This is a genomic window from Mucilaginibacter lacusdianchii (assembly GCF_009770985.1).
Classification (GTDB): Bacteria; Bacteroidota; Bacteroidia; order Sphingobacteriales; family Sphingobacteriaceae; genus Mucilaginibacter; species Mucilaginibacter lacusdianchii.
Window position 1 is genome coordinate 1,037,572 of the sequence record NZ_WSRW01000003.1, and the last position, 115,343, is coordinate 1,152,914.

85 protein-coding genes and 2 pseudogenes (2 of these 87 only partly in view) are annotated in these 115,343 nt (G+C 40.3%); 47 read left to right on the plus strand and 40 right to left on the minus strand.

Features of this window, described 5'->3' with window-relative positions; all coding sequences use genetic code 11:
• Together GPM24_RS18065 and GPM24_RS18070 are read left to right on the plus strand one after the other, a co-directional pair.
• Positions 1-3,700 carry the 3' portion of a hybrid sensor histidine kinase/response regulator transcription factor gene (locus GPM24_RS18065; RefSeq protein ID WP_158828501.1) on the plus strand. 467 nt of this gene lie to the left of the window's left edge, so only the last 3,700 of its 4,167 coding nucleotides appear in the window; its start codon lies beyond the left edge, outside the window; its stop codon occupies positions 3,698-3,700.
• Between the two features lie 379 nt (positions 3,701-4,079).
• Positions 4,080-5,687 carry a glycoside hydrolase family 76 protein gene (locus tag GPM24_RS18070; RefSeq protein ID WP_158828502.1) on the plus strand — a complete coding sequence of 536 codons (1,608 nt, stop codon included), beginning with the start codon at positions 4,080-4,082 and terminating at the stop codon, positions 5,685-5,687.
• A 525-nt stretch (positions 5,688-6,212) separates the two neighbouring features.
• Here the strand turns inward: GPM24_RS18070 and GPM24_RS18075 are convergent.
• The 4 genes from GPM24_RS18075 to GPM24_RS18090 form a co-directional block, all read right to left on the minus strand.
• The gene (locus GPM24_RS18075; protein ID WP_158828503.1) at positions 6,213-9,392 is read right to left on the minus strand and encodes a glycoside hydrolase family 2 TIM barrel-domain containing protein; all 3,180 of its coding nucleotides are present in this window, start codon (positions 9,390-9,392) and stop codon (positions 6,213-6,215) included.
• Between the two features lie 223 nt (positions 9,393-9,615).
• Positions 9,616-11,361, minus strand: coding sequence for a RagB/SusD family nutrient uptake outer membrane protein (locus tag GPM24_RS18080; protein ID WP_158828504.1), 1,746 nt, complete (start codon positions 11,359-11,361; stop codon positions 9,616-9,618).
• A 10-nt stretch (positions 11,362-11,371) separates the two neighbouring features.
• Complete coding sequence (locus tag GPM24_RS18085) at positions 11,372-14,596, minus strand: SusC/RagA family TonB-linked outer membrane protein (protein WP_199269787.1); 3,225 nt, start codon at positions 14,594-14,596, stop codon at positions 11,372-11,374.
• Between the two features lie 685 nt (positions 14,597-15,281).
• Complete coding sequence (locus tag GPM24_RS18090; RefSeq protein ID WP_158828505.1) at positions 15,282-16,025, minus strand: SDR family oxidoreductase; 744 nt, start codon at positions 16,023-16,025, stop codon at positions 15,282-15,284.
• 104 nt (positions 16,026-16,129) lie between these two features.
• Between GPM24_RS18090 and GPM24_RS18095 the strand changes: the two genes are divergently transcribed.
• The 6 genes from GPM24_RS18095 to GPM24_RS18120 all read left to right on the plus strand — a co-directional run bounded on the left by GPM24_RS18095 (position 16,130) and on the right by GPM24_RS18120 (position 23,166).
• The gene (locus GPM24_RS18095) at positions 16,130-16,474 is read left to right on the plus strand and encodes a winged helix-turn-helix transcriptional regulator (RefSeq protein WP_158828506.1); all 345 of its coding nucleotides are present in this window, start codon (positions 16,130-16,132) and stop codon (positions 16,472-16,474) included.
• Positions 16,471-17,352 carry an AraC family transcriptional regulator gene (locus GPM24_RS18100; protein WP_158828507.1) on the plus strand — a complete coding sequence of 294 codons (882 nt, stop codon included), beginning with the start codon at positions 16,471-16,473 and terminating at the stop codon, positions 17,350-17,352. The genes GPM24_RS18095 and GPM24_RS18100 overlap by 4 nt, the downstream gene beginning before the upstream one ends.
• Positions 17,353-17,419: 67 nt before the next feature.
• The gene (locus GPM24_RS18105) at positions 17,420-18,157 is read left to right on the plus strand and encodes an SDR family oxidoreductase (RefSeq protein WP_158828508.1); all 738 of its coding nucleotides are present in this window, start codon (positions 17,420-17,422) and stop codon (positions 18,155-18,157) included.
• A 408-nt stretch (positions 18,158-18,565) separates the two neighbouring features.
• Positions 18,566-20,041: a S41 family peptidase gene (locus GPM24_RS18110; RefSeq protein ID WP_158828509.1), complete on the plus strand. Its 1,476-nt coding sequence runs from the start codon at positions 18,566-18,568 to the stop codon at positions 20,039-20,041.
• A gap of 509 nt (positions 20,042-20,550) precedes the next feature.
• Positions 20,551-21,891 carry a Na+/H+ antiporter NhaA gene (nhaA, locus tag GPM24_RS18115; protein ID WP_158828510.1) on the plus strand — a complete coding sequence of 447 codons (1,341 nt, stop codon included), beginning with the start codon at positions 20,551-20,553 and terminating at the stop codon, positions 21,889-21,891.
• A gap of 30 nt (positions 21,892-21,921) precedes the next feature.
• Positions 21,922-23,166, plus strand: coding sequence for a cation:proton antiporter (locus GPM24_RS18120; RefSeq protein WP_158828511.1), 1,245 nt, complete (start codon positions 21,922-21,924; stop codon positions 23,164-23,166).
• Between the two features lie 72 nt (positions 23,167-23,238).
• Here GPM24_RS18120 and GPM24_RS18125 read toward each other — a convergent pair whose 3' ends face one another.
• Positions 23,239-24,561: a DUF389 domain-containing protein gene (locus GPM24_RS18125; protein WP_158828512.1), complete on the minus strand. Its 1,323-nt coding sequence runs from the start codon at positions 24,559-24,561 to the stop codon at positions 23,239-23,241.
• Between the two features lie 77 nt (positions 24,562-24,638).
• Positions 24,639-24,851 (minus strand): hypothetical protein, encoded by a 213-nt coding sequence (locus GPM24_RS18130; protein WP_158828513.1) that lies wholly within the window; start codon positions 24,849-24,851, stop codon positions 24,639-24,641.
• 285 nt (positions 24,852-25,136) lie between these two features.
• Between GPM24_RS18130 and GPM24_RS18135 the strand changes: the two genes are divergently transcribed.
• The gene (locus GPM24_RS18135) at positions 25,137-25,724 is read left to right on the plus strand and encodes a hypothetical protein (RefSeq protein ID WP_158828514.1); all 588 of its coding nucleotides are present in this window, start codon (positions 25,137-25,139) and stop codon (positions 25,722-25,724) included.
• A gap of 74 nt (positions 25,725-25,798) precedes the next feature.
• Here GPM24_RS18135 and GPM24_RS18140 read toward each other — a convergent pair whose 3' ends face one another.
• Both GPM24_RS18140 and GPM24_RS22240 read right to left on the minus strand, forming a co-directional pair.
• A complete protein-coding gene (locus GPM24_RS18140; protein ID WP_158828515.1) occupies positions 25,799-26,557 on the minus strand; it encodes a ZIP family metal transporter in 759 nt (252 codons plus the stop codon).
• A 189-nt stretch (positions 26,558-26,746) separates the two neighbouring features.
• A pseudogene (locus GPM24_RS22240) lies at positions 26,747-27,727 on the minus strand (tellurite resistance/C4-dicarboxylate transporter family protein).
• A 138-nt stretch (positions 27,728-27,865) separates the two neighbouring features.
• Between GPM24_RS22240 and GPM24_RS18160 the strand changes: the two are divergent.
• Positions 27,866-30,244 carry a molybdopterin oxidoreductase family protein gene (locus tag GPM24_RS18160; protein ID WP_158828519.1) on the plus strand — a complete coding sequence of 793 codons (2,379 nt, stop codon included), beginning with the start codon at positions 27,866-27,868 and terminating at the stop codon, positions 30,242-30,244.
• Between the two features lies 1 nt (position 30,245).
• Positions 30,246-30,704: a molybdopterin oxidoreductase gene (locus tag GPM24_RS18165; RefSeq protein WP_158828520.1), complete on the plus strand. Its 459-nt coding sequence runs from the start codon at positions 30,246-30,248 to the stop codon at positions 30,702-30,704.
• Positions 30,705-30,844: 140 nt separating this feature from the next.
• Here the strand turns inward: GPM24_RS18165 and GPM24_RS18170 are convergent, their stop codons facing one another.
• The 3 genes from GPM24_RS18170 to GPM24_RS18180 form a co-directional block, all read right to left on the minus strand.
• On the minus strand, positions 30,845-31,732 hold the full coding sequence (locus GPM24_RS18170; protein WP_158828521.1) for an NmrA family NAD(P)-binding protein: 888 nt from the start codon (positions 31,730-31,732) through the stop codon (positions 30,845-30,847).
• A gap of 61 nt (positions 31,733-31,793) precedes the next feature.
• Entirely contained in the window at positions 31,794-32,873 is a 1,080-nt protein-coding gene (locus GPM24_RS18175) for an alkene reductase (RefSeq protein WP_158828522.1), read from the minus strand.
• A 94-nt stretch (positions 32,874-32,967) separates the two neighbouring features.
• Positions 32,968-33,951 (minus strand): helix-turn-helix transcriptional regulator, encoded by a 984-nt coding sequence (locus GPM24_RS18180; RefSeq protein WP_158828523.1) that lies wholly within the window; start codon positions 33,949-33,951, stop codon positions 32,968-32,970.
• Positions 33,952-34,215: 264 nt separating this feature from the next.
• On the opposite strand from GPM24_RS18180, the gene GPM24_RS18185 reads away from it, so the two are divergent.
• From GPM24_RS18185 to GPM24_RS18195, 3 genes are all read left to right on the plus strand, one after another.
• Entirely contained in the window at positions 34,216-35,454 is a 1,239-nt protein-coding gene (locus GPM24_RS18185) for a PAS domain S-box protein (protein WP_158828524.1), read from the plus strand.
• Between the two features lie 244 nt (positions 35,455-35,698).
• Entirely contained in the window at positions 35,699-36,250 is a 552-nt protein-coding gene (locus GPM24_RS18190) for an outer membrane beta-barrel protein (protein ID WP_158828525.1), read from the plus strand.
• A gap of 304 nt (positions 36,251-36,554) precedes the next feature.
• Positions 36,555-38,387, plus strand: coding sequence for an AsmA family protein (locus tag GPM24_RS18195; protein ID WP_158828526.1), 1,833 nt, complete (start codon positions 36,555-36,557; stop codon positions 38,385-38,387).
• Positions 38,388-38,856: 469 nt separating this feature from the next.
• Here the strand turns inward: GPM24_RS18195 and GPM24_RS18200 are convergent, their stop codons facing one another.
• Positions 38,857-40,593, minus strand: coding sequence for a phospho-sugar mutase (locus tag GPM24_RS18200; RefSeq protein WP_158828527.1), 1,737 nt, complete (start codon positions 40,591-40,593; stop codon positions 38,857-38,859).
• Positions 40,594-40,949: 356 nt separating this feature from the next.
• Here GPM24_RS18200 and GPM24_RS18205 point away from each other — a divergent pair, with 356 nt between their 5' ends.
• Positions 40,950-42,104: a zinc-dependent alcohol dehydrogenase gene (locus GPM24_RS18205; protein ID WP_158828528.1), complete on the plus strand. Its 1,155-nt coding sequence runs from the start codon at positions 40,950-40,952 to the stop codon at positions 42,102-42,104.
• 15 nt (positions 42,105-42,119) lie between these two features.
• Complete coding sequence (locus GPM24_RS18210; RefSeq protein WP_158828529.1) at positions 42,120-42,599, plus strand: hypothetical protein; 480 nt, start codon at positions 42,120-42,122, stop codon at positions 42,597-42,599.
• 60 nt (positions 42,600-42,659) lie between these two features.
• Here the strand turns inward: GPM24_RS18210 and GPM24_RS18215 are convergent, their stop codons facing one another.
• Positions 42,660-43,232: a CAP domain-containing protein gene (locus tag GPM24_RS18215; protein ID WP_158828530.1), complete on the minus strand. Its 573-nt coding sequence runs from the start codon at positions 43,230-43,232 to the stop codon at positions 42,660-42,662.
• A 158-nt stretch (positions 43,233-43,390) separates the two neighbouring features.
• On the opposite strand from GPM24_RS18215, the gene GPM24_RS18220 reads away from it, so the two are divergent.
• The 5 genes from GPM24_RS18220 to GPM24_RS18240 all read left to right on the plus strand — a co-directional run bounded on the left by GPM24_RS18220 (position 43,391) and on the right by GPM24_RS18240 (position 46,606).
• Positions 43,391-43,594, plus strand: a complete 204-nt coding sequence (locus tag GPM24_RS18220) for a hypothetical protein (protein ID WP_158828531.1) — start codon at positions 43,391-43,393, stop codon at positions 43,592-43,594.
• A 75-nt stretch (positions 43,595-43,669) separates the two neighbouring features.
• A complete protein-coding gene (locus tag GPM24_RS18225) occupies positions 43,670-44,032 on the plus strand; it encodes a hypothetical protein (protein WP_158828532.1) in 363 nt (120 codons plus the stop codon).
• 59 nt (positions 44,033-44,091) lie between these two features.
• On the plus strand, positions 44,092-45,147 hold the full coding sequence (locus GPM24_RS18230) for a nucleoid-associated protein (protein WP_158828533.1): 1,056 nt from the start codon (positions 44,092-44,094) through the stop codon (positions 45,145-45,147).
• Positions 45,148-45,182: 35 nt separating this feature from the next.
• Positions 45,183-46,031 carry an alpha/beta fold hydrolase gene (locus GPM24_RS18235; RefSeq protein WP_158828534.1) on the plus strand — a complete coding sequence of 283 codons (849 nt, stop codon included), beginning with the start codon at positions 45,183-45,185 and terminating at the stop codon, positions 46,029-46,031.
• A 119-nt stretch (positions 46,032-46,150) separates the two neighbouring features.
• Positions 46,151-46,606 (plus strand): BLUF domain-containing protein, encoded by a 456-nt coding sequence (locus GPM24_RS18240; RefSeq protein WP_158828535.1) that lies wholly within the window; start codon positions 46,151-46,153, stop codon positions 46,604-46,606.
• Positions 46,607-46,651: 45 nt separating this feature from the next.
• On the opposite strand, the gene GPM24_RS18245 is transcribed toward GPM24_RS18240, so the two are convergent.
• From GPM24_RS18245 to proS, 6 genes and pseudogenes are all read right to left on the minus strand, one after another.
• The gene (locus GPM24_RS18245; protein ID WP_158828536.1) at positions 46,652-48,001 is read right to left on the minus strand and encodes a hypothetical protein; all 1,350 of its coding nucleotides are present in this window, start codon (positions 47,999-48,001) and stop codon (positions 46,652-46,654) included.
• 191 nt (positions 48,002-48,192) lie between these two features.
• Positions 48,193-48,651: a hypothetical protein gene (locus tag GPM24_RS18250; RefSeq protein ID WP_158828537.1), complete on the minus strand. Its 459-nt coding sequence runs from the start codon at positions 48,649-48,651 to the stop codon at positions 48,193-48,195.
• 69 nt (positions 48,652-48,720) lie between these two features.
• Complete coding sequence (locus GPM24_RS18255; protein WP_158828538.1) at positions 48,721-49,509, minus strand: TIGR02757 family protein; 789 nt, start codon at positions 49,507-49,509, stop codon at positions 48,721-48,723.
• A 15-nt stretch (positions 49,510-49,524) separates the two neighbouring features.
• Positions 49,525-49,938, minus strand: a complete 414-nt coding sequence (locus GPM24_RS18260; protein WP_158828539.1) for an SMI1/KNR4 family protein — start codon at positions 49,936-49,938, stop codon at positions 49,525-49,527.
• Positions 49,938-51,083 (minus strand): annotated as a pseudogene (locus GPM24_RS18265) (cystathionine gamma-synthase); the annotation flags it as partial. The pseudogene GPM24_RS18265 and the gene GPM24_RS18260, both read right to left, overlap by 1 nt.
• A gap of 76 nt (positions 51,084-51,159) precedes the next feature.
• Positions 51,160-52,632: a proline--tRNA ligase gene (gene proS, locus GPM24_RS18270; protein ID WP_158828541.1), complete on the minus strand. Its 1,473-nt coding sequence runs from the start codon at positions 52,630-52,632 to the stop codon at positions 51,160-51,162.
• 107 nt (positions 52,633-52,739) lie between these two features.
• Here proS and GPM24_RS18275 point away from each other — a divergent pair, with 107 nt between their 5' ends.
• Both GPM24_RS18275 and GPM24_RS18280 read left to right on the plus strand, forming a co-directional pair.
• The gene (locus GPM24_RS18275; RefSeq protein WP_158828542.1) at positions 52,740-53,621 is read left to right on the plus strand and encodes a hypothetical protein; all 882 of its coding nucleotides are present in this window, start codon (positions 52,740-52,742) and stop codon (positions 53,619-53,621) included.
• A 21-nt stretch (positions 53,622-53,642) separates the two neighbouring features.
• Entirely contained in the window at positions 53,643-55,097 is a 1,455-nt protein-coding gene (locus GPM24_RS18280; protein ID WP_158828543.1) for an OmpP1/FadL family transporter, read from the plus strand.
• 76 nt (positions 55,098-55,173) lie between these two features.
• On the opposite strand, the gene GPM24_RS18285 is transcribed toward GPM24_RS18280, so the two are convergent.
• A complete protein-coding gene (locus GPM24_RS18285; RefSeq protein WP_158828544.1) occupies positions 55,174-55,653 on the minus strand; it encodes a Dps family protein in 480 nt (159 codons plus the stop codon).
• Positions 55,654-55,762: 109 nt separating this feature from the next.
• On the opposite strand from GPM24_RS18285, the gene GPM24_RS18290 reads away from it, so the two are divergent.
• The 4 genes from GPM24_RS18290 to GPM24_RS18305 all read left to right on the plus strand — a co-directional run bounded on the left by GPM24_RS18290 (position 55,763) and on the right by GPM24_RS18305 (position 58,876).
• Positions 55,763-56,521 (plus strand): DUF4905 domain-containing protein, encoded by a 759-nt coding sequence (locus tag GPM24_RS18290; protein WP_158828545.1) that lies wholly within the window; start codon positions 55,763-55,765, stop codon positions 56,519-56,521.
• Positions 56,522-56,537: 16 nt separating this feature from the next.
• Positions 56,538-57,488 (plus strand): LysM peptidoglycan-binding domain-containing protein, encoded by a 951-nt coding sequence (locus GPM24_RS18295; protein WP_158828546.1) that lies wholly within the window; start codon positions 56,538-56,540, stop codon positions 57,486-57,488.
• Positions 57,481-58,119 carry a uridine kinase family protein gene (locus tag GPM24_RS18300; RefSeq protein WP_158828547.1) on the plus strand — a complete coding sequence of 213 codons (639 nt, stop codon included), beginning with the start codon at positions 57,481-57,483 and terminating at the stop codon, positions 58,117-58,119. The genes GPM24_RS18295 and GPM24_RS18300 overlap by 8 nt, the downstream gene beginning before the upstream one ends.
• A gap of 136 nt (positions 58,120-58,255) precedes the next feature.
• Complete coding sequence (locus tag GPM24_RS18305; protein ID WP_158828548.1) at positions 58,256-58,876, plus strand: hypothetical protein; 621 nt, start codon at positions 58,256-58,258, stop codon at positions 58,874-58,876.
• 61 nt (positions 58,877-58,937) lie between these two features.
• Here GPM24_RS18305 and GPM24_RS18310 read toward each other — a convergent pair whose 3' ends face one another.
• The 3 genes from GPM24_RS18310 to GPM24_RS18320 all read right to left on the minus strand — a co-directional run bounded on the left by GPM24_RS18310 (position 58,938) and on the right by GPM24_RS18320 (position 62,980).
• Positions 58,938-60,020 (minus strand): SGNH/GDSL hydrolase family protein, encoded by a 1,083-nt coding sequence (locus GPM24_RS18310; RefSeq protein ID WP_158828549.1) that lies wholly within the window; start codon positions 60,018-60,020, stop codon positions 58,938-58,940.
• A gap of 241 nt (positions 60,021-60,261) precedes the next feature.
• A complete protein-coding gene (locus GPM24_RS18315; protein ID WP_158828550.1) occupies positions 60,262-62,628 on the minus strand; it encodes an endonuclease MutS2 in 2,367 nt (788 codons plus the stop codon).
• Positions 62,609-62,980, minus strand: a complete 372-nt coding sequence (locus GPM24_RS18320) for a DUF4296 domain-containing protein (protein WP_158828551.1) — start codon at positions 62,978-62,980, stop codon at positions 62,609-62,611. Before GPM24_RS18320 ends, GPM24_RS18315 begins: the two co-directional genes overlap by 20 nt.
• Positions 62,981-63,025: 45 nt before the next feature.
• On the opposite strand from GPM24_RS18320, the gene GPM24_RS18325 reads away from it, so the two are divergent.
• Genes GPM24_RS18325 through GPM24_RS18340 form a run of 4 tightly spaced genes read left to right on the plus strand, consistent with a single transcriptional unit; the run spans position 63,026 to position 66,261 of the window.
• Entirely contained in the window at positions 63,026-63,715 is a 690-nt protein-coding gene (locus GPM24_RS18325; protein WP_158828552.1) for a YggS family pyridoxal phosphate-dependent enzyme, read from the plus strand.
• Between the two features lies 1 nt (position 63,716).
• Complete coding sequence (locus tag GPM24_RS18330) at positions 63,717-64,184, plus strand: GNAT family N-acetyltransferase (RefSeq protein ID WP_158828553.1); 468 nt, start codon at positions 63,717-63,719, stop codon at positions 64,182-64,184.
• Between the two features lies 1 nt (position 64,185).
• Positions 64,186-64,989, plus strand: coding sequence for a DUF3298 and DUF4163 domain-containing protein (locus GPM24_RS18335; protein WP_158828554.1), 804 nt, complete (start codon positions 64,186-64,188; stop codon positions 64,987-64,989).
• Complete coding sequence (locus tag GPM24_RS18340; protein ID WP_158828555.1) at positions 64,990-66,261, plus strand: aspartate kinase; 1,272 nt, start codon at positions 64,990-64,992, stop codon at positions 66,259-66,261.
• Between the two features lie 10 nt (positions 66,262-66,271).
• On the opposite strand, the gene GPM24_RS18345 is transcribed toward GPM24_RS18340, so the two are convergent.
• Entirely contained in the window at positions 66,272-68,071 is a 1,800-nt protein-coding gene (locus GPM24_RS18345) for an ATP-binding protein (protein WP_158828556.1), read from the minus strand.
• A gap of 558 nt (positions 68,072-68,629) precedes the next feature.
• Between GPM24_RS18345 and GPM24_RS18350 the strand changes: the two genes are divergently transcribed.
• The gene (locus tag GPM24_RS18350; RefSeq protein ID WP_158828557.1) at positions 68,630-71,320 is read left to right on the plus strand and encodes a carboxypeptidase-like regulatory domain-containing protein; all 2,691 of its coding nucleotides are present in this window, start codon (positions 68,630-68,632) and stop codon (positions 71,318-71,320) included.
• A 96-nt stretch (positions 71,321-71,416) separates the two neighbouring features.
• Positions 71,417-71,647, plus strand: a complete 231-nt coding sequence (locus GPM24_RS18355) for a hypothetical protein (protein WP_158828558.1) — start codon at positions 71,417-71,419, stop codon at positions 71,645-71,647.
• Between the two features lie 44 nt (positions 71,648-71,691).
• Here the strand turns inward: GPM24_RS18355 and GPM24_RS18360 are convergent, their stop codons facing one another.
• Positions 71,692-73,011: a right-handed parallel beta-helix repeat-containing protein gene (locus GPM24_RS18360; RefSeq protein WP_158828559.1), complete on the minus strand. Its 1,320-nt coding sequence runs from the start codon at positions 73,009-73,011 to the stop codon at positions 71,692-71,694.
• A gap of 380 nt (positions 73,012-73,391) precedes the next feature.
• Here GPM24_RS18360 and GPM24_RS18365 point away from each other — a divergent pair, with 380 nt between their 5' ends.
• From GPM24_RS18365 to GPM24_RS18415, 11 genes are all read left to right on the plus strand, one after another.
• The gene (locus GPM24_RS18365) at positions 73,392-74,771 is read left to right on the plus strand and encodes an undecaprenyl-phosphate glucose phosphotransferase (RefSeq protein ID WP_158828560.1); all 1,380 of its coding nucleotides are present in this window, start codon (positions 73,392-73,394) and stop codon (positions 74,769-74,771) included.
• A gap of 9 nt (positions 74,772-74,780) precedes the next feature.
• The gene (locus tag GPM24_RS18370; protein WP_233268894.1) at positions 74,781-75,623 is read left to right on the plus strand and encodes a polysaccharide biosynthesis/export family protein; all 843 of its coding nucleotides are present in this window, start codon (positions 74,781-74,783) and stop codon (positions 75,621-75,623) included.
• 5 nt (positions 75,624-75,628) lie between these two features.
• A complete protein-coding gene (locus GPM24_RS18375; RefSeq protein ID WP_158828561.1) occupies positions 75,629-78,067 on the plus strand; it encodes a GumC family protein in 2,439 nt (812 codons plus the stop codon).
• An 86-nt stretch (positions 78,068-78,153) separates the two neighbouring features.
• Complete coding sequence (locus GPM24_RS18380; RefSeq protein ID WP_158828562.1) at positions 78,154-79,473, plus strand: O-antigen ligase family protein; 1,320 nt, start codon at positions 78,154-78,156, stop codon at positions 79,471-79,473.
• Positions 79,445-80,920 (plus strand): MATE family efflux transporter, encoded by a 1,476-nt coding sequence (locus tag GPM24_RS18385; RefSeq protein ID WP_158828563.1) that lies wholly within the window; start codon positions 79,445-79,447, stop codon positions 80,918-80,920. Before GPM24_RS18380 ends, GPM24_RS18385 begins: the two co-directional genes overlap by 29 nt.
• A 142-nt stretch (positions 80,921-81,062) precedes the next feature.
• Positions 81,063-82,232 (plus strand): glycosyltransferase family 4 protein, encoded by a 1,170-nt coding sequence (locus GPM24_RS18390; RefSeq protein WP_158828564.1) that lies wholly within the window; start codon positions 81,063-81,065, stop codon positions 82,230-82,232.
• A gap of 17 nt (positions 82,233-82,249) precedes the next feature.
• Complete coding sequence (locus tag GPM24_RS18395; RefSeq protein WP_158828565.1) at positions 82,250-83,305, plus strand: acyltransferase; 1,056 nt, start codon at positions 82,250-82,252, stop codon at positions 83,303-83,305.
• 14 nt (positions 83,306-83,319) lie between these two features.
• On the plus strand, positions 83,320-83,874 hold the full coding sequence (locus tag GPM24_RS18400; RefSeq protein WP_158828566.1) for a serine acetyltransferase: 555 nt from the start codon (positions 83,320-83,322) through the stop codon (positions 83,872-83,874).
• Positions 83,849-84,952 carry a glycosyltransferase family 4 protein gene (locus tag GPM24_RS18405; protein ID WP_158828567.1) on the plus strand — a complete coding sequence of 368 codons (1,104 nt, stop codon included), beginning with the start codon at positions 83,849-83,851 and terminating at the stop codon, positions 84,950-84,952. The genes GPM24_RS18400 and GPM24_RS18405 overlap by 26 nt, the downstream gene beginning before the upstream one ends.
• Positions 84,952-85,506, plus strand: coding sequence for an acyltransferase (locus tag GPM24_RS18410; protein WP_158828568.1), 555 nt, complete (start codon positions 84,952-84,954; stop codon positions 85,504-85,506). Before GPM24_RS18405 ends, GPM24_RS18410 begins: the two co-directional genes overlap by 1 nt.
• Before the next feature lie 378 nt (positions 85,507-85,884).
• Entirely contained in the window at positions 85,885-86,676 is a 792-nt protein-coding gene (locus tag GPM24_RS18415) for a WecB/TagA/CpsF family glycosyltransferase (RefSeq protein WP_158828569.1), read from the plus strand.
• Between the two features lie 79 nt (positions 86,677-86,755).
• On the opposite strand, the gene GPM24_RS18420 is transcribed toward GPM24_RS18415, so the two are convergent.
• The 4 genes from GPM24_RS18420 to GPM24_RS18435 form a co-directional block, all read right to left on the minus strand.
• Positions 86,756-88,714, minus strand: coding sequence for a right-handed parallel beta-helix repeat-containing protein (locus GPM24_RS18420; RefSeq protein ID WP_158828570.1), 1,959 nt, complete (start codon positions 88,712-88,714; stop codon positions 86,756-86,758).
• A 46-nt stretch (positions 88,715-88,760) separates the two neighbouring features.
• Complete coding sequence (locus GPM24_RS18425) at positions 88,761-88,943, minus strand: hypothetical protein (protein WP_158828571.1); 183 nt, start codon at positions 88,941-88,943, stop codon at positions 88,761-88,763.
• A 396-nt stretch (positions 88,944-89,339) separates the two neighbouring features.
• Entirely contained in the window at positions 89,340-90,038 is a 699-nt protein-coding gene (locus GPM24_RS18430) for a sulfite oxidase-like oxidoreductase (RefSeq protein WP_158828572.1), read from the minus strand.
• An 11-nt stretch (positions 90,039-90,049) separates the two neighbouring features.
• Positions 90,050-91,258, minus strand: coding sequence for an MFS transporter (locus GPM24_RS18435; RefSeq protein ID WP_158828573.1), 1,209 nt, complete (start codon positions 91,256-91,258; stop codon positions 90,050-90,052).
• Between the two features lie 186 nt (positions 91,259-91,444).
• Between GPM24_RS18435 and GPM24_RS18440 the strand changes: the two genes are divergently transcribed.
• The gene (locus tag GPM24_RS18440; RefSeq protein ID WP_158828574.1) at positions 91,445-93,727 is read left to right on the plus strand and encodes a GAF domain-containing protein; all 2,283 of its coding nucleotides are present in this window, start codon (positions 91,445-91,447) and stop codon (positions 93,725-93,727) included.
• 122 nt (positions 93,728-93,849) lie between these two features.
• Here the strand turns inward: GPM24_RS18440 and GPM24_RS18445 are convergent, their stop codons facing one another.
• Positions 93,850-95,697 carry a DNA topoisomerase 3 gene (locus GPM24_RS18445; protein WP_158828575.1) on the minus strand — a complete coding sequence of 616 codons (1,848 nt, stop codon included), beginning with the start codon at positions 95,695-95,697 and terminating at the stop codon, positions 93,850-93,852.
• A 344-nt stretch (positions 95,698-96,041) separates the two neighbouring features.
• Here GPM24_RS18445 and glgP point away from each other — a divergent pair, with 344 nt between their 5' ends.
• Entirely contained in the window at positions 96,042-97,697 is a 1,656-nt protein-coding gene (gene glgP, locus GPM24_RS18450; protein ID WP_158828576.1) for an alpha-glucan family phosphorylase, read from the plus strand.
• A 63-nt stretch (positions 97,698-97,760) separates the two neighbouring features.
• On the opposite strand, the gene GPM24_RS18455 is transcribed toward glgP, so the two are convergent.
• From GPM24_RS18455 to GPM24_RS18475, 5 genes are all read right to left on the minus strand, one after another.
• The gene (locus tag GPM24_RS18455; protein ID WP_158828577.1) at positions 97,761-98,039 is read right to left on the minus strand and encodes a DUF4342 domain-containing protein; all 279 of its coding nucleotides are present in this window, start codon (positions 98,037-98,039) and stop codon (positions 97,761-97,763) included.
• A 120-nt stretch (positions 98,040-98,159) separates the two neighbouring features.
• Positions 98,160-99,569 carry an efflux transporter outer membrane subunit gene (locus tag GPM24_RS18460; protein ID WP_158828578.1) on the minus strand — a complete coding sequence of 470 codons (1,410 nt, stop codon included), beginning with the start codon at positions 99,567-99,569 and terminating at the stop codon, positions 98,160-98,162.
• Between the two features lie 36 nt (positions 99,570-99,605).
• The gene (locus GPM24_RS18465) at positions 99,606-102,764 is read right to left on the minus strand and encodes an efflux RND transporter permease subunit (RefSeq protein ID WP_158828579.1); all 3,159 of its coding nucleotides are present in this window, start codon (positions 102,762-102,764) and stop codon (positions 99,606-99,608) included.
• Between the two features lie 63 nt (positions 102,765-102,827).
• Complete coding sequence (locus tag GPM24_RS18470) at positions 102,828-104,000, minus strand: efflux RND transporter periplasmic adaptor subunit (protein WP_158828580.1); 1,173 nt, start codon at positions 103,998-104,000, stop codon at positions 102,828-102,830.
• A 92-nt stretch (positions 104,001-104,092) separates the two neighbouring features.
• Positions 104,093-104,677, minus strand: coding sequence for a TetR/AcrR family transcriptional regulator (locus tag GPM24_RS18475; RefSeq protein ID WP_158828581.1), 585 nt, complete (start codon positions 104,675-104,677; stop codon positions 104,093-104,095).
• 363 nt (positions 104,678-105,040) lie between these two features.
• On the opposite strand from GPM24_RS18475, the gene uxuA reads away from it, so the two are divergent.
• A complete protein-coding gene (uxuA, locus tag GPM24_RS18480) occupies positions 105,041-106,228 on the plus strand; it encodes a mannonate dehydratase (RefSeq protein WP_158828582.1) in 1,188 nt (395 codons plus the stop codon).
• A 47-nt stretch (positions 106,229-106,275) separates the two neighbouring features.
• On the opposite strand, the gene GPM24_RS18485 is transcribed toward uxuA, so the two are convergent.
• From GPM24_RS18485 to GPM24_RS18505, 5 genes are all read right to left on the minus strand, one after another.
• Positions 106,276-108,315, minus strand: a complete 2,040-nt coding sequence (locus GPM24_RS18485) for a beta-L-arabinofuranosidase domain-containing protein (RefSeq protein ID WP_158828583.1) — start codon at positions 108,313-108,315, stop codon at positions 106,276-106,278.
• A 164-nt stretch (positions 108,316-108,479) separates the two neighbouring features.
• Positions 108,480-109,640, minus strand: coding sequence for a glycoside hydrolase family 76 protein (locus tag GPM24_RS18490; RefSeq protein ID WP_158828584.1), 1,161 nt, complete (start codon positions 109,638-109,640; stop codon positions 108,480-108,482).
• Positions 109,641-109,694: 54 nt separating this feature from the next.
• On the minus strand, positions 109,695-110,834 hold the full coding sequence (locus tag GPM24_RS18495) for a SusE domain-containing protein (protein ID WP_158828585.1): 1,140 nt from the start codon (positions 110,832-110,834) through the stop codon (positions 109,695-109,697).
• Between the two features lie 28 nt (positions 110,835-110,862).
• On the minus strand, positions 110,863-112,482 hold the full coding sequence (locus GPM24_RS18500) for a RagB/SusD family nutrient uptake outer membrane protein (protein WP_233268895.1): 1,620 nt from the start codon (positions 112,480-112,482) through the stop codon (positions 110,863-110,865).
• Between the two features lie 20 nt (positions 112,483-112,502).
• Positions 112,503-115,343 carry the 3' portion of a SusC/RagA family TonB-linked outer membrane protein gene (locus tag GPM24_RS18505; RefSeq protein WP_158828586.1) on the minus strand. It continues 177 nt past the right edge of the window, so 2,841 of the gene's 3,018 nt are visible here — the last part of the coding sequence; the start codon falls outside the window, past its right edge; the stop codon is at positions 112,503-112,505.

Genomic DNA, 115,343 nt, shown 5'->3' on the forward strand with positions numbered 1-115,343 from the left:
TATACTTGTAAATGAACGGCTAAGAAAGTTTAAGATTGCAGGCAAAGACTTAATTGAGGAAATTAAGCCATTTAGCAATAAAAGGGTCTCTGATGCAGCCTATGTAAAGAATGATGGACTTTGGGTAAGTTCAAACGAAGGCGTTTTTAACGTTAATAAACAAGGAATCGTTAAAAAGGTAGTTATTGCGGGCGCTACACAGCCAGAGATCAGATCTATATGCGTTGATCAACAAAAAAGTTTATTGTTTGTGAATGGCAACAGGATTTGTATGGCCAGAAAAACATCTGGTCAAAGCACATTCTCAATAGTTAATAGTGTTTCAATACCTGATTATAAATCGATAAGGCAAATTCTTAGGGATGCCAGAGGAAACATTTGGCTCAATGCCTCCTCTCATATCGTTATGCTGGACCAACAGTTACGGCTAAAGCAGACGATTAAATCCGGACAAGGAAATTATGATCTGAACGCTGGATCTTTAACCACATTACTTATTGACCGTTCGCAGTGTTTGTGGGTTGCAACGTTTAGTGGCGGCGTTAATTATTGCGATCTTAATCAGAAAAAGTTTTACACCTTCCGGCACGACCCGGAAAATTCAAATTCGCTATCAGGTAATTATATCCGCTCCATATTAGCAGATGGCAATATGCTGTGGGTTGGAACAATGGGAAATGGATTGAACAGATATAATCGGGCAACACAAACATTTAAACATTTCAATACCCGAAGTGCAGAACTGCAATTGAAAAGTGATAACATCCTGTCGTTAACTGAAGACAATAAAAAACAATTATGGATTGGCAGTTATTCGGGGCTGCAGGTTGTTGACCCAGTTACGCTCAGAACTTTGCATCCCAACGGTGAAAAAGATTTCCCGGATTTTATGATCGAGAATTTGTCTAAAGACAGTTTCGGAAATATATGGTTTGGAAATCATACCAACCGATTTGGTGTTATTTGGAAGAATAGGCAATCAATTTACCATGTAAAATATTATGGTGAAGGGTATTTTATCCTGCCGGATGAAAAAAAGCCTCAAATACTAGTATCCAGCACACACGGACTTAATCTTTACCATATAGATGCAGAAGGCAACATACATGGTGGTACTAGCTACCGGGCAGACGGTAAAACGAATGGATTGACTTCAAATTACACCTATCCTATTTGCAAGCAAAACGATAGCGTGTACTGGATAGGAACAATTGGTGGCGGCCTTAACAGGCTCAAGTTTAAAGCTTCCGGAGGGCATATTATTGAAAATCTTAATGCCCAATATGATATTTTCAAAGATGTGGAATCAATGGAAATTGACCAGAATGGTAATATATGGATGGGTGGAAATGGCCTCCAGTGTCTGGATCTGAAAAAACATGTCCTGGTTAAATATGATAAAAATGATGGCCTTCAGGGAAACAGTTTTAAGGTTGGTACATCATACAAAGGCACTGACGGCAAGCTTTATTTTGGCGGGATAAATGGTTTAAATGTTTTTGATCCTAAGGAAATAACAGCAAATGATATTCCTGCACGGCCGGTAATTACTGATATACTGATCAACAACCAGCACCCAGTTTACTGGCCGATAATAGCTGGTAACACCATGCTGCCAGATGCTGTTACCTACAGCAGATCAGTACACCTTAATTATCTTCAAAATAATTTTGTAATCTTCTTTTCAGCAATGCATTATGCTAACCCGCTGAAATGCAAATACCGTTATAAATTGATTGGTTTTGATAAAGATTGGATATATACAGATGGTAAAAAGCCGTCTGCCTTTTACAGTAATCTGGATTACAGTAATTATAAATTTGTGGTACAGGCAACCAACAACGATGGGCTTTGGAGCACGGCAGAGGCCCAACTTTCTTTAACCGTGACGCCACCATGGTGGAAAAGCCTGGCGGCGAAAATTTTTTATTGCGCAATAGTACTAAGCATTCTGATTGGCATTTACATTTACCAAGCCAGATGGTACAGACTTAAAAAAGACATAGCCATTCGTGCGGTAAATGAGGCCCGCCGTGAAGAAATGCACCAGCATCGGGAAGAGCTTTATCAGCAACAACTTAGTTTCTTTACCAATATCTCTCATGAGTTCCGTACCCCCCTGACGCTGATTATCGGCCCATTGGAAGCAATGATTAGGGATAATGAGGATTCACTTTTACAGAGTTCTTACCAGATGATGCTCAGGAACGCCAAACGGCTAATCAACCTAATTACGGAGCTCATGAATTTCAAAAAAATTGCAGATAGTGTAATTAGCTTACAAGTGCAGCATCTTGATATCAGAGAATTTTGCAAAGGTATAGCAGCAGAATTTGATGATATTGCAGTTGCTAAAATGATTGACTTTTCTTTTAAAGACAATTCCGAGACATCAGTAGAGTTGGAATTAAAAGGGTGGTTCGATGTTCAGGTGCTCGAAAAAATTATTTACAATCTTTTAAACAATGCCTTCAAATACACAAATGCAAAAGGGTCGGTAATTTTCGAAATGTACACTGATACGGCATATTTTCAACCAAAATATAACACCAGGTTCGAATTAAAGAATGAAGAATACCGGGCAGAAAAATATATTTACTTTAGAGTAGCTGATACCGGCATTGGTATTTCAGAAGAATCGATTAATAAAATATTTGACCGTTACTACCGGATAAGTAATAATCATTTAGGTTCGGGTATAGGCTTAGCGCTGGTAAAAAGCCTCACCCAATTGCACAAGGGTGATATTTATGTGTTCAGTGAGCGTAATCATGGAACTGAAATTATAATAGCCATTCCGTGGGGAGAAAGTAATTACACTTTACAGGAAAAAATGACTACGGCGAAAGCTCAGTCTGCGCAATTGGAACTAGTTGATAATTCTGTACTGGCTTCAGCAATAACGGAAGATAAACCGCAGCAGCAAATTCAAAAAGACGGAAAGCTGATTCTTATTGTGGACGATAACGCCGAGCTTCGCTTATTCCTGCGGCAGGTCTTGGAAAAGGACTATGGAATATTGGAGGCCGAAAATGGCCAAAAGGCTATAGAAATTACTCTGGAAAATATGCCTGATCTAATTATCAGTGACATTATGATGCCACTGATGGACGGTATCGAATTTAGCCGATCAGTCAAAGAAAAATTTGAAACACGCCACATCCCAATCGTTCTTTTATCTGCAAAAGATGCATTGGATACAAAGATAGCCGGCTTAGAGTCTGGAGCCGATTTTTATTTTGCTAAACCATTGAGTGTTGATTTGTTGTTGTTAACTATTCAAAACATCTTTCATCAGCATGCTATATTGAAAGAAACCTATACTAAAAATTATTTGTCGGAAGCTACAGAACTTGTTAGTTCAGAAAAAGACAAAGAATTTATTAATAAGCTTTTGAATATTATTGAAGAGAACATTGATAACACTGATATGGATGTTGATTTTTTATGTAAACATCTATATGTTAGCCGAACCAAACTTTACCAGAAAATAAAAAGTATATCAGATCAATCTGTAGCAGAGTTTATTCGTACTGTGCGTTTAAAACGGTCTATATTTATTATGACGCATGAGGATATTACAATGAGTGAAGTAGCAGACAGGGTGGGCTTGCAAAGCAGCTCCAATTTTTCACGAGCATTTAAGAAAGAATACGGCAAGTCGCCTATGCAATTTATGCAGTCGCTGAAGAATAGTTAATTCATATGCTAGGCACTTATAGAGAATTTAGCTTGTTGTAAACTAGCAATAAGAGCCAGAGCGTATTGCTTCTGATTTGTGTGGACGTTCGTTTCTGTTAGGCTAAGTAAAGTTTCAAGTTTCCTTCAATCAAGGTAATTATGTTTTATTACTTGCGGTTTCCTAATCAGAGAATTATGCTATGTACATATTAATTAACATAGCGTACATATCCTTTCGCCTTACTTAAAAGTTTAATTTTTCTTTCAGTACTTCGCATCAGTATCAATTATTCTTCCGTCTTTCAAAAGATGTGAAGATACAGGTACCGTCGTACTGCCCTAAGGTGCGTCACTTTCTCGTGTTGCCAATACACAATTAAAACCTAAAAATAAATGTTATGAGAAAAACAAACTTTCTTAAAGGAGCCGCTATTGGTCTTTTTTTGGTGGTAGAAGTATTTTGGGGCACTGGATGTAAAAAATCGGCCGCAATAGCAGATCTGGAAAACACGAACACTGCAAACTCAGTACCGGCATCGCAACGCATCGTCAACGAAATTAATTCACAGGCAGACGCCGCGTTTAACGGTTACCTCAATGCATTTCTAATAACGCAGGGCAACACACAGTATTTTAAAACTAGTTTAAATGACGCCACCAAAGATTATTTTTGGCAACAGGCCTTGGATATACAAGGTGTGGAAGATACATATCTTCGCACTAAAAGCGCAGCACATAAAACACTAATTACTAATCTACTGAACACTTTTCTGCAACAGAATCAGGGAACGGGTGGTTTGTATGATTGGAACTGGAATAAGTTTAACGACGATTTGCTATGGGCAGGAATTGCTTTTGCGCGTGGCTACCAAATTACACAAAACCCTGTTTACCTAACCCAAGCTAAATACGCGTTTAATCGGGCTTATGACCGTGGCTGGGATAACACGCTTGGTGGTGGCATATGGTGGGATGTTGACCATCAAGACAAGTCTGGCCTCAGCAATAACACGGCTGTAATATTGGGATGTTATATCTACGAAGCTACTAAAGAAACCACGTATTACACCAAGGCGAAAGCTATTTACGACTGGATGTGGAATTATTTGTACGATCATACAACTGGTGCGGTATGGGAAAACATAAAACCGGATGGTACAATTGCTATGGATGCAAATGTATATAACGTTGGTGCGTTTATTAGTGCCGCAAATTACGTTCATCGTATCAGTGGATTGACCTCGATTTATGATGATGCCAAACGAGCAGTTGATTACGTTAAGAATAACAAAACAACCGGTGGAATATTAAGTGGAACCACCCGCAATGGAACTTGGGCATCTGAATTTGCCCGAGGCATCGGAGAATTTGTTAGAGACAATAATTTGTGGAGCACTTATTATACATGGATGAAACAAAATGCTGATGCCGCCTGGGCTAAACGTCGTACCGATTTTAATATTACCTGGAATAATTGGCTCACAAGCACGCCCACGGATAACGTGACCAGCGCAAATGAATGTATAAGTGCTGTAGTGATGCAACAGGTTACACCAGCTACACAACCAGGCTTTACAGACAACGGCATTTATAGACTGACACCAAAAATGGCAAGTGGAAGCGCACTTGATATTGACATGACGACGAGTCAAGCCGATATCTGGGGGTGGAATGGTGGTAATAATCAGAAGTTCAAAGTTGTTCCCTTAAACTACGGCTATTATCGATTAATTCCGCAAAGTGCAACTACCATGTCGCTGGATGTTGCGGGTAACAGTAACGTTAATGATACGCCTATTGGGATTTATACGAGCAATAACAATTCGTCACAGTACTTTAAATTAGTGTATGACTATGACGGCTATTACAAATTGAAACCACGTTGCGCACCAAGTAGTTGTGTCAACGTAAAAGGTGCCGGTATCACCAACGGTACAAAATGCGTGTTGTGGCAGGAAAGCCTTATAGATAATGAGCGATGGCTGATGCAGTTGCAGTTGCAGTAATTTGCATTAGCTCTCTTTAGTAGCTTTCAAAAAACGGCTACATAAATATGTAGCCGTTTTTTATTACTAAGTGTAATTACGAGCCCACTACTACCTTAGCCCAAAGCAAAACTGTAGATAAACAAGTTGCGGTTATCATTATTTACAGGTTTTAAGCATTCTCATATCCTTGTTGGTAGTACCATTTAAGACAGATTGAAACAGTTTTCGATCTCTTCCCTGTTCCTAAAATTGTTTATTGTGCATTGGCTAACTATAGGCAAATTGGAATAGAAAATATAACCCGCCAACGCTACTCAAGGCGCATAAACCGATTTTTTGTCTGCTTATCCCATAAAAACAATCAATGCCAAACTTTATTTTTTCTATATATTAATTTATTATAGTTCATGCCCAACGTCGAATTATATTATCTCCTAGAATTGATTTCTATTTCGTGTATATATATATCTGAAAAAAGCCCCGGAATTTCCGGGGCTAAACCAATTAATTTCTCGAACGAGAAAGATAAGGGAAGTCAAAAATTTATAGTTTCACTTCGTATGTAAAAACGGTTGGCTTTGCAAACACCTGATATTGCTTTAATGGTCTTGGTCCGCAGCTATGAGAACCAACGCCCAGGGTTTGGTGACTAATTACCAACGAAGTTGTTTTTCTTTGAGGCAGGTCAATTTTGTATTCTACCGGCTCCATTTCCTCATCGGTATACGGAAGTGCAGAAACCTGCATCAGAGAGTCAGACCGAAAGTTGAGCTTTAAACCTTTGTCAGAAATCAGGTTCGCCCACCGGACATCCTCATGGTTACCGCAGTCCATCGGCTTTTCATATGGCGTTAATTGTTCTGCAACGGTACTGGCATAGTGTCCTATATCGAAGCCTTGTTTCCGATCGGCATAGTTCTCCATCGGTCCACGACCAAAGTAATCAAAACGATTAAAGCTGGTATCTAATAAAAAGCGTACACCCAGACGGGCAACTGGTAAATTAGGATCACTTGAACTGATATCATTTTTTGCTCTGATTAAACCATCAGCGTAGATAGTATAAATCACACGATGATTCACAACAAAGTTTTGCCGGCCAGCACCTTTAAGGTCGGCAGAGATTTCAACAATACCTGGTTTTATTTGCCTAACGGCCACTCCAGAAGCTGACCAATTTAGTCTCTTTAAACCTTTACGGTCCCAGTCTTCAGCCGCCCAGCTGTCATCTTGCTGGTGTGGAGCCCGCCATAGATGGAGCCGAGGCCCGCCGTTTACATTAAGCAAGGATTTATCTCCTCTTGTCATTTTTGTAAACGTTCCTTCTTTGCGGTTAAATGAAAGCGAGAAAGTCTTACCTTGGATAGCTATCACGCCATCTTGGTCAGTCATAGTCAATACACCTCTTCCATGATCGAAAACGGGCAAAACAGGCGTTTTTATTGGCAATGCTAACTGCTGCCAGGCAATTTCGAACCCTTTAGGCGCCCATTGTTCAGGATTTGTCAATTCAAAAGAGATCCGGATATGGTAATCTGCCCCGGCTTTCGGTTGAATATGGTAAGGGATGCCTACTTCTTTATCCTGGCCGGGTAGTACTGAACCAATCGTAAATGTTCCGGTCTTGATCTTGTCGCCATTTTCAGTAATCGTCCATTTTCCCTGGAAATGCTTCAGGTCAGTGAACTGGTATCTGTTTTTAATCAAAAACCTGCCTTTTAATGGATCTTTACCAGTGATGGTGATCCATTGGTAAGCATGTTTCATCTCAGGGTAATGCGGCTTCTGGACTCTGTCAGAAAATACTACGCCTTTATGGATAAAATAATGATCGTTCGGGACTTCACCAAAACCACCTCCATATGCCGTGATGTGATGATTCGGATCGCGGTCATTATATAAGCCCTGATCCTGCCATTCCCAGATGGCGCCGCCGAGCAGGGAAGGATATTTATCAAACAGCTCATTGTAGATATCTAAAGACCCCATGGAGTTAAACATGGCATGTGCATACTCACACAAGTAAAATGGTTTAGTTAGTGCGTTGTTGTTTGCTTTTCGTTCCAGATCATCAGTTTGGGTATACATCTCACTATCCAAGTCGGCCGGATTTTTTGTGCCGATTCCAAAACCCTGATAGTGTGTTGCCCGCGTGTTGTCAATACGTTTTATTGCATCCAAGATAGCCATGAAGTTTGAGCCACCCGAACCGCATTCGTTACCCAATGACCAAATAATTACCGAAGGATGGTTCTTGAAGTTTTCAACGTTGGCAACATTTCTTTGAATCAGTGCCGCTTTAATCCGTGGCTCTTCATTAAATTCATCCCAGGCCCCATGGCTTTCCAGGTTAGCTTCCGCTACTAAATAAAGGCCGTATTCATCACAGAGTTCATACCAGCGCGGGTCGTCGGAGTAATGACTGGTTCTTACATGATTACAATTTCCTTGCTTGATTAGCAGAATATCCTTAATCATTTCTTCTTCCGTAATGGCATGTCCGTCTGCAGGCCAATTTTCGTGTCTATTCACGCCTTTCAACTTAATGGGAACGTTATTAACCAAAAATTGACGTCCCTTTATCTCAATCTGCCGAAATCCTGTCCGGGCCGAAACCATTTCAACTACTGTGTTCTTCTCTAAAATTGACAGCACTGTAGTATACAACTTAGGCGTCTCCGCTGTCCATTTTTCAGGTTTGGTAACCGGAATTGAAAGATCAACCGTTACCTCCTGCCCCGGCTGTAACGCCGGTATATTCTTTACGGCACTAATTCCGGACATCGGTGTTTGGCCGTTATACAACTGAACATTTAATGTACGCGCAGGCGTAGCCTTGTCCGAGTAGTTTTTGATTTTTGTACTTACAGACAGGTCTGCATTCTGCCATTGTTGGTCAAACTTCGTTTTAACAAAAAAATCTCTGATATGCTCTTCTGGTGCACTCCATAGTGTCACGTTACGAAAAATACCACTCAGCTTAAACATATCCTGGTCTTCCAGATAACTGCCTGAGGTGAAACGATAAACCTCAACGGCAATCACATTTTCACCTGTACGCAGATATTTACTAATGTCAAATTCTGCCGCATTACGAGAATTGACGCTGTAACCAAGCTTTTTGCCATTAATCCACAAAAAGAATCCTGCATCAACGCCATCAAACGTTATGAAAACGCGCCTATTATCCCAAGCCGCAGGTACAGTAAAATTTCTCCGGTAACTTCCCACAGCATTCCGTTCCTGGTAAGTAGTAAAACTCACCGGAGGTGTGCTCATCACCTTTGGAAAATCTTTTTTAAAGATGTAGTTATAATTGCTGTAAGCCGGCGTACCGTAGCCTTCCAATTGCCAATTAGACGGAACTTTTATGGTTTTCCAGTTACTGACGTCATAATCAGTTTTATAAAAATTAACCGGTCTTTTTTGAGGCCAGTCAACCCAATTAAACTTCCAGTTGCCGTTTAATGTCATGCTGTATGAGGATGCATGTCTTTTAGCTGCCAGCGCTTCTTTTAAATTAGCGTATGGCATTAATGTCGCATGGTCTGCCTCTTTGTTAATTCCAAGACATTCCGGGTTTTCAATTTCTTTTGGAACTGCCGCCGTATCGTGCGAAGAAAATAAGTGATTCTCCTGCCCCCTAGCAAAATTGTATGCTGATATAAAGCAAACAAATAGAATAATGGTAAAGTGAACTTTTTTGCAAATTGATTTGATCATATTGTGTTAGAAAGTGAATTTTTGGCGAGGAATTACAAAGGAAGTTTAAATCTAAAAACGGCATTTGCCTTAATGTGCATATTATTTGTCATGAAATACGACTTGCTGACCACGCGCATATGTTCTAGTGCCGTTGCCAATCCCGGCAAGTTGTTAAACAAAAACATTCATAACAGAAGGCCCAGTTATCCCGGCGCTTCTGTTATGGATATTCAAACGAAACTTAATAGCCCGAATTTTGCTTCAGTTTCGGGTTTTGATTAATAATGCCCTGCGGAATCGGTAACCAATTCATATATTCCGAAAAGCGGTTTTGAAAAACGATTACCGGTTCATAGGTTAAATTTCCGGCAGCGTCTGGTGTAATTTTCATGCCATATTCGGGTGAATTGATCGTAGCCGGACCCTTTACAGTGATATCCCAACGCCTGATATCATACCAGCGCTTGTCTTCAAAGCAGAATTCCAACCGGCGTTCCCGACGGATAATTGTGCGCATGTCTGCTTGATTGGTGCCGGCAGGAACAGGTGGCAACAGCACCCTTGCGCGAACCTTGTTTACCGCGTCGAAAACACCCGCATCCGGACCTGCCGCTTCGTTTTGCGCCTCGGCATAGCTTAACAGCACTTCGGCATACCTATAAAATTGGTAATTGGAAGTACCCGGAGCTGTACCCAAGCTTGTTTGGCCTAAAATAGATTCGTCCAGCGTTTTACGGATGCAATAACCAGTGTTGGAAATATCGCTGGTTGATCCAAGGTCGATCTGGTTGGTACCGCCTATACGTGATTTGAACACTTCGCCTTGCCAGTATGATCCGTCATAAACTATCGACTGCTCAAAGCGCGATTCTCGGTGAAGGTAAGGGTGGGCCGGATCGTATCCAGATGTTGGATCGGTAATGGGTTTACCATTATCCATTTGATAATCGTCAATCAAACCTTGTGTTGGCGACGCACCGCCCCAGGTTTGCGCACCGCCCCGCACAATTACAGGCCCCATATAACCTTCACGTTTATGCCCTTTATTCGGTAAAGCATAGGCACGGGCAAAAACGGTTTCATTATTCCAGTTATTAGCAGCCAGAAACTGGTCGCGGTACGCTGTCGAAGTTGTTCCTGAACCTGTTGTGGAAATAATTGGTGTTGCAGAAGATGTTGTAAAGAGGCTGTAGGTATTCAATGCCATGATTGACTGATAAGTTGCCGCAGCCTTTGCCCATTTGGCCATATCATTATTCGTATTAACCAGGGGACTGGCAGCGAACAGCTCAACATCACCTTTTAAAGCCAAAGAAGCGCCTTTTGTAGCACGGCCCAAATTGGCCGAGGTCTGTTTTAAGGGCAATATTTCAGCGGCGGCATCACAATCTGCTTCAATGAATGCGACGGTCGCATCTGTTGTAGCTCTTTCATTAAAAATATCAGAGCCGTCAGTATTAGTTAATGGAACTGTCAGTAATGGAACACCGCCATAATTTTTGAACAAAAGCATATAAAAGAAAGCCCTTAAAAATCGCACTTCGCCAACCCGCTGAGCATACCAGGCGGCATCATAAGCAGAAGCGTTTGCTGCAGCATTTTTCAGAAATACATTACATTTCCGGATGTTGGTATAGAGAGACGACCAGCCAAAAAATCCGCCAACACCATTAGTAGCATTATTGGCGCTTAAAGCATTGCTGCGAATCAACGCCTGGCCTTCATGGTTGGTTGCGCCGCTGTTGCTGTTATCAGTCCAGGCATCCAAAATTCGGTCTACCTGATTGCCGTTATTATAATCAGGAAGTGCGTTGTAAATGTCATTAACAAAAAGGTCGGCGTTGGTTTGCGTGCTAAAAGTAGATGCATCGGTAAGAACGCCTTTAGGTGGAACTGATAAGAAGTCGTCCTTTTTACAGGCACCTAAGCTGAGTATGAGTGCAGCGAATAACGCAACATTCGCTTTTTGTATATATTTAAATTTCATTTTTTTAAGTTTAGAAGGTTACGTTTAAGCCGAACGATATTACTCGTTGCTGATAGTAGTTCTGATTATTCCCGTTATTCTCAGGGTCAATCGCCTCTTTCATATTTGGTGTTACAGTAAACAGATTCTGTCCGGAAGCAAAAACCCTTACAGAACTTATGCTTTTCCCTAAAAGCTTTCTGGGTATAGTGTAGCCTAACTCAGCACTCTTTAGCCTGATGTACGAGTCATTCCGCAAAAACCAGCTCGAAGTTTGCGTGTTATTTGACGACGGTGTTGCTGATATCCTTGGGTAGGTAGCATTCAAATTATCCGGCGTCCAGTGGTTTAAAAACACCGCTTCGGTAGCCGAGCCTGAACCCAGGAAAGGGAACACAAAATAATTGTACAATTGGATATTTGACCTTGCAGCACCCTGGAACAGCAGATCGAGGTCGAAGTTTTTAAAAGACAAGCGCGGCTCTAAACCATATTGAATTTGTGGCGTTTGCGGATGACCGATGTCAGTAATATCATCAGAATTTACTTTACCGTCAGGCACGCCGTTAGGTCCGCTTAGGTCTGCATATTTTAAATCTCCCACACGAACCTGACCAAAGTTTGGAACCGGAACACCCGGTTTTAAAGTTGGATTTTGAGCGGTTGGATTCACAAAATCATCCGGTGTGTAATAACCCAGCGCTTGTAAACCAAACTGTTCGCCCAAAGGCCGCCCGGTAATCCGTCTATTCGGATTGTTGTAAGTTGCCGTATTCTCGAAAACCTGCAGAATTTTGCTTTTTGCGTAAGTAAATGTGCCCCGAACATCAAGGCGCAACCCATTAGCAAAGTTTTTATAAGAAGTTAAGGTAAACTCAACACCGTGGTTACTTAGCACACCACCATTAACCTGGCCGGTATTTACACCATATTCGCCTGGCAAAACCGCGCCAATCGTTACTAAAAAATTAGAACGTTTCTCATAAAAGAAGTCGGTTTCAAAACCCAGCAAACCGTTGAACAAGGTTCCCTCTAAAGCTATATCCGATTTTTTTGCACGCTCCCACGTGATGTTTGGATTGCCCTGCAGGTTCTCGGAAATGCTTTGTGTAGCATTGCCGCCAATTACAGCCGAATTGTTATTGATGCCAAACTGGCTAAGATATTGGTACTGACCACCGCTTGGGTAATTACCGGATTCTCCGTATGATCCCCGCAGTTTTAAATTGTTAATCCAAGTGATAGGCTTCATGAAACTCTCTTCGGAAATACGCCATCCGGCCGAGAACGATGGAAAAAATCCAAATCGGTTTCCTGGCGAAAAAAGATAGCTTCCATCATACCGTCCGGCTGTTTCAAACAAGTACCGATCGTTATATGCGTAGGTTAAGCGGTATACATAACCTAACTGCTTCTGCCCTCCCGAACTACCAGATACGGTAACGTCTGTTGGTAGCGGACCACCAAAATTAAGCTCGTCAATACTCAGGTTATAATTAATTCTTGAAGCGTTAAAGTTTTGCCAGCGCACTTTACGATACTCTGCAACCAAGGTTCCGGTTACCTGACTCTTTCCAAAAGTGTTGGCGTAATTCAACAGACCTTGAAAGGTCATCATTTTATTTTCATTAGATGTTTGGCTTAATGCAGGTTTGTTAACACCAGAATATGATATGGGAAAACTATACATGGTTCCTGGCGCGTTGATACCATTAGGAGATACCGGGTTGGTAAATGGCATTGGGGTTTGCCAATTACGGACGGTTGAATTGTTATTTCCGCTAAACCCAAGTGGGTCTGGACCAATGTCATAACTTACAATACCCTTAAGGCTCAAACCTTTTACCGGCAATTTCTGATCGATAGATAATTGCGTCAACCATGCAGTATTCTTATTTAGCGTGTAGCCACTATTATAAATTTGTGAGTACAAAGACCGGCCAATATAACCGGCAGGAAGACCGTTAGAATATTGTACCGGATAAGTTGGATTCTGACGCTGGGCCTGATCGAGTATCGAACCAGCACCTACCGATGGAAAGTGCTGATCTTCTTCATAAGCATTAACTCTTAAATTTACGGTCGTGGTTTTGGTTGCATTAGCGGTTACACCCAAAGAGCCGTTGTATTTATTTAGATAAGTGGTACTCCACATACCATCTTGCCGGTTAAAGCCGATGGAAGCAAAATATTTAATATCCTCGGTACCGCCAGACATGGAGATGTTATGATATTGAATTGGCCGGTTTCTTTTAATAATGTCTTCCAACGGATGGCCATCAGCATGCCCGTCGGGATCTTGGTGGTTTTGGAACAGATCAATATCTGTTTGAGTATAAGGTTTTGTTGTGCCATCATTAGCTGCAGCTTCATTACGCAACAGGGCATATTGGTAACTATTTACAAAACGAGGCACATAAGTTGGGTTTTGAATGCCATAATAACCGTTGTAGGTTAAGGTCGGCTTTCCTGTTTTTCCAGATTTTGTAGTGATGAGTATTACGCCGTTGGCACCAGCAACACCATATGGTGCTACCGCAGCGGCATCTTTTAATATGGTGATTGTTTCAATGGAATTAGGATCAAGCCTGCTAAAGTCCCGTGGCACACCGTCAACTACGGTAAGCGGCGATGTACGTCCGGTAGTAGCAGGTCCGCGAATAAGAAGGCCCGATCCGTCAAAGCCTGGCTCGCCACCGCTTTGGGTGGCAATCAGGCCAGCGGCTCGGCCGACAAGTCCGTTGGTGATATTTACTATTGGTTTTTGTGCAATCTCGGTAATGGGTATGGTTGAAACTGCTGCAGTGGTGGAAGTTTTCTTCTGTGTACCATAGCCAACCACAACTACTTCATTTAAGCCATTTGATTTTGCACGAAGGGTTATGTTCAGGAAATTTTGCCCTTTCACCGCAGCTTCTGTAACATCATAACCGATAAATGAAAAAACCAGTGTGCCATTATCCGGAGCACTAATAGAAAAATTGCCGTTGATGTCAGTTACTGTTCCCGATTTAGATCCTTTGATCATCACACTTACACCAGGCAATGTTTGCCCGGTCGAGGCATCAGTTACTTTGCCTTTTACGACGACATCTTGGTGATCACTACTAACTACATATTTATAGGGCTCTGTTTTAGCAATAATATTTAATGCAAAAGCAGAATTAATAAAGGGTATACATAATAAGGTTTTTAAAAGTAAAAACAACCTCATTCTCCGGCTTTTCAACCAGCACTCGAGTAAAGTTTTTTTCATAATCAGGTTTTAAGGATTAGTTGGTTAATAATTGGTGCTTGATTTTTTCATTAATATACTTAAGTGACCAGTAGATTTTGCGAGTTCACTTCAACTCATATTTATGCACTACAGACCTTACGTGTTTAGCCGGTTTGCATTCACAAAGTTTAAGCATCGCAGAATAAAAGAAATTGGTTCAACTGGTTATGCAAATAACCTTTGTTAGGCGCTGAGGAGGTTTGTCAGCATATACATTTTTCTTGACTTACAATCCATATCAGTCGCATTAAAACACAACTTCGAATGGTTTATACAAAATGTATCGTTGAAGAAGAACTTACGAAAGCAAACGTTAGTTAGGAATGGGTACAATACCGATGGGTTCGATACGCTAATGCAAATGCCGCCGGCATAAAGGAAGTTTTCTATGATCGGCTCTCAACACAATTACAATGCTACTCAGGTCTGCGTAAGAGAATGCTTTTTTAAGTTGCAGAAATATCCAGTTATTCTTGTATCTATTTAAGAATTCCTCGATTATAAGGGTGACATTGTTAGAACTTAAATTATAGATGCTGCTAATTGTCATACATCTAGCAGCTTTTATAATCTATTAACTGAATAGTATAAGCAATTTACATAACAGACAATACAAACAGAAAGCAACTATCAGCCGCTCTCTGTTTGTAACGCTACCGACGTATTATTTCAATCCATAGGTTAAATAACCGCCATCTGCAACAATCTCTGTTCCTGTAATGAAACTTGCGGCATCAGAAGCCAGGAATAATACTGTTGTAGCAATTTCATCAGGATCACCTAACCGTTGCAGTGCTGTTGCCGCTGCTAAATGAGGTTTGGCTTCCGCAGGCAAAGCATGTTCCAATCCGGGAGTCTGCACTGGTCCGGGACTAACAATGTTAACCCGAATTTTGCGATCAGCCAGCTCATTGGCAGCAATCTGTGCAATCTTGTTTAGCGCCCCTTTGGTAGACGAGTATACGCTGGTGCCTATGTTAGATGCTGTTGCCACCGTGGAAGAAGTAAAAATAACTGCAGAACCATATGCCAGATGCGGAATCAATTTTTGTAAGGTAAAGTAATGGCCTTTTACATTGGTGTTAAATTGCGCATCAAAATCTGCTTCTGTAGTTTGTTCAATGGGTGTAAATACAGCTATCCCGGCATTTAAAAAAAGCACATCCAGCTTTTCGCCACTTTCTGCAAATGCTTTTTCTAATACCTCAATATCTACCATTTTTGATGTATCAGAAACGACTTTCTTTAGGTTTGGACTATTGATTTCTGCACTTGCTTTTTCAAGATTGGCCGCATTTCTGCCAGTAATCCATACGTTAGCGCCTGCATTGATGAACGCTTTTGCAGTGGCCAGTCCAATACCGGTGGTGCCGCCGGTAATAATTACGTTTTTTCCTGTAAAATTCATTGTAATATTGTTTATTGATTACACCGCAAACATATCGTACTTTGATTAATTTAAGTAACTTTGTAACTAAAAGTAACTGTAACTTTTGAGTAACTATGTAACTTATGACGGAATTTATATGTCACCAAAAAGAGATTTTGGCCATTCATGATGCGATGGATGTGCTAAGCGGTAAGTGGAAAATATCTATTGTTTCCTCTATCTGCTATTACAATAAAAGAAGATTTTCTGATATACTAAGTGACGTAAACGGCATATCCAACAAAATGCTCAGCAAGGAATTAAAAGAGTTGGAGATGAATAAATTAATTACCAGAACTGTGTTAAACACGCAGCCAGTAACTGTTGAGTATAACCTTACCGAATACGGCAAAACATTACAAACCATTATCGACGACTTGGCCAAATGGGGAATAAAACACCGGAAGATGATAACAGGCAGAGAATGAGAGAAACAACAGGATTATTAGAAAAAATCAGGCACCATGATAAGGTGCCGGTTGCGCTGAATGAAAATTGTGCAATTCCTTTGCCCGACGATGTGATGCAAGTTCTCCGTAGTCCTCACCGGCTCTCGTATTATTACTTTCAGTATCTGGAACACGGTTCAGCTACTTTTAAAACGGATTTAAAAGAGTTTACCATTAAAGGCGGAGAACTAGTTTTCGGCTTACCCAACCAAATATTTACTAAACTGCCTTATGACAAGGATCTGCCACAGTATGCACTCTCTTTTGATGAAAGCGCACTGACGATGTTACCCAAAACCTATCCTTTCCTATTCAATCCTTTTGACGTAAACACTATCTGCTTAAATCTTGCGGCACAGCTTAGAGTTAAAAATCTCCTTTCAGGTCTGTTTCAACTACTGCATGCGCCGGAAAAACAACTTAAAGCAGACGTCATTCTTGCACACCTGCACACCTTGCTTACTGAATACAATACGGCTTATTTTGAGCAGTATCAAAAAAACCAAGTGGCTACCGGATTCAAGTTAGCAAAATACATAGCCTTTAAGTTAACCGTTGAACGTAACCTTACGGCACAGCATGATGTACAGCGTATTGCTGATGAACTCGCCTTAACATCCAATACATTATATAGCATCATTAAGCAATATGCAGGTGTTTCGCCTAAAGAATGGATTACAAACCGGTTGATGCTGGAGGCCCGCCGCAAGCTACAGTATACTAATACATCCGTTAAAGAGCTAGCTTATGAATTGGGTTTTAACGATCCGGGATATTTCTCGCGCGCTTTTAAAAAAAGTACCGGTAAAAGTATTACCCGTTACTTGGCAGAGTTGCAGGATATGTCCCTTCAATAACAAGATAAGTCCTACCCCGTTATAGGCGATGCTTAATAATTTTGTCTAGCAAATAAAACATAAACAAATGAAAACAGCATTAGTAACAGGAGCCAATAAAGGCATCGGTTTTGAAGTGGCCAGAATACTTGCCCAAAACGGGTTTTATGTATTCATAGGCGCCCGGAATTTAGAATATGGTACCGCAGCGGCAGAAAAGCTAAAAGCTGACGGTCTTGAAAATGTTGAAGCCGTGCGTTTAGACGTTACGGACCAAGCGTCAATACTTGCCGCACGAGAGACCATTGGCGCAAAAACTGCAGTTCTGGATGTACTTGTTAATAACGCAGGCATATCAGGCGGCTTTCCGCAATCAGCACTTGATGCCAAAATTGATCAGTTCAGAACGGTATTTGAAACTAACGTATTTGGCGTTGCAACGGTTACACAAACATTTATTGATCTGTTGCAGCAGTCGGTAGCGCCGAGAATTGTCAATGTGACTTCGGCAATGGGTTCGGTTTCCCTGGCAGCCGACCCGTCTAGCAGTACTTATAATTATAAACTTGCAGTTTATCAATCCAGCAAAGCAGCGCTAAATATGTATACCGTTAATTTGGCATATGAACTGCGCAATAGCCCTTTTAAGGTAAACGCCGTTTGCCCTGGCTATACCCAAACCGATTTTACCGGGCATCAGGGTACCAGTACTGCGCAGGAAGCCGGTGCACGCATAGCCAAATATGCATTGATCGGACCCGACGGACCAACGGGAAAATATATCAGCGAAGAGTACTTCCCGGAACCGGCAAGTTGCCCATGGTAAAATAATAACCTCAATCAGAATCATCCAAAATTACGGCTTGGAGATTCTGATTGTTCTTAATCATATGATGATCTATAGTATTAGTTTGACAATAACAGACAACCCTTTTGAAGCTAGGCTATATGCTTAAAACGGCTAATAAGGATGTCGATGTACCATAATTCAATTATTCACATTGGCTTGTCTTAATATATCCACTTCTTATTAAAAGAGAGCGCCACCTATCCTACACACGCCTGTAAATTTCACTAAGAATTATCATTGTGCACCTATTGCTTATCTGATTTTAAGCTAAGCCGTCATCAAAAATTATTTAGAAGGATCCATAAGTTAACTTATGTTAAATATTTAATGTGTTTTTTGGGCTGATGTAGTCAATATGTTAGTTTTAACTATCAGTCTGAAAAAATGAAAAGAATTAGTGTAGTGCTATTGCTAATACTGGCAAACCAAGTAATGGGACAAGTTTTTGATACCGTTTCTTATTACAAAAAATACACACCAAAGCAACTACATCATGATTTAGACTTCCTACTAAAGAAATTTGAGGACGTACACCCAAATTACTTTTCCGAAACGCCCCAAGACACCGTTTTTAAAAGATACGAACAGCTTAAAACCCGTATCACCAACTCCATGACGAGGATTGATTTTATGAATCTTTTTGCGCCAGTGGCGTTTGGTGTAATTAAAGACGGACACAACTTTGTCAACTTGCCGCCAGAAGACTTGAAAGCATATATCAACAAAGGTGGAAAATTCTTTCCTCTGCCGGTTACCATACGCGGTGGAAAACTGTTTGTTAATTCCATACATGCTAAAATTCCATACCAGGCGGAGATTTTAACGATCAATGGCAAGCCTGTTACCGAGATTGTACAAGCAATCTTAAGCACCTACAACCCGGAAGATCGTGATTATGAAGAACGGTTTTTGTCGAATTATTTTAACGTTAACTACTGGCAAGTTTTTGGTGGTGCCGATTATTTTCATTTAACCTATTCAGAAAGCCTGAGCAAATTTGTTAAGCGCATTGATTTACAGCCCAAGAGCGAATTGGACATTATGAAGTTAAGAAGCCAGTCATTTGGAGGAAAATTGAGTTATGTTTTTGAATATCCAAACTATGCTTACTATGAAATGCCTGGGCTGGAAACCGGTGTAATTGAATACAAAGCGTGTGATGACCTTGAAAACTTCAGGCCCTTTTGTGATAGTGTATTTACCAGATTACAAAATAAGCACTACAAAAATTTAATTATAGATATCCGTTCAAATTTAGGTGGTACCACCCGATTGAATGGTATTTTGATGGAATATCTGACAGACAAACCTATTACTCAATATGCAGAAATTGATACCAAAGTGAGTAAAGATGGAAAGAAGGACTTTATTTCTGCCAATCGCAAGTATGCGCATTGGTTTAAATGGTTCCACTATTTGTATTATCCTATTTATATTAGAACTAATCGCACGCGCAGAGAGGCACTGACCGCTAAAAACGGAACTTTTATCAGGCAAATGTTTTTACCAGAAAAACCAATAGAAAGCATGTTGCGTTTCAAAGGCAACATTTACCTGCTTACCAGTAAAGCTACCTACTCGTCTGCCGCAATCTTTGCAGCGGCATTTAAATGCTATCACCTTGGAACAGTCATTGGTCAGGAAACGGGAGAGCCAACTTGCTTTACCGGCGATTGGGTAGCTATTACTTTGCCGAACACAAAGTTACAACTCGGCATATCAAACAAGCGCTTTATATTAGCTTGCGGCAAATGTGATGGACATGGCGTTGTACCTGATATTTTAATAGACGACAAGCATTTGGCAACCAGAGGCGGTGGCTTGAATTATCACACTATTGAACTTGTGCTAAAAAAATAATCTTGTCAAAATACTTAGTATGGAGCATTACTTATTTTAATTTGATTGGTTGATACATTTGGCATCTTAAAATTAATTGCGCTATAATTATGTGGCATAATCCGCTTTGCAATGTGCAATTTCATTTGCTGCCAGCTTAATTATAGTATTAGCGTCAGTTTTAAAGTTTCATATTCGTACTTCTTTAGCTGTTATCTGCTTGAAAACTGTTTTCAACTCAGCGGTGGCTAACAGTTTCGAAAGCAAATAATCTTTTAATACAAGTATTATATCTTTGCCGTCCAGCGTCATACTCAATTGGCAATATGTTACCAACTGCTTATGGCGCGTTGTTGGGAAGAAAAAACGAAAGAGATAAAACTACCAATCGGATACTGAATACGAGTGGTAGAAACCGGCACTTAAAACGCCGGGCAGCCGATACAATTTTGCGTTAAGCTCTGCTTTTTAATTACCAGTAGTATTAATTCAATTAAACAAACTGAAAAGAAAATCATTTCTATACAGATATGACTAAATCACCAATAGACCATCTGATTAAACCAGTAAGCAAATTTATCCAATTGGAATACACCAGTGGGATTGTGTTATTGGCTGGCGTTTTGGTGGCTATCCTGTGGGTAAATTCGCCTTTTGCCGAAAGCTATCATCACATTTGGGAAATCAAATTCTCGTTAGGATTTAATAACCAAATGCTCAGTCACCCTTTGCATTTATGGATAAACGACGGGCTTATGGCCGTTTTCTTTTTTGTTATCGGGCTCGAGCTTAAGCGCGAGTTCCTGGCAGGCGAACTCTCTACGGTTAAAAAAGCCGCGCTTCCGATGGTGGCAGCGCTGGGCGGCATGCTGGTACCGGCTGGCATTTACTACCTATGGAATCATGGCAGTGACGCCTCGCATGGCTGGGGCATTCCCATGGCAACTGATATTGCTTTTGCACTGGCGTTACTATCAATTGCCGGCAAACATATTCCTACATCCGTTAAGGTGTTTCTTTCAGCCTTGGCGGTGGCTGATGATTTGGGCGCTGTATTGGTGATCGCCTTTTTTTACAGTGCCGATATTAAAGGAGAACCTTTAATGATAGCCGGTATATTTCTGGTAGCGCTGATTATAGGCAATGCAATGGGTATTAGGCATTCTGCATTTTACCTGCTTTTAGGCTTCGGCGTGTGGGTAGGTTTTCTGCTATCGGGCGTACATGCCACCATTGCCGGTGTACTGGTAGCATTTACCATTCCTGCCCGTACACAAGTAGACGAAAACCGATATTCCACCCGCCTGCGCGAACTCACATACGAATTTGAGAGAGAAATTCCGGATTGCAGCGTGCTAACCACTCCCAGCCAGCATGAAACAATTGAACGGATTAAAAGGCTTAGCTTAGCAGCGCAAACCCCGTTGCAAAAAATTGAATATGCGTTGCACCCGTGGGTTGCTTTTTTAATAATGCCGTTGTTTGCGTTGGCCAATTCTGGTGTAGTCATCAGTAGTAATTTCTTTTCTTCACTGGTTAATCCAGTCAGCATGGGCGTATTTTCCGGTCTGGTAATTGGCAAATTTACCGGCGTTTTACTTTTTACCTGGATCATGGTCAAAACCGGGCTGGCAGATTTTCCGCACCGGGCAACGTGGCGGCATATCTTTGGTGTTTCGGCACTTGCAGGTATTGGCTTTACCATGTCTTTATTTGTTTCGGCGCTGGCTTTTAACAACCCCGACATGGTTGAACAGGCCAAGTACGGCATTTTACTGGCTTCTCTGCTTGCCGGCAGCATCGGTACAATTATTTTAAAAGCATCCTCTAAATCAGATAGTCAGACAAACAACGTCGTTACTCAGGCATAATCCGATATCATTTAATCAACAGCTATAGGAATGGAAATCTATCATGTTATATCAGCACTCATTTTTTTGACGATGATATTTGCCTATGTAAATGCCAGGTTTATTAAATGGCCTTCTACAATTGGTATTATGGCGCTCTCGCTCATAACATCCATCCTATTAATCATCTTTGGTATGCAGGTGCCCTGGTTAGCCAATGAGGCATCTGAACTTGTGAATGCTATTGACTTCAAAGTTGTGCTACTGGAGATCATGCTAAGCTTTTTGTTGTTTGCAGGTGCAGTGCATATAGAGTACCGGAAGCTCCGTAAGCAACTGTTGCCTGTTCTGATGCTGGCTACCGTGGGCACATTGATCTCTACCTTTGCCGTTGGTGCCGTAGCATACTATCTGTTAAACTTGTTTAAATTTGATGCACCCTTCATCCATTGCCTGCTTTTTGGTGCCTTAATTTCACCAACCGACCCTATTGCTGTGCTGGGCATCCTTAAAAAGGCAGGAATTCCTGAGTCGCTTGAAATGAAGATTGCTGGTGAATCATTATTTAACGACGGGGTGGCAGTTGTAGTATTTCTAACTATTTTGCAAGTAGCAACCACTGGAACTGAGAATATGACCGCAGGAGATATCGGTATGCTATTTTTGCGCGAAGCAATTGGAGGTTTAATTTATGGTGGTGTATTGGGCTATGTCGGCTACCTAGCACTTAAGTCGATAGACAATTATAAAGTGGAGGTTCTCATTACACTGGTAGTAGTTATGTGCGGGTATGCACTGGCTGACGCCATTCATGTGTCGGCTCCGCTAGCTATGGTAGTAACGGGTATATTAATTGGCAATAAAGGACGTGAATTTGCAATGTCTGAAGAAACACGCGATTATTTGGGTAAATTCTGGAACTTACTTGATGAGATACTTAATGCCATGCTTTTTATGCTACTTGGCTTAGAAATGCTTGTCATTCAAGTAAGCGCAACGATGGTACTAATAGGTGTCATGCTTATTGTTCTTGTATTGATTTCGAGGTTCGTTTCCGTTTTTTTACCCATTCAGATATTACGTAAAAAAATAGATCTGGAAAATAACGCCGTTACCATTCTCACCTGGGGCGGCTTGCGGGGCGGTATCTCTGTTGCACTTGCCCTTTCCTTACCAACAAGCCTGCATCGTAACGAATGGGTGCTGATTACTTATATCATTGTCGTTTTTTCCATTATCGTACAGGGATTGACCATCGGTAATCTGGCTAAAAAACTTTTGCATGGCAAAAGGTAAATCAAGATTGTGAGCATATTTAGCAACCCTGAATACTAAAAGCATCAACCAGTTCAATGAATGTTAACGTCACTATTCTGTTATCAGCCGGACGGCCCCCGACTTGTATCTTACCCTAAGCCATAATTCTAGCTTTTGCCGGTCAACTTTTCTAAGCGGCGACGAAAAACGGGCTACCGCGATGTGAACAGTGTCTGCCTTTAACGTATCCTGCTTACTATAGGCTATCATGCGGCTTGTACCAAATGACCGGAGTGCAGGATACAATATTTTGAGTTCAGCCAGAACAGTGGTATCACTTGTAGCTGTGTTTTCGGATTTTTGCGTAACCGTATCGGCAGCCCCCTGGCTGAACACATCTTCCAGGATGCTCGCTTTAATTTGGGACAAGTCTATCTGTTGCTTTGCATTTAATCCCTGCCGAATTTTTAGCTTAACGCCCTGCAGGTTATAATTGTTCAAATGTCGAGTTAAAGTATCGGTGGCCGCTTTGTCAAGTTCTTCACCCAATAATAACACATCTATTGTTTTTTTATTTCTGCTGTAATTATACGAACGAGAAACAACTTGGGTATTTACAAATCGGAATTGTTCATCGATGAATTTTTTTGCATTAGTCTCAAATATACTTTTGTCTACGATGCGGTAAGCCATGACAATGCTTGGCAAGATGGTAACAATTACAATGATAACAATATAACGTGCTACCTTCCGTTCTGTTCGGCTATCTTCGAAATGCAGCCTGGCCATGCCCAGATAACGTGCCATCAGGAAAGTGGCAATTGCGATAAATACACTGTTGATAAAATATAAATAAATTGCACCTAAAAAATAATACCAATTACCCGTCGCTATTCCGAAACCTGCCGTGCACAAGGGGGGCATCAGCGCTGTAGCAATGGCTACGCCGGGAACTACATTGCTTTTCTCCTTGCGGGAGGCAGCTACCATACCTGCTAAGCCACCAAAAAAAGCAATGAACACGTCCCATATAGATGGTGAGGTGCGTGCCAATAATTCTGACTGAGCCTCATGCAAGGGAGATATGGTAAAATACAAGGTAGAAGTCAGTATACTGATCACTGTGGCCACCAAAAGGTTTTTACCACCTTTTTTTACCAGTGCCAAATTGTTGGTGCCAATACCCAATCCAATGCCCATAACCGGCCCCATAATTGGTGAGATTAACATGGCACCAATTATAACGGCCGTCGAGTTTACATTAAGTCCTATTGAAGCAATAAAAATGGCAAAGATGAGCGCCCAGAGGTTAACGCCTTTGAAGTCAACATTTTTTCGGATGGCATCTACGATCACAGCTTCATCTGCTTTATCCTCGTGCAGGTTAAAACGATGCGATAAAAAATCCTTGATGCTTTGCAGTACAGTATTCATAAGCAAATTTGAGGTCTGCTAATGCTGGCAACATACGGGTTTGTGTTAGCGCAGGCAGACGAATGAGCGGCAAAATTTTAGGTACGCTTGGCGGTAGCCACTAACACTACACCTCCCAGCAATAAGATTCCTCCTGCATAAGGTGGCCAGTTGACTGATTTCTCCTTATCGGCAGATACCTGTATTGGACCCGCGTCTATGATCTTCTCTTTTTTAGTATAAGTAAATCCGGTCCAGATAAGCATAATGGCACCTACTACAATGAGTACCAATCCGACTATTCTTTGCATAGTATTATTCAGCTAATATCTATACTTAAACAATAAATCAACAATAAGTTTTTAAATGGAATTTTGAATTAAATTAGATTTTGATACATCAAAGAAACGAACGTTGTGCTGAAGACACTTATATATACTATCAATCTTAATAACATTTTACCTTAAATACGTTGTGATTTTAACTGGATTTTTAACACTGCTTTCTACCGCTGACAAGATTATAAAACCAAATCTATCTGTAATGCTTATTACTTGTAATCTATTTAATGAAACAGTTACCAATAATTAAAAATCATGGACGAGCATATGGAAAAACAAACAAATTCGACAAGTAATCAAAGCAGCACTAAAAATGATCGGCTAACGAATAGCAATAAAAGAGCTTTGTTGATTTTGACCGTTGTTGCCCTTGTATTACTGGCAGGCATTTGGATATGGAAGTCGGTTGAAGTAAGTCACGCTAAAAAGCAGGCAGAAACAGAAAAACAGGCCATTCGGCAAGAAGCCAAAGGTAATTTGTTGCAGGCCCATGAAGCGCACCTTAAATTGTTGGCCAAGCCTATGGTGTGGGCATTAAGAACAGAAATGATGCAAGGCAATATGGGACAGGTAAATCTTTACCTAAGTGATTTGGTAAAAGAAAAGAATATTCAACGGGTAGTTATTGCAGATACCAAGGGCACTATCATTGCTTCAACCAATAAAAAAGATGAGGGGCAGCCTTTTACGAGTATCGCCGCAGGCAGCATCCAGAATAATGACAATGCCACTGTACAGCAAGCCGGAGACAGCGTTTTGATGTTAACCAGTCCGGTAATGGGGTTTAATAATCGGCTGGGAACACTCTTAATTAAGTACAATGTACCCAAGACAACGTTTTAAACAATTAAAGCAGTCCGCACATCTAGCACTAACTGTTGATCTGGCTTGTTTAGCCAATCAAAACAGCATTTATATCAGCCTTCAGAAAGCTTAGACAAAACAAAAGCGGTTAAAAAGCCGACAACGGTAACAACGCCAATGATGTTGTGGCCTTTTTCAAAAGCCTCTGGTATCATGGTGTCCGAAAGCATCGTCAGGATAGCGCCTGCGGCAACGGCTATAGTTGCCGCAGTAATAGCAGGCGAGAGATGACTAAAAACAGAATAACCGGCAACGGAAGCCAGGCCGGTCAGGAGCGCAATGGCTCCCCAAATTCCAAAGACGAAGAGCTTGGAACGGCCTGCGTTTCGCATACCCGAGGAACTGGATAAACCTTCGGGAATATTGGAAACGAAGATGGCAATAACGGTGGCTACGCTTACAGCTCCACCCTGAATCATACTGATACCAATAGCAATTGCCTCGGGTATTCCGTCAAGCAAAGCACCCAAGGCTATAGCGAGGCCGCTTCCTCCCTGGTCACTTTCTGATGGTTGCTGACCTTCTGAGCGTTTGCGGTGCCTGGCACCATACAGGGATAACACGTAATTAGCACCTGCATATATCAAGGCGCCAGCCAAAAAGCCTGCCGCCGTTGCTGTAAAACCACCCTGGTGATATGCTTCGTCCATCAATTCAAATGACAAAGCAGAGATTAATACGCCAGCGCCGAAGCCCATAATAATTGCTACAGCTTTTTGCGATATTTTTAAAAAGTAGCCCGCCAGCGCACCAACGATAAGGGCCGAGCCTGATATCAATCCCCACATACCAGCAATCATCCATTTTTCCATAGATTTAGCAACATCTGCTATCGCAAATAAGTTTAAAGGAAGTTTCCTAACGATGTGAAGTTTTTTAAAACCAGTTATTTATAATAGTCATCGGTAACTATTTAAAAAACTGGCTTGATTTGCTGTTGCCCATAAATGCCGTTCATGTTAGCCAACTTTTTACCATATAAATAAATGTGGTAGCCCAAGCTAGCAAGCGACATAAATAAATACTTGGGGAACCGTTTCTAAAAACGGAACCTGCAAAGCATTTGACAATTTAAAAGTACATACCGTATACATACCCAGCGTAAATATTGTGTCCCAATTGGCCGGCTGATATTTGAAGGGAATTTTTTTGATAAAATGGCGCCAGATTTCTAACATCACCAACAACGGTATCCACCAGCTTGCCACAATCCATGCCAGCAAGCTCAAGGTGTTAAGCGGTGCAACCCAGTCGGTTTAAATGCCAGCTTTATTTATCGACTGAATAAGTACCGCGCCGGATAGTGCAGTGATGGCTGCACCGCCCATCAGTACCCAATAAGGCGGGGTAAACTCTTGCGGTTTCATCGGATCAAACGTCATCCGGAAAAAAATGATGGCAACTAGCATCAAGTAAAAGAACAGGCCTAGTAAATAAGCAGCCAGGGTAAAAAAGATGGTAACGTTAGCCGGGAGAGCTATATAAGCAGATAACTGGCTACCTAAAATAACAAGCGACTGCGTAGAAACCACCAGTAACAGCCACCCGCCGTTCAACCCGCTTTCCAGGTCGGGTTTATAAGCTTGCGTTATTCTGATTAACAAGAATGCATATACAAAGAACAACCAAGCTGCAAATGCAACAAGCCATAAAATGATAGCAGGTGTTGTATATACTTTTCCAACCAGGCAATACTGTACGCCTAACATACCCGAACCGGCAACAAACGTAAGGAAAGTTGGCCCCTAGCTGCTGTCGGAAAGGTTAGCCATTAAAGTTTGCGGAAACAGTACCATCCGGGCCGTAAACAACACCAGCAACACCCCATAATTAAGGTTATTCAGATAAAATAAGAAGCCGGACAGCCACCCGAAACCCAGCAGCTGGCAGGCAATAGACACAATACCTGTAGCCATTACCAAGGCGAAATATACCGGTTGTAATTGTTTTACCTGCTTATTGAATACCTTAATTGTTGACATTGTAGGATCGCTTAATTGATGGATAGTATTGATTTTAATTAAATTAACCTACAATTAAAACACATGTTTCGGTATACGGTATATAGATTAGTAGTAGCATTACCCAACAAGCTTTTCCAGCAATATCAAAGCATCAACATGAAACAAACACGAGACAGCATTGCAGACATTTGGGGCGAACGTACACCCTATTACAACGAACAATGGCCCGAGCGATTAGATGAGCGCGTAACTGAAGAACCGGACCATTGGGTGCAGGCCGCCTGCGTGCTTTGCTCTACCGGATGTGGTATGGATATAGGCGTAAAGGATGGAAAGATAGTAGGCGTACGTGGTCGCGGAGTTGATGCCGTAAATCGTGGCCGACTTGGTCCTAAAGGATTGCACGGATGGATTGCCAACCACAGCCCCGACCGCCTGACTAAACCAATGATCAGGCGCGGTGGACAGTTGCAGGAAGCTAGCTGGGACGAGGCCATGGATTTGATTGTTCAAAAGTCTAAAGAAATAATTGATAAGCATACCAGCTTGGGTATAGGCTTCTACACCTCAGGCCAGTTGTTTCTGGAAGAATATTATACCTTGGGTATCATTGGTAAAGCCGGGCTGGGTACGCCGCACATGGATGGCAACACCCGTTTGTGCACGGCAACCTCGGCAGCGGCACTTAAAGTAACTTTCGGATCCGACGGGCAGCCCGGTTCTTATACCGATTTGGACTCTGCAGAAGTAATTATGCATGTGGGCCATAACACGGCTTCGCAGCACACCGTGTTGTGGATGCGCATATTGGACCGCCTGGAAGGCCCCAACCCACCGAAGCTTATTGTGATCGATCCGCGCGAAACTTATACCGCCAAAAAGGCAACCGTGCATCTGGCACCACGCGTGGGAACCAATATACCTGTACTTAATGGTTTGTTGAATATTATCATTAAAGAAGGGCTTATAGACCATAATTACATCAATGCGCATACCGTAGGCTTTGAAGAATTGAAAGCCATTGTAAGTAAATGGAACCCGAGGCTTGTGGAAGAAGTTTCGGGCGTACCTGCCCACAAACTGCGTGAGGCGGCTCTTTTGCTGGGCAGTACTAAAACGCTGGTATCTACCGCCCTGCAAGGGGTTTACCAATCTATGCAGGCCACAGCCAGCGCAGTGCAGGTCAATAATATTCATTTGATCAGGGGTTTGATTGGCAAGCCAGGCTGCGGCATTTATCAAATGAACGGACAGCCCACCGCCCAAAATACACGTGAAACCGGAGCCGATGGTGATTTACCAGGATTTAGAAACTGGGGTAACAAAGAGCATATTAATGAGCTGGCTAAATTATGGAACGTGGAGCCAGACACCATTCCGCATTGGGCGCCCCCAACGCATGCCATGCAAATTATGCGCTTTTGCGAAACAGGCGCCATTAAAATGCTTTGGATAAGTGCTACTAATCCGGCCGTATCCATGCCTAATTTAGGCCGCATGCGCAAGCTGCTGGCTAAAGAAGATTTATTTGTAGTGGTACAAGACGCTTTCAAGACCGAAACAACCCAACTGGCTGATGTAGTACTGCCGGCAGCTATTTGGGGAGAAAAAACCGGCTGCACCACCAATGTGGACAGAACTGTTCACATTTGCCATAAAGCCATCGAGCCACCAGGCGAGGCCAGAGCCGACCTGGATATCTTTATCGATTACGCCCGCCGTATGGATTTGAAAGACAAGGATGGTAACCCGCTCATCAAGTGGAACACTCCCGAAGAAGCATTCGAGGCTTGGAAAGAATGTACACGTGGACGCCCTTGCGATTATACAGGCATGAGCTACGCCAAACTGAGCGAAGGCAGCGGCATACAATGGCCCTGTAATGAAAAGTATCCGAACGGCACCCCTCATTTGTATACCGATGGTGTATTTGCCACTGCCGCCGATTATTGCGAAAGTTATGGCCATGATTTGGAAACCGGCGCCGCACAAACGCCCGACGAATACAAGCTTATTGACCCCAAAGGTAAGGCCTTTTTGAAAAGCGTGGATTACCAGCCGCCACACGAAGAGCCGGATGAGGAGTATCCGCTATGGCTTACTACCGGCCGTTTGGTTTACCACTTCCATACGCGTACCAAAACAGGCAGAGCTAAAGAATTGCAGAATGCCGCGCCCGATTCTTATGTGCAGCTATCGGCCGAAGATGCGGCGAAATACGATATTGAAGATGGCGATATGGTCGAAATCAGTTCGCGCCGTGGTACCGTTTTCCAACCAGCTATGGTGGGCCTTATTGAACCGGGTTTGATATTTATACCCTTCCATTACGGGTATTGGGACAATGATAACCGCAGCCGCGCTGCAAATGAGCTTACGCTCACCGAATGGGACCCAGTGAGCAAGCAGCCACATTTTAAATACGCAGCGGTTCGTATCCGCAAGGCGGCCGATAATACAAACGACGGTCCGTCGGCAGCATTGGCACATATGGAAGCCGTGATTGATCACAACTTTAAAATGGAGGGCGCCTAAAATGCTGATCGGAAATTATTTACAGCTGGCTTTTGATGCCGAGAAAGAAGCGGTAAAGGCTTTTAACATGATAGCCGGTAAACACGGCGATGAGCCGGACGTTTACCAAACTTGCCAGCTTTTGGCATCCTGGTCACAAAATCATTTGAATGAACTGAAACCCTGGGTTGAAAAGTATCCGGCAAGGCCAGATACCACTGCAGATAAGTTGGAACGCATGATGTTTGACAACGAACAGAAAGGATCATTCGCCTTGTTGCGCGATCTGCATGATTTATGGATATTAGTTACCGAAATAGACATTTGCTGGACCGTACTGCTGCAGGCTGCAGATGGCTTACGAGATAAAGAAATGAAGACGACGTTTGTTAAACTACAGGAAAGCACCAAACGGCAAATTGCCTGGTTGCAAACCCGCATCAAGCAATCGGCCCCGCAAACGCTTATCGTTGGCGTATAAAAGTTACTATTCTAACTTTGAAGCTAACCTCAGCGTTGATTTTATAATTAAGCCTCTTGTATTATAATATTAAATAGTTCGGAATGGATTTTAATTAATCCACTCCGAACTATTCTCGACCTAATGCGGACACAAAACATTTAAGCTTGGAAATATTTAGTCTTAAACTCTTCAGCAAACTGTTCTAACTTAATTTTTCCAATTACTTTTCCTCCGCTTGCAAAAAAGTCTTTCATTACAATGCTGGCTTTTACACCCTGCCCTAGTTCGGTAATTAAATCAGCCAGTTCAGGCGGCATTCCACCAGATAGCATACCTTGTTTTAATTGTTCGTCAGGTAAGCTGGTCCAGGTTAGTTCCGGTTTACCAATCGCTTTGCCCAATAAAGCAGCAATATCATTTCCGGTCGATACATCGCTTACAATATATTTAACCTCAAAGCGGTTACCTTTAATTTGAAGTTCTTCAGCAATAGCCGATGAAAGATCATCGGGATGGGTTAATGCTAATTTATCATCGCCGTTATAGTTGTTGCCAAACATATTCATGCTTTGGATTAATGGGATATCTCTAAAAAAGTTAACGTAGAAAAAGCCTGATCTCAAAACAGTAATGTTGATACCTTCTAGTCCCCTTAATATTTGCTCAACGCGGTGCACACCTTGTACAGGACCTGTTCCTTTATCCGCATCTGCGCCAACGCTGCTTAGCATCACCACACGGTTTACACCTGCGGTTTTGATAGCTTGTGCATAAACCTTTCCAGCATCACCAATGTTCTGAATCATATTACTTGGTCCCATAGAGGGTGGCATCATCAGATACACAGCATCAGCGCCAGTAAAAGCATCAGTTAAAAATTCAAGATTACTGATTGACCCGATTGCAGGGATGGCGCCTAAAGCCGCTATTTCATTTTTGCGATCTTCCTGAGTGCTGATAACGGTAACTTCATGTCCGGCTGCAATTAATTTTTCTACCAATGGTTTGGCCACATTTCCTAATGAGCCTGTTGTGGTAATTTTCATGGTTTAATTGTTTTAATGTGAATAATGCTATGGTTTAGCTTGAATTTTAGATTAATATATTTTAGATTATGTGTGATACATCTAAAATTGGGTAATCGGTGTATCCCGCTTCACCAGGTGTATAAAGCGTATTATAATCGAGTTCGATTAAGGGGGCGTTTTTTTCAATCCTCCTCATAAAATCTGGGTTAGCCAAAAAACTGCGTCCAAAAGCCACTAAATCAGCAGACCCTTCCTGCAATTTATCTTCTGCAGTTTCTGCAGTAAATCCATTGCAGTAAATAATAGTGTTAGCAAAAGCATTGCGTATACCCAGATGTGTTTTTTCCGGAATGCCTGGATTATTAGAAATGTGTAGGTAAGCAATGCCCAAGCGGTTTATTTCCTCGGCCAAACGCAAATATGTTTGATGCACTTCAAGTTCGTCATAAGACGGCATGTCATTAGAAGTCAGGAACGGCGAAATCCGCAATCCCACTTTGTCAGCGCCAATGGCTGCTATTATTTGCGCCGCAATCTCTACCGTTAAATGGATACGATTTTCTATGCTTCCGCCATAATTATCTGAGCGGTTATTCACCTTTGGGTTTAAAGATTGCTCGAGCAAGTAACCATGAGCGCCATGCAGTTCCACCCCGTCAAAGCCTGCCGCTATCGCATTTTTAGCAGCCTTTACATGATCCTCAATCACGCGGGCAATTGCTTGCTCATCGAGTGCAACAGGTGCAGAGTATTGCTCCATGCCTGTATCGGTATAAATCTCGCCGGCAGCTTTAACATCTGACAGTCCAACTACCTGGTAGCCGTCAGGCAGGTTTGAACTATGGGCAATTCTGCCCGTGTGCATCAATTGTAAAAATATTTTAGCACCACCTTCATGTACCGCCTCAGTCACCAATTTCCAACCATCTATTTGGGCGTCTGAAAAAATGCCGGGAATACGAGGATAGCCTAAACCCTCCGGACTCGGAGAAGTCCCTTCGGTAACAATAAGCCCAGCGCCTGAACGCTGTTTGTAGTAAGTGGCCATCAGCTCATTGGGCAAATTATTAATTGCACGGCTTCTGGTCATGGGGGCCATTACCACATGATTTTTTAACTGAAAGGAGCCTTTATTGTAAGGCATGAATAACTTTTTCATTTTACTATGTTTTAATTGACATAGCAAAGTTGAGCTTAATCAGCAGCTGATAATAGCGCCATAAGGCAAAAAAACAGTCGTATCCGGCAAAGTTTTATAATTGCGATGAGAACCGCTTAGGCGTGAGTCCGTAATGTTTCTCAAACAAGCGGCTAAAGTGGCTTAGGTTTGAAAATCCAAGTTCATAACCAACTTCGGCTACGGAGTGCTTACCTTGTTTTAACAGAAAAGCCGCTTCTTCCATACGTGCGCGCTGAAAGTAATTGTAAATGGTATCGCCAAAAGCCTGTTTAAAAAGTTGCTTCAGCTTGGTTTCACTCATTGCTGCAATCTGTGCCAGTTCGGGTAACACGGGTGGTGTACTCAGATCACTAATGATTTCGTTACGAATGTGAAGAAGCCTGGCTGCATCAACGTTATTGATGTTTTGATGCGGTGCATTATCACGCATCGAGAGTTTTTGAAAAAGCAGATACAGCAATTCCTGCACTTTAATGTGCATGTAAAAGAGACTCAACTTATCAGTCAAATCTACAGCACTTAAATTTTTGACCAGCAGTTTTGTTTCTGCTGTCATATTTTCAAAAAAAAGAAAGTTATTACCCGGAGTGGTTATGGTCTCCAGCGTTGTATTAAGGTTTTTAATAGCCAGCAATGATTTTAAATAGCTCGGCATGATAGCAATTACCGCGTAATGAATAGTGTGGCCTTTAGGAAATCTTATACTAGAACTCAGGTCGTTAGACGTAACCTGGATGGCAGACTCATCACGTTCCGTAAACTGAACTTGAGCATCATTATTATAAGCAATGCCCAGTTCTTGTTCATTACTATAAAAAAAGATTGTGATTAGATCATTTCCGAGGCCGGATGTATTTCGCCTAATAATGAGATCTTCATTAAGCACATAATGATGCATTGTAATTTTGAACTCCGTACTGAATGACAATTTGCGAATATATCCCTGACCTAAATGTTTGGGAATAATCAATAAGTCATTATCTACAGTTGTGCCTATATATCGGGCAAAGTAGGTTAGGAAATCAAACTCAGGTGTGGCGGTAAAACTAAATATCATTAACTTAAATTGCCTGGCTACCGAAATTAAACAAAATTATGTAAAGCGATAAGGCAATTAATTGCAAAGCGCTTAAGACCTTATCCTTATTTTCTAGCTGCAATTAGGTTATGCCATTCTGCACTTGGCGCATGTATAACAAAATACAAATTGTACAGGTATAAGGATATATTAACCCTAGTTTTGTCACAGATACTTATCCTTATGTTCCGAACCTTCTTGTTTTCTTGCTGGTACCGTTATAAAAGTTACGTTGAAACAGGTATGCAGTCAGCATCCAAATTTGAGTTTCAGCATCTAGAATATTGGCAAGACCGTTTGTTTGTTACGGTCGTATTGTACAGCCTTCCAGCAGGCTTTTGCGCACTTGTGCCCTCTGTATGGTTGGAATACCGCTCTGGTCACTTATTACTTTGCTATTTTGATATCGCCTCACTAATTATTTTTGGAATAGTGTCGCTTTGCAGAGGCTTTTCATTAAAAGCTCGTAAAGTAGCTGTAGCAGTAATTTTTGCCACGATTGCAATTATTTTTATGGCCGTGCTGGGGTCTTTCAGCATGGGTTGCATTTACCTTTTCACACTGAGTGTTTTTGTTTCGCTTCAATTTTCAGACAAAGCTGCCTATGGCACCGTAGCATTTAATAGCGTTGCTTTCCTGACATTTGCCGCAGATATTCAATTTCATGCCGTTGACCTGCCCCTGCTTTACCAAACATCTGTAAATATCTGGCTGGTTTACACGATGAATTTTCTATTAATGAATTTAGTTGTAGTTGGCTTGGTGCGTCAGCTTTTAAAAAGCCTTAACCAAACTATGGTGAAAGAGGCTTGGCTCACTAAAGAACTAAAAAAAGGATTGGAGCAACAAGCCAGATTAAACACACATCTTAAAAATTCAGAAGAACACTACCGCACACTTTTCTATCATAGTCCATCGCCAAAGTTGATTTTTGAAACAGATAACCTTCAATTTTTACAGGTTAATAAAGCTGCAGTAACGGTGTACGGCTACTCGGAAGGTGAATTTCTGAATATGAAATTAACTGACATTCACCCAGAAGAATGCATTCAAAACATGTTGCACCATGTTAAGCCAGCAGATGAAAGCCAGGTACTGCATCCGTATGTTACCCAACACGTTAGTAAAGACGGCAAGCGAATACATACCGAAATAAGGCGGAGTAACATTAGCATCAACGGCAAAAATGCGAGATTAATGGTGGCAACTGATATCACAGAACGATTGCTGCATACGGCCGCTATTGAGAAACAAAACGAAAAGCTTAGGGAGATTGCTCATCTGCAATCTCATGTAATCAGGTTGCCACTTGCCAGAATCATGTCAATATCCGAATTGATTAAGCAAGAATACGGAGAACAAATAGACCTTCAACTAATTAATTATCTGGATATCTCGGTCAATGAACTTGACTCCGTTATTCAACAGATAGTTACTGAAAGTACTGTTATTACAACAGAGCAGCAAGAGGGCGTATATTAACCGCTTCTACATTACCGACAGGTAACATGTCCACTTTAACCTTTAATTGAAAGTGTATATACTTGAAGTACAAGCGAAAAGCAGCAGTTTACGCGAGTACTTGCAATTGTATGATTTTGTATTTAAAACGTTTAAAAGCATTCTTACAAGCCAGAATGCGCTAAACATCTATCAAGGTTAAAATATGTTAAAAGTTTTAGTATACAGTTTTGTTCAGCTTATTTAGGGGCTAACTTAAACTTATATGAAAACTAAAAACCTTTTTATTATTGCTTGCCTGCTCCTTTGTTCTGTTGCAAAAGCCCAAAATCAACAAACAAGCCGTTGGCGTTTTGGCATTGGATTAGAAACCGGCGTTCCAACAAACTTCAATCATAATCGTCCACTTCTATCTAATTCCAAATTTGAATTAGGGGGAACCGCTCGATTGCAATACAGCATCAATAAATCAGCAGCATTTACGTTGACATCAGGTTACTACAATCTTTTTTTAAGTCCTCGGCCAATGAACAGCCCTGAATTTAATCCATATGGCAATTGGTACGCAGGAGATCAAGGCATTATACCTGTAAAAGGCGGCTTGAAACTATTTATTAAAGACGGCTTTTATGTAATGGGAGAAGCTGGTGCGGGCTTTGAAACACGCTATTTTAAAGACACAAAGTTAATATTATCGCCTGGTGTTGGTTTCGCTACACGTAAGTGGGATTTTGGATTAAGATATGAGAACTTTTCTGGCCAACGTAATAATTATGGCTTGGTAGGATTACGCGTAGCTTATGGATTCGGACTATAGTACAAACTTTTGATTTTATATTTGGTATCCTGCCGTTCTTGTTATAGATATATAATTATAACGAGAACGGCAGAAATTTAAAGAAGTCCGAATCTATTTTGGGCTAAAGCGGCGTTATACAATACCTATTGTCTTATCGCTTAAATTCATTTATTTTTAAGATAATATGTAGGCAAATATTATCTTAAACATCACGTCGGTAAAGTACTACTAAAATTAAGTAAGCATCTGCAACAAGAAAACATTGTTTTGTTTCTGTATGTTAAATAAGCCTTAATAGGCGATGGTAATCAAATTTGCGTGAATGAATTTTAAATTATTAAAAAGACCATGGGTTAAAGTTCTTATATACAGCACGTTTATAGTAATTGCCATAATAGTAACAAGTATTGTCGCCTTTAGCTATTACGGAACACCTATTATTGAAAACAAGATAAACAAAGCATTATACAAAGCATCAGGCGGCATCTATCAAGTTAAACTTACAGAAGCCCGTATCAATTTATTCAGAGGCGAAATCGTTATCAGCGATTTAACTTTAACTGCAGATACCGCCGCATACTTGTCGCAAAAAAAACAAAAGGCAGTTTCCGATAAGCTTTATCAATTGCATGTGCAAAGAGTTGTGTTGAGCCATACACATCCATTTAAACTGTGGTTTAATAAAAAGCTTGATGTAACTGAGATTTCTTTAAACGCGCCAGATGTAACTGTTACGGCCTACCCCGATAATGCTAAATTTCAAAAGCCAAAAGACAACAGAACAATCTTTCAACGTTTATCCAATTCGCTTAAGTCTTTATACGTTGGCCATATATTTTTCAAAAATGTAAAACTACATTACAAGGATGTTTCGACTATGAAGCCAGCGGTGTATGAGTTGGAAGAATTAGACTTGAGCGCACATGATTTGCTTATTGATTCGGCCACTCAATTTGATAGAACAAGGTTACTATTTTGTAAAGAACTTAACGTCGCGCTACACAATTATCAAGGCCGTACGGCAAAGGGATTATACGGTTCTAAGGTAAAACTTATAGATTTTTCTACACGCACGCGTATGCTTCGTTTGCAAGGCTTTGTGATGCGCCCCTCGCTTAAGCCTGCTCAATTTTTTCAAAAAACGTTTCAAGACCAATTCTCCCTACAATCGAATAGCATACTGATTGAAAATTTTTATTATGAAATTTATAACAAAAGTCATGCTATTAAGGCTGCAAGTATTACGCTAAACACGGGTGTTATTAGTGTTTTCAGTAACTATCATACAGACCCTAAAAGCTTCCATATAGATAAAGTCAATACTTTTCCGAATAAAGCGCTACAATTGGTGCCGGTTAAAATTAAGGTAGACACGATACAGCTTCGGCATTATACAGTGGCTTACCATGAGTATAACATAAAAGCCAAACGGCGAGGTTATATCACGTTTAACGAAATTGGTGGACAATTCGTTAACGTTACTAATGATTCTGCTGCTATCAACAAAAATCCATTTTGCAATGCCAGCCTAACGGCAAAGTTCATGAATAAAGCACCTATGCAGGTGGCTTTTAAATTTGATTTAAAAGATAGCCTATACTCCTACCGCTATAAGGGGTTTGTCGGCCCTATTAATATGCAGGCGGTAAATGTGGCAACAGTACCCCTTGCCTCTTTGAATATGCAATCGGGTATGGCTAAAAGAATTGATTTTGACATTTCTGCCAATAGATATCTGGCCAAAGGAAAGGTCACGTTTTTATACAATAATTTGAAAATTCAATTATTGAAAGCCGACTCTGCTAAATTGAAAATGCGCCGTCTGGCATTGGTATCTTTGCTTGCCAATAAGCTTATCATCAAGGATAACAATCCGGACAATATTAAAGCCAAACCGCGATTTAAATATGTAATTTATGAAAGGCCTAAAACCTATCCGTTCTTTAAAACAATATGGCGTACGTTACTGATGGGAATTAAATCTTGCGCCGGGCTAGATTTTCAAGCGCAACGCGAAGCTGATTTAAAACAAGCAAAAAAAGAGAAAGAAAAATACTGGAAGGAGCACAAAAAAGAATTTCGTAAACAGAAACGGGCCGAAAAGCGAAGGGTGAAGAAGCTGAAGAAGTTAGCAAAGCAACGCATACAACGTTAAGTGTCTAAAGCAAGTTCGGAAGAGCACAAATAATTTGTTAGTGTGTTAAATAATTATGAAATGATTATTATTTTAGGAATACAGAATTTGGCTTTGTCGTAATATTTTTTAGCTGTTGAACAAACAGCCTGCGGAAAAATAATTTCGACAACACTAAGCTGCAGCTATGTAACCCCTAATTAATATGATATTTCAATTTGATGGTCAAGAATTTCTTGACAACTTTAACCCAAAGTACAGTAAGCTATCTAATTGTGTAAAAACTATTGTACTACCCGATGGCCGAATGGCTCAAATGCAGATAACTATCACCACGGAAGAAAGCGAATTTTGCACCAAGCTAGATACGATGAACGCAGTTTTGAATAAGGTGCCAAAGTCTAACATACCATGATTTAGATTTTGTTACTCGCAAAAAAAGGTCCCTGCAAAATATGTAGGGACCTTTCATTTAATTATTTATGCAAGTTTACACACCTAAGTCGCGCATAATGGCGTCTACTTTGGCATCCAGTTGCTGGTCAGTTTCCTGGTATGCTTCTTTGCTGGCCAGTTTGCCGTTTACACTACAGTAAAATTTAATTTTAGGTTCTGTGCCTGATGGACGGGCAGAGATAATGCTGCCATCTTCGGTAATAAATTGTAGAACGTCCGATTTAGGCAGTTCAATTGGTTTTGTGGTGTTGGTGTTCAAGTCAGTTTCCTGGCGTAATTCGTAATCTTTTAATGCGATCACTTTTGAACCACCTAATGTAGCCGGCGGATTAGTACGATATTTTTCCATCATCGCCTTTATCTCCTCTGCACCAGTTTTACCTTTCTTAGTAATGGAAATTAGCTTTTCTTTATAGAAGCCGTATTGCAAATAGGTGTCAATCAGTGCTTCAAATAGGCTAGTACCTTTGTCTTTGTAAAAAGCTGTCATCTCTGCAATAAACGCGCTTGACACTACAGCATCCTTGTCTCTTACAAACTCGCCAATTAAATAACCATAGCTTTCCTCGCCGCCACCAATAAAAGTTTGCTTGCCTTCAAAGCTGGTCATCAGTTCACCTATGTATTTGAAACCAGTAAGGGTGTTGTAGCATTTTACGCCTTTTTCGGCAGCTATGGCATCAATTAAGTATGAGGTTACGATAGTTTTTACAATATATTCGTTACCAGTTAATTTGCCTTTTTCCTGCCATGCGGTAAGCAAGTAATTAATTAATAAGCTTCCGGTTTGGTTACCGTTAAATAATATGAATTCGCCTTGTGTGTTTTTAGCAGCAATGCCCACGCGGTCAGCGTCAGGATCGGTGGCTAGTACCAAATCAGCATCTAACTCCTGTGCTTTCTTTAAAGCAAGCGTTAACGCTTCTTTTTCTTCAGGATTAGGATATACAACCGTTGGGAAGTTACCGTCAGGCTTAGTTTGCTCATCAACCAAAATTACGTTTTCAAATCCAAAACGTTCCAGTGCTTTTGGAACTAACGTGATACCAGTACCATGTATTGGCGAATAAACAACTTTCAAATCTTTTTGACGCTGAATAGCTTCAGGTGATACGGATAATTGAGTGATTTTATCCAGATAAAGTTCGTCGATAGATTCGCCGATCATCTCAATATTCGCTTCATTGCGTTCAAACTTCACCTCATCTATGCTTTTGATAGCGGCCACTTCATTCATTACATCGCTATCTGCCGGAGATACAAATTGTCCGCCATCAGCACCGTAAGCTTTATAGCCATTATACTCTTTTGGATTGTGAGATGCTGTTAACATCACACCGCTTTTGCAACCTAACTGACGTACGGCAAAAGATAACTCTGGTGTAGGGCGCAATGCGCTAAAAAAATAAACGTAAATTCCGTTTGCAGAAAATACGTCGGCTGTAATGCCGGCTAAAACATCTGAATTGTTACGGCTGTCATGTGCAATAGCAACTTTAATTTGTTCGCCAGGATAAGTCTTTTTCAAGTAGTTAGCTAAACCCTGAGTAGCTGAGCCTATAGTATATTTGTTAATGCGGTTAGATCCGGGCCCCATAATGCCACGTAAACCACCGGTTCCAAACTCAAGGTTTTTATAAAAAGAGTCGGTTAATTCTGTATTGGCTTTTTCATCAAGCAACTTCTGAATCTGTTGCTTAACATCAGCGTCATAACTTCCTTGAAGCCATGTATTTACTTTTTCAAGAACGATAGGGTCTAAATCCTGCATAGGTAATCAAATGTTAAAGTGAATTGTAAGCGTTTGTATGCCTTCAAATATGATAAATAAAAATGTTATGGCAATGGTAAGGGCCAATAAAGTGCACTTTGCCTAAATGAAATTGATAATCTTGTAAGCTAAAAGTGTTTAAATATATACAAGCTTTGTTACAAGTTTACTTACATACACTGTGTTAAAGCGGTAAAACAACAAGTTTTAATTATGGTTTTTATTCGCTTCCAGTTTTTAGTGATTTAACTATAACTATAACACATATGTCATAATGACAAAACTTTAACTGATGAGGGCTGTTGCTAACCATTATAAACATACGGTTATAAACTAAAATATAAAATCAACCCATTATGTTAGCAATGAACTATCGTGGGCCGTTCAGGGTCCGTGTTGATCAAAAACCATATCCCGAAATTTTGCATCCGAGTGATGCGATTGTTCGTGTAACCCGTTCCTGCATCTGCGGGTCGGATTTGCACCTATATCATGGACTTGTTCCCGATACCAGGGTGGGCACAACTTTTGGCCACGAATTTATTGGTGTTGTAGAAGAAATTGGATCTTCTGTTACCAAAATTAAAGTAGGCGACAATGTGCTGGTTCCGTTTAATATCGCTTGTGGACAATGTGCGTTTTGTAAACAAGAGTTATACGGCAACTGTCATGAATCTAACCCGCAAGCAACAGCTGTAGGTGGTATTTTTGGTTACTCGCATACGGCAGGTGGCTTTGACGGTGGTCAGGCCGAATATGTTCGAGTACCTTATGCAGATGTTGGCCCTACCGTTATTCCACCAGATATGGATCCAGATGATGCAGTTCTGCTGACCGACGTAGTACCCACTGGTTACCAGGCTGCCGAAATGGGCGGTATCAAAAAAGGTGATACTGTAGTGGTATTTGGCGCCGGGCCTGTTGGTATTATGGCCGCAAAATGTTCATGGCTATTTGGTGCGGGTCGGGTAATTATTATTGACCATTTGGAATACAGGTTGGAGTTTGCCCGTAACTACGCGCAGTGCGAGGCTTACAATTTTAAATCTTTGGAAGATCCGGTATTGTTTATCAAAAAAACCACTGATTGGTTTGGTGCCGACGTTTGTATTGACGCTGTAGGCGGCGATGCTGCGGGCAGTGCCATGCAAACTATAACAGGGCGAAAATTGATGTTACAGGCTGGTTCTGCTACTGCTTTGCATTGGGCAATAAATTCAGTAAAAAAAGGTGGTATCGTTTCTATTGTAGGCGTTTATGGCCCTACCGATAATTTGGTACCTATAGGTAACGTGTTGAACAAAGGGTTAACAATTCGAGCTAATCAAGCATCTGTAAAACGGTTGTTGCCAAGATTAATAGAACACATACAAGCCGGACGTTTGGACCCGAAAGCGATCATTACGCACAGAGTGCCACTAGAGGAAGCTGCAGATGCTTATCACATCTTTTCTGCAAAGCTTGATAATTGCATTAAACCAATTTTAATACCGCCATCAGCCAGAGTTTAAAAGGAGGAACTAATTATGGAAAATACACCGAATGATTATTCACATATTAAAGGCTGGGGCGTTGATGCCGACCCAACCAATGAACCTACGCACCCAATGAAAAAATATACGGGTGACGATCATAACCGCATTAATTGGGTACGCCCGGCACAACAACCAGCTACTGTGGAAATATTGCATTCAAACGAACGGCCAAATTTAACAGCCGTGTTTGGTACCGTTGCGCCGCCATCCGGTCTCAGTGGAGCTATCAGGCGATTTGCTTTTAAGTACAGCGAATCTAGCTATGGCCACTGGCTGCCATTGTTACTGGCAGATCGGGTAAATGTAGTTGAAGGCATTGTAGATGATTTAAAGAAAGGTCATATACCAAACATCTTCGCCGAAAAAGGTTGGAAAGCAGAACTGAAGCATAACCCCAAAGGCCTTACGGAAAAGGTTTTCATAACGGCATTTATAGCTGCCGCAGTGGTAACCTGGATTCGTAAAAAGTAGATGATGATGAACCGGCTAAGTAATTAAAAACTTAGCCGGTTTTGTTTTTGCACCGCTTACTTACTCGTGCTCACTGTTACCGGACACTTTTTTAATAATCATGCGCCCACTTTTGATCATCCGTTTTTCATAATCCGAAAACGGTTCTCGTCCGCCAAAATCCTGCACCCAATAGGTTTTGTATTTGGCAACCCCCACTTCTCTAAATTGCGGATTCATCAAATTTTTACAATGTCCTACGCTTTTAAACCATCCGTTTGATACCTCGGCAATACTTTTTTGCCCACGGGCAATATTTTCGCCAACAACAAAGCTTTTGTAACCATCATATTTGTAACCCGCCTGCATGATACGGTCGCCCATGGTACGTCCGTCCTGACTGTCGTGGTTAAAATAGTTTTTCTTGGCCATATCGCGAGCGTGGCCCACAGCCGCCTTCTCTAAATCCTCATTCCATACCAGCGGCGGCGCGGGTGGCATAACGGTAGTGCCGCATTTGCAGCCCTGCTGTCTTACTTGATTGATGCGAGCTAAAAACTCATTCCTAAAATTATCAGCCGCAGTATCCGGTTGTTTGCCTGAAATGCAAGCTGCACCTAAAAACAACATACAACACAAAATCCAATGCTTCATCACTAACTTTTCCAATTTAACATTCGACTTTTTTTACTAGCAATTGTTTAACTGCCAAGCACATTTAAATAATTTATTACTACTGGTAACAATTTTTTGAAACAAGGTGCCATCTACTAACGTAGTACTATACGTATTTATATAAACATCTATCACCCATGATTGCATTTCTTATTGTTGGCCTAATTGTTATAGCTTTAATTACCATCTATTATGGCAAACAGCAGCATAACGTAAGTAACATTCTAGCTAAAAATAAAAACGTAAAACCGTTATTGAAGCAAAAAGCTGCCGAATTGGCAACCGTACGTGCACAAAGAAATGCTGTAAACGGCTTGCCGCAAAGAAACGTTTTGCGTTAAGCGCGCATACTATTAATTACGCCTTGTTTGTTTTCTGCTGATAATAATTATTATTGCAGAAAATTAGTACTGGCTATGACTGACGATGCGGTAATAAAAAGGCTGAAAGTTATTGTGAAAGAGCATGGCGGTCAGCTGGGCTTAGCAAAAGCCATTGAGGTAGATCAGGGATTTATCAGCAAGGTTATCAACCGCAAGCAAGAAATTAGTTATTATTTGATCAGAAGACTTTGTTTTCAGCTCAAGTACTCGCCCGAATGGCTTATTTTGGGCACAGGCGACCGCAAAATCAACAAGTCAGAATCTCCTAAGCTGATTACCGAAATACAAATGCTACGTACCGAGGTAGATATTTTGCATGCCCGAATGCGTGCCTATGAAATTCAGCTAAATGAATTGCGCGAGCAAACCAATGTAAACCCGCAGCAAGCCGGGTAAATAAAGCTCACCTCCTCTCCTTTGCCACGCAAAATATTCGTTTATTTGCGGGCTTAATTATGGTAACTTTTTTCGAGTCTTCGCTCAACACAATATCTGTACATCATGTAGGTAATTCGTCGCAAAACGAAATGTATGCCCTTTCTGATGCCCCTATCACCTTAAAAGATGAAATCATCCCAAAGCTGCTGATGCAGTATTTTTTGACGCCGTTTGAAAAAACTAACGAGGTGTACCACCTGATGCACTCAAGTGGCGATATAAACCTGAACGAGATATTTCATTTTTGTACTGAAGTTTTTGAAGATGAGAACCGCTTTCATGAAGTATCGCAGCAAATAGCTAAGTATTTGTATGGGATATCCAATCATCCTAAAATCAAACCGGGCGAAGTGTATGTAGCTTTTTTTAGCGCTGTACAGTTAGAAGGCGAAGCGGTTGATGCCATTGGTATTTTTAAATCGGAAACAAAAGAAACCTTCTTGAAAGTCTATCCACAGGAGGGCGGCTTTGGCCTGGATTATGAGGAAAATGCTATCAACATTAACAAACTGGATAAAGGTTGCCTGATACTTAACACCCAAAAAGAGGAAGGGTATAAAGTAGTGGTAATAGACCAAACCAACCGTAGCCAGGAAGCGGTATATTGGAAAGATGAATTTTTACAACTGAAAATTCGGAATGACAACTTTAATCAAACCAACAATACTTTAAGTATATACAAAAATTTTGTTACTCAAAAGTTGGATGACGAATTTGATATGTCCAAGGCCGACAAAATAGATTTGCTTAACCGTTCCATGAAGTACTTCAAAGAAAAGGAAACTTTTGAAATTGACGAGTTTACGGGCGAGGTTTTGGGTAACGATCAGGCAATCGAGTCGTTTAAAAATTATAAGCAGCAGTACGAACAGGAATTTGAAACGGTTATTCCCGACTCATTTGAAATATCGGACAATGCTGTAAAGAAACAGGCTCGGGTATACAAAAGTGTACTGAAGCTTGATCGAAACTTTCATATCTATATACATGGCGACAAAGACTTAATAGAAAAAGGCTTTGACGATGCCAAAGCCATGAACTATTACAAGGTATATTTTAAAGAAGAACAATAGCAAACAAAGCATCCTGCATATACATTCATTAATATATGCAGGATCTTTATTTTGACGTAAACGGCGTGCGGTTACATGCCCTACAAGATGGAGACCCCAGTGGTGATACCATTGTCTTTTTACATGGGTTTCCGGAATTTAGCTACGCCTGGCATGATCAACTACCTTTCTTTGCTTCTAAAGGCTTTAACGCCATAGCTCCTGATTTACGTGGATATAATCTAAGCAGTAAACCAAAAGGAACGCACGCTTATGTAATTGACCACATAGTAGCCGACGTAGTGGCCTTAATTAAACACTTAACGCCCAAGAAAGTGACACTAGTTGGCCACGATTGGGGCGGCGGTGTGGCCTGGACGCTAGCCCAGCAACATCCCGAACTGTTAAACAAGCTTGTTATATTAAACATGCCGCATTTACAGGTAATGCTTAACAATCTGAAGCGTAGTCCTAAACAGATGTTTAAGAGCTGGTATGCCGCTTTCTTTCAATTACCCTTCATTCCGGAATGGCTTTGCCGGATGTTTGGCTTTCGCTTATTAAAAAACAGTTTACGCAAAACATCTAAACGAGGTACATTTAGCAAGCAAGATATGCAGCGATACCAGCAAGCATGGCAACAGCCTTATGCCCTCACGGCAATGATAAACTGGTACCGTGCTTTTAAACAAGACGCCGCAAAATCTTACACTCAAATTCATGTACCTACATTAATTATTTGGGGTAAAAAAGACACTACATTAAGTGTAGAAATGGCTAAGCAAAGTATTGACTTTTGCCTCAAGGGGAAATTAGTGCTACTTGATGACGCCACTCACTGGCTACATCATGAAAAGCCGAACGAAGTAAATCAGCTTATCTGGAGCTGTGCAAAAGCCAGATAATGAACTGTTATATAATTGCTTGCATTTTTACATCAACATATAACGCAGGTGATTTTCTTTTGTATCAAAGCTTTTTACGCTTAACTTTAACGTATACAAGACCTAATGTCAATCGGCTTATGATTTATAATGTTATATACATCAGTAAGGTCATGAACCTCATGCAGGAGGACGATTTAATAGCACTGCTAAAGCAATCAAGAGATTGGAATAATGACCACGGTATAACCGGTATACTTGTTTATATAGAAGGACAACTTTCTACCCATACGGAAGGCCGGTTTATGCAATCATTAGAAGGGTCACAATTTGAGGTGGAAAGAATTTTTGAAAAGATACAGCGCGACCAGCGTCATCATTGCTTAACAGTACTTAAGCATTCATTTATAGATAACCGGAATTTTGGCGAATGGCAGATGGGATTTGAATATATCAATTTACAAAAGCATCAAGAGCTAACAAGCTTTTTCACTTTAGATGATGAGATACTGAAAAGCGAAGAGTTTGAAGCTTCGGATGCAGCACTCAACTTTTTGAAAGCTTTTTATAGAGTAAATAAAAAGTCGGTTTTTTAAATTTAAATATACATAAGTTGCGATGTATGTATCAGAGGTGGCCGTTTATTCGGCACTACCCGGATGGTCAGTCATCATGTCTGTACACACCCCTCCTTTAAGGTGTCCTACTCCTCGTACGTAAACCCGCCAATGGGTTTTATTTAAATTAGCTTTGTAAAATTCGTCTTTGTTAGCAGAAATAGCACCACCATCAATTATAACGCGGCCAATACCAGCGCCATTGCCGCCACCATAACAGGTTATCATTCTGTTGTCATACGCTGGGTGTCGTCCAGAACCGATGTTCAGTCCGTCAAGTTTCAAACTGCATGGCATATCCAAATAAAACAACACCCCGTCTGTTGGGCCGTAATCGTTAATTTCGGTTCCCTGAAAAATGATGCTTGGCGACACATTGCTGTTGTTGACCGTAAGTACTCTCTTTCCACTCTCGAACCGGCCGCCACTTATTAGGTAAGTTTGCGCATTTGAAATATCAAAGTCGTTGTTGTTTTGCGAAGTGCCCATTCCAAAAAAGTAACAAGCTCCGTTTCCAGTGCCTGTTGCCCCCGGTCCGGATGTGTTGCTGAACATTTTGTCTAAAAAGGCGCCGAAACAATTCAGCCATACGTTTTGCAATGTGTTGGCTCCTTCAATGTGCCAACCTTTTTGTCCCGATACAATGTTTCCATAATTACCAAATACAGAACACCCCTCCCATAGCAAATCGCTTATATCCGCGCCACCACCAGACACATGACCAAGCCGCCATGCGGTTTGACCGATCCCTTTTCCTAAACCAATATGACACCCCACAAAGGTTATATGAGAAGTAGAATGTGATTGGTTGTCGGTATCTAAATCTATACCTATAAGTCCAGGTGCTGTTCCTAATCCTATTTTGACACCCATCCAAGTAGAAAACCTAACACCCACCACTTTAATGCAAGACGTATTGGCTGGGCCGGTATAGAGAATTTGATTTTTTCCATGTCCTTCTATATCCAACCGGCATTCGGCACCAGCAGTTGGTACCACATGGATAGTATGCGTAATTTTATAGTATTTTAAAGGGCTTGGAATATCCAGCTTATAGCTTTTTTGAATGGCTGCCGTAATGGCCTTTTGAAACGCCTCTGTATCATCTGTAATTCCATCGCCTTTTGCACCAAAAGTTAGTGGTGAAATAATACCTTTAGATTTATATGCACTATCGGCTCGCCTACCAGAACCAACTGTTTTAATCAGATGTGATACCTGCAGGCTTTTGTGCGGCTTTAAACTTTTAATAGCGTCTGCATGTGTTTTAACGCCTTTTTGCTGGTTTGTAGAATTTACATACACTGCGCCGCAAGTAAACATTAAAGCCAGACAAGCCAACGTTTTTATGAATAAGGAATTAATAATAGCCATATAAATTACAGATGATGGGTAATTTACAAATAGGCTTTATCTAAATGCCTTAAATTGGGCAACTGTATAACACTTGGATTATTGTTTGTGAAGTAGTGAGAACCTATTAGCGCGATACCGGAATTAACCCGTTACTTTATAAATTTATACGACATCATCGTTTATATTACCTGTGCTTTGCAAACAGTCGCTTAATGCTCGTATAAATAAACCATGTTAACAAAACCACTACTTCTGCTCACAACGGCATAGTATTTTAGTTGGGTTTCAGAAAGCTCTGCCAGAATGAACTTTTGGCCGTTAATAACTATTTCTTGCTTAGCAAAGTCGGCTGAATAATTAACGCCTTGGAGCTGAGTTTCATTACTACAGCTGGACATACCGTTATCAATTATTAAAGAATACCCGTTGTTGTTGAAGTTATACCTATTATCTAATTCGCATTCATTTACAGCATTAAAAAGCAATTCTTTGTCTTTTGGATTTGTCGCTGCATTTTTGTCTGTTACAGACCGCTTCCATGGCTTATTGCTAAGTAATTGCAAATATCTTTTAGCAACATCCTCGCCCGACTCGGAATTATTATCCTTTTTACAAGAAAAAATAAAGCTACTGAATAGCAAAACAGTTAGGTAAAACTTTGATTTCATGATTTAACGTTTAGATTTAGAGCAAATTAAATATTATCATCTAGAATTACAAGCTTACATGTCAACATTTTAAAGGTGTAAAATCACATCTAACCCCCAACGTTCTTCTATACCTAAACCAAATAATGCAAAATCGTATTTAACAGGATCTAACGGATCAAAACTTCGCAAATGTCCGGTCAGTTCTAAAGCCGTTTGCCAGTCAGTTTGTTTCCGGGTGATGAGCTTGAGTTGGCGGGCTATACGATCTACATGCAAGTCACATGGGCAAATTAAATCTGCAGGTTTTATGCGGCTCCATAGTCCAAAATCAACTCCGCAATTATCATCACGCACCATCCAACGTAAAAACATATTTAATCGCTTACATGTCGATTTTTGAGAGGGTGACGAAATATGCTTTTTGGTGCGGTGCGGAAAATCAGGTAGTGAGAAGAAATAGTTTCTAAAATGGTTTAAAGCACTCTCAACACTTGTTTCCTGCAATGTTGGGACAAATGCATCTTCCAGACTGTCAAAACGCTGGTAGTGGTATTTGAAAAAACTGATAAAATAAAGCGTATCAATATCATTAAATGTTCGGTGCTTAAACTGTAACAGCTTTTTTAAATCGGGCTCCTCATGATTAATAATAAAATCATAAGGAGCACCGTCCATCAAAGTAATCAGTTCTTTACATTTTTTGATTATGGTTACCCGTTGGCCCCATGCTAGTATGGCCGCCCAAAAGCCCATAATCTCTATATCCTGTTTCAGTGTAAACTGATGCGGAATTACGATAGGGTCGTTTTCAATAAAAGCAGGCTGATTGTACTGGGCAACCTTAGCATCTAGGAAACCTTTAATATCGGTTACCATTTGTTAGAACGTTGCTTAGAATAATGTTGCTGAATCACAGTTAATAAGTTTTAAAAATCCTTGGAATGATTGCGCAATGATTTCAGCAGGGCCTTTTTGAGAATGTGAGTATGTCTTATAGATTTCCTTAGAATCCTTATCAAAGCCATATTGACATACGGATATGAAAAAATCACTAATTACTATATAGTCGGTTGTCTCATCATAATTGCCTATTATTTTATCTAACGACCATAATGAAATCATACTATTTCTCCATTCAAAATCTTTGAACCCATCAACAACAGAATACAACAGTTTAAAATCATCAGGAAAATTAAAATTTATGATAGATTGTGCTTTCTCAATAGAAGCTAAAGCTGCAGGAGGATTTAATTCGACACCCTCCTGCCTCCATTGATTTAAAATCAATTCTATCCATTGTTCCATTACGCTAAAGCGCTTTTTAAATCTTCTAACAAATCTTCAATATCTTCTACTCCTACACTTAAACGCAGCAAGTTGTCGACAACACCAGCGGCCTCACGGGTTTCTTTCGGAATGGACGCATGCGTCATTGTAGCTGGGTGATTGATTAACGATTCAACACCTCCTAGTGACTCGGCCAACGTAAAAACTTTAAAATTTGAAGCAACGCGGAAAGTTTCCTGCAAATCGGCGTCTTTCAATACTATTGAAATCATACCCCCAAAGTCGCGCATTTGCTTCGCTGCAATATGGTGGTTAGGATGATCGGTAAATCCAGGCCAGAAAACACGTTCTACTTTTGGATGGTCTTTAAGGAACTCTGCTACCTGCCGACCGTTTTCGCAGTGCGCTTTCATGCGGAGGTGGAGCGTTTTAATGCCCCGTAACACTAAAAAGCTATCCATTGGCCCTGGTGTTGCACCGCATGAATTGTAGATAAACCACAGTCGTTTATACAACTCCTCATCGTTCATCATCAAAGCGCCCATCACAACATCCGAGTGACCGCCAATATATTTAGTTACCGAGTGCATTACAATATCAGCACCTAAGTCCATTGGGTTTTGCAGGTAAGGCGAAGCAAATGTATTATCAACCACCAGCGTAAGCTCCAGCTTTTTAGAAATTTCAGCAATAGCTTCAATGTCTACCACCTGCATGGTTGGGTTGGTTGGCGTTTCAATCCAAATCATTTTGGTGTTCCTGTTTGCATACTCCTCGATAATGGAAGGATCGCTTAGGTCTACAAAATGAAACGTTATACCATAGTTGGCAAATATTTTGGTGAAGATACGGTATGATCCACCGTATAAATCGTTACCGGTAATTACTTCATCTCCGGGTTGCAACAGTTTCATCACCGCATCTGTAGCTCCCATGCCGCTTGAAAACGCTAAGCCGAATTTTGCATTTTCTAACGCTGCTAAACAGTCTTCTAATGCTTTACGGGTTGGATTAGTACCACGCGAGTACTCATAACCCTGATTATCGCCAGGCGCTTTTTGCCAATAAGTTGATGTTTGGTATATCGGCGTCATTACCGCGCCGTTGCTTGGATCGGGCTCCTGCCCTGCATGTATAGCTTTAGTTGCGAATTTCATAGTTAAGTTGTCTGTTGTGAGTTGTCTGTTGTAAGATGGTAATTGTTTTTAGACAACACATCACTCACAACAGACAACTAGATTAATAAGCCCTTGCAAATAACACCCTTTGGGTAGATAGTTTACCGGTTAAGATACATTTACCCTCTTCTTGTTTATTGTTTAAAGGTATACAACGGATAGTTGCTTTGGTTTCTTCTTTAATGCGTTGCTCTGTTTCAGAAGTGCCATCCCAATGGGCAGATATAAATCCGGGCTTTTCGTCTAACAAACGTTTAAAGTCTTCGTAATTATCAACTTCAGTAGTATTCTCTTCGCGGAATTTAAAGGCTTTGTCAAAAATGCTTTTTTGAATTTCTTCCAGCAGCTTTTCAATGTGCTCTGCCAAACCAGCTTGTTGTACGGTTTCCTTAGTTTTAGTATCGCGGCGGGCAAGTTCAACAGTGCCGTTTTGCATATCACGGCTACCTATCGCTACACGCAATGGCACACCTTTCAATTCATATTCTGCAAATTTAAAACCTGGGCGTTGGGTATCGCGGTCGTCAAATTTTATAGATATGCCTTTGGCCTTAAGTTCTTTGCTTAAGCCATCTACATAGTTTCTTATATTTACCAGCTCTTCGTCGTGCTTATAAATCGGCACAACTACAACCTGTATCGGAGCAAGCATTGGCGGCAACACTAAACCAGCATCATCTGAATGAGCCATTACAAGGGCCCCCATTAAACGGGTAGATACTCCCCATGAGGTTGCCCATACATAATCAAGCTTCCCTTCTTTGCTGGTATACTTTACATCAAATGCTTTTGCAAAATTTTGTCCTAAAAAATGAGAGGTGCCTGCCTGAAGAGCCTTGCCATCCTGCATCAGCGCTTCAATACAGTAAGTATCCAAAGCACCGGCAAATCGTTCATTGGCAGTTTTTTTACCTTTTACCACGGGTACGGCTAACCAATTTTCGACAAAGTTGGCGTAAACCTCCAACATTTGTTCTGTTTCGGCTACAGCCTCTTCGGCAGTTGCATGAGCCGTATGCCCCTCTTGCCATAAAAATTCGCTGGTGCGTAAAAATAAACGGGTACGCATTTCCCAGCGCACAACGTTAGCCCACTGGTTAACCAAGATAGGCAAATCCCGGTATGATTGTATCCAACCTTTATAGGTGTTCCAGATAATGGTTTCAGAAGTTGGCCGAACGATTAATTCTTCTTCTAATTTAGCGTCTTCGTCTACAATAATATTACCCTTGCCATCGTTTTTCAAACGGTAATGTGTCACTACCGCACATTCCTTGGCAAATCCGTCCACGTGGCTTGCCTCTTTTGAGAAGAAAGATTTTGGTATAAACAACGGAAAATAGGCATTGCTGTGCCCGGTATCTTTAAACATTTTATCCAACACGGCCTGCATTTTTTCCCAGATAGAATAGCCGTAAGGTTTAATAATCATACAGCCTCTTACCGGAGAATACTCGGCCAGATCAGCTTTAATTACTAAGTCATTAAACCATTGCGAATAATCTTCGTCTTTACTTATAATCCCCTTGCTCATACTAAAATTTGTGGAATAGATTTTGACTATTGTATTAATAAATTTACGGCCAAATTTATAAATTTATACGTTATTTGAACTTTTACTTTTTACACTTCACAGGATCCATGAAAACTACTATACTAAAGGGAGTTGTGTTGATCAGCGCTCTCGCGCTGGCTTCCTGTTCAACTACTAATCAGCTGGCTTCGTCCACAAAGCAAGATGATGATGTTTATTTTAGCGACGCAAAAGCAGGCGACCAACCCGAGTATCGCCAGGTTTTAACACAAGAACGGTATGTGAATGCCGATGAATCTGCAGACGAAGATGATTACTATTATTACGATAGTTATTCGTCGCGTATTAATCGTTTTAACTATTCATCGCCATTCGGGTATTACGACGACTATTATTATGGCTATAGCCCATATGGCAACGGCGCTTATGCTTATGGCAGTCCTTATGGTTATGGATACGGCGGTGGCTGGGGCTTAAATGTAGGCCTTGGTTTTGGCTATGGTTACGGTGGCTACGGACCGTACGGTTATTCACCGTTTGGTTATGGTTATTACGGTTATTCGCCATACTCATATTGGGGTACCGGCTACGGTCTCGGATATGGTGGCGGCTATCCATACTGGGGAGTTTACTCGGCTTACAGCAGATATTCCAATCCTCGGCCATACCGTGGCTCAGGCGTAGTTGGTGCTAACAATATGCCAGTTAGAGGTACTCGTACAGGCTATACCGGAGCGTATCCAAATACTATGAATTACCCTGGCAGAACCGTTTACAGTAATGGCAGTTCCGGTTCAGCTTACGGCAGAAGTACGCCCCGCAATGGAAGCAACGGCAATTATGTGCCACAAGCTCGTCCTCAACGTGGCGAAATTGAAAGACCAGTTTATCAGCCAAGCAGCACCAGATCAAGCAGTTCTGGAATGGGTGGCGGTATGTCAGGCGGTGGCGGCGGTAGCAGAGGCGGCGGCCGTCCTTCAAGACCATAATTTTATCACGATTACAACTACATGAAAATTAAATATTACTTAATGGTGATGGCTACAGTAGCCATCACTAAAACAAGTTTTGCTCAATACTCCAGAGACGCTATTCTTTTTTCAACTTCCCAACCTGGGTCTACCTCCCGTATTAAAGCGATAGGTAATGCACAAATGGCTGTTGGCGGAGACCTGAGCTCGGTAAGCGGTAACCCTGCAGGTATCGGTTTCTTTACACGTTCTGAATTGAGCATAACCCCTGAATTCAACGCTACAGATACTAAATCGACTTACCTTGGCCAAAGTAACAGTGGCAAAAGCAACAACGTTAATTTTAATAACGCTGCTGTTGTATTTTATACCCGTTTAAACACGCCAAGAGGGCAAGATAAATCAAAAGGATGGTTAAGTGTTAACTGGGGAGCATCTTACAACCGCACTAATAACTTTTATCAAAACACTTATTACAGTGGCGTAAACACCAACAGCTCAGTTACTGATTACTATACTAGCCTAGCTAATCAGGCTCTAGATCAAGGATATAGTTTAGACGGTTATTTAGAGGGCTGGGCATACAACCAAGGATTAATAAATTTTAATACTGGTGCTGACCAATATCAACCAAGCGGTGCGTTTGGCGGTACGCAAACCAACAGAACTACGTCATCGGGCGGCCAAACAGAGTTGAACTTGTCAATGGGTGCTAACTATAGTAACAAGTTGTATTTAGGTTTGGGGCTTGGTTTTACAACCATTCGATATAATACGACAACCAATTTTTCTGAAGACAACGTTACTTTAGCAAATAGACAATATGTTGCTAATTACAGTTTTGACCAAGCTACAAGAGGGAATGGCTTCAACGCCCGATTGGGTTTTATTTATAAACCTGTAAATGCTTTAAGAATTGGTGCCACCTTAACCACTCCTACTTGGTACACAGTAGATGACGTTTCATCAGAAGGCTTGGCTACTCAATATGCCGGAAGCGCCCGCATGAGCGATGGTGATACGTATCAAACGCAATATAACTTACGTACACCACTTAAGGTAGCAGGTGGCTTAGCAATATTTGTTGGAAAGTATGGATTTATTACCGGTGATGTTGAATACCTGGATTATTCTAACACTAAACTAACCAGTAATGAATATAACGTTGATAATGACAATAGAGACATTAGAACGCTTTACCGTTCAACTGTTAATGCCCGCGCAGGTGCAGAAGCCCGTATAGCTGGCGCATTATTTTTCCGCGGCGGTTATGGTATACAAGGTAACCCATTAAAACAAAACGGAAGCGACATTAAAACTGCTAGTGGTGGTTTAGGTTACCGTTTCGGTAATTATTATATTGATGCTACGTATACTCATGTAACAACTAAGCAAAATGTGCAGCCATATGATATCGGTGTACAGTACAGCCCTGTTGCTGCGTTGCAACGTAAAGGTGATAACGCTTATTTAACTTTAGGTATCAGATTTTAATTGTTAAAAGCGTTTACATAAAAAAGGCCCGCTAATTTAGCGGGCCTTTTTTATAAAGATAATTTCAGTTTATTTATTAATCTTCATTTACAAATGAGCGTAACATCCAGGTGTTTTTCTCTTTGTACTGCATAAAGCCGTTTACCATATCATTGGTACCGTCATCTCCAGCATCCGCTGTAATTTCCAAAATCTGGCGTTCCATTTCAATTAAAATGGCCATATCATCTATAAGGGCTTTAACCAGTTCAGTGTCTTTACGGCCAATAGTGTTAAATTCTTTAATGGTCGAAATTTCAATGTAATCGGCAAATGTGCTGTATGGTGGTTTACCTAAGGTTAAAATACGTTCTGCCAGTTCGTCAATTGTCTGTACGGCGGTTGTGTACATTTCTTCAAACTTAGCATGCAGTGTAAAAAAGCTTGGACCTTTTATATTCCAATGGCAACCTCTTATTTTTTGATAATGAATATGATAATTGGCCAGCAGTTCATTTAAATGATCTACAACCGGCTTTACAGCTACTTCGTCTAAGCTTATTTCTTTAGCGTCCATGATAGTTATTTTTGTGAATTTGTTTAAAGTTTGAACACCATAGTGTAATTAAGTGTTTCAGCAAAGCTAATATTTTACACACCAATCAGAAAAAGTTATCTTAGCCATCATGACCTTATTAAAATTATTGGTAGCCGAACATTTTGACGGGCAGGTTTGGCGCTTGGAGGTTGATCCGATCAGTAATACACTATTTGCCGAAATACGCCACGTTGAAGATCGAAGGGTTGACTTTGCGGCAATAAGCCTTAATGACGGGAAGACATTTTTTAAAAATTATACAGTTGACGAACGTTGGCTTACAGGCATTGAAGCCGCTTACGGCGGTGTATTGCTATTGCATTATTATGAGTCGTCCGGCAGTCCGGCACATCGAGGTTTAGCTGGTGTTGAAGCCACAACCGGTCGCCTGTTATGGCATAATTTTAACTACAGCTTTGACCATTTAAGCAACAATGGCCCGGTATTTTTTGACAGCCGTTTGCAGCCGGCAAAGTATTATTTATCAAACATCCGTACCGGAACGTTACAGCGGGCATATAATCCAACGACCGATACTGACTTTGATAATCAAATAATTGTGCCTGATGCGGTTGCTTTGCCAACAGACCTGCCTCAACTTCCGGTAGAATCTTACGGTCATAAAGTACATTACCTCACCTACAATAATTTCAGAATTGTATCTTTGCACACGCTTTGGGCCGGTCAGCTCAGGCAGTATTTGTTTGTTGCTGATGAGCACGAGATAATTTTTGAGGATATATTAAACACCAACATACAAAAATTGCAGCCCGAGGCGTTTGTTCTATACCAAAACAAGCTGGTCTATATAAAAGATAGATCGGAAGTGAAGGTATTAAATTTATAACTGTATAAGTTTTAGCATGAAATTAAAGAACTTACTGTTAGTTGTTCCGCTGTCTATTCTAACAAAATCCTTACTGGCGCATCCCCTGCTTGATTCGGTGGGCGTCGAAAATCAAAACGGCAAAAAAGTAATTCTGCACAAATTAGAACCAAAAGATAATTACTATTCCATTGGACGCCGCTATAGTGTTGCACCTGGTGTCATCATCCAGTTTAATAACAACGCATCGCTTAGAGTTGGACAGGTTATTAAAGTGCCTACCGAGCAAGCTTTTATAACTGTTGCACCAGTACAACAGCCTGCGTATAGCCAACGCAATCAACCGGCACAAAACAATTCATTAAACACGCAGCAGGCATCAAGTACCGATCCAAATGTTACGCAGTACAAAGTATCTGCCGGCGAAACGTTATATGCAATAGCTCGCCGCTTTAACACCCGAGTGGAGGATATAGTAAGTCAAAACAATCTCAGGTCTAACAGCTTAACACCTGGGCAAATGTTATTGATCAAATCTGCACCCAACAGCGCCGCCGCTGCTCCTGTGCAGCAGTCCCAGGTAGCGGTTCAACCACCAGTAAGTCAAGCACAAAGTGCCATACCTCCGGCGCCACGTGATAGTACAACTGTTAGTCCGGATAGTACAAACACAGAACGCCGTTTGCCCGCCAACCGTTACGGTTTGAGTGAAAAAAACGAAAAGGGCGTTGCTACCTGGATGGATGATACAGGACTGGATGCCAGTAAGAAACTGGTGTTGCATCGTACAGCACCTGTGGGCACGGTAATTAAAATTACAAACCCTATGACTAACCGCACCACTTTTGCCAAAGTGGTTGGCCGTTTTACAGATAACGAATCAACTAAAGATGTTATCATTGTGATGAGTAAAAATACCGCTGATGCTATTGGTGCATTGGATAAACGCTTTCATGTAAACATCAGCTACGGAATTCCGAATGAATAAGCCCTTTATAATTGGTGTTGCCGGTGGAAGTGGATCGGGCAAAACGTTTTTTTTGAAATGCTTTTTGGAACACTTTACGGCCGATGAGGTGTGTTTGGTGTCTCAAGATGATTATTATTTTCCGGTGGCTCAAAACATGACGCCCGAAGAAAATAAATTGTACAACTTTGATTTGCCAAGCACTATTGACCATGAGCATTTCGAAGCAGATATACGCAACCTGGTTAATCAGCAAACGATTTATAAAAAAGAATACACCTTCAATAACCCAACCGCTGTACCTAAAATATTAGAGATTAAACCTGCGCCTATTCTAATTGTTGAGGGCTTATTTATTTTTCACTTTGAAGAAATTGCCAAGCAGCTGGATTTAAAAATTTTTCTTGATACAGAAGAGGACGTTGCACTTAGACGTCGTTTGAAGAGAGATTTGAAGGAACGCGGTTATTCAAACGAAGATGTAATGTACAAATGGGAAAACCATGTTGTGCCGGCGTATAAAGAGTTTTTACTTCCGTACAAAGACAGCTGCCACAAAATTGTAATCAATAACACCAATACCCCAGAAGATATCATCCGTATTACAGACGACATATCGGATGAGCTAAGGCAACAAGTTTTAAGCCGCTAAAGCCATTCAATTATTTATACAAAAAGGCGTTTCTAATTTTTAGAAACGCCTTTTTGTTTGGCGCACAAATCAACTTAGCGGCAAACAATTCACTTGACTTAATCCTTATTAAGATATACATCAAATTGTAAATCCTATGGTACCCTATGATGATGAACCAACCAAAAACTACCCGCACCATACCGAGCAGACTGATGAAGCTCCTGCTGGCGGCTATAAGGTAGAAGATGATAGTAACTTAACTGAAAGCGACTTAAAACGCTCTTACATATTTGGCAATAGCAATGATGCCAACCCAGATCAATCTGGCTTCGAAAGCCATGGCATGGGTGGGCAGAAATTTGGCGAAAATGTAGAAAACCGGTCGGGTGATGATTTAGCTAATCCATCGCGCAATGCGGGTTACAGCAACGATTATTTCAAACGTACAGAGCCGCTTCAAGAACATCCAGAAAACAATAATTTTAAACCAACTAACCAAGAAGGAGAACCAGACGTGAACGAAGGAAAAGAAGAAGTTCCAGGATATCGTGAGGAACCAGATCAACAAAAAGTAGGCGGTGTAGATGCACCCGCCCCAGGCGATCACAGTGCCGGTGGCGATAGCAGCCAACACCAAGAAGGTACAGCCGATAGCGATGGCGACCGTCAAAAGGTTGGCCAAGACGATTCTGATACGCAAGGCAAAGCTTATTATAAGCCCGAAGATGACAAAGGCACTCCCGATTACGGTAGTAATAGCCCCGAAAATCAATAACAATAAAAGCGCCTTGCAAAACAAGGCGCTTTTATTGTTATCTATTATTAGGTAAGGAACTTTACCATTTAATATTCTTTTTTATAAAAGCAATTAATACATCTGCCATTGCTTGTTGTTCTTTTACACTAGGATGCCCACCGGTGTTTTTATATGGAAAAAACAAGGTGTAAATTTGTTTATCATGCAGACTCACTACCGCTTTCTTAATGTATCCCGGCCAAGGCGAACCTGGTTGTGTTGCATCCATATTACCTAAAGCACAAATGATTCGTGCTTTAGGATAGGTCTGCCTAATGGTTTTAACGAATTTTTGGTAAGATTCTATAATAATGTCTGGTGTTGGAGCTGTGGTACTAAAACGAGCCTTGAACTGCTCGTGATTGGGTTGCTTTACAATCCAGGAATCGTTTTGAAAAACATTAATGACTACCACGTCCGGTGTATATCTTTTAAAATCCCAACGGCTGTTGGCATCAGTGGCGTCTAACCGATTATACATCTCGGGCATAATGAGCGGAAACCAACTTACCATCATACCAATACCACTTTTAGCTGTGCAGTAGTATTCTGCATTGAAGTGCCTCGCTGTTATAGCCGCGTAGCTTAAGTAATTATTTTCAAAGGGGCCAGTGCCGCGATCTTTACCAGAACTATCTTCCACCGCATAGCCGCAGGTAATGGAATTGCCAAAAAATTCTATTTTACGTGTTAACGATATAGGGGTGGGTAAAACAGATGCATTGCCATCTATTTGAAATTCATAAAACCAGGTTTTCCCCTTATCCCACTCTGTACGCTTAAACAACTCCAGCGTATGTTTACCCGCCGGTAAATTTGAGGCCAGCACATAATCAATTTTCACAGGTGCGGTATGTATTTTATTAACCACCTTTCCGTCCACTATCACGTTGTAAAAGTTATCATTACGCTCATCACGCATCACGGCCTTAACACTGGTTCCGGTGAAATTTATTTTAAGGCTACTACCAGGCCAAGCTAACTGAGCGGTGCTATCGTCCTGCATGGCCACACGCCCCATGTAGTGTATGCGGTTATCATTTGCTTTTAAAATAACCGTTTGCGCATTGCAATAGCAAAACGCAAAACTGATCAATGTACATACAAGTAACGCTTTTTTCATAGGTAGAATAATGATTTCATTTTTGTCTTTTATTTAGATTAATTATAAACTAAATTTGCAACAGACAAGTGCTGAACGAAACATGGACATTAAACCCTTTGTATATACATCGCAAGAACTGGAATTGCTTAAAACGTTTACCTTCCAGCTGGATTGCGTACATAAAAAATGTTGCAAAAAATACAAGAAAGGTAAACGTTGCAAAAAGTGTCCGGACGATTAAGGGTATTTTGACTGCTTCCTACTTTAAATAAACGTAAGTAATACCATCGCCTCCCCTGTCTGGATGTTCATCTTCCATCCTACTGACTTGGTCATATTTTTTGAAATAACCTCGGATTAACTTGCGCAGTATACCATCGCCTTTGCCGTGAATAATTTTAAGTGTGCCGAAATTCATCATTAAAGCCCTATCCATTAGCTTTTCAATGGCATGCAACGCATCTTCGCCACGCATGCCGCGCACATCAATGTCGGGACTAAATCCTGCCAAATCGCTGGTTGAAGAGCTAAATGACCGGCGAATATCTTTAGGCACATCTTTACGTGATACCTTTTGTACCCGCTTACGCTTGGCAACCGTGCGTAAATCGCCAATGGCAATAATTACATTATCCTTAGCTATTTCTATTACTTGGCCAGTAGTGTCAGAATCTATTAGTTTAACCCAATCGCCAGCCTTCAATTCCTCATCCTCGGCAGAGGTTTTAACCACTTTAGGCTGAGGCTTCACCGTATTTTTTTCTGCTTCGCGACTTAAATTTTCGCGTAGTACTTTAGTCTTTTCTTTATCAGCTTGATTGCTCTTTATTTCAGCAATGGTATTTTCAACCAGCTTGTTAGCGTTTACAATAATTTCTTTCGCCTGTTGTTTGGCATCGCGTATCAGGGCTTTCTGGTTTTCTTCCAGGTAGCTTTTTAACTTTTCATTTTCAGTAAGCAAATCGTTTACACGCTTTTGCTGTCGATCAAGCTTTAGTTTGGTATCGTAAATTTCTTTTTTCTCGCGCTCTAAGTCTACCAATAGTGTATCTACCTTTTTCTGACTAGTACCGATTTTGTTTTTCGCCAAGTTGAGCACATGCGTTGGCAAACCTATCTTTTGTGCAATTTCGAACGCATATGAACTACCGGGCTTGCCAATGTCCAACTGGTAAAGTGGCTTCATCTGCACGTTATCAAACAGCATTGATGCATTTTCGATGCCTTCAGTGTTGCTCGAAAATACTTTTAAGTTAGAGTAGTGAGTTGTTACCATCCCCCTCACCCTTTTCTGGTTCAATGCTTCTAATACAGCTTCCGCAATTGGTCCGCCAAATTGCGGGTCGGTACCGGTGCCAAACTCATCAATTAAAATCAGCGTTTTACCATTGGCATTTTCTACAAAGTACCTCATCTTAGAAAGGTGTGCGCTGTAGGTACTTAAATCACTCTCAATGGACTGATCGTCGCCAATGTCAACAAAAATCTGCTTAAAAATGCCGGCCGTACTATGCTCATCAGCCGGAATAAGCAAACCGGCTTGCACCATCATCTGCAACAGGCCAACCGTTTTCATACAAACCGATTTACCGCCAGCATTTGGTCCAGACACTGTTATGATACGCATCTGCTCGTCAATTTGCATATTGAGCGGCACTACGGTTTTCTGTTCTTTTTTAAAGCTTAAAAACAGTAGCGGATGTCGTGCATTGATTAAACGGACGCGTCCCTCATTAACAACCTCTGGCATATCTGCTTCAATGTCAATGGCAAACAATGCCTTTGCGCGTACCAAATCTAACTTGGTTAAAAGGCCGTGGTACGATAAAAGCAACGGCACATATGGACGCAGTTCATCAGTAAGTTGCGTTAATATTCTGACAATCTCTCGACGGCGTTCAAATTCCAGATCACGGATACGATTGTTCAGACTGAATACTTCCTCAGGTTCCATGTAAACCGTTTGACCTGTGGCCGATTCGTCATGAATGAATCCTTTAAGCTTGCGCTTATTTTCAGCAAGTAGCGGAATACACAAACGGCCATCACGCACAGTTAAAGTACCGTCGGCAGTCCAGCCATTAGAGGTAGCACTCTTGAAAATCTGATCAATTTTGCGCCGGGCGTCCTGCTCAGCTTTGGCTATGCCCGAAGTGATTTCCATCAAATCGCGCGATGCATTAGGACGGATTTTGCCTTTCTGATCAATAACCAAATCAATCTTCTTTAAAATGGCTTTCTCAATTGGCAAATGTTCAAATAAGGCCTCCAAATTTGGATATTGACCTTCGCGCTCGTTGAAGTAGCCAATTACTGCAAAAACGGTGGCCAGCGAAATTTGGATTTGGAAGAACTCATCTTCTAATAGGAAAGCGCCTTCAATGCGGGCTTTATTGGCTAATGCTTTTATATCAAAAAAATGATTGATAGGCAACGCGGCGTCATTTTGCAATATGTTTTTAAACTCATGCGCCTGACTCAGAAACTTTCGTATCTGGTCATAATTATTCATCACCTGTATTTTATCAACCATTTGCTGCCCCATGGTGCTTAGGCAGTGGGCTTTTATTAGTTCTTTAACTTCGGTAAACCCTAATTTATCAGCGCTATTTTGCGGGTACAGCATTTTTGGGTGACGTTGACTTTTTAGTAAATGATTCTGTTTTCTTTTTCAATTTCTCAACCACTTGCTCATAAACAGCATCTAATTGATCGGGTTTGCTTACATAATATTTAAAGCTTTTTCTAAATTGTGTGCTATCGGTGTGATGGTTTTTGAAAACCACCTGATACTTGTTTATACCATATTTGTACAAACTATCGGGCAGCTGTGGTACAGTAGCCAGTGTACCGTTTACCAAATGAACATCAACCAAAACGTCGGCCATCTGATCTTTATCTAAAATTTCGGGTGGAGTACTGCTTTTGCATGAAAACAAAATCGGTACTAAAAAAAACAAGATGATATATATACGCATTCTGTAATTTAGCGGCATTAATTGTTTGAGCAAAATTACGCATAAATGAGCATTACCGATAATATAACTCGCCTTAAAAGCGAAATGGATACTGTAAATGTTACGCTGGTGGCTGTATCAAAAACCAAACCGGTTGAAGATTTACAAATAGCTTACGACGCAGGCCAGCGCATTTTTGGCGAAAACCAGGTGCAGGAACTGATGGAAAAATATGACCAGCTACCTAAAGACATTGAGTGGCACTTAATTGGCCATTTGCAAACCAACAAGGTTAAGTACATTGCGCCGTTTATTGCCATGATTCAATCGGTGGATAGCTTAAAGCTTTTACAAGAAATTAACAAGCACGCCCTTAAGCATAACCGTGTGATAGATTGTTTGCTTGAAGTATACATTGCTGATGAAGATACCAAGTTTGGTTTAGGCTTTGATGAAGTAATAGAATTGCTAAGGTCAGAAGAATTTGCCGCTCTTAAAAATATACGCATCCGAGGTTTGATGGGGATTGCAACCAATACGGCAAGTGAAAAACAAGTTAAAGAAGAGTTCTATGAGTTAGACAGCTTTTTCGACGGTTTAAGTCAGGCTTATTTTAAACATGACGATCACTTTGACACGCTGTCAATGGGTATGTCGTCTGATTACAAAATTGCCATTGAGCAAGGCAGCACCATGGTGCGCCTGGGCAGCACTATATTCGGTGAGCGCGTTATTAAGCACTGGAAAAATAACTAACATGCAGGTACATTTAAGAGTAGCCAAAAAGGAAGACTGCCCTCGATTGTTAGATTTAGTACATGAACTGGCTTTGTATGAAAAAGCCCCGCAGGAAGTAACTGTAACCCTGCAGGAATTTGAAAATGCAGGGTTTGGTCATCAACCGGTATGGAAGGCTTTTGTAGCTGAAGCAGATAATTTTATTGTAGGTTTCGCACTGTATTACGTGCGGTACTCTACCTGGAAAGGACCTCGCTTGTATCTTGAAGATTTAATTGTTACCGAATCTATGCGAGGCAAGGGTATCGGCAAGCAACTATTTGAACGTTTAATTCAGGAAGCACAAGAATTAAACTTTAGCGGAATGGTATGGCAAGTACTGGATTGGAACGCGCCGGCTATAAATTTTTATAACAAATACAATGCTTACATCGAATCAGGTTGGCTAAACGCATCCCTTTCTAAAGAGCAATTATTAAATTATTAAGATGAAAATTAAATACTTACCGGTTTTACTTGCACTATCATGTTTCTTCTGTTCGTGTTTTAATAATAAATTGAACGGGCCGGCTGCTGATATTTATACCGATACACTAACCTATCAGTATTTGGAGGTAAAAAGCCGTGCAGATGATTGCGGTTCTAAGCCCGACAGCGGTTGTACAGTTGCGCATTTCAGATATCCGAAGTTTGATAACCAGCCTTTGTTGAATGATACCTTGGTTACCGGTGTGGCCATGTTGATAGATCCGGCAAAAGGTGCAGCGGGTTTGCAAAGATTAAGCTGGTACTTTTTAGCAGATTACGATAACTTTAAACAAAGTCATCCAGACTGGAAAGGCAAATTTGAATTGGACACCAAAGCAAGTATTATACGGCAAGATTCGAGCTTGATAGCGGTGGAATTTAACGGTTATGAGTTTGCAGGCGGTGCACATGGCACATCGGCAATTCGATACCTGAACTGGAATACACAGTCACGTAAAAAAATTCAGTTAAAAGATATATTGAAGCCCGGTTATGAAACGCAGCTAACCACAACTGCAGAAAAGATTTTCAGAAAACAGGAAAACCTGAGTGCAACAGCGTCATTAAGCCGCGATTACTTTTTTAAGGATGGTAAGTTCAGCTTAAATAATAATTTTTTAATTACTCCTGTGGGCTTAAAATTTCTTTACAACCAAGGCGAAATTAAACCCAACGCGGCCGGACAAACTACTGTTGAAATTCCTTACGATCAAATTAAGTCAATTATTCAGCCCGAAACGGTTTTAGCAAGATACACTAATTAAATGCTGGTTTTCAAATTTGGAGGAGCGTCTGTAAAAGATGCTGAAGGTATAGCTAATTTGGCAAAAATTGTCAGTAACTACCAAGGCAATAAATTGCTGATTGTAGTATCAGCAATGGGCAAAATTACTAATGCGCTTGAAAAGCTTACCAAAGCTTATTATAATCGGGATAGTGATGTTGATAAAATTTACGAAAGTATAAAAGCTTATCATTATAATATCCTACATGAATTGTTTAATGATGGATCTGCAATATTCGATGACGTTGCGAATACATTTGTAGAGATAGACTGGATGCTGGAAGATGAGCCGCAGGATAGCTATGATTTCATATATGACCAACTGGTATCTATTGGCGAACTGTTATCTACCAAAATTGTAAACGCCTATTTAAACAAAACCGGTATCAAAAGTCAATGGCTTGATGTACGCGGCTACGTGCATACAGACAATACTTACCGCGAAGGTATTGTAGATTGGGTAAAGACGAAACAATCTATACAACAAGACATTCCTGCCATGTTAAGCAAAGGCATTGTGGTAACGCAAGGATTTCTGGGAGGCACATCAGAAAATTTCACGACAACCTTGGGTCGTGAGGGATCTGATTATACTGCATCGATATTTGCATCATGTCTACAAGCAGATTCAGTTACTGCCTGGAAAGATGTTCCGGGTATATTAAATGCCGATCCGAAACTTTTTCAGGATACGATTAAGTTTGACGAGTTGTCTTATACTGAAGCCATTGAGATGACTTACTATGGTGCCAGCGTCATTCACCCAAAAACTATAAAGCCGTTACAGAACGCAGGTATTCCACTTTGCGTCAAATCATTTAATGCCCCGGAAGCGGTAGGAACCATCATAAAGGATACAGATAAGCGAAGTTTCGAAAAAGCTATCATCATTGTTAAGCAAAATCAAGTACTGTTATCTATATCCGCAAAAGATTATTCTTTTATTAATGAAAATCACTTAAGTGATATTTACCGGTTGTTTGCCAAAAATCACATTAAAGTAAATGTAGTTCAAACTTCAGCACTAAGCTTATCTGTTTGTTTTGATTACACGGACGACCGGTTTAATCCATTATTACAAGAATTGAAGCAAAGCTATAACACGAAATATAACAGCAATTTATCTTTGATTACATTAAGACATTATGAATATCCATTGCTAAGTAGCTTAACGCAGGGGAAAAATGTTTTATTGGAACAATTAAGCCGCAATACAGCTCAAATTGTGATTGAAGATTTCCGGACCGAATAAACGCTGTAAACTAAACAATTTGTGGAATGAAAGCTTTAACACCCGGTATGGGATGAGTAGCCTCCGAAGTACCGCTGCCATTATAGGGTAGCGCTATTTTGAAACAAGATCCTTTGCCAACTTCACTTTCAACCCAGATTTTTCCGGAATTTGCCTCGATAAATTCTTTGCACATCACTAAACCAAGGCTGGTACCAGTTTCGTTATTGGTACCCCTTGTGCTTTCAATGTTAATACTAAAAACGTCTTTCATGCGGTCTGGTGCAATGCCTACACCAGTATCTTTAATCGAAAACATAATGGTATTAATTCGAAAATTTACCTTTGCATCTATTGTAATCAACCCGCCTAAGGGTGTGAATTTAATGGCATTTGAAAGTAAATTTCGGATAACAAACTCGAAGTGATCGGGGTCGGTTACAAACTTTATTTTCTCGTCAATACGGTTTTGTATATTTAGCTTTTTCTTGTCAGCAGCGCCGGATAACAAAGCCATGCTTCGTTCTACTACCAAGCTGGGCTGTAATTGATCAGGATTTAGACGGACGCCTTTTATTTGCATTTGTCCCCAGCGTAACAGCATGTTTAACGTTTCTAATGAAGCGCTGCTGGTAATAGCCAGTTTGTCAACCATAAATTTGCGCTCTTCTTCGGTAGTGTCATCATCATTTATGATATAAAGCATATCAATGATTGATGCAAACGGCGAACGCAGATCGTGCCCCAATACTGAAAATAGTTTGTCTTTTACCGCATTGGATTCATGTAAGTTGGTGTTTGCCGTATTGAGCAACTTATTTAATTGACGGGTACGATGCAAAGTATAAGCTGCAGCGCCTAAAATTAAAATAGCACAAATGGCTATTATGGTTATAATATTGTTTTTGAGCTCATCACGACTGTTTATCAGTCTCAGCTCTTTTACCTTAGCCCGTGACTTTTCCAGTTCATAAGCAGATTGCAAACTGGTAATTTGTTTGGACATACCCTGATAAAAAAAACTATCTGCAATTGCATGTTCCTTCTCTTTTAATTCAAGCGCCGCTTTGTAATTATTTTGCTGCCTGTAAAGCGCAGACATGTCGGCTAAAACTTCCATTTTTTGCTTGTGTGCGCCTTTGGCATTTACAAGATTATACGCCTCCTGAAAATACTGTATAGCAACGCGAGGACTGTCTTGTGATAGCGTTTCGGCAAGACCAGTAAGTGTTTGCAATTCCCTTAAATAATTCTGTATCGCCTTGGCTTTAGCCAGTGCCTGCTTCTGTAAACGAATACTGTAATGTAAGTTACCTTTTTTAAGGTAAACCTTGGCCAGATTGTTCGTTAGCGTAATATTTAATCCCTGATATTGCGGCACATTGCTACGTGCTATACCTTTATTTAAATAAAATATAGCTTTATCGAAATTGCCGGTTTCCCGGTATATAACGCCAAAGTTGTTGCAGATATTAAGTGATAGGTTTGAAAAAGGCAGTGTCTTATCTAAACCTTCAGCTATTGTCAAATATTTTATAGCCACTTCATATTTCCGCTGGCCCATGTAGCCTTCAGCAAGTGTTAGATAAGCCTCCATTTTACCGGCCACATTTTTACTTTTTTCAGCCACTTTTAATGCCTGTAAAAAATAGCCTATAGCTTTATCGTATTTTCCTTTTCTGAGCTCCACTACACCTAAACGCACTGTTTCAACACCGATGCCTTTAGTATTACCGACAACTTTGTAGATATTTAATGCCCGTAGATATTTTAATCTCGATTCTTCAAACCGGCCAAAGTTATCATCTATCATACCCAATTGATTAAGCATAACAGCAACACCACTATCATTCTTGGTTTTCTTTGAAAATTCGATTGCCTTTTCCGCAAAAAAAATAGCCGAATCTGGCTTATAATAGCGGTACCGATTTACCAGCCGGTCATAATCTTTAATCGTAGGCTTATTGCAATTAGTATCAGTAGATAATTTAAGTGAGGGTGAAGCAGCACACAGTACAGTCTTGGTAAAAGCAAGAACAATAAATGAGAATAAATATCTCCAAAACTTCAATGGCTGTGTACTTTAGTTAAGTATGTATACGGTAATTACGCACCTAAGTTATGAATATACAGCCTAATTTTAAAGCAAAATAGGTTTGACGACGTGATTTAACTAGTTACAGCGTATTGCGTAACAACTAAGTTACAGGCAATAAATAATATCAAGATGCTCTAAGCGTAAAAATTACTGCTATATGTAAAAATATGTTAAACGGCCTAACATATTTACTTGAATAACAATCAATCCGTAACTTAGCCAATGTTATATAAATTACCCTTGTACATGAATGTTTGCAGATTTTTAAAGTCGCTATTTGTTCTGATTTGTATGGCATCCATGCCAGCACTTGCACAAACAGATAGTGTAAGCATTAACACTATAGTTGATAAAACTCAAAAATACCTCGACTCCCGCCCTACCGAGAAGGTTTATATGCATTTAGATAAACCGTATTACGCAGTTGGTGATAGTATCTGGTTTAAATGTTACGTTGCTGTTGATTTACATCAACCATCGCCGCTTAGCAAAATTGTTTATGTAGAAGTTTTGGCCAAGGGCGATTCATTGGTGCAATTTCTTAAACTACCGGTGCAAAACAGTATGGCAACCGGATGCCTCCCCTTGGTGTCCACAAATTATCAGCAAGGCAATTATCGTATTAGGGCGTACACCAAATGGATGACAAACAGTGACCCTTCCTATTTTTTCGACAAAACAATAGCTATTGGTAACGCCATTGAAAACAAAGTACTTACAAAAATCACTTACAGCAACGCTGCTACTGGTAAAAATGGAAAATTAGCTGCGCGAATTTTATATCAGGATCAGCAAAGTGTGGCTTATGCCAACAAAAAAGTGAACTGGACTGTGCAAAATCAAGATGGCACAGTTATGAAAGGAAAAGGAACTACCGATGCAAGTGGTTATTTTAATGTTTCTTTGAATGATAATAAGTCAACTGATATTAGCAATGCAACTTTAGTAACAACGTTAGAACTTGAGAGCAGAAAAGCAGTAACCAGAACGTTTCCTTTGCGAACAGGCGTAAATAATTACGATGTGCAGTTCTTTCCCGAAGGAGGTGATTTAATAGAAGGTGTAAATTCCGTTGTTGCATTTAAGGCCATAAAACCAGATGGTTTTGGCACTGATATCAAAGGTACCTTAACAGACAACGAAGGAAAAACGCTGGCTACGATATCCGCTCAACATTTAGGAATGGGATTGTTTACATTTACACCAGAAAGTGGAAAAACCTATAAAGTTAACGTTGTATTTCCAGACGGATCACAAAATAGCTATACTCTTCCAAAAGCAAAAACCAGTGGCGTTGCATTAAGGGTTAATACAAAAGATCCTGCTAAGGTAATTTTAAAAATATCTGCTAATGAGCCATATTTTCAAGCAAATCAGAATAAATCGGTTTACATTATAGCGCAGTGTTCTGGTGCCATATGTTACGCTGCCAGAGCTACTTTAAAACAACAGTTAATTCCAGTTGAATTGCCTAAAGACAAGCTCAAAGCCGGAACCATTCAAATAACAGTCCTTTCGACCAGTGGCGAAGCATTATGTGAGCGTTTAGCATTTGTTTGGAAAGATGCTGAAATGTTGAACGTATCAGTATCTACAGACAAACCATCTTACACCCGCCGACAAAAAGTTCAACTAAATATATCGGCCAAAGCAGCAGCAGCACCTGCCGAAGGAAATTTCTCGGTGTCGGTTGTTGACGAAACCAAAACGCCTTTTGATGATAATGCGAGCTCTACTATTTTAACTAACCTGCTATTACAGTCGGATGTGAAGGGTTATGTTGAAAAGCCCAATTATTATTTTAACCGCACTGACGAAAAAAAGTTAGGTGATTTAGATTTGGTTATGCTTACCCAAGGCTATAGGCGTTTTTCTTACAAAGGCGTTTTAGCCGGAACGCTTCCACCATATTCTTATTTACCTGAGCAAGGCATGGAAATATCCGGTACATTACGCACACTAAACGGGATGCCGGTTAAAGGTGGTAATGTGCGGATAGTTATTCCTAATAAAAACTATTCGGCAAATGCTGTTACAAATGTTGAAGGAGAATTTAAATTCTCTAATCTCGCATTTGAAGATTCATCGCAGGTAACCATCAATGCGCGCAACAACGTGCGGGCAAACAATTTGATGCTGATGATGAACAACACATCAGGCAAAAGCCCGGGTTTGCCGCCAAACCCTAACGTTGCCGAAGAGGTGCTAAATATTGACAGTGCTTTAAATCCGTATTTACAAAATAGCAAAAGAGTTTATGATAATTCACACCAACTGCGAGAGGTTGTAATCAAAAGCACTGCAATACCCAAAACAACCAGCCATAGAGATTATCCTAGTTTATCCGGCCTGTCAAGCCAACCCGATCATTTGGTAACCAGTAATCAATTAGGTGCATGCAACAACTTTTTAATGTGTGCTTCTGCCATGCTTCCTGGTATTACATATGATAATGGCGCATTTTATATAACCCGCGATTACAATAGTGGCAATCGCACACCAACGCAGGTATTTGTAAAAGGTATGCCGGTTGATGTAACTTATTTGAACTCCATAAATATGAGTGAGATCGAGTCGGTAGAAATATTTTTAAAGGACGAATTAGGTACAGTGAACCGGACTTACAACAGTAATGGTGCTATTGTAATTAACATGAAAAAAATTGAAACCAAGCGCATTACCCTTGCCGAACTTCAGCAACTGGCGCCACCACCTTACATCATAAATATGGTACCTAAAGGCTTTGATGAGGCTAAAGAATTTTACTCGCCCCGTTACGAAGTTAAACAAGGTAATATTGCAGGCAATGATTTGCGTACAACCATTTACTGGAATCCAAATGTGAATACATTTAAAACAACCGGCGCTGCAACCCTTAGCTTTTACAATGCCGACAGTAAAGGAACTTATAAGATTATTGTAGAGGGCTGGGACAAGGAAGGAAATTTAGGCAGGTCTGTTTATCGTATTAAAGTAGAATAACACCACATTCAACTTCAAAAGCGTTCTTATAGAATTTAGTTGATTAAAATCTTTATGCTATTGTAACTGTTATCTATGAAAGTAATAAAATAAAGTATGAAGCTGTTACAAAATTCGTTTGTAAAATTAACTGGCGCAAAAGGCGTTGGTGCCGAAGCCATAGGTGCTATGGCTGTAGGCGCTCTATCTATTGGCGCTATTGCAATAGGTGCTGTAGCAATAGCAAAAGTCGCCATTAAACGAATGGCAATTAAAGAGTTGGAAGTGGGCAAACTTACCGTTGGAGAACTGGTAATCAAAAAACAACAAACAGAACAGGCAGAATAATATTTATTCTGCCTGTTCTGTTTAAAGTAAATAACTGCACTGATTTAATATTCATACGCCCCTATATCAGGCAGACTGCCCTGCGCTCGTCTTTTTCCATCAAAATCAGTAATACTATATATATTTTCACGACCGTGGTTAATAGCCGGGCTATTACTTCTAAGCCGGAAATTGGCTTTTAAGCTGTTAGCAGGCATAACAAAAGCCGGGTTTATTCCACTGAAAGACGACTTGCTGGTCACCGATATTTTTTCTTTGCCTGGACTTGTTACATTGTAATGCAAGTTGTTCTCATACATTAAATGAGTATTTTGGTAATTGGAGTTTATAAATGCATCAGAATCTGCTACCAAAATGTTGTTCACAATTTTATTGTCATCGCCGATACCTGATAGAATTTGCCCTGCGTTAAAGTCCTTGCTCCTAGAGTTGCAATAAGCTGTGTTATTTACGATGTCGATATGATCACTTTGAAAAGTATGTATACCGGTTCCACCATTATACCAGCATACATTGTTGGCAATAAGCGTGCGGGCATTGTAGGGCCCCAGTTTGGAACCGTTTTGTTTGCTTCTGAAGTCGTCTACAATGATACCATTACCATCGTAAATCTTGCACAACTTAAACCAGGGTACCAGCGATCTATTATTATAACATAAATTGCGGGTGATAAAATTATGATACCCTTTTGCCCTATCAGAGTTCCAAAACTGGTACAACGAAATACCGCTTGTTCCAAAAATGGAGTAAAGGCTATTCGCATAAACAACATTTTCGTCCACCGTCACATAATCACATTGTGACACGCCAATCCCCCCTCCCGGACAATCGTGTACTGTGTTTTTTGCTATAACAATGTGATGCGAATGTTTTTTGTTTCGACCGTCTACCTGAATGCCATTGCCATTGTATTTAGGATCGACTTTTCCTTTTTTATTGGCACAACTTTGCGGCTGTACCAAAGCTTTTGAAAGCTCGATATTGGCATTGGCTCCAGTAACTTCAAACCCCATAATCTTGATATAACTGGCGCCGTTGGTAACTGATAACCCTGCCCAACCATTAAAGCTGATAATTGGATGCTGGTTTGGGTAATTTGTGTAAACTATGTATTTATCTTTTTTACCGCTCCTAATAATATTTACAACATTACATGCAGGACATTCATTGGTATAGGTACCATTCATAACAAAAACAGTGTCGCCCGGCTTAGTAATATCTGCTGCTTCCTGGATACTTTTTTTGGGTTTGGATGCACTTGTGCCGCCAAACTTTGTATTTCCGTATTTTGAACTTACGTAATAGTTTTTGGAGTAGACATAATTGCAAACAAGCATCAGCAACAATAAGTAAGTGTATTTCATACAATGTAAGTATATAAAAGAAAACATTACTGTTAATGGAATACAACAATAGTTGTTTTTACTTTTTTGGTAAAAGATTTTTATAACTTTTATAAGCAGACAGTACAATCGTGATTAAATCTCAATATGGGCAAAATATTACACAATATGTGGAGGCTTTTACGCTTAATATAGAAATGAATATAATTTATTATTAATTAATATTTTTGTGCCAAAAAATATTAACACTACTGCGCAAACTTGAAGTCTATCATTAAGATTTGTTCTGGCATAAAAATTGGGAACTTTGGACAGTTATACTTTAATATTATTTATAATTTATTTCACTTATAGAAATAATTATTCTTATAATAAATAATATTCGCTTCAACTACTGACCTATGGAAACACGTTACTTTTATGTAATCCGTTGCATACTTGCTCTCACCGATATCTTATTGGTTAATATTTGCTTTGCCATTGGCTTTGATTTGTCAACTGCTTACGACATAAATTTTAGCCATGCCAATTATCAATATAATTTAATTGTTTGTAACCTATTATGGTTTTTAAGCACTGGCATACATAAATTATATATTGATGTAAGTATACATAGTCTGGTATATATCTACAAAGCTACTCGCAAGAGTGCCACTTTGCACTTTTTGCTATTCATAATTTTTCTATTCTTCAGTAATCAAATAAACTTTCCCAGAAACTTCGTACTTATTTTATATGGAAATTTAATTGCTGGCCTTTTACTGAGCCGGTTTATAGGCACTGCTATTATCACAACGCTGTCTAAAAGTTATAACATCAGAAAATCAGTTGCTGTGCTGGGAATGAATAGTGGCGGTTTAAAACTTGCAGACTATCTTTTAAAACAAAGCACACTAAAGTTTGTTGGCTTCCTTGACGAACACGATACGACCAAAAGTAACAAGTCAAAAACCTTTTCAATTAAAGAGAAATTAAGGGCGGCAGCGGAGTCAGGCATTGAGGAAGTTTTTGTATCTGTAGATGCCGATAAAATGAACAATTTAACTGACATCATCGAAGAAGGCGAGAAAAACTGCATCCGCCTGAAATTTGTTCCAGACTTGAGTGCATTGGAATCAAATTTTAAAGTTGATAAAATGGGGAACTTCACCGTTCTTTGCGCCCGGAAAGAACCACTTGAAAATATTGAAAACAGATTCAAAAAAAGATTGTTCGATATCGTTGTAAGTTTGGCGGTGATTGTATTCATCTTTAGTTGGCTTTATCCGCTCCTGGCTATCATTATCAAATTACAAAGTTCGGGACCGGTATTTTTTGCTCAGTTACGATCAGGAAGAAATAATAAACCATTCTGGTGCTATAAGTTCAGAAGCATGAGTTTAAATAGCGAGAGTGATGATCGCCAGGCTACATTAAATGACGCCCGGGTAACTCCAATAGGTCGATTTATGCGCAAAACCAGCTTGGATGAATTTCCGCAGTTTTTTAATGTATTGCTGGGTTATATGAGCATTGTTGGGCCTAGGCCACATATGCTATCGCATACTGATCAATACAGCAAAATCATTGACAAGTACATGGTACGTCATTTTCTAAAACCGGGTATTACCGGCTGGGCACAAATTAATGGCTACAGAGGTGAAACAAAAGACGCCGGCCTGATGGAAAAACGTGTTGAACATGATATCTGGTATATGGAACATTGGTCGGTGATGCTTGATCTGAAAATAGTGTTCCTCACTGTCATAAACATATTTAAAGGTGAAAAAAACGCTTATTAACCATTTATCATGATGAATGATAAATATTACTATAACAATTTAATAAATCCACTATCTATGAAATCTATTCCTACAAAACGTTTTACAAAAAGTACTACCTTACTGTTCATGTTTTTTGCAGCTGTAAGCTTGCTTTCGTCATGTGCTTCATACGATAAAATACCTTACTTTCAAGATTTAAGTCGTCAACAAATAACTTCAGAAAACATCAGTAACTATAATATGCTGACCATACAGCCTGAAGATCGAATTTCTATCAGCGTAAATAGCGTTAATCCAGAAGCTGCTGCTGTTTTCAATAATAACGTACCTAACGCCGGTACCACTTCTGATAATCCGGTTTATGGATATGTAGTTGACAAAAAAGGTGAAGTTAACCTGCCATTGGTTGGCATCGTTAAAGTAGCCGGTTTAACAACCGATCAAGTATCGGCACAGTTACAACAACAATTAACTGCCTACTTAAACCGTCCAACAGTTTCTGTACGCGTGGTGAATTTTAAAGTTGCGGTATTAGGTGATGTAATGCGTCCAAACATTTACCACAGTGAAAGCGAAAGATTGACCGTTACTGAAGCTTTAAGCTTAGCTGGTGATTTAAATATTACTGCTAAACGTGACGATATTATTTTAGTAAGAGAAATTGAAGGTAAAAGAACTTATATTCCAATTGATTTAACTTCTAAAAAAATATTCGAATCTCCGTATTTCTATCTTAGAAGCAACGATTTGATTTTTGTACAGCCTAGCAAAGAAAAATTGAGCACTATCAACACTGGCTACCAAAAAGCTAGCTTAATTATTTCGGCACTATCGTTGCTTGCAATTAGTATCTCACTATTCACTAACTAAGAAATATGAACGTACGGCCAACGGCTGTTAGTAAAACAGCCGATAATAATCAATTCGCTGATTTGCGTACAGTATTATCCAAATACTTGTATCACTGGCCTTTGTTTATACTTGGATTAATTATAGCTGCTGTTGGGGCATATGCCTATATGCGTGTGGTTAATCCGGTTTACGAAATCAGTGCGACAATTTTGGTTAAAGACGAAAAGAAAGCACCTCAGGAAAAGGCTGCATTACCGGAGCTGGAGCAATCCAGCTCTCCTAAAAACGCTGAGGCTGAAATTGAAATTTTAAGATCCAAAAAGCTGATAAGCCAGGTTGTTAATGATTTACAATTGTGGACCAATTATAAAACCAACGAGGATTTTAAAACGGTAGATTTATACGAAACCACACCTTTCAAATTTATTTTGCTGCAGAAAGGTGCTGATATTCGTGACAAAGAGTTTAAAGTAACCATTAAAGATAAGAGCACCTATCTTATCGAAAGCATGAACGGTAAGCAGCAAACTATATCTTTCAACTCTAGCACACGTAACAGCTTAGGTTTATGGATGTTAAAACCAACCAGCTATATTGACCAATACATAGGGTCCACTATAACTGTACAGGTAGATGATCAGTTAGATGTGAGCAATGCTTACCTGAAAGGGCTGGATGCACATTTGTTGGATAAAACTGCGCCGACTATCGGTTTGTTCGTAAACGACGAAGTGCCAAAACGTGGTCAGGACTTTTTGAATAGCTTAATAAAAGCTTACAACGATGCAGCTTACGCCGAACAAAAGCGTACCACAAAAAGCACTATAGACTTTATTGACAACCGTTTAGCATCATTAAGCGGCGAACTTAATCATGCTGAGAAAAAAGTTGAAGGCTATCGTAGCAGTCAGGGTTTAACCGATATCAATTCACAATCAAAAGTATATCTGGAAAGTGTTCAGACGAATGATAATAAGTTAAATGAAGTCAACGTACAACTAAACGTAATAGACGGCATTGAACGTTATGTTAATTCATCGTCTAATGGCACCGCGCCGGCTACTATTGGTATAACAGATCCTACGTTAAACAGTCTAGTTGAAAAGTTGTCTGAACTGCAGTTAAAGCGTAGTGCATTGTTGGCTTCTACGCCAGAAGGCAACCCCATGTTTGAACCTATTAACAAACAAATAGTATTAACTAAATCTGCTATTAAAGAAGCTATTCGCGGTATTAAATCGTCGTTGTTGAATTCAAAGTCTCAGCTACAATCATTTAATAACAAATACGAATCTTCTATTCGCGACATCCCGGTTCAGGAACGTCAGTTTGTTGATATGAAACGTCAACAAAGTATTAAAGAAAACTTGTACGTCTACCTGTTGCAAAAGCGTGAGGAGTTGGCATTAAGCTATGCTTCAAGTTTTTCTGACGCTCGTATTGTAGACCAGGCTAACGTTGGTGATATTAAGTGGCCAAGAAAGTCATTAGTAGCAGTTATCGCCCTGTTGGCTGGTTTGGGTATACCATTCTTTATTATCTATTTTAGAAATTCATTTAATAATAAGATTACAAGTAGACGCGATATTGAAACCGCTTTATCTGTACCTATTTTAGGTGAATTATCTTATGAAGAAGTTGACCGCAGTGCTATTGTGGTAAACAACCGCCACCATTTAATTGGCGAACAGTTTAGAACATTACGTACCAATCTAAATTATCTGCATCAACTTAGTAAAATGAAACCTGCCGGCATGCAGCTTAATTTAGAAAAGGGCTATGTGTCTGCCGGTGTTAACGACCATCATATTAACCTGGAAGGCAAAGGCAGAGTTACCTTACTTACTTCAAGCATATCAAAAGAAGGTAAGAGTTTTGTTAGCACCAATTTGGCGGCTTCGTTAGCTGCATCCGGACGTAAAACGGTATTGCTGGAAATGGATTTGCGTAAACCACGTGTATCTACGGTGTTTGAATTACCTACAAACCATCCCGGTATCAGCGAGTTTTTGTCGTACAATATCACTACTGATAGCATTATACAGCCATCAGGTAAGGTCGAGAATTTAGATATCATTGGCTGTGGCCAGATTCCTGAAGACCCATCGGAATTGTTGGAAAAAGACCGTTTAGTTGAAATGATTGCCGATTTGAAAGAACGTTATGATGACGTGGTGATAGACACCCCTCCTCTGCACTTGGTTACTGATGCCATGATTATTTCAAGGCTCACCGACGTTTCTTTATACATTGTACGCCAAGGTTATACCGGCAAAGATGAATTAGTATTCATCAAAGATGTACATGAAGCTGAAAAGCTTCCGAACATGAATGTTGTGTTCAACGGTATCAAAAAGAAAAAGTATGGCTATGGGTACAATTATGATAATAGCTATTACAATACCGAGAAAAACAAGACTTCAGCCAGAACGGCATTTAAACAATTTTTAAGCAGGTTTTAAACCTGCTTAAAAATTGTTCCTTACAGACAACCAACGTCAGTTCGCTTTTTTATAAACACTACCTATGCTAAAAAATGCTGGATAGAATGATCTTTATTTTACCTGTTATCACCCTGCTCCTGTTTGTAATTAATGTATTTTACAGGGGTAACAGTGTGCAATCCTGCCTGTTATTTGTACTTACCCTATTGCCTTTAATGGACTTGAAAGTAACGCCTGAGGCATTAGGTGGGTTCAAAACATTTGATGTCATTAGCTTTTACTGTTTAATTTTTCTTCTGAAAGAATTTATTACTATTGACCTAAGCGGCAGAAATAACTTTTATTTCTTACTGTTTTTTACCATGGTGGTAATTTTCTTGTTAGGCGGCTTAGCTTCAGAATTTCCGGAAAAGACTTATTTAAAGCTGGTCAAATTCTTGCCTATTTTTATTTTTGCAAGATTTTTTTTGACAGAGATTTACAAGGACGAAGATTTTTTGCCAAAAGCAATACAAGCACTAAAGGTAAGTTACTTAACGGCACTTAGCTTTTTACTTGTTCAATGGATTGTAGGATTGAAGTTTACCTTTTATCCTGGTCTTCACCCCAATACTATAGATCCGATTTACCATATCGTCAGATATCCTGGAGTGTTTTATGACTCTCAAGCAAGTGGGCAATATTTGGCAATGGGTAGCTTCTTATTCTTATATATTGAAGACGGTGCCTCACGAAAAACATACATCTTTAATTATACAGTATTTGCCTTGTCAATTTTGGCTATCAACTTGGCGGGCAGTCGTTCTGCATTCGGCGGCTTCGCCATTGGTGTAATGATCTCATTCTTTCTGGCAGCCCGCAAATACAGGATATATGGTGCAGTAGCTTTGGTTGCGGCTTACTTAATTTTTACAGGTGTGGCTATCCATACCGGTGTATTCGATCGGACAGAAAATCTTTCTGAGGACTTTTTATTCCGCCAGTCAATCTGGAAAAAGGCGTTTGAGATTTCACAAAAACATCCTTACCTAGGTATTGGATCCGGTAATTATCAAAGTTACGTAACCCGGCATGCACAGGATCAATACTTAGAAATTGAAGACGGCCAACTGGTTTATTTTGACCAGCCAGAAAACGGCTATTTGAAAATTATGGTTGAATTAGGCTTTATTGGCTTTTTTATATTTATGCTTTACCTGCTTGTGCCGCTTGCTAAAGGATTTATTCAATATATAAAAGGGTTTGTAGATAACCGAATTGCATTTTTCATGGCATCTTTAATTAGCTGGATAGTTGCCTTTAACACCGTATATTCCATCTATGATTACCGGTTGCTTATTATGGTAACCAGCATGATTGTTTTAATTGTTTCTTATCCTGCTAAAGCTTACTATTATGAAGTGGCCGAGAACCAGCAAGTCTAAATACCTACAGTCAACGCTGGTTAAAAACAGTGCATGGGGACTTGTAGCCAATATTTTGCAGATATTATTCGTGTCGGCTTTTTTTGCTATCGTTGCCCGCAAATATCCTTCCGGCGAATTTGCCCGCTTCATGATATCAACCACCGTTTATCAAATTATCGCGGCATTTTCGTCTATGGGTTTGGGGCAGTGGTTTATTCGCCAGTACCTGTTAGAAGACGACAAAGTTTCATTTACCAGCAAGTTTCTAAAAACGCAACTCGGTTTAGGCCTGCTCTTTTACTTTGTAAATCTGGTACTAGCCTTTATCATTTATCAAGATACACAAATCAGAACCCTTTGCTTCATACTGGGAACGAATATTATATTCGATAATTTTATCAATGCAATCAGGACTTTGAATATTGCTGAGAATGAGCAGCGTAAAACGGCTACTATATTAGTGATAGATGGCTTTTTGAAATTACTGGTTGGTTGCCTTTTATTTATTTCGCCTTTCTCGGTAATAGTGTTATCGGCCCTGATGATTGTTGTTAGAATATTTACGCTAAGCCTATTTGTTAAACTCGGTTCTTCTAACAGTATTAGTCTGAAGCTGCTTTGGCAGGCGCAAATGTCTTATAACGACTTAAAAGCACTGGTTATAAAAAACTGGCAGTTCATTGTAATTGGTAGCATATCAATTATCTATTGGAAAATTGGCAACATCATTATTTCTAAAGTGTTGACATTGACTAATGTGGCTGATTATGAAATTGCGTTTCGAATTTTTTCAGTGTTCCAGATTCTGCCAATTGTAGCCTCTGCAACCATATATCCGCAATTCATAAAACACTATAATGAAAAAAACATAACTGGATTAAGGAAGCTATTCGATAACCTTTTCTTACTATACACCATTTTTGCAGTATTATCTTATGCATTTGTTTATACGTTTTCTGGCTTGTTTGTTCCATTAGTTTTTGGAAATGGTTATCCGGGTGCCATTTCTTGTTTGCAGCAAATGTTTTTAGCATTTCTGTTATTGCCCACTGTATTATTACAAGCAAATTTAATTGTAGCTATACGTTCAGAAAGAACCGACATGTGGTGTAATGTGGTGAGCTTGTTTGTGAATATAGCCGGTTGTTTTGCAGGGTTATATTTTGTAAAAGACCTTTCAGTAATTAATTATTCGGTATTCGCGTCGTTTATTGTATTTCACGTTTTGCAGGATATACTATTAATACGCAAACGATTAATGACAATAAGCCATTGCCTGGCATTTTACTTAGTATTAGTTGCAACAATATGGTCTTGCCAGCACTTTACAGTGTATGTAAATCCATATGGCTTTTTTATATCGTTTACAATAATAATAGCAACTCTCGCTGTATCACTTTTCCTTTTAAAAAAAAAGAAAATCGGCACTATAAATAATTATAAAACAGTTATACAAAGCGAGTAAAAGCATAATTTCATTTTTCACATAGCATCATAAATCAATTCTGGTTAAATAGATCTGTGTTGACACCATCGGAACTATATATTAACAGAACCGCCTGATATTTAGTTTCGCCTGATGAAAAGCTTACTTTCAATATTGAAGCATGACAGTTGTTTACTATACATCAACTTACTTTTTAGATATATCGCTTGAAGTAATCAATGTGTTAAAGACGCAGGTAAATCTCCATGTATTTATTGAAATCACATCTTCATCTAAAAACATGACGGTTGCTGATGTTAAGAGTTTACCTTCGGACCAGTATTTGATACAACCTTGCGATTTGTTGACAACTGACAGCTACGAGTATGTAAAGCCATATCTTGCTGGCGTGGCAAGCGTTCATTTTGTAGCACATAAACATCCAACAGGCTTTTCATTTTCTACCATCAATGCATCATTGGCGGTTTGGAATTATATAAAAAGCTTTAAGCCGGAAATTCTGCATTTTGAAGGTTACACATTAAGAACAATAGGCATGATGCCTTTTTTGTTTAAGTTTAAAAAAGTGTTCATGACCATTCATGACCCTGTCCCCCATTCGGGCGAACAAAGCTGGAAGATCAGCTTGCCGAATTTTTTGTTTTTTTATCTACCATTCAAGAAGCGTTTTCTATTTTACTCAGAGTTTGCCCGTAATTTGTTCATTAATCATTACAAAAAAGTTAAGGAGCTAAAGTTGTTGGTTCATATGCAACCGTTTTATGCCTACCAGTCGTTAGTTGAACCTAATGTTCAAGAGAAAAAGCACATCTTGTTTTTTGGGCGCCTATCGCCCTATAAGGGCGTTGATGTGTTGCTCGCGGCAATGCAAACGGTATTAAAAAGCTACCCTAACGAAGTACTGGTAGTGGCTGGCAAATCGGTTAATGGCTATACGTTTGATGATAGCGTACTTGGGAAGTATCCTAACAATATCATCATTCATAACAGATACATTCCAAACAAAGAGTTAATGGCGTTAATTAGCTCAGCAAAATTTGTGGTATGCCCTTACTTAGACGCTACGCAAAGCGGTGTATTAATGACTACATTTGCCTTAAATACACCTGTTATAGCCAGTAATGTTGGCTCTTTTCCTGAATTTGTAAAGGACGCGTACAATGGCCTGCTAGTACCACCTAACAACCCGCTGGCTTTAGCAGAGAAGATTAAGCTTGCCCTTAAAAACGATTTTTATAAGCAGATGCAGGATAATATTGTGCTAGACAATAGTCACCATAATTGGCAAGTAAGCTTGCGTTCTGTTTTAGATGAATATATAACTGACTGATCATTACAAAACGTTTAATGAAAGAAACAATCAGCAGAACAGGTTGGATAGATAACATCCGGGTAATTGCCACAATTGCAGTGATAGCCGTACACGTTTCTACCCCACCTGTTTTTACCATGTACCATCCTAACGGTGCTGACAATACAGCCTGGTGGATCGGTAACGCATTTGATTCATTGTTCCGCTTTTGTGTGCCGTTATTTGTTATGATTACCGGCGGCTTGCTTTTGCCTCAGCAAATTGGTTTTACTGCTTTTTTAAAAAAGCGACTAACCCGCATTTTATTGCCTTTTGTTTTTTGGAGCTTGATATACATAGGTTACAACCTGGCTTTAAATATCCGAGATCATGGGTTTGGTGTATTTCATTACCTACCGTCTTGGGTGTTTGCACAAATTGTACAGGGCGCCGCACCACACTTGTGGTACATTTATATGATTGTTGGCATTTATCTATTTATACCCATTGTTAAACCTTGGGTAACGCAGGCCAGCAATAAAGCAATACTTTTCTTTTTGGGAATATGGCTTATGGTAACAATAGTTACACAGCAACAGTTGGTGAAATTAGATTCGCCGTTGGATTTAAGATATTTTAGTGGATACATGGGTTATCTAATTCTGGGTTACTATCTATCCGACAGACTTGCAATAACATCGAAAGTGCGGGCTGTAGCCGCGCTGATGCTCATAGCTGGTTACGTAATCACACTGGCTGGAACTTTTTTTATAACCAAAAGCAACGGACATTTTTTACATACCTTTTATGAGTATTTAACTTTTAATGTGATACTTACAAGTGCCGGTGCATTTATCCTAATAAAAGGTTACACTTCGTACAGTGGTAATTCTCTATACACAAAACTTCGAGACGTCATTAGTCGTTATGGTTACGGCATTTATTTGGGGCATTTGTTGGTACTTAACATCATGTCTTTTTTCAGAATAGATTACAGTTTTATCACGCCACTTATAGGTATACCTGCTTGTACAATGCTTTGCCTTGGGGTTACGTGTGCAATTGTGTATTTATTGAATAAGCTACCATTCGGCAAGTATGTTGCTGGTTGACAATTATTTGTAACATGAACTTTTTTGAATTTATATTTCAAGACTGGCGGGCCAATAAGGGCAATATTAAAGGTAGAATTATATTGCTGTTATTTCGCATAGCTAATTTTTGCTCCACCCGCCGGATATATTATTATATTGGGTTTCCATATCTTTTGATATACCGTATTTTGGTTGAGTGGTTTTTTAGCATTGAGATACCTTGGAATACAAAGATTGGCCGCAATTTTCACCTTTACCACGGGCAGGCGCTGGTGATGACCAACGAAGTTGTGATAGGCGAAAATTGTACGCTGCGGCAAAGCACTACTATAGGTAATAAGCAATTACCCGGTGACGGCTTTAGCAGTTCGCCGGTATTGGGCAACTACGTAGATGTTGGCAGCAATGTTTGTATCATTGGCAACATTATCATCGGCAGTCACACAAAAATTGGCTCAGGCGCTGTTGTGGTAAAGGATGTACCCGCTTATAGTGTAGTTACAGGAAACCCTGGTGTAGCCAGACCCAGAAAAGATATTACTGACACATTGAAAGATTTAAATGAGCAAGCCCAAAGTATTATTTAGCATACCCACCCGCCATCATGTAGAAATAGCTTTAGATGAGTTAGAAGGTTTGCAAGAACTAGGCTATGAATGTGAAGGTTTTCCCTATGCAGCAAAAGAAGGTATCACTTCTAAAGCCGGACGACTAAAAGTGATCTTTCAAAATGCTCTGCAATTAGTTAGCATAGCCAAAAAATTCAAACCCGATATTATCTATTTTAACTCGAGACTGGAAGCACTGGCAGGTTTACGCGACTACATCACTATTCGTGTCGTTAAAGCTTTGTATCGAAAAAAAGTAAGATTTGTAATAAAATCCCATGGGTCTGACCTGGAAGTGTTAGACCGCTCTGGTTTCATCACACACAGCGTTATAATTCCATATTTAAAAAAGAACGTAACCGGCTGGCTATTTCTATCCTCAGAAGAAAAAAACAAGGTGGTAGACGCTGGTCATTTATCACCACAAAAAGTTTTTGTAACCAAAAACGTTGTACGTGTTAACCATTTCAAAAAGGACATCCAGTTTAAAAGTAAACTTAATATTCCGGTAGATGATAAGGTGCTGCTTTATGTTGGCAGATTGATTAAAGAAAAAGGTATTTATGATGTAGTAAATGCTTTCGCCCAAATAAGGTCGACTGCAAAAGCAAAGTTAGTTATTGTCGGTTGGGGTGCTGAAGAAGAATCTCTTAAACAGCTTTGTGTACAGCTTGGCATCAACGATGATGTGATTTTTACCGGATTTATTCCAGAGAAGGATGTGGTTGATTTTTATGCCAATAGTGATGTACTGGTGTTCCCTACCTATTTTCCGGAAGGTTTTCCTATGTCACTATTTAACTCGGTATCCGCCGGATTACCTATCATCACCACCCCAACACGCGCGGCCACAGATTATTTATCTGATCCTGACAATTGTCTTTGGGTGAAACCACAAAACCCGGATAGTATCGCAGTTGCTATGCTCACCTTATTGCAGTCGGATGTATTAGCGCATAATATGAGCCGAAATAACCTGCAAAAAGGCAAAGAGTTTAGTAAACAACACGTTTGCCTAGAATTGGCCGAAACACTAAACGCAATAATGCTACTATAATGGGAATCACCAGCTGGCTAAAAAAACTAAGGAATGAATATTTGCGCCGGATAACCTATCGAAAATATCAAATAGGTTCGGGCTTTCATAGCGGTATCAGAGTACGCATTTGGGCAAGGCAAAAGGTGGTGATCGGCAAAAACTTTTACATCGGCCGGGATTCCTTTATAGAAAGCGACGTAGTTATAGGCGATAATGTAATTTGGGCTAATCGGGTGGCGTTAGTTGGCCGCTATGATCACCATTATCAACAAATTGGAATGCCTATACGCTTGGCTTCTCAAATACGCGACGCTGACTACAACTGGTTAGGCGTAGATAGCTTGACCATTATTGAAGATGATGTATGGGTAGGCTATAATACTACTATCATGAGCGGCGTCACTATACAGACGGGCAGCATCATTGCTGCAGGCTCAGTTGTTACTAAAGATGTAGAGCCTTATTCCATTTATGCTGGTGTTCCCGCCAGGAAAGTAAAAGATCGCTTTAACTCAAAAGAAGATCTGAAAAGACACATTGAACTTTACGGCAAAAATTTTAAGAGCAAATAGTAGTTTTTGCATTTTATACCGTTCAATATCAGTACGTTCACTCGTTATTAAGCGTCAACGTTAACTTTTTGTTGTTTTATTTAATTAAAACGATACCTTTGTAAAGTGTGAAATAATATGTTACACAAATTGTGCAATAATTTGGTGTAATTTGACGTAAATTTAGGTCATTCTACTATACTTAAAATACTTAACTATAAGGTATTTTCTTAATGGCATATGTTTTGTTAATTAAGTATCATTGTTACGCACATATTATTTCAGAAAAAATATATCGTATCAATAAATTTAATAATATAGAATATTTTAATGGTTATTTTATTTGACTATATAGAATGTAAAGTAACTAAATGTTAAACTGTTTATTGAGAGAGACTAATGATACAATATCAACAACCATATAGCTTTATCGATTACCCTCTATTTACCGATACTTTGGATGAGTTAAATACAAGTTCAAACGGTAACGCTCCTCAATCATCAATTCTAGTAAATACAATAAACCAATATTCATACTGTGTTGCCAACGAAGATGCAGCGTTTAAAGAGTCTCTTCAGCATTCTGATATTCTGCTTCCGGACGGTGTAGCTGTTGTTGCGGCAGCGAGATTGTTAACCGGAAAAAAAATTAAGAAAATTGCCGGTGCTGACTTACATCAGTATTTATTGACAGATTTGAACAACAAAAACGGTAGTTGTTTTTACCTGGGTGCATCAGACGAAACGTTGGCTAAAATTAAAAGCCGCATGGCGTTTGAGTATCCTAATGTAAAAGTTGAAACTTATTCTCCACCATACAAAAAAGACTTTAGCACTGAAGATAATCAAAAGATGGTAGAAGCCGTTAATGCTTTTAAACCAGATGTTGTGTTTGTAGGTATGACTGCCCCTAAGCAGGAAAAATGGGCTTACGAGCATAAAACTAAATTGGATACTAAAATTATTTGCACTATTGGTGCAGTGTTCGACTTTTATGCAGGTACCGTGCAAAGACCAGGAGACGTTTATGTAAATTTGGGATTAGAATGGTTTGGCCGCTTAGTTAAAGAGCCAAAACGTTTGTGGAAACGCTACTTATACTTTGGACCCGTGTTTGTTGGCTTGATGCTAAAAGAGAAAGTTAAAAAAACCTTTTCGAGAGCTCAGTCTTTAGATAAGGTTCTTGTATAGAAAGATTGAAAATATTATATAAAGGCTTAACTAATTTAGTTAGGCCTTTTCTTTTAACGCATCTCTGCAATAAACATCATTATCTGCTGGCATAAGTTATTGTAGTAGCTTTTGCTTGACCTAAAGTATTAGCTACTAACAATACTGACGAGTAAGGGCTAATCGTAATTTTATCTCGATGAATTTTATTACGCATATCAACGTATGGCTTATTCAGCGTTATAACTTTCGCTTTGTTGCTTGCATTGTATTCAAACAAAACTGAACTGCTTGACGGTACTTCGGTAGAAGATTGATCTTTACCGTATGCCGACTGCCAGTTGGATAAGTTATAATTTTGATTAAATCCTTTTCCGTTTTTAACTACAGACGCTTTAATGTTATTCCCGGAGGCAACATTTTTTGATTGACAGTATACGTTGCTATCTATCTGTCCAAACGCTTTAATGTCATCCTGATGTGATGAAAATTTTGCCGTAGACTGCTGCCCGTTCGAAACGAATGTGTTATTTCTGATATTGTTATTGCGAATGTAACTGCTGGACGCCATGTAATGGTCTTGCTCTAAACGTAGTTGCACACCGTTGTTGAACACTATGTTGTTAAAGATATCAATATCTTTAGCGTTGTGAATTTTAATGCCGTTGTTAGCACATTGCGATACGGTGTTATCGTTGATTACTACGCTTTCCGAATTATCATCTATGTAAATACCCTCTGCCTGCAACGAGTTTGTAAAAGTTGCGCCAGCGCTATTACCAATACCATGCAAAATAATATTGCTTTCTACTCGTTTATTTACGGTTTTAGACCAATCGCCTATGTAGATACCTGCACCGTCATCTTTGGTTAGGCAAAAGTACGCTACGTAGTTATTTTTGGCCCATGATGAGTTACCACCAAAGTAAATGCCGTTGTAACCTACACTATCAATCCTGTTTTTCTCAATTTTAGTATTATCTCCAAATGAAGTTATAGCTTCATAAGTACCAGAGCCGCTTTTACCCATACCGGCTATCAAGCCAACGTTTTTAATTTGATTATCACTTATGATAGAATTGGAACAACCTGCGTCGAAGTTTATTCCGTTGGTTAAGGCATCACTAATTATGCAATTTTTAACTACCATAAACGGCGTATAGTTGGCGTATACAGCTTCTGAGCCGGTTTGTGTAATGCTACAGTTTTTAATTTGGATGTTTTTTGATTGTATGATATTAAACGCATTGTTGCCAGCGCCAACAAAGGCAATATTCTCAAAATTTAAATAGTTAAAACGGTTTATATCCACTAAGTTGTGAACGACACTTGTACTGATAGTATATGCTGAAGGAGACTTGGAACCAAAATAAACCATCATCGATTTACGGGTGCGGTCATAATACCATTCGCCCAACTGATCAAGCGTTCTTGCATCGTTTTGTATGAAGTATCCAAAATTGTTTGTTGGATTTGCTTTGGTTCCCGCTGCATAAGTAATGGTACTACCGTTATGGCCAGCAATGGCACTACGATCAATTATCCACCTGTTTTTACGGATAACTATTTCAGCCCCCATCCAGTTAATCTGGTCAGTTAACTGATTGTCCGTTATAGAAAAGTTTTCGTTGTGAGATTCATAAGAAAGGTAACCTTTATTAGGATAGCGACCTATAGCTTGCTGATTGCCATTTAAAATCAGGGACTCGCCAGTAGCTTCACATGCGCTTTCATAAATACCGGCTTTCACTTGCTTCCAATTTTTAAGAGAAATTAGACCGTTAATTTCCGGCAAGCGTCCGGAACCATATGCACCGAAATATATGGGCGCAAATACAGCCCCAGACCGGCTAGGGATGATACCGCCGTTGAAGACCTCTCCCCTTTTAAAAACGACAGAATCTCCTGGACTTAAATATTTAAAATAAGCATTTAATTTCTCTAAGCTTTTCCAAGGTGTAGCCGGGCTATGTGCCTGTACGCTTGTGTAATTATCATTTCCGGCTATACTTGAAAAGTAATAAGTAGAAGCATGAGAGACGGTGCTGTCCCCCAGCATTCCTAAAAGACACGTTAGTCTTGTGAAAAGTCTTGTATGTTTTAAGCTAGCGGCTAATATTGACCTTTTCATAATTCTTAGCTATATTTTTCTTTGTAGTAGCGGAATGAACCATTAAAAAGACGATATAAAAGAGTATTACAACTAATATATTGCCTATTATTTGAGCGATAGGAACTATGGCTTTCTGAAGCTGCATTATCATGTCCATATTACCTGTTGCTTTCATAATACTCCTTTGAACGTTAACTGAATTAATTAAGTTACGCCAAATACACAATTTTGTACTTTTTAAGAAACACTTTCATTCCCGACACTACACAGTTTGTTATACAACTTTAAATTCCAAACATATATTTTGCTGATTTAACACATGTTTCGACAATATTAACTTTACAACATTTTGAAGTGGCACGGTTTTAGATAAAGTGCCCCGCTTTAAGCAGATATATCCTTACGAAACCTTTAGGTATGATTTCAAAATTCAAAATATAAGGTATTTTATATGTTATATATATGATTATATTTGGTTATAGGCGGTAGCGTTGCTAGTAGATTGCAACAAAAAAGCGCCTTGTTACGGGCGCTTCAAAAATTAACAAAACGTGTATTATTCTAAAACTTGCTATTCATCACTATATCTGTCGTTGCGCCAAGGATAAGCCGTGTTTGAATATCCCCTGTCTTCCCAGAATCCAAGTTTGTCTTCCGTCAAAAATTCAATCCTTTTGATCCATTTAGCACCTTTCCAAGCATACAACTGAGGTGTAATCATGCGCACAGGTCCGCCGTGCTCAATGGGTAATGGTTGGCCTTCAAAAGTATGAACCAATAAAACGTCAGGCTTAAGCGCCTCTTCTAATGAAATGTTTGTCGTATAAGTGTCGTACCCATAACATAGTATATGAGTGGCGTTTTCATGCGGTTGAACCAAGGCGGCTAGATCAAGCATACTCACGCCTTTCCAATGCATATTTAATTTAGACCAGGTAGTTACGCAATGAAAATCAGAAACGTCTTTGGTTTGCGGTAAATCCATAAATTGCTTCCAAGTAAGCCGCACGGGATTATCTACTGCACCATTAATTACTAGTCGCCATCTTTCAAAGCTGATATTGGGTTGATAGCCTAAATCCAATACAGGCCACTTGCTGGTTACCGTTTGCCCTATAGGAACAGCCGGCATTCCATGACGATTTATGGAGCCACTACCTTTAGGCGACTCGTCGGCAACGGAAGGCGTTGATTTCATTTTTTCTTCGAACCGGGCTTTCAATTTCATCCGGGTCTCTATTACACGATTCAACTTTTCCGAATTTTCCATCACAAATTTATTTAAGCTTTTTCTAAAATTACAGTTGCCTTTTGTTGCGTTCTAAATCTAAAAATTACAAACATAATCAGCACTGATAACATAATCAGCACCAAGTAGCTGTAACTTAAATTTCGCTCGTCTTTAGCCGGTAATACATTAACAATGCCATAGCTTAAAAATGAAACGATCACATAATTGATACCGCCGGTTAGGCCACCCGCTATACCCGCGTTTTTAGGAAACTTACCCAAGCAATAAGTAAAGTAATTATTAAAAGTAAAACCTGCTGCTACGTGAATGATAAACGCAAACAGCATCATAGAATATAAGTTGTTTACCCATTGCAAACTTACAATCATGCAAATCACAAACAAAGTTTGCAAAGCCAGATTTGCCGCCATACGTTTGTAAAAAGGCTTGTTAATAGTTGCTTTACCTATGAACCCACCAACCATCCAGGCAAAGCCCAACACTAACGAACTGTAGCCAGCAATAACCGGCGACAAATTTAAGTGGTGTTCAATAATGAAGGGCCCGGTCATGTTGTAGATCATTACCATACAATACGATAATCCCAACATTACGACACCTAAACTAAAGCTGGCCGTTGTAATCATATCCTTATAAATAGCCGTAATTTTTTTTAATTGAAATTCGGTAACGTGCACCAATGTTTCGCCACTATAAATCAATTCCAATACTATAAATACCACGGCTAACGCAGCTAAAAAATAAAAATTAGATTCCCAGCCAAAAGCGTTTTGAAGGTAACCGCCGATAAATGGAGCTACGATTGGCCCTGTAGACCAGATAATGGAAAACAAACTTAAATAGTGCTTTAGCTTATTACCAGAAAATACATCCACAAAAAACGCGCGTTTAGCTACAATGATAATGCCTACTGTAATACCGTGCACAATGCGCATGAGGTAGATCAAATAAATATTGTGGGTAGTAGCAACCACCAAACAAGATAAAGCAAAGATAATAAGCGAAATTATACTGGGCTTGTACCGGCCAAAACTATCCAGAAAGCTGCCAACAAATAACTGAGAAACGCCATAACTTATTAAAAACAAGCTTAGCGTGAGTTGCACCTCAATACTGCCGGTATGTAAGCTTGCCGACATATTAGGAAGCGAGGGAATATAAATATCGGTTGCGAAACCAGATAAGGGTAAAAGGCCAAATGCCAGAAGCGTTGCTACGCCCTGATTTTTCTGTTTCATAGCGGCGCAAAATTACCATATCTGCCCGGTAATCAATATTTGAATTAACAGCGCTTTGTAAAACTGTAAGTTCAAAGTTTGTGCGTACAAAACATGCAGAATATTGCAGAAGTGCTTTTTACTTTTAAATGTACCGGCAAATGTGTATAATCACTAAACTTGCATTCCAAAGCCATTACACCACTCATGGAGTCTCTTTATTACATCCACTCGCCGTTTCAAATTCATCTTACCTTTTACCCGGTAATTGAAAGTCTTGAGAAAAAGGCAGAGCAGTCTACCGGTGATAGAGCTGCTGAAGCGCGGGAATTGTTGAAGAAAATTAATGAAAGTCCTGAATTAAGATCAGGCATTACCAATGTAGACCAATTAAATAAGAATGCAGATATCATCAATCGCCTGCTCAGCGATTTCTTTCCTGCTGACCTGGCACTAAATGAAATTAAGGCGATCAGCATGCCTTATCAACGTGTGATATTTAACCATACAGAACGCTTTAAAAATATACTGGCGGCCGCTGGACCCGGCTTTGAGCTTAATATCAGAGATTTTGATGAACATCAGTCTTATGTTTTAAGTTGTTGTATCATCTTAAACGAGCACTACGGCACACAATTGGATTTCACCAAGCCATTGTTTGCCGATATTCCAACAGCAAAAGGTACCATTAGGCACTACCGCATTATGTACAACGCCGATTTTATGGAAATTTTTCCAACCAAAAAATCGGTACCGCTTACTCAAGATGATATTGACCTCCTGCTGGACAACTATGACAACATTGACCTTTGGATGGAAAAATTCCCGAAAGACAGTTGGATATTAAAAGGCTTTGCCATTATGACGTTGTATGATGCAACAATAGAAAACGCCGTATCTATACTGAAAGAAAAGTTGCTCAGTTCAAACGTTAAAGGTTTTCGTCAAAGTATTGAATCTATATTTCGCTCCATTTACGTCAGTCCAAACATTCGTGTTGGGTTTACCCTTTTTAATCGTGAAGAATACACTTTTAACGTTGCGCCTTTTGGTGATCCAATGCAAAGCTTCTTGTTAAACGGTCATGAAAAGATAGCCAAGGATGTGTTATGCGATAACTCTTATTGTACTTTAATAGAGCAGCATCATTACTTTGCAGTTTCAGATATTGTTGAGTTTGGACGTAAATTTCCGGACAATCCTATAGCAACTCGTTTTATGGCGCAAAATATTCAGAGTTTCATTTTAGCGCCGGTAGTGAAACAAGGAACTTTATTGGGGATATTTGAGTTAGTGTCTAGCGTCCCTAAAGAACTTAATAGTGTTAATGCGCATAAGCTAGAATTGGTAATGCCATTTTTAACAGATACTGCTGATCGATTATTAACCGAATATCAAAATCAGGTTCAGGCCGTCATACAAACCAACTATACCACCATCCACCCCAGCGTTTACTGGAAATTTCAGGACGAAGCACATAAGTACATCCGTGCGCAAAGACAGGGAAAAGATTATATGCTGGATTCTGTATTGTTTGAAGATGTACATCCGCTATATGGACAGGCGGATATTAAGGGCTCGTCTGAAGCCAGGAATTATAGTATTCAAAAAGACTTAAAGCGGCAATTGAAAGCGTTAACAACATTGCTTCAACAAATTACCTTGCAAAATGACGAGTTGGCATTTACAGAAGAGCAAGCCAAGCTGGATGAAATTCTAGAAATTCTTGAGTACCCAATACAAGCTAACACTGAGCAGTATATTACTGATTATTTATCTCATGACATACATCCCAAATTAAGAAAGCTTCAGATGCCATTTTTAGGCGAATATCTTTCTGAAACAGGAAAGGAAACGGGTATGTTTTACCATTACCGCCGTAAGTATGAAATAACAGTATCATTAATAAACAGCCAGTTGGCTACTTCAATGGATAGGCGGCAAAAAGAAGCGCAACAAATTTATCCACACTACTACGAGCGGTTTAAAACTGACGGTGTTGAACATAATATCTATTTAGGAAATTCAATTGCACCTAACAAACCGTTTGGTGACGAACAACTGCAACAGATACGTTTATGGCAATTGCAAACCCTATGCGAAATGATGCGGGAGCATCAGCAATTAAAGCCGGAACTACCCTATCCGCTTGACATTACCGGCTTGATATTAGTGTATCATGGTACCATTTCGGTTTGCTTTAGGATGGATGAAAAGCGTTTTGATGTAGATGGCAGTTACAACGCACGCTATGAAGTTGTAAAAAAGCGTATAGACAAAGCACACATAAAAGGCAGTACTAAACGTATCACACAACCTGGCACCATAGCCATTGTTTATTCTGGTCAGGCCGAGGAAGATGAGTACAAAAGCTATATTTCTTTATTGCAAAGTCAAAACGTACTCAGCTATCCGACGGAAGAATTGGATGTGGAAGATCTACAAGGCGTTTCTGGCCTGAAGGCTTTAAGAGTAAACGTTATTTATTAATTAATTGCCGAGACAGTAATTTAACTACTGCCTCGGCAATTCAAATATCTCGCCTTATTTTATGGAAAACTAAGCTACAAGCTGCCAATTCATATAAATGCGGTACTGACGGTTAGGCGATTTTACTTTTCCGCAACCACATCCGGCTTATTGATTGTAAGTCGCTTCCCTGCTTTTAACAATTCTTGCGTAATGGTGCAAGTGTAGTTTTTGATTTCTTCTTGAAAAGCAGTAACAGATGCGCCTGAGCGGATCTCTTCTAAGCGTTTTTCCCAATTGCCGGTCAGTTCGGCTTGTGCTATTTTATGTTCTTTTACCACCTCATATACCGAAAGGCCGGTTTCTGTGGGTACCAGATTTTTTTTCTCGCGTTTAATATAGTCGCGTGTAATCAGCGTTTCAATGATGGCGGCTCGCGTTGCTGGTGTGCCTAAGCCGCTCTCTTTCATCGCATAGCGCAGCTCTTCATCCTCAATTTCTTTACCCGCTGTTTCTAGTGCCTTTAGCAAGCTAGCTTCATTGTATAATGGTTTCGGCTTGGTTTGCTTTTCTAAAATAGCTTTGTTCGTCACCGGCAAATTCTCACCTGCTACTACTTTAGGAAGGGATGCGTTTTCTTCATCCTTCTTTTCATCGTCAGGGTCGTTAAATACTGCACGCCAACCGGCTGATTTTATTACTGTGCCACTTGCAGAAAATTTTGAACCTGACTGAACTACAATTTTGGTTACATCTTTCAGACAATCTTGATGAAATGCCTCAAGCATGCGGCCTACAACCAAATCGTATATGGCCTGCTTATCAGGCGACATTTGTCCTGCGGCTTCGCCCGTTGGCAATATGGCATGGTGGTCCGTCACTTTTTTGGCGTTTACACTGCGCTTGTTCAATTTTGCGGTGCCTAAAGCAGCGGCTTGTTTACCAAACATAGGGTGATCAGTAAATTTAGCGATCAACGCTGGTACACCAGCAAATACATCATCGCCAATATAGCGGCTGCCTGTACGCGGATAGGTCACCAGCTTGCTTTCATATAAGTTTTGCAAAATGCTCAATGTCTGGTCGGCCGTAAAGCCTTTCCGCTTATTGGCTTCCTGTTGCAAGCTACTTAAGTCGTGCAATAAGGGTGGCGGCTCTTTTCTTGGCTTGCCATCAACACTTAAAATATGGCCGCCTTGCTGAAAGCCTGTTGCCACATCCTCAACTTTATCTAATATAAGCTGCGCCTCGTCTTTGGTTTTAAAACTTTGCGTTGATATTGCTCTAAATAGCTGGCCATCCTTATCCACCTGTATAGCAACCTGGAAGTATGGTTGCGGCACAAAATTTTTATTTTCTAAGAAACGAGCACAAATCATGGCCAGTGTTGGCGTTTGAACCCTACCTAAAGATAGCACAGAACGAGTACCGGCGGAGATACTTAGCGCTTGGGTAGCATTCATTCCTACCAGCCAGTCTGACTGTGACCGGCAATGTGCAGAGTTAAATAAAGTGTCGTAATCGCTGCCCGGCTTTAAATTACGGAAGCCATCCTTTATGGCGGCATCTGTTTGCGACGATATCCACAAGCGCTTAAAAGGCTTTTTGCATTTTAAGTAATAATATATGTACCTAAAAATGAGCTCACCTTCCCTCCCGGCATCCGTTGCTACAATTATTTCACTCGCATCGTCAAAAAGGGTTTTGATAATGTCGAGCTGTTTTTTTACTGCCGGATCTTCAACAATGCCATCTTTGGTTTTTACCTTTCTAATAGATAATTTAAATTTAGCTGGCAGCATGGGCAGGTTTTGTACGCTCCATCCGTAGTAACCGTATTCCTGAGGTGGGGCCAGCTGCAACAGATGTCCAAACGCCCAGGTAAATGTGTATCCTTTTCCTTCAATATACCCCTCGCGCTTGGTGGTTGCGCCAAACACTTTTGCAATTTCACGTGCCACCGAAGGCTTTTCTGCTATTATAACTTTCATTACCCTACTTTAAACATTGCTGCTGGCCCCAATTTAAAGAACAACAGCTAATAGTTGTCCGAAGTTTGTATTGGTATTTAGGGCAGCTAAGTTAACGGCCTAAATTGTAAACCCAAAATTCAGTAATTAACATTGGCTCACTAATCAAAACATTTATCAAGATTAACCTTGGAAGATATTACTACATGCTGAATTGTAACTTACTTAAAGTAAACATGTTAACGGTTGTATAATCAAGCATAACGTTGCCCAAATGCTTTATAATAAAACATTTTTCGCTCAATATCATTTCTCTTGAAGCTATTGATAAAATAAATTTAGACCACCCATTATTTATAAACTGCATGATTACCCACAAAGAAATTTTCAGCTACGAAATAAATCCACAATACAGCACACGCGCCGCGTATTTTTCGATGGAGTTTGCCGTTGATCAAGCTTTAAAGATTTATAGTGGTGGTTTAGGTTTCTTGGCCGGCTCACACCTGAGAAGCGCGTACGAGCTAAAGCAAAATTTAATTGGCGTAGGCATGCTATGGAAATATGGCTATTATGACCAGGTACGGGATACCAACGCCCTGATGAAACCGGCTTTTGTTGAAAAACAATATTCTTTTCTGCAAGACACCGGCTTGGTATTTACTGTTCCTGTACATGATTCGCCTGTGCATGTGAAGGTCTATTTGTTAAAACCGGAAACATTCGGCACGGCTCCTTTATTTTTACTAAGTACCGACATTGACGAAAATGATTTCGTTTCGCGTACGATAACCCATCGCTTGTACGATCCTAATGAATCTACCCGCATTGCACAAAGTGTTATACTCGGCATTGGTGGTGCTATGTTACTGGACTTACTAAACATCACGCCCGACGTGTATCATATGAACGAAGGCCATTCTGTGGCACTTAATTTTTACCTGTACTCAAAGTTCAGGAATTTGGATGAAGTGAAAAAGCGCGTGGTATTTACTACGCACACGCCAGAGATGGCCGGCAATGAAGAACACCGTTATAGTTTGCTTAAAGACATGTCGTTTTTTTACCACCTGCAAGAGCATGAAGTAAAATCACTGCTGGGCCTGGATGCCGATAATTTCAATTATACCTTAGGTGCACTTAAATTTTCCCGCAAGGCAAATGGGGTATCTAAACTACATGGTGAAGTAGCACGACAAATGTGGAGTCACAACTCAGGTGTCTGCGATATTACCTCGATAACGAATGCACAAAATAAAACATACTGGAAAGACGCCGTTTTAGACCATGCAATTTCAACAAATGATGATAACACGATCACCAGCCGAAAAAAGGAACTCAAACGAGAACTATTTAAAACGGTCGCCGATCAGACCGGAAAATTATTTGACGAAGATGTACTGACCATTGTTTGGGCACGGCGTTTCGCCGGTTACAAACGTGCCGATTTAATGATGTATGATTGGAACCGGTTTTTAAGTTTACTTAATAACCCCGAGTATCCAGTTCAAATAATTTGGGCAGGTAAGCCCTATCCAGAAGATTTCGGTGCTATTGGTCTTTTTAACCAGATCATCACCCGGGCCAAGCCTTTTGCCAACTGTGCCGTTTTGACCGGTTATGAGCTGGGCTTATCAGCGTTGCTTAAGCGTGGAGCTGACGTATGGCTTAATAATCCGCGCATGTACCGTGAAGCATCGGGAACCAGCGGTATGACGGCAGCTATCAACGGCGCCATCAATTTATCTTTACCTGATGGCTGGATACCTGAGTTTATAAAAGATAACGACAATGGTTTTATCATACAACCGGCAGGTGACGAACTATCAGCTGTAGAAAAAGACCGCCAGGAGAACCAAAATTTAATGGACACGTTGGAAAAAGTGATAATGCCCATGTATTACCATAACCAACCTAACTGGCTAAGCATACTAAAAAAAGCAGCTACCGAAGTTGTACCTAACTTTGATGCAAGCCGTATGGCCGACGAGTATTATAAGATTATGTATAACGCCGAATAAACTGCATGTAGCTTGAAAACACTTACAACCTCAACCTATAATTAATCAGGAAGAGGTTGTAGGTTAGTCTACCCGGATGATTGCGTCTGGGTCAGCAGCTTTTTCTTCATCTCTTTCAACGGTGATGGTACATTCACCAACAAGCGCTGCCATCGCGCCTACAGCAGCCAACACAGGTGCTACAAGTGCGCCAACTACGCCGAACGTTAACGGAAACGAAGCTAATTCTTTACCGGTTTTGTCGGTAATAGTAATTTTGCGAATATTGCCTTCTTCAATCAGCTCTTTAACTTTCTTTAAAAGACTTTCGCCGTTTATCGTGAATGATTCTTTGTTTTTCATACATGTTAGATGAGTATCACTCTCATCTGTTACAAAGTTTTTTCTTTTAATAAAAAAAGGCTTTAGCAAATATGCTAAAGCCTGAAAATTTAACTTTAATCTAATGTAGTTGAGTTGCTCTTATTTCCAACCACCACCTAACGAGCGGTAAAGATTTACAACGGCCTGTAACTGTTGTAGCCTGTCGTTTATACCATTTAGTTGTGCAGAAAGCAAAGCCTGCTCTGACGTTAACACATCCGTATAGTTAGTTGATGAGCTGTAACGAAGTAACTCTTTAGTAAAGTCAACAGACTTTTGCAATGCTTGTAACTGATTAGCGCGCGTGCCCTGTTTTTGCACGGCAGTTTCATAAGCATACAGAGCGTTAGATACTTCGCTTCCAGCCGTTAATAATGATTGCTGAAAGCTGTAATAGGCTTCTTGTTGTTGTGCCTGAGCGGTTCTTAAACGGGCTTTGTTTAATCCTCTGTTAAAAATTGGCTGCGTTAAGCCTGCCACAACATTATAAAATATAGAATTGTCAAACAGGTTTTTAATCCTCAATGAAGAAACACCACCCTGCGCTGTAATCGTTAACGATGGATAAAAGTAAGTACGGGCAAGATTGGTATTCTCAAACGCACTTCTGAATGCTAATTCGGCCTGTTGTACATCAGGTCTGTTTTTTAACAACTGCGATGGTACGCCGGTTTGCAAATTCGTGTAAGGCTGCTGTTCATCTAACGAACTACGTTTAATAGCACCCGGGGCCCGAGCTAATAAAATACTCAAGGCGTTTTCTGTTTCCCTGATACTGCGCTTCAAATCTGGAATTGTTACCTCGGCTGCATAGCGGTTAGCTTCGCTTTGCACTACGGCAGCGCCTGTTACCACGGCGCTTTCTTTAAGCGCTTTCATGGTTTCTACATCCGAAATCCTATTCTTAAGCGTCTGTTCGGTGATAGCCAGTTGGCGGTCTAACGCCAGCAAGTTGTAGTAGTTATTAGCAATGTTGGCTACCAATTGAGTTTGCACGGCCCTTTTGGCTGCATCACTTTGTAATAAACTTGCTAACGCCGCACGTTTGGCACTGCTTAGTTTGCCCCAAACATCGGCCTCCCAGCTACTGCTCAGGAAAGCTTGATAGGTAGTGGTGATTAAATTAAACGAGCCGGCGAACTCCGGCGGAAAATTCAATCCGGCCGCCGACTGCTTAGCGCGGGTAGCTGTTGCACTACCTGATAAGCTAGGCAAAAATGCAGCCCTGCTTTGCAACAGGTTAGATTGCGCTTCGTTGATGCGCTGTACAGCAGTTTTAAGATCCAAGTTTTCGCGGATGCCTTCTTGAATCAGGTTTTGCAATACGGTGTCGGTAAATAACTGAGAAGCCGGAATATTGGCTATTGACGTTGTATCGGTAACTGTGGTATCACGATACAAATTATTGGTATTTACCGACGGTTGCTGATACTTTTTAGTTACACATGAAGCAAACACCGACGCTGCTGCCAGCGCCAGTATCATTTGCTTTTTATATCTGTTAGTCATTTTATATGCTTGTATAATTGCGGATAAGATTTGTACTTAATCTACTGTAACGGCTTCTTCCTCTTCTACAACAACCGGCGCAGGAGTACCGCTGATGCGTTCTTGCACAGACTGAAAGATGATGAATAATACCGGGATAACGAACACGCCGAAGATGGTACCGATAAGCATACCGCCTACTGCACCTGTACCGATAGAACGGTTACCGGCTGCACCTGCACCTGTAGCCAGCATTAATGGCACCAAGCCGAATATAAAAGCGAAAGATGTCATCAAAATTGGTCTTAACCTTGCTACGGCTCCGTCTACAGCCGCTTGTACTATGCTTTCGCCTGAACGTCTGCGTAACACCGCAAACTCTACAATTAAGATGGCATTTTTAGCCAACAAACCGATGAGCATGATTAGCGTAATTTGCAGGTAGATATTGTTTTCTACACCAAAGATTTTAGCGAACACAAAGGCGCCGGCCAAACCAATAGGTAGCGATAACAACACAGCAAATGGCAAAATATAACTTTCGTACTGCGCACTTAACAAGAAGTAAACGAACACCAAACACAAGATGAAAATGAACATGGTTTGGCTACCGCCCGATAACTCCTCACGGGTTAAACCCGAAAACTCATAGCCAAAGCCGGCTGGTAAAGTTTGCTTGGCTACTTCCTGAATGGCTTTGATAGCATCACCCGAGCTATAACCCGGATTAGGTGCACCCGTTACAGAAATTGAGGTAAACAAGTTGAAGCGGTTGATAGACTCCGGTCCGTATACTCGTGTTAAGGTAACAAACTCAGTAATAGGTGCCATTACACCATTATTGGTACGCACATAAATATTGTTCATACTTTCAGGCGTACCACGGAAAGCAGCATCTGCCTGGATCATTACACGGTATTGCTTACCAAACTCATTAAAGTTAGATGCATATAAACCACCGTAGTAACCTTGCAGAGTTCCTAAAACTGAACTAACAGATATATTAGCCTGTTTACATTTAGGCACATTTACGTCAACCTGGTACTGAGGAAAGTTAGTGTTAAAGAAGGTAGTAGCATACTGCACCTCCGGACGCTTACTTAACGCCCCCAAAAACTTACCATTAACTTGTGCAAAGTTGTTAATGTCGCCACCAGTTTTATCCTGAACTTGGAATTCGAAACCACTGCTGTTACCAAAGCCCTGTAATGCAGGCGGTACGATGAACAGGATACGAGCACCTTTAATACCGGCAGTCATTCCGAACAGTTTTCCTACCACAGAGTTTACGTCCTGCCCCTGCCCTTTACGCTGATCCCATGGCTTCAATTTAATAAAGGTTACACCGTAAGAACCACCTGCACCACTTAATATACCCTGACCGGCTATACGGGTTACAGATTCTACTTCGGGAAGGCTTTTTATAATGCCTGAAACCTGATTTACAATTTGTGTAGTACGCTCAAGCGACGAAGCCGGAGGCAATGACACGTCGCCAATAATAAAGCCTTGGTCTTCATTTGGTACGAAACCGCTCGGCGTGGTCTTTAATAGGAACCAGAACAGCACGGCAAATACAGCAATACCTGCAACAGCTATCCACTTTTTAGCCGCCAGAAAGCTTACGGAACGTTTATACTTACCCGTCATGGCGTTAAAGCCGGTGTTGAAAGCAGTGTAAAAGCGTTGTAAGAAACTAGTGTTATGATGTTCACCTTCTGGGTGCGGTTTTAATAACAAAGCACATAATGCCGGACTTAAAGTCAACGCGTTAACTGCTGAAATTAAAATTGAAATTGCCAGTGTTAAACCAAATTGTTTATAAAACACACCAGTTGACCCTGTAATAAAAGACACCGGTACGAAAACCGCAGCCATTACCAGTGTGATGGAAATAATCGCACTACTAATTTCGCTCATGGCCTCTGTGGTTGCAGATTTTGCAGATTTAGCACCATGATCCAACTTGGCGTGCACGGCCTCAACCACCACAATAGCATCATCCACCACAATACCAATGGCTAGTACCAACGCAAACAGTGTGAGCAAGTTAATTGTGAAACCAAAAACCTGCAGAAAGAAGAAAGTCCCTACAATGGCCACCGGAACGGCAATAGCAGGAATTAATGTTGAACGGAAATCCTGTAAGAAGATGAACACAACGATAAATACCAGTACAAATGCCTCAATAAGTGTATGGATTACCTTTTCAATAGATACATCCAAAAACTCATTGGCACTAAATATTGGCATTACCTTAATACCTGCCGGAAATGTTTTTTCAGCAGCATCGATAGTTTGCTGGCACTGCTCAATCATCTCGTGCGCGTTTGAGCCAGCGGTTTGGAACACAGCAACAGCTATTGAAGGCAATCCGTTTGTTTCAGAATTACTTGCATAGCTAAGCGATCCTAACTCAACCTTGGCGATATCGCGCAAGCGCAATATCTGTCCATTAATAGCTGAACGAATCACAATATTCTCAAATTCAGCAGGTGATTTTAAACGGCCTTTGTACTTTAATACGTATTCAAATGACTGGTTGTTGTTTTCGCCGATTTTACCCGGTGCAGCTTCTATATTTTGCTCAGCTAAGGCAGCATTAACATCATCAGGTATTAAACCATAAGTAGCCATTACGTCTGGCTTTAGCCATATACGCATGGAATAGTCTTGCTGACCAAATACACTTGCTTCACCTACACCATTTATACGCTTAAGTTGCGGCAGCAGGTTGATGTTGGCAAAGTTTTGCAGAAAGGTTTGATCGTAAGACTTGTTGGTACTGGTCATGGCAAACACCATAACCATACTGCTTTGCTGTTTAGCGGTGGTTACACCTGCTTTGGTAACTTCGGCAGGCAACAAAGGCGTAGCTTTAGATACACGATTCTGCACGTTTACCGCAGCTAAATCGGGATTGGTTCCTAATTTAAAATATACGGTAATTTTGGCGCTACCATCATTACTGGCTGTAGACGTCATGTAAGTCATGTTTTCTACACCATTAATCTGTTCCTCTAACGGAACAATAACGCTGTTCATCACCACATCAGCGTTAGCACCTTGATAGGCTGCAGATACCACTACAGTAGGTGGTGCAATTTCGGGGTATTGCGATATAGGCAAAGATATTAGGCCCAGCACCCCCAGTATAACAATGATGACCGATATAACGGTAGATAATACCGGTCGTTCTATAAATTTACGTAACATAATTAATTTTTATGTTGATGAATGAACTTAACTAGAAGCAAGTTCTGTATGTAACTCAAAAAGTTATTTTATATCCTGATACACTTTATCGTCGGCTTGAACTTCCGGTTTGATAACCGTGCCATCCTGTAAATTAGATGTACCTTCAAGCACTACTACGTCGCCTGATTTTAAACCGCCTGTTACAACAAAGTATTGTCCAGCTGCAATATCCATGGTTTGTATCTCGGTATTTTTTACTGCGCCTTTGGCATCTACTACAAAAACAAAGCGCTTGCCCTGCAATTCATAGGTGGCTTTTTGCGGAACCAGCACAGCATTTGGAATTACTTGCGGAATACGAACAGTAGCACTACCACCGCTCCTAATTAAACGCATAGGGTTTGGAAACGTAGCTCTGAAGCTTGCAGAACCTGTTTCTGTATTGATTAAACCACTTATCGTTTCCACACGGCCTTTTTCTGGGTAATTACTACCATCAGAGAGAATCAATGACACCTGTGGCAATTTACTTAGCTTGGCTTCCAGCGTACGGCCCTCATAGCGTCTTGAAAAGTCGAGTAATTGCTTTTCGTTTAATGAGAAGTAAGCGTAAACGTTGCCTATGTTGGATACTGTTGTTAATGGCTGTGTAGTGTTGCTATTAATTAAGCTTCCCAATTTGTAAGGTATGGTGCCTACTACGCCATTAACCGGACTAGTAACTGTTGCATATCCTAGATTGGTTTTAGCATTGGCTAAACTTGCTTTAGCCTGAGCCAATGCCGCTCTACGCGCCTGCAAGGTCAATTGAGCCGACTCCAACTCGTAATGGCTAATAATATCCTTTTCAACCAGTGGTTTAGCTTTATTAACCTGTAGCTGGGCAGAACTTACATCAGCTTGCGCACTGGCAACAGCAGCGGCAGCTGTGTTAATATCCTGGGTATATTGTGGCGCACTTATATGAAATAGCACCTGCCCTTTTCTAACAACGCTACCTTCATCTATTAAAATGCGGTCGATATAACCGTCAATTTTTGGACGAATTTCGATGTTTTGCTGACCCTGTAACGTGGCCGGGTAATCGCTGTTTAATGTGGCATTCTGAGTGGTTACTTTGAAAGCCGGAAAACTTTGCACTGGAGGCGGGCCGCCGGCTGCCGGTGCACCAGCTTGATTTTGATTATTGCCGCATGCCGATAAAAGCAGCATAGCCGATGTAAATCCGGCTAATAACTTGGCTGTAGAATTCATGAAATTATTGTTGTATAGCTTGTAAATGTAATTGTGCATGGTTGTAGATCGATTAACTCAGATATTTAGCCTTGTGGTTAACTTAGATGATTTTATTGCAATATCGTTTCACATATCAGTTTCTTCCGTTCCTGTATAAGTTCATTAAAATTGTTGCTACTTAGATTGAATAACTGTTTATACAATGGGCTCATAATAAGCGGGTAAACCATCAACGAAAACAGGTTCATCATAAAATGAATAGGATTCATTTGTTTGATGTTACCTGCATCCATTTCTGCTTGTATCTGTGCCAAAAAGCTCTTTATTTTTTGCGGCTTCTTTTCATCGCATTTGTTAGCATCGTTTAGCATTTCTGTTACCAAAAACGTTTCCTGATAAGGAAATGCAACCGCTTCCGTCAAAAATACCTCAATAAAGTTTTCAATCTTTTTATTGAATGGCAAATCAGACTCCATTACTTTATCCAACCGTGTAGATAAATCCTGCATCGCTTCTTTAAAAACCTTTTCAATTAGTATGTCTTTAGATCGGAAATAATAATTAACAAGCGTTCGGTTAACACCCGCCGCATCGGCTATATCCTGCGTAGTTGCATGTAGCCTCCCTTCAGCAAAAAAAACTCTTTTTGCAGTGTCTTTTATAAGCTGTTCTGTACCTGTATCTCTAGCTGCCATTATTGTTTGACAAAAATGTTAAACATTATCATCAATTCAAAATTTTCATGCAAATCTCCAAATTGATGACAATTTAATTAGAATAACAGCTTACTGTTAGAAAATGTACATTTGATAGTATTAGAAAACAGGTTGGCTTGAAATTCAAGGCCATTTTATTTATTGCAGATGATATGAATATTAAGCCTTTATCCAAAGGCATACGCTTTTATTTCTATACGTTTATATTATTGAATATTGGAAAAAGCTATCTACAATTAAGTTAATGCTTCGTATAATTGGCAAATTAAGCGATGCAATTAGCGGTAAATTACTGGCTAATCTCGCTGCCGATAATATAAAACCTATAACAACACATTATATATGAGCTTAGAGCAAGCATGGCGGTGGTACGGACCAAATGATCCGGTAAGTTTGGCGGACGTGAAACAAGCTGGAGCGACCGGCGTAGTTACTGCCTTACACCATATACCCAACGGGCAAGTGTGGTCAACAGACGAAATTCTGAAACGGAAAGCTACTGTTGAAGACGCTGGCTTAACCTGGACTGTTGTAGAAAGTGTTCCCGTTCATGAAGACATCAAAAAACGTTCAGGTAATTATCAGTTGTACATTGAAAATTACAAGCAAACGTTAAAGAACTTAGGCGCTTGTGGGATTAACATTGTATGTTACAACTTTATGCCGGTGTTAGACTGGACCCGTACGGACCTGGACTACCAAATGGCAGATGGTTCAACAGCTTTGCGTTTTGATGCAACGGCTTTTGCGGCGTTTGAACTATATATTTTACAACGCCCCGGTGCGATTGATACTTATGCTGACGAGATTAAAATAAAAGCGAAAAATTATTTTGACCAGTTGCAGGATGAAGATAAAAACAAGCTGGTAAAAAATATTATTGCAGGGTTACCAGGCTCGGAAGAAGGCTATTCCATTGAAGATTTTTTGCAGATTCTGGCCAGTTACAATCAGGTTGGTGCAACAGAACTGAAAGCTAATCTTTTCTACTTTTTACAACAGGTAATACCAGCCGCCGAAGAAGCCGGTGTTTTAATGTGCATACACCCTGATGATCCGCCATACCCGATATTAGGCTTACCGCGTGTAGTTAGTACCGAACAAGACATACTTGATATTTATAATGCCGTTAACAGCCAGCACAACGGGTTAACTTTTTGCACCGGCTCATTTGGTGTACGTCCAGATAACGATTTGCCGGGAATGGTACGACGCCTGGGTAGCCGGATACATTTTATTCACCTGCGCAGCACACAACGTGATGAAGAGGGCAACTTTTATGAAGCTGATCATCTGGCGGGCAATGTAGACATGTACGAGGTAATGAAAGCACTATTGGAAGAGCAGCAGAAGCGTAGGCTTGCTGGTCGTGAAAATTTAAGAATGCCTTTCAGACCAGACCATGGTCATAAAATGTTAGATGACCTGCACAAAAAAACGAATCCCGGCTATTCGGCCATTGGTCGCTTGCGCGGATTGGCTGAACTGCGTGGATTGGAATTGGGTATTAAAAGATCGTTAAACCTTTAAGAGAAGCCTGCACATAATGCAGGCTTCTTTTTGCGTTCTTACAACTTTTATTTTTCTTCCAATACCGGGAACTGGGCTATACGAAGTTTAGTACAGCCGTATGGAATCAACGTAATTTCCTCTTCCTTAACCGGTGCCGCTCCTTCGTTATAATAAATACTGTAAGGAATTGGCCCGGTCATATCATTATACAACTGCCACGATGCAATGCGTTTGCCTTTGGTTTTTATGCTTACAGGCGCGCCGTCCATCGTCCACGGATACAATGGAATGCTTTGGTTTTTATGCACTATAAAATCCTTTTTTAGTTTATCCTCGGCTACGTTGATTAACCCATAGTTCCAGGGCGTAGTAGGACGAACTTCATAATAAGAATCGCCATAGGCAATCGGGTCTTTGTCATTTTTTACTTTAGTTATTTGCTCGCCTATTTTAAGTGCATAAACAATTGGTCCGCGCTCAACAGAAACGGAGTTTTCAAACCATGTATTTGTGAAAGCATGCATAGGCAACAGCAGTTTCACCACGTCACCCGACCTCCACTCCCTATTCAATTTAACAATTTGGTTACCTGCCGCTTCCTGGATAACCGTTCCGTTAACAGTAATCGTAGCCGATTTGCACCAGCCCGGCACGCGCAAATGAAGCGGAAAAGAAACAGATCTATCTTTCTTATCAGCATTGAAAGTAAATGTTATTGTTTCATCAAAAGGATAATTGGTTTCCTCTTTAAAGGATACCGGCGTACCATTGGCTACTAACGCCTTAACCTCGCTAGGCGAATAAACCAGTGCTGCAAGTCCTTTATCAGGTGTTGCGTACCACAAGTTTTGCGTAAACTTAGGCCAGCCCTGATGCATATTTGAGGTACAGCACGGGTAACCGGTAAGTAATCCGTAGCAAACATCCGTACCACCATGGTTTAAATGAAAATTATGTTCATGCCGGGTGAGCATTACTTGATTTGCCTGCTGAAAATACTGTCTGTTCATATAATCTTCGGTAGTTTGTGTTGGCAGCGCATTAAAAGCAATTCTTTCTAAGTGATCTGCATAGCTTACGTCTCCTGTAATCGGCAATGTGCTTTCCAACGTAAACATCATTTCAACGGCCGAACATAGCTCTGAACCCTGTGTTGGGTTGTTGCCATGCAGCATTTCATCACCGCCGAAAAGGCCATGCGCCATGCCATCAAACTTCCGCAAGTCGGCATATCCTTTTTGGGTGGCGTGCAGATATTGCGCTTCCGGATGCTGCTGGTAATATATAATGGGTTCTTTCATGCCCTGCGCTAAGTTCACACCATGAATGCTCCCTACGCTGGCCAGCATGTCAGTATTTAAAAAGGCATTGGTGAAGTTAAAACCTTGATTATGTAACAAGTCGCCAAGCTCAAGCAAAAATTTGTCGCCGGTAATATTGTACAACCAATACACAACAGCCAAATTATCTGCTTCACGGTATTTTGCCCAAAAGGTCCAATGGTCCAGCGGCTTTTGCGGTAGCTCTTTAAGCTGATACTTAAAATAATTGGTCATTAATGTAATAACCCTCTTATCTTGAGTGGCAGAGTAATACTGTTTCAATACCTTCAACATTACCATCTTAGGCCACCAATCGCGACTATTATCACGCTGAATGCCAGGCTCGGATGCATAATCTTTGTACGGACCAAAATAGCCGTCGGGCTGTTGGCTTTTTATAGTCCACTCCACCCAAGGTTTAACTTTGGCAATCAGTTCTTTGTCATCTAATATGTACGCCAATGGCAACAATCCATCAATCCAGTAAGGCCCCCGCTCCCATTGGTCGCCATCGCCGCCCAACCACCCATTGCGCTGATTCATTACCAACGGGTAAAGCTTGTCTAAGTTACCAGTTGCACCATTTTTTTGCCTCACCAACATTTCTTTAAGCCAACCCTTCGGCTTAATAGCGCCTAAAGGCAATTCGGTATATGGATTTTGCCGGAGTGGCGCGCGATTGCTAACATAGTTTTCTGCGGTGTTTTTTTTAACGCCCGTCTGGCTCATTGCGTTCGAAGTAATTGCCGACAAGAGAACTAATAGATAGAGTTTCATTTTCATATAATTGATGTGATAATATCAACCAGTTGGAGTACGCTTTTTAAATAACCGTAAGTCACTTTAAGAATAAATTATGCATCAATACTTAATAGGCAGTACAACCGCTAACATACAAGAAAAGCGCCGGACTTGTCCGACGCTTTTACTTAATAATAAGAGCTTATTTAAAACGCTCCTTGTTTGTTCAATGTTGCTGCGGCTTCAATCATCATCATTCCGCTTAGCTGCGTGGTTAGATCCACGCTTGCGCCAGGCTTGCTTTTCCAATTAGAATTGATCAGCAATTGCGGACGGCTAATGCCTTGTGAATATAAAGTTGTAGCGTTAAACTTTAAATAATTGATCATTGCATCTTTATCCGTTTTTGAAACGGCAGGCTCCTGTGCCAGCAAAGTCATGTACCTAACAAGTATTCCTTTAAACAAACCACCATCACCCTGACCTTCATCTCTTAAAATCCCGCCAGGTGATAAGTCAAGATCTTTCATAGTGGCATTTGCGGTTCTGACAGCGTCGTTTAAGTAATTTACATCGTTGGTAACCTTATACAGCTCCAAGCCAGCTCCAATAAACACGCCTTGGTTATAGGTATATTTGTTTGTAGTGATAGCGCCGTCATTATTATAATTGACACCATCCCACACAATACCACTCGAAGGATCGACTAATTTGCCTTTTAACCAAGTATACAACTCTTTAGCAATTTGCAAATCGGCTGCGTTTTTTTGCAAACGATACAAGCGGGCTGCAAAGATGATAGCCGGTGCATTGGCTGGTGTGTTTTTGAAGTATGTTCTTGACTTGTTCCAGCCTATACCGTCGCCTTGTATATCATTACGGCCTGTTTTAATATCAGTCCATAACACATTAGCGGCGTCCAAATAAGTATTATCATTGGTTGCCTCAAAGCTGCGCAAGCTTGATAAAGCGAGCCACTCCATGTCATCATAAAAATCGTTCGGCAATTTATTACCGTTAGATTCTTTGATGCCATTTAATAATGACAACATACGCTGTTTGTACACATCGTTTTTGGTACGAAGGTAAGCGTCAACCAATACGTCAAGCATGTGGGCGTTAGGCCAGTAGTGGAACGTCGTTTTGTCTACGTTGTTTTCCTTGAAATACTTGCCATTTGCCGATAAATATGAAGTATAGGTTTTATCTTGAATTGAATCGGCAGTAAGCGCCCAGCTGTAGCTGATTGGTGCAACAGGCTTGTCATCATACAAAGGGAATGCTTTATCTTTTAAGCATGATGTCATCATTGTTGATGACAATAAGCCGCCGGATAAAATCAACACTTTTGTGATATTTCTTTTCATTATTGTTTGATTTATAATCAGCACCGCTTTGATGAAGCGGTGCTGGCGGTGACTTTATTTTACTGTTATGCTGTGTGTATAAGTTCCGGTAGGTGCGAAACTTACGGTGATGTCGACATTCTTATTATCTGCAGCACCATTAAATTTGTATGAGTAATCGTACTGAGAACCGTCAACTGGCAATAAATAGAAGTATGAAGCAGCGCTATTCGCATCCGCACGGCTATTGTCGCGGTTAGAGCTGCCATACCACTCGGTACCAGCTGTGCCTGCAGCGTTTTTAACACCCATGCGGAATTTATAACGCTCATCACGGCCCCATGTTTCTTGGTGGAATACAATTGGCGCATTGCTTATTGACCAAACACCACCACCTGTATAGGTAAGTGTGTGCAATACTTTATTCTCTGCCGAGAACCATAATCCCAGCGAAGTAATTTCTGTAACGCTGTAAGTAATGTTTTCAAAATCAAGCTTAATACGATACACTTTTGTATCACCTGCTACAGTTACATCACCACCTTCAACTAGATCGTTGTTGGCAATTGAGTAGCTTTTAGCAGATGCATTTGTAGCTGCTGCAAAGTGATAAGTTCCAGCTTTTAATGAAGTATAAATTTCATAAGTTGCAGAACCTGTTTTTTTGAAGCGAAGCGCCTTAGTTAAATCAGCTCCTCCCTCTGTTGCAGAACCAGTTAAGTACAAGTCTGCAGGCAATTCAGCAAATCCTTTAGGACGCTCAACTTGTACTAATCTGGATGTTGTAGACTTTTGAACGTTGATGCCTTTTGACGACCAAACAGCCCATTTAAGTTTACCAGTTTCTAATGATTTGATACCGGCCATGTTTGCAATTTTGTTCAAATCGGCATCGCTGATAGTTAATTTGTTGCGTGTTCCTTTATCATCTGACGCAACTGAAAAGATAGGCTGAGAAAAATCGCCATTCTCTTTATCAAACACCACTTCGTAAAACACCAGTCCGCCATCCTCGGCCTGTGCTTGCTGCCATTCAAAAACCTGAGTGCCAGCCTTAGGGTCCAATTTTACAAACTTGTTGTTTTCGGGAGCAAAAAGTGTATTTACCATTGATACGTTGGTATGTTCAAGCTCCTTGTCTTTTTTACATCCGGTTGTGATGCATGCTACAACCGCAGTAGTTAGCATTAATAATTTATATATAGTATTTTTCATGTTGCTTTAATTTAATTGGTTTAATTTTTTATTGCCATCCTGGGTTTTGTGTCAAGTTCGGGTTAAGGTTCCGCTCGTCACGTGGTATTGGCCACAAATAGTGCTTAGACGGATCGAACACCCGTTGATTAGCGCGTATGTATCCATTATCAACAGATGGTGAACCATATTTGGCACCATGTGCCCAACCATTCAACACGGTTTCGGCAGTACGCCAGCGGCGGATGTCAAAAATGCGCAGACCTTCCATTGCCAGCTCTGTACGACGTTCGTTTCTGATGATGTTGCGTAAACCTGCTTGTCCGGCACCGCCATTGAAAGTAAGTGCGGCAGCATCTGTGAATCCGGCTCTCGCCCTTAATGCTCTAACGGTTTTATCCCAAACATCCCCTGTCATTTGTCCTAACTCGTTCTTTGCTTCTGCGTACATTAATAACACATCTGCATAACGAATAAGAATTAAATTTAGGCCCGACTGAAAATTGTTTGATGATGTTGGATCGTAATACTTACGTAAATAATAACCTGTTGCTGAAGCTACAGAACCTGGAGAATACTCGTCCAATTTGGTGTTTTGATTTGGATCCGATCCTGGTTTAATGTAAATAGTTTGCGTTGTGCCATCTGGCTTCTTCCACTGGTATAAGTGGTATACTACTGTTCCAGTTAAGCGTGGATCACGATTTACATACGGATTATTTTCATCATACCCAGATCCAGCTTCGTTGATTGCTTTGCCGTTATTCATCAAATAGCTATCAACCAATTCTTGTGTAGGCGCAAATGCATTTAACCGGGCGCCTACCGATATTGGCGCGTAATCAAAAAAGTTGCTATAAGTACGCAGCAGCGGTACATATTCTAAATCCAATATAACCTCGTTGTTATATTCATTTTGTGGTAAAAATACGCCCTCATATGATGGAAATAGGCTATAAGTTCCGTTAGTACCACCCATGATCTGTTCACATGTAGTTACCACATCTTGCCATCTGCCCTCATATAAAAGTGCGCGGGCTTTTAGTGCGATAGCAGCTCCTTTAGTTACCCTTCCCCTATCAGCTTGGTCATAAGCCGTGTTTAGCGGCAAAGCAGCAGCAGCAGCGTCAAGTTCCTTCAATACAAAATCAACTACCTGCGCTCTTGATGTTCTGCTTATAGTTTTTGCTTCGTCTATAGTGATGTCTTTATCAAATAATGGAACATCACCAAACCAAGTGTACAACTGGAAATATTGATAAGCACGAATAAAACGTGCTTCAGCTTTCATACGTTCGCGTAAGTTTGCGTCCATATTAGTAACCTTATCTACATTCTGCAAAAACACATTACAGGTTTTGATACATGAGTAGTGATTATCCCACTCGGAATTGAAACGTCCTAGAGATTGATCGTAGATACCCGCAGCAATTGATGCTACGCCTTCTGCGTCTCCTCTGCTATTGTATGCGTTGTCAGACAAGGCTTCATTCAAAAAGAACCAGTTGCTATTGAACATCTGCGAATACGCAGTATTTAAAACAGTCTTCGCTTTGTCAGCCGTTGTCCAGTAATTTAAATCTGTAAATCGGTCTACAGGTGCTAAATCCAGCTTTTTACAGGCCGCAACCAGTATAAGCAGCATCAAAAGCACACTTTTATTTTTCATATTTTTCATCATCATTATGCTTAAAATGTTACGTCTAATCCTAAGCCTACATATACTGGCGTAGGGTATGCACGGCCGCTATTAGCGCCTCCGGCACCCAATCTGTTATCAAATTCGGTAACCTCAGGGTCCAAAAATTTAAGCTTGGAAAGCGTATACAAATTTTGACCTGATACATAAGCACGTAAATTTTGCATGCCTATTTTGTTAGCGATCTTTTTAGGTAAGGTGTAGCCGAATTGCACGTTTTTTAAACGGGCATACGCTGCGTTGTAAATGTATAAGTCAGAACCCAACCGGAAGTTGTTTTGATTTGATGCACTGCCGTTTGCTGCAAGGCGCGGATATTCTGCATCAGGATTGGTTGGTGTCCAAAAATCCAATTGGTGCTGATACATGGTTTGGCCATAATTGAAATGGAAAGGCTCAACCAATTCTCCTCGTACAAATGAGCTCCGGCGACCAACACCTTGGATGAAGATTCTTAAATCAAACTGTTTGTAAGAAACATTGTAATCAAAACCAAATGTATAACGCGGGAATGGGTTACCCAACACGAACTTGTCACGGTCATTAATAACGCCGTCTTTATTCACGTCTACATAACGGATGTCACCTGGAGACAAAGCCAAACCTGCTGGCCTTGGTCCTGCTGCAACCTGGTCCAATGTTTGGAAGTATCCGTCACGTTTTAACCCAACATATGATCTATATGGCAATCCTGCCTGCAAAATAACCTGCATTTCATCATAGCTGTCTAAACGAGTTCCGCCTTCGAAATAAAGGACTTTGTTGATATTATCGGCAAGATTAAAGTTAAACGTATGACGCAGATTGCGTCCATTTAAGCGATAATTTAAGTTAAGCTCCCATCCACGGTTCTGCAATTCACCGGCGTTGTAGTCAGGTAATCCTGAGCCAAATACTCCAGGCACAGCAGGTGGAATTAAAATTCCCTTCGTGTGCTTGTCGAAATAATCAACCGATACAGTTAAAGCATTGTTAAGAAAGGTTGCGTCAGCACCAACGTTGAAAGTAGCTGCGCGCTCCCATCTAATATCAGGATTAGCAAATGAAAACCCGGTACCACTTAATGAGTTGTTGTTAAAACCGTAAGCATTTTGGTATGAATAATAAGTGGTTTGATACTGATAGTTATTCACGTTCTGGTTACCCAAGATACCATATGAACCACGTAGTTTTAAATCGCCCACTTTTTTGCGATAGTCATCCATAAATTTTTCCTGGCTTATGCGATAGCCAGCCGAAAACGATGGAAAGAATGCGGATCTATTTTGCTTGTTGAATTTTGAAGAGGCATCGATACGGAAGTTGAACTCGCCGTAGTACTTATCTTCATAAGAATAATTGGCCCTTCCAAATAAGGAATTTAAGCTGGTTTCATTTGTCTGCTGATTACTATTTGATGAGTTTGGACTTATTACAGTTGAAGAAGTTGGTGTTCCCAACTCCGGATCAGTTAAGGTCCTGTAAAGAGTTGTACGCTCGCCGTGATAGGATTCGTTTGATACGCCCAATAGCACAGTTGTATAATGTTTTTTATTAAACACTTTATTGAACTCAGCCAGGAACTGCGTATTCAACAACATATCCTTAAAGTCCTCGTCGTTGGTATTGCGGTCGGCACCAGATACACCACTTGGAAAGTAATTAACTTGCAATGCACGTGCAAATAACCGATTCGCATTAATTGTTCCGCCAAATACACCTCTAAGTTTTAGAAAGCTAGTAACATTCACTTCAGCATTCAGGTTACCAAAAATGTTGTCGTTGTTGTATTTACGAAAGCCGCCCTGCTCTAACTGGCCCAAAGGGTTAAATTCGCTTAGTACGTCATTTGTTAAATACCGGCCTTGGTCATCTTTTAATTTGTAATACAGGGGCACACGGCTGGCATCAACAATAAGCGTAGATGTTGATGAAGAATGATCTTTAATATCAGTATGGGCATAAGAGATATTGCTTATCAACTTCAGCTTACCATACTCATTAGTCATATTCATTCTGAAATTGTAGCGACGCAAGCCCAAATCAGGTCCGGCTAAGTTGTTGCGTTGATTGAGATAGCCCGCAGACACTCGGTAAGTAGATTTATCACTACCTCCAGTTAAATCAATAGTATGGTTTTGTTGAAGCGCGTTTTTCAATATGGCATCCAAAAAGAACTCAGTGTCACCCTGCTGCTGAAAGTTGCGGATTTGCTGGGCGCTATAAATTGGTGCCTGGCCAGCGTTAACATTCGCCTGATTACGCAAGATTGCATTCTCGTATCCGTGTACCGGCTTATAGTAATACTTTGGCGTTTGAACACCTACTAAACCACTATATGTCAATTTAGTACGTTCATTCTTTTTACCTTGTTTAGTGGTAATTAATATAACACCGTTGGATGAACGAGATCCATAAATTGCAGCAGCACCAGCATCTTTCAAAACTGATACACTTTCAATATCTGAAGGATTGAGCAAATTGATGTCGCCACCTACTAAACCATCTATTACTACTAATGGTGAGTTATCACCAAAGCTACTAATACCCCGGATATTGATGTTTAAACCTTGACCCGGTTCGCTACTGCGTTGCTGAATGATTAAGTTAGGTGCTGTACCTTGCAGAGCCTGTGTTAAGTTTGTTGAAGGCTTACCTGCAATCGCTGCTGATGTTACCTGGTCTACAGCACCTGTTACGGATGCTCGTCTTTGCGTACCGTAACCTACTACCACTACATCATTAAGTGAATTGCTGGTTGGCACCAGTTTTACATTAACAGTAGCGCCCTGGTTAAATGCTTGTTCCTGAGCATCATAACCTACAAAGCTAAATACCAATGTGCCCGATGC

What these genes read in the sequence shown, in the direction of transcription:
- GPM24_RS18070 (WP_158828502.1), top strand. Translation starts at nt 4,080, where the DNA reads ATGAGAAAAACAAACTTTCTTAAAGGAGCCGCTATTGGTCTTTTTTTG.
- GPM24_RS18075 (WP_158828503.1), bottom strand. Translation starts at nt 9,392, where the DNA reads ATGATCAAATCAATTTGCAAAAAAGTTCACTTTACCATTATTCTATTT.
- GPM24_RS18080 (WP_158828504.1), bottom strand. Translation starts at nt 11,361, where the DNA reads ATGAAATTTAAATATATACAAAAAGCGAATGTTGCGTTATTCGCTGCA.
- GPM24_RS18085 (WP_199269787.1), bottom strand. Translation starts at nt 14,596, where the DNA reads ATGAAAAAAACTTTACTCGAGTGCTGGTTGAAAAGCCGGAGAATGAGG.
- GPM24_RS18090 (WP_158828505.1), bottom strand. Translation starts at nt 16,025, where the DNA reads ATGAATTTTACAGGAAAAAACGTAATTATTACCGGCGGCACCACCGGT.
- GPM24_RS18095 (WP_158828506.1), top strand. Translation starts at nt 16,130, where the DNA reads ATGACGGAATTTATATGTCACCAAAAAGAGATTTTGGCCATTCATGAT.
- GPM24_RS18100 (WP_158828507.1), top strand. Translation starts at nt 16,471, where the DNA reads ATGAGAGAAACAACAGGATTATTAGAAAAAATCAGGCACCATGATAAG.
- GPM24_RS18105 (WP_158828508.1), top strand. Translation starts at nt 17,420, where the DNA reads ATGAAAACAGCATTAGTAACAGGAGCCAATAAAGGCATCGGTTTTGAA.
- GPM24_RS18110 (WP_158828509.1), top strand. Translation starts at nt 18,566, where the DNA reads ATGAAAAGAATTAGTGTAGTGCTATTGCTAATACTGGCAAACCAAGTA.
- nhaA (WP_158828510.1), top strand. Translation starts at nt 20,551, where the DNA reads ATGACTAAATCACCAATAGACCATCTGATTAAACCAGTAAGCAAATTT.
- GPM24_RS18120 (WP_158828511.1), top strand. Translation starts at nt 21,922, where the DNA reads ATGGAAATCTATCATGTTATATCAGCACTCATTTTTTTGACGATGATA.
- GPM24_RS18125 (WP_158828512.1), bottom strand. Translation starts at nt 24,561, where the DNA reads ATGAATACTGTACTGCAAAGCATCAAGGATTTTTTATCGCATCGTTTT.
- GPM24_RS18130 (WP_158828513.1), bottom strand. Translation starts at nt 24,851, where the DNA reads ATGCAAAGAATAGTCGGATTGGTACTCATTGTAGTAGGTGCCATTATG.
- GPM24_RS18135 (WP_158828514.1), top strand. Translation starts at nt 25,137, where the DNA reads ATGGACGAGCATATGGAAAAACAAACAAATTCGACAAGTAATCAAAGC.
- GPM24_RS18140 (WP_158828515.1), bottom strand. Translation starts at nt 26,557, where the DNA reads ATGGAAAAATGGATGATTGCTGGTATGTGGGGATTGATATCAGGCTCG.
- GPM24_RS18160 (WP_158828519.1), top strand. Translation starts at nt 27,866, where the DNA reads ATGAAACAAACACGAGACAGCATTGCAGACATTTGGGGCGAACGTACA.
- GPM24_RS18165 (WP_158828520.1), top strand. Translation starts at nt 30,246, where the DNA reads ATGCTGATCGGAAATTATTTACAGCTGGCTTTTGATGCCGAGAAAGAA.
- GPM24_RS18170 (WP_158828521.1), bottom strand. Translation starts at nt 31,732, where the DNA reads ATGAAAATTACCACAACAGGCTCATTAGGAAATGTGGCCAAACCATTG.
- GPM24_RS18175 (WP_158828522.1), bottom strand. Translation starts at nt 32,873, where the DNA reads ATGAAAAAGTTATTCATGCCTTACAATAAAGGCTCCTTTCAGTTAAAA.
- GPM24_RS18180 (WP_158828523.1), bottom strand. Translation starts at nt 33,951, where the DNA reads ATGATATTTAGTTTTACCGCCACACCTGAGTTTGATTTCCTAACCTAC.
- GPM24_RS18185 (WP_158828524.1), top strand. Translation starts at nt 34,216, where the DNA reads ATGCAGTCAGCATCCAAATTTGAGTTTCAGCATCTAGAATATTGGCAA.
- GPM24_RS18190 (WP_158828525.1), top strand. Translation starts at nt 35,699, where the DNA reads ATGAAAACTAAAAACCTTTTTATTATTGCTTGCCTGCTCCTTTGTTCT.
- GPM24_RS18195 (WP_158828526.1), top strand. Translation starts at nt 36,555, where the DNA reads ATGAATTTTAAATTATTAAAAAGACCATGGGTTAAAGTTCTTATATAC.
- GPM24_RS18200 (WP_158828527.1), bottom strand. Translation starts at nt 40,593, where the DNA reads ATGCAGGATTTAGACCCTATCGTTCTTGAAAAAGTAAATACATGGCTT.
- GPM24_RS18205 (WP_158828528.1), top strand. Translation starts at nt 40,950, where the DNA reads ATGTTAGCAATGAACTATCGTGGGCCGTTCAGGGTCCGTGTTGATCAA.
- GPM24_RS18210 (WP_158828529.1), top strand. Translation starts at nt 42,120, where the DNA reads ATGGAAAATACACCGAATGATTATTCACATATTAAAGGCTGGGGCGTT.
- GPM24_RS18215 (WP_158828530.1), bottom strand. Translation starts at nt 43,232, where the DNA reads ATGAAGCATTGGATTTTGTGTTGTATGTTGTTTTTAGGTGCAGCTTGC.
- GPM24_RS18220 (WP_158828531.1), top strand. Translation starts at nt 43,391, where the DNA reads ATGATTGCATTTCTTATTGTTGGCCTAATTGTTATAGCTTTAATTACC.
- GPM24_RS18225 (WP_158828532.1), top strand. Translation starts at nt 43,670, where the DNA reads ATGACTGACGATGCGGTAATAAAAAGGCTGAAAGTTATTGTGAAAGAG.
- GPM24_RS18230 (WP_158828533.1), top strand. Translation starts at nt 44,092, where the DNA reads ATGGTAACTTTTTTCGAGTCTTCGCTCAACACAATATCTGTACATCAT.
- GPM24_RS18235 (WP_158828534.1), top strand. Translation starts at nt 45,183, where the DNA reads ATGCAGGATCTTTATTTTGACGTAAACGGCGTGCGGTTACATGCCCTA.
- GPM24_RS18240 (WP_158828535.1), top strand. Translation starts at nt 46,151, where the DNA reads ATGATTTATAATGTTATATACATCAGTAAGGTCATGAACCTCATGCAG.
- GPM24_RS18245 (WP_158828536.1), bottom strand. Translation starts at nt 48,001, where the DNA reads ATGGCTATTATTAATTCCTTATTCATAAAAACGTTGGCTTGTCTGGCT.
- GPM24_RS18250 (WP_158828537.1), bottom strand. Translation starts at nt 48,651, where the DNA reads ATGAAATCAAAGTTTTACCTAACTGTTTTGCTATTCAGTAGCTTTATT.
- GPM24_RS18255 (WP_158828538.1), bottom strand. Translation starts at nt 49,509, where the DNA reads ATGGTAACCGATATTAAAGGTTTCCTAGATGCTAAGGTTGCCCAGTAC.
- GPM24_RS18260 (WP_158828539.1), bottom strand. Translation starts at nt 49,938, where the DNA reads ATGGAACAATGGATAGAATTGATTTTAAATCAATGGAGGCAGGAGGGT.
- proS (WP_158828541.1), bottom strand. Translation starts at nt 52,632, where the DNA reads ATGAGCAAGGGGATTATAAGTAAAGACGAAGATTATTCGCAATGGTTT.
- GPM24_RS18275 (WP_158828542.1), top strand. Translation starts at nt 52,740, where the DNA reads ATGAAAACTACTATACTAAAGGGAGTTGTGTTGATCAGCGCTCTCGCG.
- GPM24_RS18280 (WP_158828543.1), top strand. Translation starts at nt 53,643, where the DNA reads ATGAAAATTAAATATTACTTAATGGTGATGGCTACAGTAGCCATCACT.
- GPM24_RS18285 (WP_158828544.1), bottom strand. Translation starts at nt 55,653, where the DNA reads ATGGACGCTAAAGAAATAAGCTTAGACGAAGTAGCTGTAAAGCCGGTT.
- GPM24_RS18290 (WP_158828545.1), top strand. Translation starts at nt 55,763, where the DNA reads ATGACCTTATTAAAATTATTGGTAGCCGAACATTTTGACGGGCAGGTT.
- GPM24_RS18295 (WP_158828546.1), top strand. Translation starts at nt 56,538, where the DNA reads ATGAAATTAAAGAACTTACTGTTAGTTGTTCCGCTGTCTATTCTAACA.
- GPM24_RS18300 (WP_158828547.1), top strand. Translation starts at nt 57,481, where the DNA reads ATGAATAAGCCCTTTATAATTGGTGTTGCCGGTGGAAGTGGATCGGGC.
- GPM24_RS18305 (WP_158828548.1), top strand. Translation starts at nt 58,256, where the DNA reads ATGGTACCCTATGATGATGAACCAACCAAAAACTACCCGCACCATACC.
- GPM24_RS18310 (WP_158828549.1), bottom strand. Translation starts at nt 60,020, where the DNA reads ATGAAAAAAGCGTTACTTGTATGTACATTGATCAGTTTTGCGTTTTGC.
- GPM24_RS18315 (WP_158828550.1), bottom strand. Translation starts at nt 62,628, where the DNA reads ATGCTGTACCCGCAAAATAGCGCTGATAAATTAGGGTTTACCGAAGTT.
- GPM24_RS18320 (WP_158828551.1), bottom strand. Translation starts at nt 62,980, where the DNA reads ATGCGTATATATATCATCTTGTTTTTTTTAGTACCGATTTTGTTTTCA.
- GPM24_RS18325 (WP_158828552.1), top strand. Translation starts at nt 63,026, where the DNA reads ATGAGCATTACCGATAATATAACTCGCCTTAAAAGCGAAATGGATACT.
- GPM24_RS18330 (WP_158828553.1), top strand. Translation starts at nt 63,717, where the DNA reads ATGCAGGTACATTTAAGAGTAGCCAAAAAGGAAGACTGCCCTCGATTG.
- GPM24_RS18335 (WP_158828554.1), top strand. Translation starts at nt 64,186, where the DNA reads ATGAAAATTAAATACTTACCGGTTTTACTTGCACTATCATGTTTCTTC.
- GPM24_RS18340 (WP_158828555.1), top strand. Translation starts at nt 64,990, where the DNA reads ATGCTGGTTTTCAAATTTGGAGGAGCGTCTGTAAAAGATGCTGAAGGT.
- GPM24_RS18345 (WP_158828556.1), bottom strand. Translation starts at nt 68,071, where the DNA reads ATGCTTAATCAATTGGGTATGATAGATGATAACTTTGGCCGGTTTGAA.
- GPM24_RS18350 (WP_158828557.1), top strand. Translation starts at nt 68,630, where the DNA reads ATGGCATCCATGCCAGCACTTGCACAAACAGATAGTGTAAGCATTAAC.
- GPM24_RS18355 (WP_158828558.1), top strand. Translation starts at nt 71,417, where the DNA reads ATGAAGCTGTTACAAAATTCGTTTGTAAAATTAACTGGCGCAAAAGGC.
- GPM24_RS18360 (WP_158828559.1), bottom strand. Translation starts at nt 73,011, where the DNA reads ATGAAATACACTTACTTATTGTTGCTGATGCTTGTTTGCAATTATGTC.
- GPM24_RS18365 (WP_158828560.1), top strand. Translation starts at nt 73,392, where the DNA reads ATGGAAACACGTTACTTTTATGTAATCCGTTGCATACTTGCTCTCACC.
- GPM24_RS18370 (WP_233268894.1), top strand. Translation starts at nt 74,781, where the DNA reads ATGATGAATGATAAATATTACTATAACAATTTAATAAATCCACTATCT.
- GPM24_RS18375 (WP_158828561.1), top strand. Translation starts at nt 75,629, where the DNA reads ATGAACGTACGGCCAACGGCTGTTAGTAAAACAGCCGATAATAATCAA.
- GPM24_RS18380 (WP_158828562.1), top strand. Translation starts at nt 78,154, where the DNA reads ATGATCTTTATTTTACCTGTTATCACCCTGCTCCTGTTTGTAATTAAT.
- GPM24_RS18385 (WP_158828563.1), top strand. Translation starts at nt 79,445, where the DNA reads ATGAAGTGGCCGAGAACCAGCAAGTCTAAATACCTACAGTCAACGCTG.
- GPM24_RS18390 (WP_158828564.1), top strand. Translation starts at nt 81,063, where the DNA reads ATGACAGTTGTTTACTATACATCAACTTACTTTTTAGATATATCGCTT.
- GPM24_RS18395 (WP_158828565.1), top strand. Translation starts at nt 82,250, where the DNA reads ATGAAAGAAACAATCAGCAGAACAGGTTGGATAGATAACATCCGGGTA.
- GPM24_RS18400 (WP_158828566.1), top strand. Translation starts at nt 83,320, where the DNA reads ATGAACTTTTTTGAATTTATATTTCAAGACTGGCGGGCCAATAAGGGC.
- GPM24_RS18405 (WP_158828567.1), top strand. Translation starts at nt 83,849, where the DNA reads ATGAGCAAGCCCAAAGTATTATTTAGCATACCCACCCGCCATCATGTA.
- GPM24_RS18410 (WP_158828568.1), top strand. Translation starts at nt 84,952, where the DNA reads ATGGGAATCACCAGCTGGCTAAAAAAACTAAGGAATGAATATTTGCGC.
- GPM24_RS18415 (WP_158828569.1), top strand. Translation starts at nt 85,885, where the DNA reads ATGATACAATATCAACAACCATATAGCTTTATCGATTACCCTCTATTT.
- GPM24_RS18420 (WP_158828570.1), bottom strand. Translation starts at nt 88,714, where the DNA reads ATGCTGGGGGACAGCACCGTCTCTCATGCTTCTACTTATTACTTTTCA.
- GPM24_RS18425 (WP_158828571.1), bottom strand. Translation starts at nt 88,943, where the DNA reads ATGAAAGCAACAGGTAATATGGACATGATAATGCAGCTTCAGAAAGCC.
- GPM24_RS18430 (WP_158828572.1), bottom strand. Translation starts at nt 90,038, where the DNA reads ATGGAAAATTCGGAAAAGTTGAATCGTGTAATAGAGACCCGGATGAAA.
- GPM24_RS18435 (WP_158828573.1), bottom strand. Translation starts at nt 91,258, where the DNA reads ATGAAACAGAAAAATCAGGGCGTAGCAACGCTTCTGGCATTTGGCCTT.
- GPM24_RS18440 (WP_158828574.1), top strand. Translation starts at nt 91,445, where the DNA reads ATGGAGTCTCTTTATTACATCCACTCGCCGTTTCAAATTCATCTTACC.
- GPM24_RS18445 (WP_158828575.1), bottom strand. Translation starts at nt 95,697, where the DNA reads ATGAAAGTTATAATAGCAGAAAAGCCTTCGGTGGCACGTGAAATTGCA.
- glgP (WP_158828576.1), top strand. Translation starts at nt 96,042, where the DNA reads ATGATTACCCACAAAGAAATTTTCAGCTACGAAATAAATCCACAATAC.
- GPM24_RS18455 (WP_158828577.1), bottom strand. Translation starts at nt 98,039, where the DNA reads ATGAAAAACAAAGAATCATTCACGATAAACGGCGAAAGTCTTTTAAAG.
- GPM24_RS18460 (WP_158828578.1), bottom strand. Translation starts at nt 99,569, where the DNA reads ATGACTAACAGATATAAAAAGCAAATGATACTGGCGCTGGCAGCAGCG.
- GPM24_RS18465 (WP_158828579.1), bottom strand. Translation starts at nt 102,764, where the DNA reads ATGTTACGTAAATTTATAGAACGACCGGTATTATCTACCGTTATATCG.
- GPM24_RS18470 (WP_158828580.1), bottom strand. Translation starts at nt 104,000, where the DNA reads ATGAATTCTACAGCCAAGTTATTAGCCGGATTTACATCGGCTATGCTG.
- GPM24_RS18475 (WP_158828581.1), bottom strand. Translation starts at nt 104,677, where the DNA reads ATGGCAGCTAGAGATACAGGTACAGAACAGCTTATAAAAGACACTGCA.
- uxuA (WP_158828582.1), top strand. Translation starts at nt 105,041, where the DNA reads ATGAGCTTAGAGCAAGCATGGCGGTGGTACGGACCAAATGATCCGGTA.
- GPM24_RS18485 (WP_158828583.1), bottom strand. Translation starts at nt 108,315, where the DNA reads ATGAAAATGAAACTCTATCTATTAGTTCTCTTGTCGGCAATTACTTCG.
- GPM24_RS18490 (WP_158828584.1), bottom strand. Translation starts at nt 109,640, where the DNA reads ATGAAAAGAAATATCACAAAAGTGTTGATTTTATCCGGCGGCTTATTG.
- GPM24_RS18495 (WP_158828585.1), bottom strand. Translation starts at nt 110,834, where the DNA reads ATGAAAAATACTATATATAAATTATTAATGCTAACTACTGCGGTTGTA.
- GPM24_RS18500 (WP_233268895.1), bottom strand. Translation starts at nt 112,482, where the DNA reads ATGAAAAATAAAAGTGTGCTTTTGATGCTGCTTATACTGGTTGCGGCC.